This is a genomic window from Streptomyces phaeoluteigriseus, from assembly GCF_001896135.2.
In the GTDB taxonomy this organism is placed as follows: domain Bacteria; phylum Actinomycetota; class Actinomycetes; order Streptomycetales; family Streptomycetaceae; genus Streptomyces; species Streptomyces phaeoluteigriseus.
Map to the genome: position 1 here is coordinate 1 of NZ_MPOH02000008.1, position 114,058 is coordinate 114,058.

A 114,058-nucleotide genomic window follows, 5' to 3' on the forward strand; every position below is an offset into this window, starting at 1 on the left:
ACCCCTGACGACGGCCCGCCCCACCGCTGGTTCGAACAGCGCGCCGCCGCCCACCCCGACCGCACCGCCCTCGTCTGCGAGGACCGTGCCCTCACCTACCGAGAGCTGGACGAACAGGCCGAACGCCTCGCCCGCGCCCTGCGCGCCCGGGGCGCCGGACCCGGCAGCCTGGTCGCCGTCGCCCTGCGCCGCTCGGCCGAACTCGCCGTGGCCGTCCTGGCCGTCCACAAGGCCGGCGCCGCCTACCTGCCGATCGACCCGGCCTACCCTGCCGAACGCATCGGGTACGTCGTCGAGGACGCCGGACCGGTCCTCGCCCTCACCACCACCGACGTGGCCGACGGGCTGCCCGCCCTGCACGCCGTACCGCGACTCCTCCTGGACGAACCCGTCCCGGACGCACCCGGCCTCACCGGCGACCCGGCGCCCGCCGACGCCGCCTACACCATCTACACCTCCGGCTCCACCGGCCGCCCCAAGGGCGTGGTGATCTCCTTCGCCGCCTTCGCCAACTTCCTCGCCGACCTGCGCGAACGCCTGGAACTGGGCGAGGAGGACCGGTTCGTCGCCGTCACCACCTTCGGCTTCGACATCGCCAACCTGGAACTGTTCGCACCGCTGATCTCCGGCGCCCGCCTGGTCCTCGCCGGACACGACACCGTCCGCGACCCCGACGCCCTCGCCGCCCTGCTGACCGACTCCGGCGCCACCGTCATGCAGGCCACCCCCACCCTCTGGCACGCCCTGGTCACCGAGCACCCGCAGGCCCTCGCGGGCCTGCACGCACTGACCGGCGGCGAGGCCATCAGCCCCGCCCTCGCCGCCCGACTCGCGGCCGCCACACGGAAGCTGACCAACCTGTACGGCCCGACGGAGACCACCATCTGGTCCACCGCCACCGAACTCGACGGCACCGGCACCCCGCCCATCGGCCGCCCCCTCGGCGCAACCGCACCTACGTCCTCGGCCCCGACCTGCACCCCGTACCGACCGGCGCCACCGGCGAGCTGTACATCGGCGGCGTCGGCCTGGCCCGCGGCTACCACGGCCGCCCCGGCCTCACCGCCGAACGCTTCGTCGCCGACCCCTTCGCCTCTCGGTCCGGCGCCCGCATGTACCGCACCGGCGACCTGGTGCGGCAGGGGCCCGACGGCACGATCGACTACCTCGGCCGGATCGACCACCAGGTCAAGGTGCGCGGCTTCCGCATCGAACTCGGTGAGATCGAGGCCGTGCTGACGGACCACCCCGATGTCGAACAGTCGGCGGTGGTGGTCCGCGAGGACCGGCTCACCGGGTACGTCGTCACGGTGAGCGGCACCGAACCGGCCGACCTGCGCTCCCGTGCCGCCCGCCGGCTGCCCGACTACATGGTCCCGGCCGGCCTGGTCGTCCTGGACGCCCTCCCGCTCACCCCCAACGGCAAGGTGGACCGCGATCGGCTGCCCGCGCCCGCCGCACCGGCCCCGACGGGCGGCCGCCCCCCGGCCGGCCCGCGCGAGGAACTGCTGTGCCGCCTGTTCGCCGAGACCCTCGGGACCGGCGCCGGACCGGTCGGCGCCGACGACGACTTCTTCGCCCTCGGCGGCGACTCCATCCGCTCCATCCGGCTGGTGGGCCGGGCGAAGGCGGCCGGAGTCCGGTTCACACCGGCGGACGTGTTCGTGCACCGGACGGCCGCGGCGCTGGCCGCGCTGGACGAGCCGGACGTGCCGGCCTCCGTGGCGTCCGGCGCCGGTGTGGGCGGTGCGGACACCTCGGGTGACGCCGCGTTCGCGCCCGTGCTGCCGATCCGCCCGCACGGCAGCCGTCCACCCCTGTTCTGCGTGCACGGCGGGGTCGGCCTCGGCTGGCCCTTCCTGTCCCTGGCCGCCCACCTCCCGGACACGCCCGTCCACGCCTTCCAGGCCGGCGGAATCCAGGACGACGCCCCGCAGCCGGAATCCGTTTCGGAAATGGCCGCGCAATACGTCGAAAGAATGGTGGAAATTCAGCCGGACGGCCCGTATCATATTCTCGGCTGGTCGTTCGGCGGACTGGTCGCCCACGAAATGGCCTGCCAGCTCGTGGAGTCCGGGAAAAAGGTCGCCCTGCTGGCGAACCTCGACGGATTCCCCGCCGACCCGGCGGAACCGGCGGAAGGCGTTCTCGACGACGCCCTCCTGAGCGGCGAACTGCGCGCCAGGCTCGGCGCCGCCGGCGAGGCGCTGGCGGAGCTGACCGACGACCAGTACGGCCGCCTGCTGCGGGTCATCCGGGCGCTCGACACGCTCGCCGTCACCCACCGTCCCCGCCTCCACCAGGGCGACCTGCACTTCTTCGCGGCGACGCGAGGAGACACGCACGCCACCGGCGCATCCGTCTGGGCCCCCCACACCGCCGGCCGGATCGTCCGCCACGAGGTGGACGCCGACCACGACGGAATGCTGGACGCCGCTCCCGCGGCGGCCGTGGCCCGCGTGCTGACCGACCTCATGGAATGACATCCGAAGACATCGGATGTGAATTCTGAGGGGTTTCATGAAATGCCCGCGCGGGGTGAGTGCGCCCGCGTCCGTGGAAAGAGAAGGGACACGTCACGGTAATGGTAAATCCGTTTGACGACGAGACCGGGACATTCCATGTGCTGGTCAACGAGGAAGGCCAGCACTGCCTGTGGCCGGCGTTCGCACAGATACCCGACGGCTGGCAGGCCGTCCTGTCCGACACCGGCCGGGCCGAGGCCCTCGACCACATCGAGCGGAACTGGACCGACCTGCGGCCGAGGAGCCTCGCCGAGGCGAGCTGACCCGACGGCAACGCTCCACCGCACGCCACGCACCACCTCACCACCCAGGAAAGGAACCGACACCATGAGTGCCATCACCATCGACGAGGCCGTCGAGACCCAGGTGAGAGCGATCGTCGCCGACGCCCTCGAACTGGAGGAGGAGCTGACCCCGACCGGCCTGTTCGTCGACGAGTACGGCGCCGACTCCCTCGCCGCGATCGAACTGTTGTCCACGCTGGAGAAGACCTTCGGTGTGACGATCGAGCAGGACGAACTGCCCAAGATGGTCAACCTCGAGGCCGTCCTCGAGGTGCTGTCCCGGGCCGCGGCGCGATGACCGCCCGGCGTGTGGTGCTGACCGGGATCGGGGTCCTGTCCAGCATCGGCAACGGCGTCACCGAGTTCACCCGGGGCCTGCGCGAGGGCCGGTGCGGGGCGGGTCCCATCACCCGCTTCGACAGCACCGGATTCCGCAGGCAACTCGCCCACGAGGTGCACGACTTCACCCCGTCCGCATGGGTCCGCCACACGCCGGCCGAACAGCTCGGCCGCGCCACGCAGTTCTCCGTCGCCGCCGCCCGGATGGCGGTGAGCGACGCCGGGCTCGACCCGGCGGACCTGCGGGGCGGGCCGGGCCTGGTCACCGTCGGCACCACCGACGGCGAGGCCGACGCCCTCGACCGGCTCGTCGAGGCCCAGGCGAACGGCACCGAGCCCGCCGGGCTGACCCGGTCGGCGTCGGGCGGCTCGCCGCCCACCGGCTGGCCCTCGCCGTCGTCAGGGAACTGCGGCTGCCGCGCGCGGTGCCCTCCGTGCTCGGCACCGCCTGCGCGGCCGGCAACTACGCCGTCGGCGACGGCTACGACGCCGTGCGCTCCGGCGAGGCCGAGTGGGCGCTCGTCGGCGGGGCGGACGCCCTGACCAGGCGGACCTTCGCCGGATTCCACCGGCTCGGCCTGGTCGCCTCCGACCGCTGCCGGCCCTTCGACGCCGACCGGGAGGGACTGCTCACCGCCGAGGGCGCGGGCATCCTCCTCCTGGAGAGCCTCGACTCGGCCCGCGCCCGCGGCGCCCGCGTCTACGCCGAACTCCTCGGCTACGGCCTCAACTGCGACGCCCACCACCCCACCGCGCCCAACATGGACAGCGTCGCCCAGGTCATGCGGCTCGCGCTGGCGACGCGGGCGTCAAGCCCGAGGAGGTCGACCTCGTCTCGGCGCACGGCACCGGCACCCCCACCAACGACGTCACCGAGATCCGGGCCGTCCGCAAGGTGTTCGGGGACCGCCCGCCCCGCACCGTCGCCCTGAAGTCGATGCTCGGCCACTCCATGGGCGCCGCCAGCGCCCTCGGGGCGGCCGCCTCGGCGCTCGCGCTGCACCAGGGCTTCATCCCGCCGACCGTCAACCACCGCTCCACCGACCCCGAATGCGCCGTCGACTGCGTGCCCAACCACGCCGTCGACGCCGACCTCAGGGTCGTCGTCAACAACGGCCTGGCCTTCGGTGGCAACAACGCCGCCGTCGTCCTCGGCAGACACGAGGAGACCTGATCATGACGACCGTCGCGGTCCCCACGGACCGCCACTTCATCACCGCCTGGTCGGCCGTCTCGCCCTACGGCGTGGCCAGCGCCGACTACGCACGGGGCATCGTGACGCAGGACGCCGGCGGCAGCCGGGCCGTCCCCGTCCCCGACGGCCACGCCGCCCAGGAAGCCTGCCTGGTACCCGGGTTCGAGGTGCGCGAGGTACTCGGCCGGGCCGGCACCCGCACCATGGACCGGGCCACCGGCCTCGCCGTCACCGCCGTACGGGAACTCTTCGACGAGGCCTCCCGCGAACAGCGGCCGGTCCCGGTCGGCACCGGCACCGCACTGGTCCTCGGCACCACCCTCGGCAGCGCGCAGAGCCAGCACGACTTCGCCATGGCCTCCTTCACCGGCCAGAAGCCGTACGACGTGCCGGCCCAGTTCATGCCGAACGTGCTGATGAACTGTCCCGCCGCCGCCAGCGCCATCCGGTTCGGCCTCAAGGGGCCCAACACCACCCTCGCCGGCGGCCGGCCCACCGGGCTCATCGCGCTCGGCTACGCCCGTCGCCTCTCGCGGCCGGCCGCGCCGAGCGGGTCCTCGTCGGCGCCGTCGAGGAGTACTCGCCGTCCCGCTCCTGGATCGAGCACCACACCCGGGGCGCCGACGAGAGCGCCGGACCGCTCGGGGAGGGCTGCGCGCTCCTCCTGGTCGAGCCGGGCAACGGCATACCGGCCGGTCGTACCGCTCTGGCCGAACTCCTCGCCGTGGACGTCCGCGTGGACGTCGACGACGAACTCGCCACCACGGCCGAGTCGTCCGTCCGGGACGCCCTCGCCGCCGCCGGCGTCGAGCCGTCCGAGGTGTGGGCGGCCGTCGGCGGCGGACTCACCGGACGGGTCGGGCACGTCGAAACCGCCCTGCTGCGGAGGCTGTTCGGCGCCGACGCCGTCACCCGCGTCGACGTCCACGACCGCATCGGCGACACCGCGGGCGCCTCCACCGCCTTCCAGCTCGCCGCGCTCCTCGCCACCGCCCGGCGGACGCCGGAGGCCCACGGCAGACCGGCCGTGATCACCTCCGTCGACCGTGACGGCTCGGTCGCCTGCGCGGTCGTACGGCTCCTCGGGGAGGCGCGTGAGCGCGGAGAACACGCCCACGGGGAGCCGTGAGGAGAACCGTGGGGGAAGCCGAGGGGAGGGCCGTGCAGGGGCGGACGCCCGCAGCGCTGCCGGGACCGCCGCGGGGAGTGGCGCCGGGAACGCCGTCGGGACCGCACTGATCAGCGGAGGGTCGCGCGGCATCGGGCGGGCCACCGCCCTGCGGCTCGCCCAGGACGGGTACGACATCAGCTTCGCCTACCGCTCCGACGAGGAGGCGGCGAGCCGCCTCGGCAAGGAGCTGGACGAACTCGGTGTGCGCTGGCTCGCCCAGCAGCTCGACGTCGTCGACGCGCGGGCCGTACGGGACTGGGTCGCCCGCACCGAGAACGACCTCGGGCCCGTCGCCGTCGCCGTCGCCTCCGCCGGCATCACCCGCGACCGCCCCCTGCTGCTGATGTCCGACCAGGACTGGCAGGACGTCATCGACACCAACCTCGACGGCACCGCCCACCTCTGCCGGGCCGCCCTCTTCCCCATGGTCAAACGGAAGTCCGGCGTCATCATCACCCTGTCCAGCGTCTCCGGCGCCGGCAACCCCGGACAGGGCAACTACTCGGCGTCCAAGGCCGGAATCATCGGCCTGACCTGCGCCCTCGCCAAGGAAGCAGCCCGCTTCGGCATCCGCGTCAACGCCGTCGCCCCCGGCATGATCGAAACCGACATGACCGCCGGGGCATTCACCGAGGAACAGCGCGCCCGCACCCTCGCCGCCGTACCGCTCGGCCGCTTCGGCAGCGCCGAGGAAGTCGCCGAATCCATCGCCTTCCTCGCTTCCGACAAGGCCTCGTACATCACCGGCGCCGTGCTCCGGATCGACGGCGGGATCGTCGTGTGACCGGCCGCTCCACCGACCTCACCCAACCACCCCAGACCGGGAGTAGACCTGCCATGACCGCGCCCGTCGATCTCACGCCCAAGGCCACCGCCAACCACACCCCGCTCGTCGACACCCGCCTGCTGACCGCCGACGACGACGCGCCCGCGCCACCCACCGCGTCTACGAGCACCTCATCGGCATGTGGGCGCCCGGAGTCATCGAAGCCGCCCAGGACCTCGGCGTCTTCGCCACCCTCACCGACGGCCCCGCCACCGCGGCCGGCCTCGCCGAGACCCTCGGCACCGACCTGCGCGCCACCCGCGTCCTGCTGGACGGACTGCACGCCTACGACATCGTCCGGCGCGAGCGCGGCGGCGACGGCCAGGCCGTCTACACCCTGCCGGCCTCCCTGCACGGCGTGTTCGCGCCCGACGGGCTCTACAGTCTCGCCGGCAAGATCACCCACGACCGCAACGTCGCCTGGCAGGCCTGGCGGCACCTCGCCGACAACGTCCGCAACGGGGCGCGCGGCGAGCACGGCGGGCAGCAGGTCAACCAGATATCCGAGGAGGACTACACCTCCCTCGCCCGCGGCATCAACTTCTGGGCCCCGCCCGTCGTCTCCGTCCTCGCCGACGCGCTGCGCGAGCGGGGCTGGGGGGACGACACCGAGGCCGTCCTCCTCGACGTCGGCTGCGGCACCGGCATCTACAGCCACCTGCTGCTCCAGGCGTTCCCGCAGCTCACCGCGCGTGGGCTGGACGCTCCGCGGATCACCGCGATCGCCGCCGAGCAGGCGGGGCGGATGGGGGTCAGCGAGCGGTTCTCGCCGCTCACGGCGGACTTCTGGGACGACGACTGGGGCAACGGGACGGACCTCGCGCTGTTCGTCAACATCTTCCACCTCCAGACGCCGGAGTCGGCGCACGAGCTGCTGCTGAAGACGGCGAAGGGGCTCGGCGAGGGTGGGGTCATCGCGATCGTCGACCACATCGTCGATGAGGAGGCCGGCTCCGGGAACGTGCAGAACCGGTTCTTCCGGTTGTTCGCGGCGTCGATGTTGGCGACGGGGGGTGGGGACGCGTACACCGTCCAGGACTATGACCAGTGGTTGGCCGACGCGGGGTTGCGGCGGGTCGCTCTGCTGGACACGCCTATGCATCGGGTGTTGCTGGCGGGGCGGTAGTCCGACGGGGTGGGTGGACCCGCCCGCCCGAGCGTGCGCCCGTGCGTCCGCCCGTCCGCCCGTCCGTCTGTCCGCCCATCCGTCCGTCCGTCCGAAAGGCAGTCATGTCCGACACCACCGCCCCGCCGCGTCCCGCGCTCGACTCCCTCGTCGGCTCCTCGGCCACCCGCCACCACGTGGTCGGGCCCCGCGACTCCGCGACCGCCTGGGACAACGACGTCGACGTCCTCGCCACTCCCGTCCTGCTGTGGCTCGGCGAGGTCACCGCCATGGACGTCCTGCGCGACGAGGTCACCGCGCCCTGGATGACGGTGGGCCTCAACCACGACTCCGCGCACGTGGCCCCGACGCCGGTCGGCGAGGAGATCACCGTCACCGCCACGCTGACCGGCGTGGACGGCAAGGTCCTGACCTTCGAGGTGGAGGCACACGACAGCCGTGCCGTCATCCTGCGCGGTGTCCACGGCCGTGCCGTCGTCCACCGCGGGGCGTTCGAGAGGAAGCTCGCCGAACGCGCCTGACCCCCCGGCCGTGGGGACCGCCTCGGGGCGGTCCCCACGCCTCCCCGACAGCACCCGTACGAGCCCGCAGCAGCACTAGCACGAAAGGAACTCCCGTGCCCCAACTCGTCCTCGGCAACGTGACGAGCGAGTACATGTTCGCCAGTCCGCTCACCGGGTTCAGTCGCAAGGAAGCCCACAAGCAGCACGCCATCTCCACCCGGACGGCCTGGCTGCTGGAGGACGGTGACGCGATGCTCGCCCACCGGCGGCTCACGCCCGACTTCCGGGACTACCTCGTCTCGTTGCTCGGCCTCGACCGCGAGGCCCTGACGTTCCTCACCCCCGACGGACCGGACGAGGGCACGTTCCTCGACGCCCGCACCGCGCTGGCCGAACCGCTCCTGGAACGGCTCCGGGGGACCGTGGGGCCGGACTGGACGCTCACGCCGTACCTGTACGACCGGACCGTCGCCGTACTCGCCGACCGGCTCGGCCTGACCCCGGCCGCCGCCGCGTTCTTCGCCCAGGGCGGCAGCGACTTCTTCAACAGCAAGTCCTTCTTCCGGGCGTGGGCCACCGGCACCGGCGTCCCGGTGGCACGGGGCGAGGTCTGCCGCAGCCGGGGTGCCACCGCGCGTGCCGTGCGGGAGCTGCTGCCCCACACCGGCAGCGTCATCGTCAAGCAGGACTTCAGCGCGAGCGGATACGGCAACGTCCTGTTCACCACCGACGCCGACGTACCCTCCATCGGGGCGTCCGCCCGGCACGTCATGGATTCGGACCCTTCCCTCGGGGACATCGAGGCGCGGCTCGCCGCCTCCTTCCCCGTCGTCGAGGAGGTCCGCGACTTCCCCGCCGGCCTGCGTCCGAGCGAGGCCGTCGTCGAGGTCTACCACCCCCACAGCCGCACCCTCTACAGCGAGCTGTTCCTTCCCGACCCGCCCGGCGAGCCGCTCCTCCTCGACCACGGCGACATGCGGATGGAGCCGGTCTGGAACGGCTTCGCCATCCCGCCGGTGTCCCTGCCCGCCGCCGCGGAGCAGCGGATGCTGGACGTGTCGCTGGCCATGGCCCGCACGATCCGTCAGCTCGGTTACCGGGGCCACCTGAACTGCGACTCCATCGTCACGCCGACGGGCGAGGTGCTCTTCAGCGAGGTGAACGCCCGGGTGGGCGGCTGCACCCACGTGCACGCCGCGGCCCGGCGGCTGCTGGGCGACGACTATCAGCGCAGTCACACGGTCCTCACGCGCAACGATCTGCCGGTGCAGGACTTCGCCAAGCTGGCCTGGGCCATCGACCACGACCCCCGGCTCAGCCCCGACGGGGACAGCGGTGCCGTGATCCTCGTCGACGACAGCCCCTACAACAACACCGCGGAGTACCTCGTCTACGACCGCGGCCCGGAGGCGGCCGAGGAGACGGAACACCTGCTGCGGCAGACCGCCACCGCCCTCTGACCACCTGTCCGAACCGCACTGCCACGGGGTGGGGACACCGGCTCGGCCGGGGTCCTCACCCCGCCTCCGTGACCGCCGCCCGCTGCTTCTGCGCCGCGCGCATCCGCCGGACCTTGGCGATGCTGCCGCAGGCCCGGCCGCTCTCCCCCGGCGTACATGCTGCACCAGGTGCGCGTGTTGTTGCGCGACTGGTCGTAGAAGACCCAGCGGCAGTCCGGGCACGCCCGAAGCCGGCGCCAGCGTTCGGCGAGCACGAGATGGGCCGCCTGGCGCAGGACGACATCGACCGGGGCCGCCGGGCCCTCCAGGCGCAGTTCGCCCTCGCCGATGCGTACGGTCTGCGGCCTGCGGGCGAGCCAGTCGTCCAGCCGGCGGGTGCCGCGCTCGGTCACGTCCGCGCGCAGGTCGTCGCGGAGCTCGAGCAGTTCCGTCAGCTCGTCGGTGCGCGGGCGGGGGAGGTGCGGCAGCACGCGCGCCCACTCCTGCGCGGACGCGGCGAGACCGGGGAGGGTTTCCGTCTCCTCCCGCGTGTCGTTGGGGACCACCCAGGTGTTGAGGAAGGACCTCATCTCCTCCACCCGTGGCCCGGCCACAGTCGTTCCCGTTTGATTGCCCATGCGTAGAGCTTAGTCGGTAAACAGGGTTTGCGACCGTCATGGCCGGTTACCAGTTATCACTATGAGTGGTAACACGCAGTCGGCCGCGCCGCCCGCCCCGACCTACCGTGACGTCCTGCGCCGCGAAGGCGGCACCGTTTGGTACGCCGCCATGGGGCTGATCCGCACCCCCGTCGCCATGGCCCCCCTGGCACTGGTCTTCCTGGGCCACAGCACGGGGTCGTTCTCCGCGGGAGGCGTCATGGCCGCCGCGCACGCACTCGGGGAGGCCGTCGGAGCGCCCTTCATGGGACGCGGCTTCGACCGGAAGCCCTTCCTGGGTCAGCTGCGCTTCGCCCTGCTTGCCGAGGCGCTCGCCTTCGCGGCCCTCGCCGTCCTCGCGGGTCACAGCCCGATGCCACTCCTGGTGGCCTTGGCCTTCGCCGCCGGAGCGGTCGCCGCCGGCGTGCCCGGCGGCATGCGCGCACAGTTGTCCAGCACCACCCCGGAGCACCTGCGGCCCACCGCGCTCGGACTGGAGAGCGCGCTGAACCAGGCAGTCTGGGCCTGCGGCCCGGTGCTCGCCTCGCTGGTGTCCACCCAGGTGTCGCCGCGTGTCGCGCTCGTCCTCATGGCCGTCGCTTCGGCCGCCCCGCTGCTCATGGCCGGCCGCATCCGGCACCGCAGCCCGGTCGCGGGGGAGCGGGACCGAGCTCCCGCCGGGACCCTGAGCGTCATCCGGATGGCCTGGCCCACCGTGTTGCTGGCCGCGGCCATCATGTTCCTGGTAGGCGCGATGGACGTGGCCTGCCGGCCCGCCTGGAGACGACCGGGCAGCAGCTCGCGCTGACCGGTGTCATCACGGGGGTGTTCGCCGTGGCCAGCATCGCGGCCGGCCTCGTCTACGGCCGCCGCGTCTGGCCCGGCACCCCCGGCTCGCAGACACTCGTCCTGCTGCCGGCGATGACCGTGGCGCTGACGCTGTGCGCCGTCACCGGCCGGCTCTGGGGCTTCTTCGCCGCGTTCCTGCTCGGTGGCCTCTTCTACAGCCCACTCATGATCATCAGGAACCTGGCGCTCCAGCACCGCCTCCCGGAGAACGTGTGGGCCACGGGCTTCTCCCTCCTGTACGCGGCGGGCGGCCTCGGCTATGGCGCCGCCGCGCTCCTGACGGCCGGCCTCATCGAGGCCACCACCCCGGCCGTCGCCATCGTCGTCTGTACGGCGGTGACCACGCTGATCGGCCTGATCGCGGGCCTGGGCGAACGCGCAACCGTCTCGCGTGTGCGGTTGGGACGGGAATGATGTCGTCGAGGTGTTCCTGGTGGAGGCGGACGGGTCGGGGAGGCTGGTAGTTCCTGGCTCAGTGGCCGGTGGATTGGGGGTTTTTCCGGTCCAGTACAGGGCGGTGTCGATGTCGTGTGCGGTCCAGCCGTCGGCGGGTGCTCGGCTGTGTTGGAGGAGGTCGTTCCCCTTCGGCGCCCTGGCGGCCCCGGACCTTGCCTGCAGCACCGCCACCGTCCTTACCCAGAGCCGGCGCTCCCGGGATGCAGCGCAGAGGCGCGGGAGATGTCAGTGTCTGCTTCTAGGATCCAGGGAACACGCACCGGTTCCGGAGGTCCTCGCATGCCCATCACCGCCCCCGACTACTCCCGGTACTTCACCGACGGGACCTCCTTCGCTTGCGGACGCGACCTGACCGGGACGCTGTCCGTCGTGCGTGTGGGCGAACTCACCCTGCAGTCGGGCCAGGTGGTGGCGTGCGACCCGTTCGTCTACCTGGGCAGTGGGGACGTTCCACCATTCACGGTCGCGGTGGAGCCCGGCCGTTACGCCGTGGACGCTGCCGTCGCCACGCTCGTTCGTCCAGGCGCGGAATCGGGGCCCCACCCGCACACACGCGTCGCGGCCGTCCGGCTGGTGATACGTGACGTGGAGGTGGCCGGGTGGGAGCTTGCGCTGCTGCCCGGGCAGGATCCGGCGGAACTGGGTGACGAGCAGTACTTCGGCTACGGCGTGGACGCGGGTACCGGTTGTTTCTACGACGCCTCGGCCGAGAACGCTTTTCCGGGGACGGAGGACGAGGAAGGGGCGGTGTGGGCGGCCATGGAGTCTGTCGGGCACGGACCCGACGTCTTCATCGCCCAGGGCGAGGGCGGCCACAACCTCGCCGGGTTCACGTCGGGGTGGGGCGACGGCGCATATCCGACCTGGATCGGCCGCGCGGCGGACGGCAGCGTCGCCTGCTTCCTCACCGACTTCTTCGTAATACCCCACTCGGCCGAGGCCCACGTGCAGGCTCCGTAGTCCGCGAGGTCGGCGAAGGCTTGCGCTGCCGCGGCGGGTGACGCAGGCCTCCTCCACCTGGCAGGCCAGGGCGGGAGACGCCGGCGACCGTCACGTCGCTGCAGGAGTGGCTCGCACACCTCCCGCCGGACACCCGCAGTGATGGAGCAAGGTCACAACCGGCCCGCCACATCAAGGGTGACGCCGTCGTGGACGGCGGGGGAGTAGAGCGGTGGGGGAGATCGAGGACGCCGTCGACCGTGCCGACCGTGAAGCTTTCACACAGAAGCCGCCCAAGACGATGAAGGGCCGGATCGGCTACCTGATCCGACAGTTGGGCAGCTTCAAGGCCGTCGCACGCGAGATCGGTGTCACCGCCGACTCCGTCAACCGCTACCCGCCCGGACGTCGCCGCCAGGATCGAATCCGCGATGCGGGCCCGCTGGCAGCCCCAGGTGCGCAAGCGTCGCCGCCTGCAGGCCGCCACCGCCACAGGCATCACGGTGGAGACGCGGGCCCGCTTCAGCTACACGGCACCTGATGAGCCAAAGCATGGAAAGGTGTGATCGTTTTATCACCCAGCAGGTCTTTGTTCGTTCGTGTTGTGAAACTTCGCTTTTCGTGACCGTACACCCCCGTTGACGCGTCCGTGACAGGAGCCTAGTTTTCAGGGGGAAAGCGCTTGCTCGATAGCTGGGTCACCTTCTAGCAGCTCAGCCGACCAAAAAGGCGCGTTCAAGTCGTGATCAGCAATTTCTTTAGAAAGTGCTATCTCATGCGATTATCCAGAAGCTCAGCGTGGCGACGCGAGCTGGTCGCCGCTGTGCAGATCGGCTTCTCCCGGACCCCGGCCTCTTCTGGCTCTGCCTCCGCGCGCGGTCCGTCTCTTCCATCGCCCACGCCTCCGCCGCGTCGGACGACGGCTTCGCCCCTCTCCCGTGTGCCCTCCGGCATCGACGCCGGAGGCGTTTCCTCCCGCAGCGTCAACACCCCTGCCCCCGTGGGGTCCAGCGGTGGCCTGTGGCACCTGCGCGCGCACGACGACATTCCCGTCGAAGGCAGCCGTCCCAGCGAGGCCGGGGTCTGGTCGGCGAGCCGCACACGTACTGCCTCCGTACCACGCACCGGACGGCCGAGTCCCCGGCCGCCGACGCGGCCGCGCCGGCCCTGGGCAGATCTGAGGAGCAGAAACGATGACGACAGAACGCCCCTCCCTCACCCGTCGCGGCCTGCTCGCGGGCACTATCGCCGCCGTGGCCGTCGCCGCCCTGCCGGCCACTGGAACGGCGAGCCACGCGCAGGCGGCCGCGCCCGCCGCAGCGAGGCGGACACGAGCAGCCGCGGCCGCGTCGAGTGCCGACGGTTTCGCGGGCGTCCCCGCGCTGGGCCTGTCCGGCACCACCGGCGGAGCCGGCGGCCCGGTGGTCACCGTCACCGACGCCGACACGTTCCTGGACTACTGCGACCGCAACGAGCCCTACGTCATTCAAGTCTCGGGAACCCTGCGCATCAGCAGCAAGCAGGGCGTGCGGTCGAACAAGACCATCGTCGGGCTGGGCACCGACGCGGAGATCACCGGCGGTGGCCTGGACATGTACCGCAGACAGAACGTGATCATCAAGAACCTGCGGTTCACCGGCGCCGACGACGACTCCCTCAGCATCCAGCAGTCCTCGCACCACATCTGGATCGACCACTGCACCTTCAGCACAGGCGCGGACGGTCTGATCGACATCGTGCGCGGCGCCGACTACATCACCGTGTCCTGGAACCACTTCCGCGACCACAGCAAGACCATGCTGATCGGCCACTCGGACGCCAACGGGAGCCAGGACCGGGGCAAGCTGCGGGTCAGTTTCCACCACAACTTCTTCGACGGCACGGCCCAGCGCCATCCGCGCGTCCGCTTCGGCGAACCCGTGCATGTCTACAACAACTACTACCGGAACAACACCCTTTACGGCGTGGCGTCGACCGAGGACGCGGGGGTGCTGGTGGAGGGCAACTACTTCGAGAACGTCGCCCACCCGATCTACTCGGGCTACGACGAGAGCGGACCCGGCCGGTGGTGGAACGGAACAACGTCTACGTGAACTGCGGAGAGCCCGAGACGCTCGGCACGGTCGTTGAGCCACGCACCTTCTACCCCTACACCCTCGACGCCCCTGCGAACCTCCCCACGATCGTTCCGGCCGCGCCGCGCGGCCGGAACTGAAGGAGACCTCCGTGTCAGAAGTCCGTCCCATCACACGCCGCGGCCTGCTCATGGGGACTGCCGCCACCACGGCTTCCGCCGCTCTGCTGACTGTGGGAGTGGCCCCCGGAGCAGGGGCCTCGATCGCCTCACCACCCGCCGCGGACACCATTGCGGACCGGCTCGTCGCTCTGACGGCACCGCGCGCCGACGGCTTCGCGGGTGTCGCCGCGCTCGGCCTGACCGGTACCACGGGCGGTGCCGCCGGGCCCACCGTGACTGTGACCAACGGCGCCCAGCTCGCCGACTACGTGGGCCGCAACTCCCCGTACACCGTCCTGGTCTCCGGCCGCATCCACATCGACGGCATGATCACGGTGGTGGCCGACAAGTCGGTCCTCGGCGTCGGCTCCACCGCCGAGATCACCGGCGGAGGTCTCCAACTCGGTTCCACGACCCGGCCCGGCAACAACGTCATCATCCGCAACATCCGCTTCACCCACGCCTCCGACGACTCCGTGAGCGTCACCAACCGCGCCCACCATGTGTGGATCGACCACTGCGACTTCTCCCACGGGTACGACGGACTGCTCGACATCAAGCGGGAGTCGGACTACGTCACCGTGTCCTGGAACCACTTCCACGACCACAGCAAGACGTGCCTGCTCGGTCACAACGACAACAACACCGCCGACCGGGGCAAACTGCGCGTGACGTACCACCACAACTTCTTCGACGGCACCGACCAGCGCCACCCGCGCGTCCGGTTCGCCGAGCCGGTTCACGTCTACAACAACTACTACCGCGACAACCGGCTCTACGGTGTGGCCTCGACCGAGGACGCGGGCGTGCTGGTGGAGGGCAACTACTTCGAGAACGTGGGCCACCCGATCTACTCCGGCTACGACAACAGCGGTCCGGGCCGGGTGGTCGAGCGGAACAACCTGTACGTCAACTCCGGGGCGCCGCAGACGCTGGGCACGGTGATCGAGCCACGCACCTTCTACGCGTACACCCTCGACGCCCCCGCGACCGTCCCCACCACCGTCCCGGCCGGCGTGGGTGTCGGCAGGATCGCCTGAACCCAGGAGGCTCACGATGCACCGCAAAGGCACGCTCCTCCTCACGGCCCTGGTCGCGCTGACCGCCACGGCCGCCGCTCCTTCACCTGCACCCGCCGCACCGGCCGTACTGGCGGAGCCGGCACCGACCGGGTTCGCGAGTGTCACCGCGTGGGGCCAGAACGGCACGACCGGCGGCGCGGGCGGTCCGACCGTGACCGTCTCCAGCGCCGCCGACCTCATCGCCGCCGTCAAAGCCGAGGGGCCGAGAGTCGTCCGCGTCAACGGCATGATCACGCTGCCCTCCGGCATGTACGACGTCAGCTCCGACAAGACGATCGTCGGTGTCGGCGCGGGTTCCGGTATCTCTGGCGGCGGCCTGAACATCGGCCTCCCCGCGAGCGACAGTGTCACGTCCCCACCCGTGAACGCCGTGCACAACGTCATCGTCCGGAACCTGACGTTCAAGAACGCCAGTGACGACTCCATCAACATCCAGATGTTCTCGCACCACGTCTGGATCGACCACAACGACCTGTCCGCAGGCTACGACGGGCTGCTCGACATCAAGCGGGGCTCCAGCTACATCACCGTCTCCTGGAACCACACCCATCACCACGCCAAGAACATGCTCCTGGGCCACTCCGACAAGAACGGCGCCCAGGACATCGGCCGACTGAAGGTGACCTACCACCACAACTGGTACGACCGCACCCCACAGCGCAATCCGCGCACCCGCTTCGGAGATCCGGTGCACATCTACAACAACTACTTCCTCGACAACAGCGACACCGGCCCGGCCTGCAACGCCGACTCCGGCTGCTTCGTCGAGGGCAACTACTTCGACGACGTCGAAGAGCCCATGACCAACAGCTATTCGGGGCCGGAGGGCAATATCGTCGAACGGAACAACGTGTTCGTCGGTGACACCGGAGAACCGGTCACGGGCGGCAGCGTCGAGGACCCGGCGGACTACTACGACTACACAGTCGACGACCCGCAGACCGTCAAGGACGTCGTGATGCGGGGCGCGGGCCCGGGCACCGTCGCCCTCTAGCACTGCAACGGTGTCTGTTCTGAGTGCCGGGCAGTTTTCAGGGATTGTGTCCGCGTCGTTCGTTGTGACTGAGGAGGGCTTGGTGTTGGCGTCGGCGGCGCCAGGCCGCCACCACCGGTGGGATCACGGTGAAGACCCGGGCCCGGTTCGGCTACACCGTGCCCCGACGACGGACGGCTCCGGCGACTCACCGTGCACCTTCCCCCGGAGTACGCGCAGGGCTTCTTCGACGCCCGCGACGCCAATTCACGCTTGAGCCGAAGCACGGTAGTTGTCACATGGCCAGGCGTGTTGTCACCGATGTGAGGACGCCGCGCAGGACGGCGAGGATCGGGTAGCTGGCCAACGCACGCGACGACGATGCCGGAGGCCAGGTCGCCTGCGGCGCCCGTGATGGCGACGTCGAACCGTCCTCGGAGCTAGGCGCGGGTGGCCAGCGGCGTAGTGTTGGTGACGATCGCGGTGCCGGTGACCAAGCCGAAGCTCCAGCCGACGCCGAGCAGGAACGGCCTGGAGAAGAACCTGGCCTTCCACCTGTCCGGGCACATCCTGCACTCGATCTCTTCTCACCCTTCACGTAGCAGGCGGTACAACGGACGGCTCCCGCAGGCCCGATGCCCGCGGGAGCTTTCCCATGCCCGCAGCAGCGACCTCGTCCCAGTGCAGGAGGCGGTCGCACCAACGGCGCAGGAGTGTCTGGTCGTGGCCGACTGCGAGGAGTCCGGCGCCGGTGGCTGCGCGGTAGTTCTCGACGGCCGCCACGAGAGCCGCGGTGGTGGAGGCGTCCAGCATCGCGGTCATCTCGTCACAGATCAGCCAGCGCGGACGCAGGACCAGGGCGCGGGCCAGGCAGGCGCGTTGCAGCTGGCCGTCGCTGACCTCGTGGGGGCGGCGGTCCAGGAGGTCGGGGGTGAGGCCGACGGCCGGGGTGAGTTCGGTAATGCGGTCCGGTACCTCGTCGCGGCGGCCGGTTGCGCGCAGGGGCTCGGCGATCAGGTCGATGAGACGCAGCCTGGGGTCGGCGGAGAGCCGGGGCTGCTGGAAGACGACGCCGATGGCGGTGCGCAGGTCGCGCGGGGCGCGGTGCCGCCAGTGCCGTACGGGCTCGCCGTCCAGGAGAAGGGTGCCCGACTCGGGGCGGTGCAGCAGGGCCGCGACTCGGGCGAGGGTGGACTTGCCGCAACCGCTGGGGCCGAGTAGGCCGACGGCCTCACCGGGCGCGACGGTCAGGGAGGCGTTTCGGACGACGGGGGCTTTCCGGTCGTATCCGGCGGTGATGTCGTGCAGTTCAAGCACGGAGGTCCTCCGGTACGTGCGGGTGATGGCAGGCGATGTGGCTGGTCGTCGGTGGGAGTGCGGCGCAGGCGTCGGTGACCTGCTCGCAGCGGGGGGCGAAGGCGCAGCCGTCGGGAAGGTCGCCGAGTTCGGGTGGCATACCGGGGATCGGAAGGAAGGCACGCTCGGGCAGGGCATCAAGAAGGCCCCGGCTGTAGGGGTGGCGAGGGCCTGGCGTGCCGAAGAAGGCTTCCGTGTTGGCGAGTTCGACGATCCGGCCCGCGTACATCACGGCCACACGGTCGGCGATGCGTTCGGCGGCGGCCAGGTCATGGGTGATCATCAGCAGTGCCCGGTCGCCGTCATCGACGTGGCGTCGTAGTTCGTCGACGGTGTGGTCCACCAGATCGCGGTCGAGTCCGGTCGTCGGTTCGTCGGCGAGCAGCAGGGGCGCGTCGCCGACGAGGGCCAGGGCGGTGGCGGCTCGCTGGGCCAGCCCGCCGGAGAGCTGGTGCGGGTGGCGGTCGAGATGGTCGGCGGGGAAGGCGGCGCGTTCGGCAGCGCTCTCGGCCGCCGAACGCACGGCGGTACGCCCTCGTGCGTCGGTCAGCGCGCCGACCGTCTCCTCCAGCTGGGAGCGCACCGTGCGCACCGGCGTCAGGTGCGCGGCGGGGCTCTGCGGGATGAGCCCGATCAGGCGGCCCCGCACCGTCCGCGTGAGAGTCCGTTCGTCAGCCGCGAGCAGGTCCAGCTCGCCCAGGCGCGCCTGGCCCGCACTCTGGGCGTTGGAGGGGAGCAGTCCGAGCAGGGCGGAGGCGAGGACCGACTTGCCGCAGCCGCTCTCGCCGATCAGGGCGAGACACTCGCCGGCCGCCACCTCGAAGTGGGCGTCGGTGACGGCGGCGATCCGGCGGCCACCGGGCATGAGGAAGCGCACGGACAGCCCGCGCACCGAGAGAACGGGAGGTCGGTCAGTGACCGTCACAGCATCAGCTCCGATCGACGGCGCGGGTTGATCCGCTCCCGCCAGGCTCCGGCGAGACCGGCGATGGCGAGTGTGGGGACGATGATGAACAGCCCCGGGAAGAGGGTGGGCCACCACTGCCCCGCGAGCAGCGACCCCCTGGCGTCCTGGATGAGGTTGCCGAGGCTGGCCATGTGGGTGGGCAGGCCGAGGCCGAGGAAGGACAGGGCGGACTCGTGCCACATGGCGTGCGGCACCATCAGCGCGGCGGCCAGCGCCGCCTGCGGCAGCACAGCGGGCAGCAGATGCCGTACCGCCACCCGCCACCGGGACGCGCCCCCGGAAACGGCGGCGTCGATGTACGGGTGCGAGCGCAGGGACAGCACCTCGGCGCGCACGATCCGGGCGGTGGACAGCCAGTGGGTGAGCGCGACCGACACCACCACCGGCCAGAGCCCGGGCCGGAACATGGCCACGATGAAGATGCCCAGCAGCAGGTGTGGCACGGAGGCGACCGTGTCGACGACCCGCATGACGCCCCGGTCGACCCAGCCGCCCAGTGCTCCGGCGGTCGCCCCGACGGCCGTGCCGATCACGGTGGCCGTCAGGGCGGCTGCGACGCCCACCAGCAGGGAGACCCTCAGTCCGTAGATACAGCGCAGCAGCAGGTCCCGGCCGAGGTCGTCGGTGCCGAAGGGGTGCGACCAGCTGGGGGGCAGCAACTTCGCGCCCAGGTCGACGGCCTGTTGGTCGAGTTGCACCAGCGGCGGCACGAGGAGGACGGCGAGGACGATTCCGCCGACCAGGGCCACCGAGACGCGCACCCGCACGGTCCTGGTCGAGCGACGGCTCGTGCCGTACGACCGCCAGGCGGGCCCGGCCGCAGGTTCACATGTCACTGAACTTCACCCTCGGGTCGAAGAGGCCGTAGAGCAGGTCGGCAAAAAGATTGCCGACGAGCACCGCGGCGGTGGCCAGGGTCGTCAGGGCGGCGAGCAGCGGGAAATCGACGGCGGTGGCCGCCTCCACGGTGGCCGCAGCGATGCCGGGCCAGCTGAAGACGCTCTCCACCAGCAGGGCGCCGGTGATGAGTTCGGGCACCCGGGAGCCGACCAGCGTGAGAACCGGCAGCAGCCCGGAGCGCAGGGCGTGGCCGAGCAGGACGGTGCGCTCGCTCAACCCCCTGGCCCGCGCGCCGCGTACGGGATCCTCGGCGAGCGCGTCACCGACGCCCTGACGGACGTACAAGGTGAACCAGGGGAGCTGGGAGACGGCGAGCACCCCGGCCGGCAGCACGAGGTGACTCGCCACCTGGGAGGGCGTGACCCGCTCACTCGCCGTGTCGGTGAGACCGCCGGCCGGGAGCACGCCCAGCTGGAGGGCGAACAGCCAGACGGCCAGCAGGGCGAGCCAGAAGACGGGCGCCGCCTCCAGGGAGTACGCGAGGGAGGTGACGACCCGGTCGACTACGGAACCTGGGCGGCGGGCCGCCAGCACTCCGAGCACCGTGCCCGTCAGCACCGCCACCACGAACGCGACCGCGCACAACAGGCTCGACCAGACCAGGCGTTCGCCGATGACCTGGGAGACCGGCTGCCGCATCACACTGGACTGCCCGAGGTCACCGCCGAGGGCGGAGGTCAGCCAGTGCCACCAGCGAGAGGTGAACGGCTGGTCCACGCCCAGGTTCTCCCGCAGTCGCTCGAGAGTTTCAGTGTCGGCGCCGAGGGCGGCTGTGCCGGCGTACGCCTTGACCGGGTCGAAGGGGGAGGCCGCGGCGATCGCGAAGACGCCGAAGGTCACGACGAGGAGGACGGGGGCGGCGAACAGCAGCCGCCGCCCCGCCAGCCGTGCCATCGCTCCCCAAGGGAGTCCGTTCACTTCTTCGGCTGCCAGGCTTCGAGGTCCCACCACGGACCGGAGGCGAAGCCGTGCTCATGCGGCTCGACCTGCGTGGTCAAACCATCCCACCGGTCGGCCAGGACGTAGACGTGGTCGATGTGGGTGAGGAACGTGTAACCGGGGTTCTTCACCAGCTCCTGCTGGAGAGTGTCGTAGGCAGCCTTGCGGGTTGCCTGGTCCGAGCTGCGCCGGCCGGTGTCGAGTGCCTTGTCCACGACCTGATCGTCATAGCGGCCCATGTTGTTGAAGCCGTCGCCGGCGAGGGAGGAGTGCAGCAGGGTATACAGGCCGTAGTCGGGGTCACCGTTGCTGCCGAAACCGGCCAGGACCGCGTCGTTCTTCATCCGCGGCTCGATGACCTCCCAGGTGCCCGTCTCCACCTTCACCTCGATGCCGGCCTTCTTGGCGTCGGAGGCGTAGGCGAGGGCGTGGTCCTGGCGGACCTTGTCACCGGAGGGGTAGAGGAGGGCGAAGGAAGCTTGCTGTCCGTCCTTGACGCGGATACCGCCCTCGCCGGTCTTCCAACCCGCCTGGTCAAGGATCTGCCGGGCCTTGACGAGGTCCTGCCCGCGCTCGATGCCCTTGGCGAACCAGGGGTCGTCGACCGGCAGCGGCCCGTAGGCCGGACGCCCGGCCCCGTCGAGGATCTTGTCGACCATGGCCTGGCGGTCCACGGCGGCATCGAGAGCCCGGCGGATGGCGCGGTCGCCGGTGACCTTGTTCTCCTGAGGGAGGGCGACCGTGCGGAAGTCGTACGTCTTCGCCTCGTACGTCTTCTTCGTCCTGTCGTTCCTGAAGGTGGCGGCTAGGTTGGGCGGCAGGATCGCGCCGTCGAGGTCGCCGGAACGCAACCGGGTGGCGCGCGCGTTGTCGTCCTGGATGATCGCCATGGTCACCTTCTTGACCTTCGGCGCGCCGCCCCAGTAGTCAGGGTTGACCTTGAAGGTGAGCTTTTCCCCCTTGCTCCAGGCGGCGAGGACGTACGGGCCGGTGCCGACCGGCTTGTGGTTGAAGGAGCCGGTGTTGGGGTCCTGCCCCTTGGCTACGTGCTCGGGGACGATGGGCAGCACCGTGCGCCCCGCGAAGGGCGCGTACGGGTACTTGAGGGTGAAGACCACCTTGTTGTTGCCGTCCGCCCGCACGTTCTTGATGGCGTCCAACTCGCTGCGAGAGGCGTTGTTGGTCTTCGCGTCGAGGACTGTGTCGTACGTGAAGACGACATCGGCCGGGGACAGCGGCTCGCCGTCGCTGAACTTCACACCGTCGCGCAGGGTGTAGGTGTAGGTCAGGCCGTCGGCGGCGACGTCGGGCAGCGCCTTCGCCAGCGCGGGTCTGAGATTCAGACCCGCGTCCCTGGCCAGCAGGCCGTCGAAGATCTTCGAGTTGCCGTCCTTGCCGTAACCGAGGAGCGGACTGAGCGTGTCCGGCTCGGAGGCCACCCCGATCACCACGGAGTCCGCCGCGTCACCGCTGCCCGTGCTGCTGCCCGGAGCCGAGCAGGCGGCGACACCAGTGAGTATCGCCGCCGTCGCAGCGGCTGTCCGTCTACGTCGGACCGTCATGCACCCCACACCCTTATTGATGACCGAAAGCTGTTGCATATTAATCGCAACTAGGGCTACCCAGGTTGGTCGGGGGGCAGTCGGCCGCTCGTATCGACCACGTCATGGGGCCATGCCTTCCACTGACGCACCAACTGACGGCGGGCGCGGCGCGAACGCAACCGGGACCGGCCGTCAATGCGGCGGCACCGTCATGCGGGGGACATTGGCGGGGGAGAGGTCGGCACGGGCACGGTGGATGCGAACGGGGTGGCGCCACCGTCCGGAGGCGTCCCGGGCCACGTCGACGCGGACTTCCACCGCCAGCCCGGGTTCCACCAGCTTGACGTGTCGGGCGGCGAGTTCGCTGAGTGAGGCGCAACTGCAACCGAGGTTCGGCAGCAGCGGCGGTCACCAGGCCAACTGGCTGGACACCGGCAGCAGGAGGCGGGTCACCTCGTCGCAGGCCGCGGGCAGATCGGGATTTCTGGACTTGTCGAGGCCCACATTGTCGCGAGGTGCCGGTGCTCCTTACATCCGTCGCGGGGACGATCATCTTCACAGCGGGGCATGACATCTGTCATGGCCCCGCGAAGGTCGGTGGAGGGAGGTGTCAGAGACCGTACCGGTACTTCATGTGGCGCCAGAAGTCCCGGAACATCCACTTGTCGAACTCGGTGATCTGGGTGGCGCTGCCGGCCTTCATCAGGAAGCAGCACTGGCCGGTCGGGGACCAGTCGTAGAAGTCGTCGAGGCCGAAGGTGTGGCCGACCTCGTGCAGGTAGATGTGGATGTTCTCCTGGTTGAGCGCGCCGGTGAAGTAGGAGCTGCCCATGCGCTGCCCCCAGTCGCCGCCGGCGCCGCCGCCGAAGCCCTCGGTGAGCCAGAGGGACTGGTCGTAGTGGCGGGCGGCGCCGCCGGGACAGCGGGAGTAGTTGCCGTCCTGGTGGAAGAAGCGGCCGCAGTCAGGGGCGCACTGCGGGGCTCCGCCGCCGTCCAGCATGTTGGTGTAGATGTCGACGGAGTTGTCGCTCCACTGGAGGGTGGAGCGGTTCTTCACCGCCCAGCCGACGATGTTGACGGGGACGTTGGTGTACGGCCAGGCGTTGTGGCCGACGCCGTTGTCGACCACCGCCGCCATCCACTTGCCGAACTGCTTCTTCAGCGCGGCGTGGATCTGGTCGCGCAGGGCGGCGCTGACCGGCTGGTTGGACTCCCAGCGGACGCAGTAGTTGACGCTGCCGCGGTTGGCCATGATCTGGTCCCAGCCGTAGTTGCGGAAGCCGTACAGGTTGCCGTAGGTGGACTCGACGTGGTTCCAGACCTCGTTGAGGGGCTGGACCAGGTTCGCGGGTGGGTTCCAGACGTCCGCCGAGGCGACCGCCGCCTCGGCTTGGCCCTCAGCCTTCGCCAAGACCTGGGCCACAACCTGGTCCTGGGTCCGTTCCCGGGCCGATCGGTCGTTCGCCGCCTGTGCCACGGACGGGGTCGTCAGGCCGGGCGCGAGCAGCACGGCCAGGACGGCGGCGAACACGGTGAGCATTCTTGCGATGCGGGTGCGCATGGTGATCTCCCTTTTGGGGGGCGGGATTTCACGTGCCTTCACTTCCCCCTGGTTGCCGCCGACTGTTCGGAGGTTGCCGCGCGCCGGGACGCCTCCCTACGAACGCCGGAGCGCCACGATCCGCATGTCGCCCGGCCCGGACCCTTTCCGTGTGGGACGCAGCCCGGCGACCCGGAACTGTTCCAGGACCCGCGCGTGGGAGAGCCGCGGTTTCCGGTAACTGTGGGCGTTCATGGCCCAGTCGCCGCCCGCGGCGAGCTGGTCGGGCCGACCTGGGTGCTCCCGCTCAAGGCAGGCCAGGACGCGCTCGCCGGGATCGTGGAGCTCGCGAACATCGCCGCGGCGGCGGGCGCGGACGAGGTCGTCCTCACCGTTGTTCCGGGCCGCATCGCGCGGCGGACCATCCGGGTGGCCAGTAGCTTGCCCGCTCCGGGCTGCCCCATGACGTAGACGGCGCGTCGATCGTCCCGGGGGACGATGGCGCTCAGCTAGGTCGGGACGATCAGCTCGTCGAAGACCCACCGGTGCTCGGAGGCAGAGAGCCGGTGGAGGTCGACGCCCCGTGCGCGCCTTCGCGGCTGGGCGATGCGGCGGACCGGCTCGGCGAGCGCGGCAGCCCGCCTCGTGTCCCGTACGACGGCCAGGCGCACGTCCTCACCCGGCACATCGCGGTGCACGCGCACCTCTGCGCGCGCGATGTCGTGGTTGAAGGCGGCCGTCTCCCGGGCCGTCCACGCGCGGGAGTGCCGGCGGGTGACAGCCTTGTCGGCCTTGTCGGCGGCGGGGCTCCCGGCCGGCGGCGCCCTGCGCCATCGACGAACTTGTTGTCGTACAGAGCCGTTCCATCGCGGGTCACCACGGTGATCGGTCGGCGAGCTGCTCGGCTTCGATGACCGCGAGAGTCGTGAGCATGTTCTTCGTGCAGGTGTCGTGGTTCTCTCAGGACAGGACACGAACCGGCCGCCCGCTCCATCGACGGCCTCTGCGAGGAAGCGGTCGAGTATCCCGAGCTGGCTCCATGCCTCCGGCGTCGCGAGCACGACCACTTCGATGTTGTGCTGGGAACTGCGGTACGCCGCCGACGACGTGCGGAAGTCGTCGGGGTCGGCGAGGGCGGACTCGACGACCGCATCCAGACTGTGGTCGCGGACGTATCCCTCGATGGCGGTCTGCCAGTAGCTGGTGTCCGACCGGACCTTCGCGCCAACGGTACGGACGTCGGCGGCTAACGCCGCGGCGTAGTGGCGGTGGGCGCGCTTGTACAGGTCGCGCCCGATTCGTACGGCCCCGCCGCGCTGGTCGAGCGCCACTCGGACCGCCTACAGCGATCACGATCTGGTGGTGTTCCTCGAGGGCGGGCATCCACTATCGCGATTCCGCGCAGCCGTCGGCACCCCAGCGTTCAGTGCTCACAGGATGAAGACGCTCCGCGCGGTCTCCGTGTAGTACGTCTCACCCGGATACACGAGCCATTCGACCGGACCGGTGCAGCCTGGGCCGGAGTGGACTTCGGCGATGGCGTCCGTGTGGTTGGTCACCGAGCTCGGGAACAGGTCGACGGCGAAGCAGCCGCTCGGGTCCTCGTACTCCCGGCCGTTGACGATGAGGACCCCCTCCGCCGCGTACGCGGAGCCCGGTGTGGTGAGCGTCAGTGCGGTGGCCGCCGCGAGGGCCCCCACGACCTTGGCGAGCTGTCGTTGCTTCATGTACGTGCCCTTTCGAGACGCGGGCCGTCGCACAGCCCGCTGTAGTCACCCAATGTAGTTGGTCAGGTGTTTAGAGTAATGAGCGTGCGGAGGTGAACCGCCGGTTGCGCACGCCGCCCGCACTCCCTCCACTGCGATACGGGGCGGGACTCGCCCCCCGGCCAGCCCCTCATCTCACGGCGGGGGGGAGTGACACAGCTTCTGAAGGCTCGTGCTGCGGGGCTGCCCGTAGCGGCTGGTGCGCTCTTTCACGGTCTGTGCCAGTAGGGACACTTTCCGAGGTCTCGGCTCACCTCGGCTCGGACACCTGGGAGCGGTGTGGATGTTGACGCTCTTTCCGTACATGACCCGCGGTCAGATCTTCTGAAGGCTGTCGGCGACACGGTGCCGGACCTGAGAGGGCTGCTGGACGCCTGGCCGGCGCCGGTCTCCTCTCTTCTCGATCCGGTGGTGGAGCGATTACGGGCGACCGGGCTGTTCCGCATGGCTCTGCCCACGGACCTGGGGGCATGGAGGCCGACCCCCTCGTGCAGCTACGGGCCGTTGAGCGGCTCGCCGAAGCGGACGCATCACTCGGCTGGTATGCCAGCATCGGATCGGACGGCGGCTACTACGCCTCCGTCCTCACCCCGGACACCGCGGCGGGGATGTTCGCGGCCGATCCCGACGCGATCATCGCCGGCTTCGTCGAACCGGCCGGCACGGCGTGCCGGCCGCGAGGGCGGCTACGCGGTCTGCGGCCGCTGGCCGTTCGGGAGTGCCAGCAAGCACGCCCGCTGGCTGGCCAGCGGCTGCCGCGTACGCGGTGGGGACGGAGACGGCCGCTGGATCGTCGCACTGCTGCCATGCACCGCCTGCACCATCGAAGAAGACAGCTGGCAGGTCCTCGACCTGCAGGGCAGCGGCAGCTTCCCCTACTGAGCCCAGGAGATGCGCGTGCCCCGAGAGCACACCCTCACCTTCGGCAGCCCGCAGCGGACCACCCCGCTCTACCGCTGCCCGGTGATGTACCGCTGCGACACACCAGGCGTGGCCCTGGGATGCGCACGCGGAGCCCTGAGCGAATTCACCGCCCGTCCCCATCCGCCGCCGGGGCTGTCCTTGGCCGCGGTGGCCGCACGCTGACACACGGTTCTCCTACGACACCTGCCTCACCGGCCCTGACACCGAGATATACCGGCGAACCCGGGTTTGTGCGGAGCATGGGCCGATGCTCGTGTCGATACCCCGTGGGTGGGACAGTACTTCCGGCCGAAGTGCTCCCGGTCGAGCCGGTTCCGCCGCGCTCTGCATGGCGACTGAAACCGAAACCATTATTTACTGGCTCGTTTGACATTTAAGACAAATGTTCACCCCTTTTGTGGAGGTCTTCTCGGCGCCCAGGCTGGCAGCCAACACCGGTTCGACGGAGGGAATCCGGCATGGCGGATTGGGTGAACATCGGGGGCAGTCACGCGGCCATCTCGGCGGGGTCCAGGACGACTGTATGGGGTGTGAAATCGGGGAACGGCATCTACCGGTACACCAACCACGACACCAACCCGTGGATCAAGATCCCCGGAGGGCTGAGCGACAACATCCCCGGAGGGCTGAGCGACATCGGTGCCGCGGCGGACGGCGCCGTGTGGGGCGTCGACCCGGCCGGCAAGATCTACAAGTACACCGTCTGCCATCGCGAGGAAGCCCTGGCGGACGGCCGCGTCGGCGAGTGGACGCCGGGAAACAAACCGACTTCCGTGAACACATAACGCCATGATCTGCACTTGTTGTTACTTTTCACTGGTTGACGCTCGCTGTGGTGGTTCTCTTGCTGGTAGGCGGGGCGGGTGGAAGGAACTGCGGTCGTGAGTGGTGGGCAGAGTGGACTTCCCCGGTTGCTGACGGCAGCGGAGACGGCCGCGCCGGTGGATGCGGTGGACGTGATCGCGGAGGACCTGCGGCGGCGTTTCGAGGCTACGAAGGTCTCTTTCCTCATCGTGGACCTGACGGGGAAGGCGGTGGCGCGGCTGTCGACCGCCCCAGCGGAGGACGGGCGGGAGGTGGAGCGGATCCCCTTGTTCGGCAGCGCCTACGAGGAGGTGATCCGTACACAGCGGCTGTATCAGGAGGCGACCGGTCAGGGGCAGCGGCTGATCGTGCCGGTCACCAACCGGGGGGACGCGATCGGGCTGCTGGAGCTGCTCCTGCCTGCCGCACCTGACGAGGACGTCCTGGATGAAGTCGGGGAAGCCGCCCATGTCCTGGCCTACATCGTGATCGCCAACGGGCGTTTCACCGACTTCTACACCTGGGGGAAACGCTCCAGGCCGCCCACCCTGGCGGCAGAGATCCAGTACCAGCTGCTCCCCCTGTCATTGTCGTGCGAGGCCGCGCAGTTCACCCTGTGCGGGAGCCTGGAGCCGTCCGAAGAGCTCAGCGGCGACACCTTCGACTACACCCTGGACCGGGACGCGCTGCACGTGTCGGTGACCGATCCCATGGGCCACGACATCGACGCCGCCCTGGCCGCCACAGTATTGGTGAGTGCCCTGCGCGGCGCCCGCCGAGCCGGAGCCGGCCTGGCCGAACAGGCCCACCGCGCCGACCAGGCACTGGTCGAGCACGGCCAAGGGCACGCCACGGGGCAACTGCTGCGCATCAATCTCCACACCGGCCGGGCCCAGTTCGTCAACGCGGGACACCCCTGGCCGCTGCGGATGCGTGAGGGCGTTGTGGAGGTGATTACCTGCGAGGTGGACCATCCCTTCGGGCTGTCCGAGTTCGCGACCCTCCCCTACCGCGTTCAGGACCTCGATCTGCGCCATGGTGACCGTCTGCTCATGTTCACCGACGGCATGGTCGAACGGCACGGGGAGCAGGTCGATCTGTCTGCCCTGCTGGAGCGCACCCGGGGCCTGCACCCGCGGGAGACCGCGTTGATGCTGACGTCCGCAGTCCGTGACGCTGCCGGCGGCCGGCTCGAGGACGACGCCACCGTGATGTGCCTGGACTGGCACGGTCCCCAGGAGACCCAACGACACGTCAGCTCCGGCGCGGACGCCCAACAAGCCTCAGCCGGCCGCACAAAGCAGCAGCGGTGACCACACTGCTCTCTGGACAGTGCCGGGCTGCCGCTGAGTGGCACGCGTCGCGCCTCCTCCTGGAAACCCGACCTGCCGCCCTTCCCCGGCCGCTGCGGGCGGACCTCAATGAGACATCACGAGGCGTCTGGAGAACCGTCCCACTTCAGCTCCGCGGCCCAGCCCGGTCGCACATCGGACCCGGGCACGAGAGCGCTCGGCATCGGCTCCGGCAGCGCCCACGTCACAGTGCATGCCTTCCACCCCGGACCATCGGCCAGCCGAGCGACTCTGAGTCGAGCCTGGTGCATACGTGGTCGACTTCGGGACTTGGGCTGAGTGGGGGGAAGCGGCGGTCGGCCGTTGTTGCCGCCCGGCGGTGAGGTTTCAGCGCAGCTTCCTCGCGTTCATTCGGAGACGTGCTGGCATACCGCCCCTGGGGTCAGGGGCCGCCACCGGGCCAAATCCTGGTCACTCTTGCTGTGACTGGAGCGGGTGGTGACGGCGAAGAGGCCGGCCTCGTGGCCGCAAGGTCGTTGGCGTAGGCCACGCTTCGGGCGGAGCTCCAGGTGGAGGCGCCGGAGTCCCGGCTGAAGTCGTCGCGCGCACTGCCCGCCCGTAGTGGGCCCCTGCTTCCGGGCGTGTCGGGTCGGCGGGTTATCGTCCGGCTGATTGTTCCATTTTTCTCACAGGAGCCTCATGCGCCTCCAACAGGCCTCCCTGGTCGTGACCTTCTCCCTCGTCGCCGGTCTGACCACCGCTACCGTCGGACTGGCCGGCTCCGCGGCGTACGCCGACGACGTGACCGCGCTGCCGCTGTCCGGTTACGCGCACCTGGTGGTCGACCCCGCCCACCAGCACGTCTTCGTCAGCCAGGGCGCCGGCTCGACCGGCATCGTGGTGACCGATCTGTCCGGCACCCCGGTCACCACCATCGCCGGGGAGCAGGGCGCCACCGGTCTGGCACTGTCGCCCGACGGCGGCACGCTGTACGCGGCGCTGGCGGACGGCGGCGCGATCGCCGCGATCGACACCGCGACGCTCACCGAGACCGTCCGCTGGTCCACCGGCGCGGACAGCTCCCCGGTCTCTGTCGCGGTGGCGGGCGGCCGCGTCTGGTACGGCTACACGGCCGACGGCAAGGGCGGCATCGGCTCGGTCGACCCGTCAGCGCCCGCGCCGGCAGCGATCCCGCAGCCGGCCCTGTCGCAGTGGACGACCGCACCGCTGCTCGCCACGGGCGGCGACGTGCTCGCGGCCGAGGAACCGCAGGGCAGCCTCAGTCACGTGGCGACCTTCGGCGTCGCTTCGGGCACGGCGTCGGTCAAGGCGGACACCCTGGTCTACGGCGGCACGGCGACCGGGCTCGCCGTCACCGGCGACGGCACGCGGGTGCTGCTGGCCGCACCGCAGCAGCTCGCCCTGCGGGCGTACCGCAGCACGGACCTCGCGGCCGCGGACCCCGCCGCGTACTTCACCGGCGGCTCCGGTTCCGCGCCCGGTTCGGTGGCCGTCGACACCGACGGCACGGTCGCCGTCGCCGGCATCTCCGGTGTCTACCTGTACGCCGGCACGAACACCCTCGCCGAGAACCACCTCACCTTGCCGTCCGGCACACTCGCCCCTGACGGCCTGAGGTGGGGCGCCGACGGCACGACTCTCTACGCCGTCACCAAGGACTCCTCGGGTGCCTACAGCCTGAACGTGTTGGACGCCCCGAAGCTGACGGACACCGAACTCGCCCTGCGGCACCCGCAGTACGCGGTGCCGACCGAGCGGTACACGGTCAGTGGCTCGCTGGGCACCCGCGGCTTCCTGCCGGCCGGTGCCGCGCTGAAGGTCACCCGTGACGGCACCGCCCTGCCCGACACCACACTCGGCGCGGACGGCACGTTCACGTTCCCCGACCTCCGCCAGGACGAGGGCACCTACACCTACCGGGTGGCGTACGCCGGTGACGCCACCCACCGCCCCGCGACGGCCTCGCTGACCGTGAACGTGGCGAAGCTGCGACCGATGTCGTGGGCACCGACATCACCTCGGCGAACCCCGGCTCGGTCGTCCTCACCGGCCGCCTCATGGCCCAGCTGGGCCTGGGCGCCTTCCCGCAGGGCACCACCGTCCAGGTGGCCCGGGTCGACGAGGCCACCCAGCAGACCGTGCCCCTGGGATCCGTCCCCGTGGACCCGGCCACCCTCCAGTTCACCGTCACCGACGCCCCGGGCGTCGGCGGCTCGTTCATGTACGTCTTCACCTACGCCGGTGACGCCACCCACCAGCCGTCCGAGAGCGCCATGAGCATCATGGTCGCCCCGTACGCCCCGACGCTGTCGCTGAACGCCCCGGCGACCGCCGTCCGAGGGGCGGCCCTGTCCTTCGGCGGAAAGCTCGGTGATGGCCCCTACGCCGCCGGCCGGACGGTCACCGTCTCCCGCAAGGACGCCGCCCACAGCACCCCGGTCACATGGACCACGCCGGTGGCCGCCGACGGCACCATCACGGTGAAGGACACCCCCGACATCGGCGGCGCCAACACCTACACGGTCACCTACCCCGGCGATGCCTCCCACAAGGCGGCCACCGCGCTCGCCACCGTCCAGGTCTCCCGTGCGGCGACCACCCTGACCGTCGCCAGCAGCGCGTCCTCGTACGCATACGGCGCGACGGCCACCGTCACGGCGCACCTGGGCACCACGTACAACGGCCGCACGCTGTCGATCTACGCCACGCCCCACGGCGGGGCGAAGACCCTGGTCACCACGGGCACCGTGGACACCTACGGCAACCTGAGGACCACCTACAAGATCACCCGCAACACCACCTTCACCGCATCCTTCGTGGGCGACTACCGCTACGCCCCCGCGACGGCCACCCGCGCCGTCAACGGCTACGTGAAGATCGCGACGGCGCTCGGCGGCTACTACACGAGCACCACGTACAGCGGGATCAGCTACCGCGTCTTCCACAAGACGGTGAAGCCCACGGTGGCCGCGACCGTCACGCCCAACAAGGCCGGCCAGTGCGAGCGCTTCCAGGTCCAGCAGTACTACAGCGGCGCCTGGCGCACGCTCACCACGTCGGGCTGTTACGCCCTGTCGTCGACGAGCAGCGCGAAGGCGCAGCTGAGCCTCACCAACGCGCTCAACCAGAAGTTCCGCGTCCGCCCCAAGTACGAGCGCTCCACGAAGGACCTCAGCAACGTGAGCACGTGGGGCGGCTGGCTCTACTTCGTGGTGCGCACCTGAAACCCGTGACCTGACCGGAGGCCGCCCGGACGACGCTGGACTGTGCCGTGCGGCCTGGCGTACGCCGCTCTGGCCCTGCTGGACCAGGACACGGGCCCGGTCCAGGCGCCGGTGGTGATGGTGCCGGCCCGCCGGTGGTGGCAGCGGCACCGCGACTGGGCCGCCGGTGCGGCGGCCGGCCTGGTCGGGTCGCTGGTGGTGTTCGCGCTGCTCGGCCCGCTGCGCGCACACCTGGACCGGCTAGCTCGCCGTCCAGCGCGGTCGCCTCCGGCAGATAGCGTCGGGCTTGCGGGCGGTCACGGGCGCACCAGCACCTTCAGGCGGCTGCGCTCGTCCATGGCCTTGTAGGCGTCGGCGACCTGGTCCAGCGCGACCTCGGCGTCGAACACCTTGCCCGGGTCGATCAGGCCGGCCGGCACATCGGCGATGGCAGGCTCCAGGTAGGCGCGCACCGGGGCCGGGCCGCCCGCCAGCTGGGCGTTCTTCCCGAACAGCGACCCGAACCCGACCGGCGCCTCTTCGTACTGCGGGACGCCGACGCGGGAGATGATCCCGCCGGGCCGGACGATGCGGTACGCCTGCTCGTAGGCGGGCATCAGGCCGACGGCCTCCAGCACGACGTGAGAGCCCTCGCCGCCGGTCAGCTCCATCACCGTGGCGATGCCCTCCTCGCCGCGCTCGGCCACGACGTCGGTGGCGCCCCACTCCTTGCCGAGGTCGGTGCGGGAGGTGTGCCGTCCCATGAGGATGATCTTCTCCGCGCCCATGCGGCGGGAGGCGAGCACCGCGGACAGGCCTACGGCGCCGTCGCCGATCACGGTGACGGTCTTGCCCGGCTCGACGCGGCCCATGTGGGCGGCGTGGTGGCCGGTGAGGTAGACGTCGCTCAGGGCGAGCAGCGAGGGCAGCAGCGCCGTGCCGACGTCGGTGGGGATCTTCACCAGCGTGCCGTCGGCCTGCGGCACCCGGACGGCCTCGGCCTGCGCGCCCCCGACGCCGCCTGCGCCGTACCAGCCGCCGTGCGGGCAGGCGGTGTGGAAGCCGTCCCGGCAGATCGCGCAGGTGTTGTCGGCGAAGGCGAACGGGGAGACGACGAAGTCACCGCGCTGGAGGCCGCGGACCTCGGAACCGGTCTCCTCGACGACGCCGAGGAACTCGTGCCCCATCGGCACGCCCTCGTCGGTCCTCTCCATCGAGTGGTACGGGTGCAGGTCGGAGCCGCACACGCAGGCGAGGGTGATGCGGACGATCGCGTCCGTGGAATCGACGATGTGCGGGTCGGGCACGTTCTCGACCCGCACATCTCCGGGCCCGTACATGAAGGTGGCACGCATGGAAAATCTTGCCTTTCGTGGCTTTCAGTAACTCTGTGAGCCGGAGTGACGGCCGGCTGCCTGCACGCGCGGGCTGACGGCGTGGTCAGCACGGTTCAGGCTTCGGGGATGGCGCGGCCGTAGTCGGCGAGGGTGACGTTCTCGGGCTCAGGCCCGCCGCGCCGGCCGGTCTCCAGCGCGTCCAGTGCGGACAGCTCGGCGGCGGTGAGGTCGAAGTCGAAGACGTCGATGTTCTCGGCGATGCGGTGGCACTTGGTGGACTTGGGGATGACGGAGCGGCCCTGCTGGATGCCCCAGCGCAGCAGCACCTGGGCGGGGCTCTTGCCGTGGGCCTCGGCGATCTGGGTGACGGCCGGGTCTTCGAGGACGCTTGTGCGGTGGTCGCCGTAGCCGGGGTAGAAGGTGATGCCCCCGATGGGGGACCATGCCTGGTTGAGGATGTGGTGGGCGTCGTCGAAGTCGAGGACGGCGCGCTGCTGGAAGTAGGGGTGGATCTCCAGCTGGTTGACGGCCGGGATGACATCGGTGGCGTCGAGCAGGGCGCTTAGGTGGTCGGTCATGAAGTTGCTGACGCCGATCGCGCGTACCTTGCCGTCGGCCAAAAGCTTCTCCAGCGCCCGGTAGGCCGCCAGGGTCTTGTCGAAGTCTGACGGCAGGGCCTGGTGCAGGATGAGCAGGTCGATCTGGTCGACGCCGAGCTTGGCAGCACTCTTGACGAAGCCGTGCAGGGTCTCGTCGTAGCCGTAGTCACTGATCCAGATCTTGGTCTCGACGAAGATCTCCTCGCGCGGGACGCCGGAGTTCTGCAGGGCCTGGCCGGCTTCCCGCTCGTTGCCGTAGGCGGCGGCGGTGTCGATGTGCCGGTAGCCGAGCTCCAGCGCGGCCGTGACCGCGGCGATCGTCTCCTCGGGCGGGGTCTGGAAGACGCCGAGGCCGAGAGCGGGCATCTGGACGCCGTTGTTGAGGGTGAGGGTCTGCATCACGTAGTCCTTTACTTGCGGGATGCCCGTGTGGGCACGATCAGGGTGAGGACGACGGCGACGGCCAGCGCGAGCAGGACGGCGGAGCCCGTCAGCGCGGTGCTGGGGCGAGCCGCGATGTCGGCGGCCGCGTGACCGGTGGAGACGGTGGCGGCCACGGCCGTCAGGATGCTCAGGGCCAGTGCGCTGCCGATCTGGTGCACGGTGTTGACCAGGCCCGAGCCGGCCCCCGCGTCCTCGGGTGCGACGCCGTCGACGCCGCTCGAGGTCATCGGGGCCAGTGCCAGGCCCTGTCCGGCGCCGATGATCACCATCGGCCTTTCCGACGGTCGGGGGGGGGGGCAGATCCTTTGACGTGGAGAGCAGGTAGGCGGCGAGTCCCGCCAGGTGTGCCGCGGCCTGCGAGGTGCCGACGACCGTTGTGTTCGCCCTATGGTCCCTCGGCTCCGGGAGCGTGAGCTTGATCCGACGTCTCGACCGCCCCCGGGATACCTCCAGGACTCGGGTCGACGCCGGCTACCGTCAGCGCCTCGTCGAGCACGCCGCCACCGCCGCATCGGCGTGGAGATCGTCCAACGCACACTGTCGCGACAGGCCGGGGCAGGCCGCACTGCTGCATGCCCCGGCCGCCTTTCGGGAGGGCTTCGGCGCACTGGGACAGTCAACGCCGGCCAGTCATGCGCCGCTGCGAGCCCTGGCGATCGCGATGAGTGTGCCGCGCTGACGGTGGCGTCTTTCATAGTCCAGCACCTGCCGAGCTTCGGCGGGGGCGGCAGCCTGCAGCCGGGCGGTTATCTGGTCGGGGATCATGGCGTCGTACCCGGGCCACGGTTCGCTGCCGCGTAGCCGCTCGACGGCGTTCAGGATTTCCGGCGGCCGGCGTGGGCCCGCTCGTAGCCGTCGAGCGCGGACAGCTGCGCCTGGGAGAGCGTGGGCAGGCGCTTGACTATGTCGGCGATGCGGAAGTGCTCGTATCCGAAGATCGGCGGCTCCTCTTCCCTGGTGACCGCGTCGTCGTCCTCCTCGGGCAATGGGCGCAGCGCGCCCGTGGCTGTGCGCGTAGCCTGCCGGGCACCGCCCCCGGCCGCTTTTCGAACCCGTTTGACGGCAGAGCGCACGGTGCTTGTGGCGGCATCCGGCGGGCCGCCGTCACCGGATCGCGTGCGGGGGCCGCTGCCGGCGACCGCCGTAGCCCGGGCCTGCTGAGCGAGGCGGTCCTCGAGCATCGCGAGCAGCTCCTCGTCCTGGCGGCGCAGCGTGGCGAGCAGGTCGGCGGCGACCTGGTCGTGCGCCTGCTCGGCAATGCTCTGCCCGGCCCGGCAGGCCGCCAGCGCCCGGGCAGTGATCGAGTATTCGTTCTCGGTGTGTCTCACCAACTGGCGCGGGCTCGGCCCATTGCGACGATGCAGTATGGCGGTTGTGATGGCGGCACCGATCTCGAGCAACAGCCCGGCCATCCGGACGGTTGCCCGGGCGGTGACGCGTACCCGGTCGGCGGTGTCCCGCAGCGGGCGGCCGGGGCGAAGTTCACGCATGTGTCCGTCGATGCGGGCGACACAGTCGTACGTGCCGTCTATATGGCGCTCCAAAACTTCCCGTCGAGGGCCCGCGGCGTGGACGGCGATATCGGCCCGGAAGCGGTCGATGATCGCAGTGTGAGCATCACGAGCATCCTCAAGCGCCGGGACAAGCGCATCTGTCGTCACCGCTGTCATGGCGTGCCCTACCTTCTGGCATGGGTTTCGAACCGGGCAGATCAGTGGATCCAGCAGGGTCCGGGTATGGGTGTGGCGGAGACCGTTTCAGGGCCCGACGAAGGTTCGCCGCTCAACAGCCGGTACCCACCAGCGGCCTGCTGCCTGGGGCGGAACCGCAAGTGATTCGAGTACCCCCGCACCCCCGGCTGATTGCCCAAAGCCGCTGCCTGTCGTGCAGGTGCGTGAGCACAGCGCCGGAAGGCCGTGCGTAGGGACGCCCCTCCAGGTCGAGGGCCGCCGTGGCGGAATGATCGGGCACCGGCTGCCGCTGATCTGCGGCACCAGCCGGGGACGGCGGGCCTGTAGTCAGTCGCGAGTACTGGCCCGGGCCTGCGCGGTCATTCGCCTGTCGGACGGCGGGGTGGACATGCGGACGGCGGGGTGGACGTGCTTTCACGGGAACCCCGGAGCCTTCGAACGTGGCACCGCCGGAAGGTCCGGAAAGGGCGTTGTGGGCCCCGCTCGTCGCGTCGGACACTGCCGTGGTCGCTACGGAGACGGGGGCCGGGACTGCCACCGCGGCGGAGGGTGTCTCTGTTCCGGAACAGGGGGGCTGTAGTGCTGCGCATTCATTTCACCGCGGAGGATCTCGCCCGCACCCGGGTGGCCGCTACCCTCGGGGCCGCCGCGGAGACGTATTACAGCCTGGAGATGCTGTGCCGGCGTTCCCTCCCGCTGCCCTTTCAGCGGTGGCGCTCCAGCGTGGCTGGCCGGCTGAGCAAGGACGCCGGGCCCCTCACAGCACTGCTGCCAATCCGGGGCCCGGGCCTCGACCTGCTGGCGCTGGCCGGCGACTCGCCCGACATCGACCACGCCGTGGAGGCTCTGCTGCGGGCACCTCGCGACCTTGTGCGCCGCGAGCTGGAATCCGTCACTGTCGATCCCGCCCACATGCCATGGGCGCGGGCCGTCGCCGACGGGGACACCGACGCCCGGCGGTTGCTGGCGGCCGGTCTCGTAGCCTGCCACCGGGCGACGGTCGCACCGTACTGGGCGGCCTCCCGGGCGCGGCTGGACGCCGTACGCGCGCAGTACGCCCGCACGTTCCTGGAGGGGGGAGTCGACGCTCTGCTGGCCTCCCTGAGTCCTCAGCTGGTGCGCTGGCGCCCGCCCGTGCTGGAAGTGCGCTACCCCCGCCCGGTCGAGGTCCACCTGGGCGGCAGAGGACTGATCCTGGTGCCGACCCTCTTCTTCTGGCGCCAATCCAGCCTGCTGCACGACCCGTACGACGACGCAGCGGTGCCGCGGCTGACCGTCCCCGCGGTGACCGACCCGGCCAGCGGCGCCGCGCTGTGGCACCCCCGGGGCATGGGGGCCGACGAAGCCCTGGGGGCCCTGCTCGGACATACCAGGGCCGCCGCGCTGCGCGCGGCCGCTGACGGCTGCAGCACCACCGAACTGGCCGCGCGACTCGGCGTCTCCCCGCCCGCCGCCAGCCAGCACACCAAGGCGCTGCGCGACGCGCGCCTGATCACCACCAGCCGGCGCGGTAGTTCCGTACTGCACACGGCCACCACCCTGGGCCGGGAACTGCTGGACGGAACCGGCAGCGTGGCGTGACCGCAGCCCCTTAAGCCCTGGCTTAAGGGGATGGCCGCCCGTGCCGGCAGCGCGGAGTATTCACAGCGTTCGACATGTCCGGGGATGCCTGGTGCCGGACTCCTGGAGGCACGCCACCTGCGACACGAGGGACGCGTATGACCGCTTCACCCAGGTCGACGGGATCACCAGGTCCAGTTCTTGCCATGACTCGGTGCTTCTCCGCGGCGGACGCCAGCGATGTCGGGCTCCGCGGGGGGGGCAAGCCAGTACAGCAGGGCCGGCTTCCACCTTCCGCCAACAGCGGCGGATGCTGCCGGGCAACCGGGCAGCGGGTCGCCGCGCGAGCGGCTACCTGCAGGTGCCTTCTTGCTCATGGCACCGCTCCTGTCGGCAGCCGAACCATGACCGTGCCATCCAGACCAACAAGCGCTTCTCGCCGACGTGGCGAAGGCTCACCCCATCGAAAGGCAGCCCTCACTATGAGGTCCAACTTCGTCCGTACTGTTGCCATCACCGGCCTGGCCGCAGCCGGTCTCTTCGCCAGCGCGGCCACGGCCACCGCTGCTCCTGTTTCCGCTGTCGCCGCGCCCAGTGCGTCGCCGGCCGGCATCAGCGCCGCACCGAGTTGCGTCTACCTGTACCAGACCGACTACATCCGTGACGGCCAGTACCGTTCGCTGGCGAACGCCAGGAACGACTGCGGCTACACCATCCGGACCCGCATGATCTGGGTGGGCACCACCGACGGGGCCTGCTTCAGCCTCGCCCCGGGACAGAGTCACGGCGAATCCAAGCCCGGCACCCGGCCGTACGTCTCCGAACTGCGCGACTGCTGAGCATCAGCCAACACGGGAGAACGTACACCGCGGCCCCAACAAGGCCGCCGCGACCGCTACCCCGTCGGCGCACGCAAGGTGCCCGCAACCGTTGGAGGTGGTTGCGGGCACTTCTCGTGCGAGGGTGCGGCCCAGTCGGTCGACTTCCCGGACGGTGAGCCTGTCGCCGTCGCGCAGATAGTCGAGGGCGGCGGTCAGGCCCGGGGCCGACCGTCCACGGCCACGGCCACGGCGGGGTTCCCCGGGGAGCCGCCGGGTGTTCGGCGGTGAGCACCGGAGCCTGTGACGTGGCGGAAGTCGGCTGCACAGATGCATACACGTCTGTGAACGCAGTCGCGCGAGGGTCAGCTCTCCTTCACCTCCTGCAGCTTCGTCAGGCGGCACCGGGTGAAGGTCCACGCGTCCAGGTCCTGGATGCCGCACGCCTCGAGGAAGGCGCGGTAGCGGATAGGGCGGAATCGGCACCCGTCCGTTGAGCATCTCGCTCAGGGAACTGCGCGTGAGCACACCCCGACCACGGGCCCCCTGCTCCCGCAGGGTGGGCTTGAGGGCCCAGACGCGCACGTCACGCAGCGCGGGCACGAGCTCCTCGACCCCTTCTATGAGCATCGGGTCGGGCGCCCCGGCATCGGCGTGTCGCCCACGAGCGGCCCGTTGCGGTAGTTCCAGCGCTTCCGCCAGCGCGGCAGGGCCTGGTAACCCTCCAGCCACACGGGGGACTCAGGCCGGTAGACCCGCGTGCGCAGGAAGGCCGCGATGGTCACCGCGTCCCCGGGGGAGGAGAAGTGCAGCAGCGCAGACTCGACCGCACCGCCCGTGTCGTCTGTTCCTCGTCCTCGCTCACCTCGCCGCCGGCCCCGATGATCCGCCCGTCTTCATCTCGCCGGACATGCACCTTGCGTTTCCCGCTGGTGAGGGCGCGGGAGGCGAGCCGCTCGACGAGTAGTTCATCGTGCGAGCGCAGGCTTTTCATCAAGGGGTGGTGGCGGTGCGGTGGGGTGTGCGTGGCGGACGGGCTGGGTCATGATCCCCACGTTCATCAAGTACCTGTACGATCAGCCCACTTCTGAGGCGGAGGCGTTGGGGTAGGGGCACCGGAGAGCGGTGCGCGCCCCGTCTTGGATCCCCTGGGGAGGGTCCACATGGCTCGTCATGCCCGTGCACGTCTGAGTGTCGTCACCGCCACCGCGGTCGTATCCGTGTCGCTTGCCGTCGGTCCGGCCGCGCTACCGGCCTCCGCCGATGCCGGGACGTTCGGCGACACCACGATCGCCGCGACCATGCGCGTCACACCCGGCTCCGGCGCGGTGGTGAGTGTCGGTCCCTCCGGGTTCCTGCACTCCGCCACCACCGCGAACGGCCCCTCCGGACTGGAGTGGACGGGCGTGGACGGCTCGACCCGCAAGCTCGAGGGCACAGAGCCGCACGACCCTGTGGAGTACTACGGCACGGCATCGGACGTCGTGGCGCTGCCGCCCAGCGGGCGGACGGGCGACGTACGGCTGCGCAACATGGTCACTGACGAGACCACAACCGTCACCGTTCCCGCGGGACAGAAGTACAGCAGAACCATCGGGACCACCGTGGTCACCCAGGGCGGAGCCGGTGCCGACGGGAGTTGGACCGAGTTCCATCTGCTGAGCGCGGAGCACGGGTCCACGGCGGACCGCCTCGTGACAGGCCTTCCGCAGGGTGCCTACGTCCTCAGTGTCGAGCGGGCCGGCGTCCGCGGGTTCCTCACACTCCTGAAGGTGCCCGGGCAAGACGTCGGACAGTACGCGTGGATCGATCTGAGCACCGCACAGGCCACGCTCCTGCCGTACGGCACGGTGTACAGCAATTCCGAGGTGACCGCTCTTCACCTGGTCACCCCCCAGGCCGGCGGCGTCCGGATCTACGAGCAGGGCCGGTTCGACACCCCGGTGCGCGAGGTGCAGGTCAGCCTGAAGAACGCCAAGGTCCTCGGCGTCGTCGGCGACTCGCTGATCGTGGGCCGCTACGACTCCTCGCTCGGCAGCAGGCAAGACCGGGCGTCCGTCTGGAAGGTCGTGGCCGTCCCCTTCGACGGCTCCGGCGAACGGACGCTCCTCGCCCGTGCGGTGGCCGACCGCGTTGCCGTCCGGCCGGACGGCGGCCTTCAGATCGTCGGCGGCCAGTCCGCACAGGACTACGGCTACCAGGACATCACCGCCGCCGGAGCGGACGCCGCACCCCGTGTGACACGCGTGCTGCGCATCCTGCCTGTCCCGATGCAGCTCCAGCGCCTGACACTGGATCACGGGACTCTCACGACACTGGAGTACGGCGATCAGGCCACCTCGCACTACGAGCGCCTGCTCACCGAAGCCACACCCGGATACGGCGAGCGTGTACGGGGCGGCGGGCTGCCGACCCCGTACGGCAAGTGCAGTGTCGCCTACGGGCCCTGCCCCGAGCTGTATCCCACCGGGGACGGCCGGACCGTGTACCGCGGGGCAGTCGGCACGGAGGTCGGCTGGCAGCCCAAGCTGCTCGTCGTGGGCAAGGGCGGGACCTTCCCCGGCACACCCGTTGAGACGGGCCTCCAGGACTCCTTCAACGCGTCCGAGGCGCAGATGAGGATCGTGGGCGCATCCGAGAATCTGGTGCTGGTCGACGGAACCCCCGCGGGCGGCGGCCGGGAACTGCGGGTCGTCGACATCGACTCCGGCAAGACCCTGCACAAGGAGCCGTACCGGCCCGGTGCGATCTGGGGAACCACGGTGTGGTCCGCGGGCGCGGGCGGCGCGGTGACCGCCAAGGACGCGCGCACCGGGACCTCGCTGACATCCTTCACGGTGAGCACCGCGTGTTCCTCCATGGTCGACCTGCAGGCCGTCGGGCGGTGGCTGTACTGGAAGTGCAACACCGGCACCGCTCCGTACGCCGCGGGTGTCTACGACCTCCTCGCCCGCAAGAGCATCCCGCTGCCCACCGGACAGGCCCGCCTCGGCGACGGTGTCGTCGCCCTCAGCGTCGACCGAGGGCTGAGTGTCTACGGCCTGCAGACCGGGACGGCCGTCCAGCGGTGGACGACCGCCGCCTCGGGACTCGTGGCGCTCGACCCGCGCACCGGTGATCTTGCGTACTCCACGCCGGACCAGGCTGTCCACGTCCTGAACACCGGGCGGCCCGAGGCGGCGCTGCTTTCTCCTTACCGGAGTGTCACCGCGCGAGTGGAGACGGACTCCACCCCGCTCGCCTGGCGCGGCGAATGGTGGCTGTCCGAACCGGCGGCCTCCTGGAAGGCGGAGATACGCCACAGGGCCACCGGCCGCGTGGTGGCTACGCGCAGCGGCGGACCGGCCGCGTACTCGATCGCGACGACGTGGAACGGCCGGGACACGACGGGCAGACTGCTTCCCAACGGCGCGTACACCTGGACACTGACGGCTGCGTCGGCCGACGGGCAGGGCGCGGCGTTGGTCCAGTCCGGCACGGTCCGGCTGACGGGTGGCGCGGCGGTGTGGCGGGACCATGTCGGCGGCTCGTCGCTGCCGGACGGCGTCGGCGACCTCCTGACGCTGAACTCCTCCGGGTCGCTCACCTTCCACCAGGGCGACGGCGCCGGGACGCTCCCCGGGAAGGTGTCGGCGAGCGGCTGGCCGACCTCGATCCGAGCGGTGCCGTTCGGCGACCTCAACGCAGACCGCTGCAACGACGTCCTGGTCCGGCTGGGCAGCGGCGCCCTGCGCCTGTACAAGCCGGCCTGCGGGGCGGCGCTCAAGCCGTCGACGCCGTACGCCACCCTCGCCACCAGCGGCTGGAACCAGTACGACGTCCTGACCGCACCGGGTGACGTGACCAAGGACGGTCTCCCCGACCTGATCGCACGCAACGCCTCCACGGGTGCCGTCTACCTTCACAAGGGCACCAGCACGGGCAAGCTCTCCTCCCGCGTCAAGCTGGCCGACAACTGGAAGAGCTACAAGAAGATCATCGGGGCCGGGGACCTCAACGGCGACGGCACAGGCGACCTCCTGGTGCAGGACAAAGCCAACAACCTGTACCGCCTGAACGGCACCGGCAAGGGAACCTTCACCGCCCGAGTGAAGATCGCTGCCAACTGGGGTGGCTCGTACAACGCGGTCGTCGGCGTCGGGGACATCAACGGCGACGGCAAGTCCGACATCGTCGCCCGCGACACCGCGGGCAACCTCTACCGGCAGAACGGCACCGGCAAGGGCACGTTCGGCTCCCGTACGAAGATCGCAAGCGGCTGGGCCGGCTACAAGGGACTCTTCTGACCCTGCCCTGGCGCACCATGTCGTGCCTGCGGCGAGGGAGTCGCCGGGGGCACGACAGCACCCCGTCGGAGCGCTTCGCCGAGCGGGCGTCTCCGCGTACATCACCGGGCAGTCGCTGTTCATGGACGGGCTGTCCGTCCACTGATCGGTCCGGCCCCCGCACCCCCGCCGCTACGATCGTGGTGACAACGCAGGCCACACAGGTCCCTACGACTGATTGAGGGTCTGTCAGGTCGCTGGGGGAGCTGGTACGGGTAGCGGTGGTGCGCTCGCGCGCTTACCGGGAGCGGCGCGCTTTGCCTGACGCTCTGCGCGGCCCGGTCGCCCCGTGGATGGTCGCGCTGGTCGCGGGCTGGCTCGTCTGTCTGCCGCTGCTCGGGCCCTACGGGGCGCTGCTTGGCCTGCTGCCCGGGCTGGCCCTCTTCCACGGCCCTCTTCCACCCGGCCTGGGAGGCCCTGAGATGTCGATGCGCGGCCACCCGTCCACGTGGCCCGGCCGCTCGGGCGCACACGAGATACAGCCTGCACCCCTGGCCTATCAGGCACATAGACAAAGATCACCCAGACGAGCCGAAGTCAGCGACTAGCCGGCCTGGGGTCAGGACCTCTCCGTCAGCCTCCTCCCATCAGCCTGCGATCGCCCGCAAGATCGGCTGGCCGAGTGCGCCGAGCCAGCCCGCGAGCGCTCCGAGCGGCCCGATCAGCCCGGTGCTGGCCGTGGCCAGCGCACCCGCCGAGGACAGCAGCCGGGTGATCCGGCCGAGCCGGCCCGCCACCGCCTCCCGGTCCGGCTCCGGCCGGGCGACCTCCTCGTCCAACGAGTCCAGCTCGGCGCGAACCTCGGGCTCGATTGCTGGCGGCAGCGCCGTCCGCTCGATCGATGCCCTCAGTTCCCGGACCAGGCCGCGCACCTCCTGCCCGCCCGCCGTGAAGACGGCCGACTGGTCACCATGAACGGCCTGGTTCCCGGCGACGTTGTTGACCACGCCGCCCTGCTGGTTGCCGATGTTGAAGGCCATGGCTCCCCATCTCCTCACCGCTGCCGCCAGGACGCCTGCCGCTCGGCATCCTCGAAGCGGCGGCGCCGGGACGTTGTCACGATGTGCAGAACGATCCCGATGACCGTCAGAACCGTCCCGATAGTCGCCATCGCGAACCCGACCGCCCCTAGCGGCACCCCGGCCACTTTCGGTCCGAGCAGCTCCGGGGAGGAGCCGAAGTTCGAACTCCCCGACGAAATATCGTCGTTGGTCCTGGTAATGAATCGAATGATCACCCAGCCGTAGATCCCGCCCCCGACCAGAAAGAGCAGGAAGCCGAGCGTGATCAGGTGTCGCGCCCTGGTACGGGTCGCGGCGATCTCCTTGAAGAAGCTCTCGCGCTGCGCCTGCTGAACGTAGTTGTACTGGTTCCCCGCGACGTTGCTCAGCCGGTCGGCCTGCTGCGCCCCGATGTCGAACCGCCGCTCGCCGCCGGGCGGCGTACGGCCGGCCTCGCGCGGTGCCGGGCTGCCCGGCGGGCCGGAGGGCGGCGGCCCTGCGGCGGGAGCGCCGTGAGGCATGGGCCCGGGCTCGGAGGCGGGGCCCCAGCCCGGCATGGTGTCCGAGGTACCACCCGGGGTGCCGCCGGCTCCAGGCTTCGGGGCCTGAACGGTCCGGTCGGCGGGGCGCAGCTCTTCGTAATGCACCTCCAAGGGCCCAAAATCCAGCACGTCGCCCGAGTGCAGAACCTGCTGCCCGAGCACCGGGTGACCGTTCAGCATGGTGCCGTTGGTGGAGGCTAGATCCTCGACGGTGGTCCGGCCCGAGGCCCGCCACACCACCGCGTGCCGTCGACTGACGCCCGGATCGCCCACCTGGATCTGGCAGTCGGAGTCCCGCCCGACCAGCATCGGCTGGTCGTCGAGCACGAAGACCCGGCCACGCAGCCGGTCCGGGCGGTCGACCACGAGTTGCGGTAGGTCGCGCTCTCGCAGAGGCGGGTCCATGGCACGACCTCCTGCCTTGGCGAAGCATCCGGCGTCGGGCGAAACGATTCGGTCGCCTATTGAGGTGATCCTCACCTTCCAGTAAAGGCCGATCGGCCCCGTCCTGCCACAGCATCCCGGACGGCCGGAACTCGGCAGTGCGTTCGGCCGCCCGTCCCCTCGGTCCGCAGCCCTCCGATCCCGACGGGCTGATCCCCGCGACTCCACCGAACTCCTCCCGGAGCCCGCCGACGTGTCCGAGAAGGAGATCAAGGGCGCGCTCGCGTTGATGGAGTCGATGTCCCGTGACGACCTCGAAGGCCACGACTTCAAGGCACCTACACCGAAGCCATGGAACAGATCATCGAAGCCAAGCGGGAAGAGAAGCCGGGGCCCGATGCGCCCGAGCCGGAGAAGCCGGGCCGGGTCCTCGACCTGATGGCCGCGCTTGAGGAATCCGTGTCCGCGGCGAAGGCGCCCCGCGGCGAGGACTCCGACGTACATGATTCCCGATGGAGGAAGGCCCCTCGCACCGGGCCGGCCAGATCAGCGGTGCTGTGAGGGAAGCGGGCGCACAGGCGAGAGGCGGCGAGGTCCCCGGCCGACCGCGGTGCGGGCCCGCCTCTGAGAACCGTATTTGAACCCCTCTCACGGGCTGCTGAAGCTGGATGAGGCTGGTGCCCCGTGGACGACGGTTCATGTGCCACGTGTGGTGCCCGAGTGGGGGCGGCCTGCTTGACGAGCCGCCATGGAGATCGGCCCGCTTCGGACCGCCCGCTCGCCGGTACCGATCGAGGCCACGCAGGCCCGCACGTTGCGAGTTACCTACCTCGTGGGCCTGTTCGGATACAGATCAGCCTGCTCAGATGCAGATCACGATCTTTCCTCGGGTGCGCCCACGCTCGGCGTGCGCGTGGGCGTCGGCGATCCGCTCCAGGGGGTAGGACTGTTCGATACGGGGTGTGTAGCGGCCTTGCCCGCCCAGTTCCGCCGCCGCGGACAGGAGAGTGGAATCGTTCGCCGCGTTGACCACATGCGTGCCCAGGCGCTGCCCGCCCGCGTGGTCGGCGACCGTCGCGACGCGCTTCGGGTCGCCCGTGATCGCGACGAGGTCGTCCAGGGAGCCGGAGGCCGCGGTGTCGAGCGCGATGTCGACGCCGTGCGGAGCGAGGGTGACGAGGCGCTGTGCGAGGCCGGGGCCGTAGGTGGTGGGAACGGCGCCGAGAGAGGTGAGGAACTCGTGGTTGCGTTCGCTGGCTGTCCCGATCACAGTGGCACCTTGCGCTACGGCGATCTCGACCGCCGCGCTGCCCACGCCTCCGGCGGCGCCCTCGACGAGAAGGGTGCGCCCCGCGAGGGAGCCGAGCGCGTTCAGTCCACCCATCGCGGTCACGGACGCGAGACCGGCACCAGCGGCCTGCTCGTCGTTCCACGTGGCGGGGGTGTGCGCCCAGGCCGAGAGGATGAGCAGCTCCGCGGTCGCCCCGGTGACACCGCCCAGCCCGAAGACCCGGTCGCCGATGCTCACCCCCTGCACCCCGTCGCCGATCTCGTCGACCACACCGGCGCCGTCGCGCCCGGGAATGTCGGGCAGATCCAGAGGGAAGATCTGGTGCAGGGCGCCGGAGCGCAGCTTCCAGTCGATGGGATTGACGCTGGCCGCCGCGACGCGGACACGGATCTCACCGGGTCCGGGGTGGGGGTCTGGGGCCTGCTCGATCACCAGGCGCTCCGCTCCGCCGTATTCGTGGAACCGGGCTGCACGCATAGTGGTCTGCCTTACTTTGACGGGCCGGAATGACGTGTTCATCCGACGCCCGTCACTCTAAAACCTGACGTTGACGTGAGGTGCAAGTCGCAACTGCCGCCCGGCCGGAGGAGGGCAGGCGCGGATGGGTGAGGTTGCCGAGCGGGCGGGGGTGAGCGTGGGGGCCTGCGCCACTACGAGGGGTCACGCCGCCCGTCACGGTCGGCACCCATGTGCCCTCTGGCAGGCTCAGCGATCCCGGCACGACGCGAGGACTGACGTGCGTACGTGAACCGCGTGAACGCCCTCGGTCCGCCACCAGGACATGATCGATCTCGGCGCCGGCAACGGTTGCGATCGGCCACCAGGGCTGCCCCCGGAGCCGGTATTGCTAGCCTGAACCTGACGTCAACGTGAGGTACGAGCGGGAAGGGAGTGGCCTGCGTCATGCGCATCGGACAGCTCGCCAGGCGGTCAGGGGTCAGCGTGCGGGCCCTGCGCTACTACGAGGAACAGCGGCTCCTGGAATCGACGCGGACGCCCGGTGGGCAGCGTGACTATCCCGACGAAGCCCTGGAGCGGGTCCAGCTCATCCAGGACCTCTTCGCGGCCGGCCTTTCCAGCCGTACCGTCGTCGAACTCCTGCCGTGCGTGAGCACCGGCGTCGCGACACTCGCCATGCTCGACCAGCTCATCATCGAACGCGACCGCATCGCCGCACGCATCCAGGACCTGACCCGGGCCAAGACCAAACTCGGCCGCGTGATCGAGAATGTGACCGCGGCGAACGTTGCGCAGGACTGATCAACCCGTCGCGAGGGGTGGGGCCCGACCTGTCCGGCAACTACCGGGCGCCATCACGCGTGAACAGGCCCGGTCCTCGGCGAACGGTCTGCGTTGCTGAACGGCGCGCTGCAGGCCGCCTATTTCATCATCGGGATACGGGATACGGGATACGGGCTGCGGGCTTGGCGGCCGGACCCATGAGCGGCTTCGACGAGGACGGCGTCAACCGGGAGTTCTTCCCGTCCGGCGACCTCTCGGCACTGCTCGTGGTGAACATCGGCCGACCTGAGCGGCGGTCCGGGGAGCGGCCACGCGGGCCTCGCCTGGCGCACGGCGAGGTGTGTACGACACCGTGACGCTGCACCGTCCGGCCTTCGCCCTGGTCACGCGGGTGGGCGAGGGCCAGACGGGCCCTCGGGGCGCACTGTCTCGCGGTACCAGCGGCCCCACTTGTCCAACTCCTCCGTGATGGAGTCCAGGCTGTGCCCGACATCAGTGAGCGCGTACTCAACCCGCGGCGGCACCTCGCGGTACACGGTTCGCGTCACCAGGCCGTCGGCTTCCAGCTCCCGTAACTGGCGGGTCAGCATGCGCTGGGTGATGCCCGGCAGCGCGCGCCTGAGTTCACCGAATCGATGGGTTCCCACGACCAGCTGCTTGAGAATGGCCAGCTTTCGACATCGACGGCGCAACTGATCGCCGCGCGCGCCGCGCTCGGGGGTCGGCGCGGCGATGATCATGGCGTCCACGGTGGCGATCATCAGGGTCGTCTTCACCGACGACCGCGAACGGGCCGTCGCCATCGGCATCTGGACAGCCGCCCACAGCGTCGGCGCCACGATCGGTCCGCTGGTCGGCGGTCTGGTCACCGCGGAGTGGGGCTGGGGCGCGGTCTTCCTGATCAACGTCCCCGTCATCGTCGTCATCCTGGCTGTCGGCACCCGGGTCATCCCAGAGTCCCGAAACCCCGTTTCCCGCCGCTGGGACCTGGCCAGTGTGGCGCTGTCAGTCACCGGCCTGGCTGGGGTGGTCTACGCGCTCAAGCAGGCCGGGGAGCACTCCGGGGTGAACGGCGTCATCGTCACCACGGCCGTCGTCGGAAGCGTCCTGCTCCACCTCTTCGTGCGCCGTCAGCGGCGTATCGCCGAGCCGCTGCTGGACTTCTCCCTCTTCCATGAACGCCGCTTCACCACCGCCACCTTGTGCGTCATCGGCTGCTTCGGCTCTTACGTCGCCCTGCTGTTCTTCCTCACCCAGTGGCTCCAGCAGGTGGGCGAGTACTCGCCGCTGCGCGCCGGACTCGCACTGATGCCACTGGCCGGCGCCAACGCCATCGGCGCTGTCACAGCGCCCTGGGCCGCGAACCGGTGGGGCAACCGGTGGGCGCTCACCGGGACGCTCGCCCTCTTCGCCACCGCCCTCACCGTCATGGCCGTTGTCGGCGACACCGCCCACTATGGGGTGCTGCTCGTGCCGTTGCTGGGCGCGGGATACGGCGCCGGCATCGTGATGACCCTGGGCGCCGATTCCATCATGAGCGCCGCGCAGCCGGACCGCTCCGGGGAAGCGGCCGCTATCCAGGAGACGTCCTTCGAACTGGGCGCGGGCCTTGGCGTCGCCGTCCTCGGCACCGTCCTGACGGCTGTGTACCGAACCGGCCTGCCCCAGGTACCGGGGCTCGGCCCGGACGGGCGGGCGATGGCCGAGGAATCGTTCGCGCACGCCGAGGGCCTCACGGCCAACCTTCCCTCCGAAACCGCCCAGACACTGCAGCGCGCGGCACAACAGGCCTACGACCACGGCTTCACCACCGTGCTGACACTCGCCGCCATCGGCCTGGTCGTCACCGCCGCCATGGCGGCCGTCCTGCTGCGCCCGCCGAAGACGAGGTGACGGGGCCGCATCAGGACTGCAGTGCCCGCGTGTGCCGCTGCAGGGCACGACCACCGCAGCCGGTTGCTTCAGCCGACTACTTCACCGGCAGGAGCGGCGGAGTGGTGAGCCGGCCGGGCGGCGGGAGGGTGAACGTCGGAAGGATCAGCGGCGGGAGCGACGCCTCGGGCCAGACGTTCTGCGCGCTGGGCGGCGGGGAGAACGGTGGTGGATCGGTGCGGGGCGGGGAGATGACGGTGTGGACGAAGAGGCTCGCTGCCAGGACCAGGAACATTCCGATCAGCGTTGTCTTGACTTTGAACCGCAGGAACGCCCCGCTGAGCCGAGGCGGTTTCATCGACACTGTGGCACCGGCCTGTGCGGGGGTCGCGCACCGACCGGGCGCATGGCGTCCTGTAAGGCCTCGACCAGCTCGGGGAGGTCCCGCAGAAGACCCGCGGCGGGAGGGCCTGCGCTCACGGCCGGTCGGTGGGTGCTGTCCGGGTCGCCGTCGGGGCACAGGGCTGCCAGCCGGACCGCAAGCGGCGGGTGACTGCCGAGCCCGTCCTTGGAGACGATGTCCAGTGCCGAGGTTCCCCTGCCGTCCGCGAAGGGCCGGCCCACCAGATCGGCGAGCCGGTCCGCGAAGTCCCGGAACACGCCGTCGGGAAGCATCAGTCGGGGCAGTGACCCGACGCCGCCCTTCCCGGCCGCCGGTGCCGGTGGTCCCTCCGGCCGGGCCCGGTTCTCGGTGAACTCGTCCCAGAGCGGTGTCAGGGCGTGCACGGTCCGCAGGGCCTGCGCGAACGTGTGCGCCCCGGCGATCCGGGCCGCCGCGGCGTCCGCTTCTAGCTCCTGACTGCGCCGTACGGCCAAGGTCTGGCGCAGGTACACACCGTTGTACGCCTTGGTGAGTTTCAGGAGCAGTCGCACCGGCGGTTTGACGCTGGTCTGGTCGGTCTCCAGGACCTCCAGGTAGCGGACCGTGCGTTCCAGGGCGACGCTGCCGCGGCGGCTGACGGCAGCCAGTCGGGTGTGACGGCCCGCGTAGTGCCCCAGTTCATGGCACAGGACGGCGCGCAGCTCGTCCCTGGTGAGCCCGAGGAGCAGGGGCAGGCCCAGGTCCAGGGTGCGGGGGCCTCCGATCAGGCCCAGAAGCTTGCCGCGTTCGCCGGCGTAGGCGTTGACGGTGTCGGCCAGGCGCATCGTCGCGGGTGCGGCGGTGCCCAGCTCGTCGGCGAGTTGCAGGGTCAGAGCCCACAGTTCGGGCTGCTGTTGCGGGGTCAGCACGATCCGGGGGCCTTCGGCCACGTCGGCGGACGCCCTGGCGAGCAGCCCGTAGGCCAGGGCGGAGGTGGGGACCACGGTGAGGGAGCCCAGCACGGCGAACTGCCAGGCATTCGTGGTCAGGATGGCGATGACCAGCAGGAGTTGGGTGGCCAGGACGGCGACGGCGAGGAGGTGGACTCCGGCCAGGAGGGCGCAGCCGAGCAGGGCGCGCGACGTGGTCGCCGCCGGCTTCGTCCCTGTCATTTGCGCCCCGTGCCTTCGCGTTGTCGGCCGGCAAGGTCTGCTCGGGCCTGCCGCGGTGCCTGTTCGTCCTCCTCGAAGGCCGAGCAGAGCCAGAACTCGGTGGCGCTCAGGGCCGCGGCGAGCCGGTCTCCGGGCGCGGGGCCGCCGGTGCCCACCAGCGACACCTCGCCCAGGGGATCGGTGCCCGGGGCGAGGCCGAGCATGCGCCGGAGGTTGTCGCGCCCCTTGCGGAGGTTCCCCCGTGCCGTGGAGACCGCGATGTTCAGGTCATCGGCGATCTCCTGGTGGGTCATGGCGTAGAGGCTGTACATGACCAGCACCATCCGCTGGCGCGGCGGCAGGGCGGCCATCGCGGTCAGCACCCGCCGGGCCTGCGCCGTCTCGTCCGGCAGTGCCTGGCGGGGCAGGGCCACGTCCAGCGCCGCGCGCTTAACCTTGAGGCGCAGACGCAGCGCGCGCCACAGTTTTCTCCGCATCACCAGACTCACCCACGCGTTCGGCTGCTCGTAGCCGCTGATCCGGTCCCAGTTCTCCAGCGCCGCGAGGAAGGCGTCCTGGACGGCGTCCTCCGCGTCCTGACGGTTGCCGCACAGCATCACCGCCCGGGCCAGCAGGGCCGGACGATGAGCCGTGAAGAACACGTCGAAGTCGACCGGAGCGCGTCCGTCCTCCGCTGCCTCGTCGCCACCTACCGGTGCGGGCTCCTGCGCACCGGCCCGGACACTGCCCGTCCCACCGCTCATCGTGCTTCCCCTTCCTGGCCGCTCGACGCGGCCAGGCCATCGCCCCGCACGGTCAGGACGCCCCCGTCCGGGCGGCGGTCCTCCACCTGGACACCGTGACCCGCCTGGCGCAGCGCGGCGAGCACCAACCGGCCCCGTTCACGTTCACGGGCCAACTCTCGCTGCCAGGCCACCACCTCGAGGGCGATTCTGACCGTAGCGGCCAGTACCGCGATCACCACCGATTCCCACATACCCGACCACGTCCCCTGCCGACCACGTAACGTCAGCAGATGCCCTGCCGACTGCAACACCGCTGAACACCCGTAGCGGGGCACCGCGTTTACCCGTCGACCGGAATCTCCTTCAGGCAGTCGGGTACGGGCGTACGGCAACCCCGCGCCGGGCGGCCGAGGGCGGTGGTCACGCGCCGGCGATCGGGATGCCGTCGGCCGGCGACGGCCCCGCCGTCAGCGTGCGCCGGCTGCACGCCCCTTGTTCCGCGAGATCTCACGGCTTACCGTCGATGCCGAACCCGGCACACCCGCGCGAGCGCATTCCGACCTCGACGGCGGCAGCGGCGGATTCGGCTGGCACATGATCCGCCGCTGGCCTGATTCCGTGCCGAGCCTGTCTCCGGCTACCTGGGCGGATCGGTGGTCTCGGTGTGGGAGCACATGGCGCCGCTGGTTGCAGTGGAACGGGCCCGGCGGGCACACAGTGCGCTGCCGGATTCCAGCAGGTGGCAGCTGTACTTCGAGAATCTCTACCACCTGGTTCGGGAGACGCCTGCCGAGCAGGCTCGGGCGGGGACGCCGCTGTGGCGGCTGTCCAGCCGGTGACGGACCGTCCGTGCAAGGGTTCGTGCACGCAACTCTCTGAGCGGTGGTGAATCCGACAATTCTGTGACAGACGTGGGTGGTTCGGGCAGGGTCAGGTCATGGTCGCTCTTCGTTCCCGCCGTCCGGAAGGGCTCTTCGGGGCCCGGCTGGACGCGCTCTCGTCGTCGGCACGGCGCTCGCGTCGCACCTCCCAGCCCCGCCGTCGGTCCGGGCAGGCACGCTGAAGAGCGGTCCGGGATCGCACCGCTGCAGCCCTCTACGGCCGTATCGAACATCTCGCTCGTTAAATCCGCCGGCGGCGCGTTCGGGCGGCCAAGCAGCGGCACGATCCGTCGAAGGCCCTCTCCGGCTTCGGCCCACAGGGCCATCGGCCGCTCCGAGGATCCTTCGAGGACGACGTCGCCCTCCGGACCTTCTTCGGTGCGGACCCTCGACAGAGTGCCGACGCCTTCCTCGGGGTGGTCGGGCATGAACGCATGGACGGTCTTGCACCCAGGCACGTCTTCCACGCCGAAGATGTGCCCGGTGCCCGGCGGCAAGCGCCGCACTCAGATCGTGCAACTCCTGGCCGCCGCCGTCGTTGCGCAGTCGGAACGTCCACGCAGCGGGCGCACCATCGACCTCGGCAGGTGAGCAAGTGAACACGCGCGGGTTCGCAGAATCTTGGCGAGCACAGGTGAGTAACCCGCGCGCCGGTCGCCGGTTGGGCAAGCGGCGTGGACGGGTTCGCCCACAAGCGAGCCGTGGGCTTGGCTGTCCGAAGTGCTTTGTGTGCCTCTGGCGCCGACGGCCGTCGGCATGGGCGGCGTGTCTGTGACGCGTCGCAAGCGTTAGGCCATCCGGTCACGGTCGGTCCGGATGACGAGGGGGGGAGGAGACGGGCGTGGAGATCAGGGATGTGCATCATGCCTACCGCCAGCGTGTGGTCTTGCGGGGCGTTGACCTGCGGCTTCGGGCCGGAACTCTGTGCGGGATCGTCGGGGAGAACGGCGCCGGCAAGTCCACGCTGCTGAAAATTCTGTCCGGGGAGCTACGGCCCACGCATGGATCGGTCCGTCATAGCGGCCGCTTCGGCTACTGCCCACAGCACGTGGTCCTCAATGACGCGCTGACCGTCCGGCAGCACCTGACGTTCTTTCAGACGGCCTACCGCCTCACCGATGTGCGCTACGCCGAAGAGATCATGGACGTGCTGGGCTTCACTGGATACGCCGATGAGCGGGCCGGGGTTCTCAGCGGCGGTACGCGGCAGAAGTTGAACGTGACGCTGGCGCTCATGCACGATCCGCAGGTTCTGTTGCTGGACGAGCCGTATCAGGGTTTCGACTGGGACACCTACCAGCGGTTCTGGGATCTGGCCGCGCGGCTGCGGGATGCGGGACGCTCGGTCCTGGTCGTCTCCCACCTCGCATACGACACCGAGCGCCTGGACGAGCTGTGGCGCCTGGACAGCGGAATGCTGCGCGCGGAAAAGGCGGGGGCCGCCGCGTGAGGTTTCACCTGACCCGCTTTGCTGTCGCCACCCGGTTCACGCTCATCGAACACGGCCGCAACCGGTTCGCCATGGTTCTGGTGATCCTGTTCGTCCCGGTGTGGGCCTCCCTGGCGTACCTGGCGATGCCCGACACCCCGACCCGGATGCGGCTTCGCGCCACCGGGGAAGCATTGGCCCCGCACGGCAATGAACTGACCGCGATCAGCGGAGCGCTCAACGCCGTCACCCTGATCACCGGTTTCATGATGTTCGCCGCCACCTTCTCCGGCAGCGGCTTCGACCGCCGCCTGGCGATGGCCGGCTACCCCCGCGCCCACCTCGTCCTGGCGAAAGTCACCGCTCTGGCTCTGGTCTCGGCGGCGGTGGCCGCTTATGCCACCGCGGTCATCTGCTTGGCCTGGACCCCCGCCAGCCTCTGCTGCTCGCCGCCTCCCTGTTCTGCGCCGGACTCACTTACGGCGCTCTGGGAGTCGTCTTCGGGTCCCTGCTGCGCCGGGAAGTCGAGGGGATGTTCGCCATCGTGATGACCAGCATCATCGATCTCGCGCTGCAGAATCCCATCACCAGTTCCGGGGCCGGCAACCCACTCATGCGCTACCTGCCCTCGTACGGGGCCATGCAGGCCAGTACAGCGGCCGGATTCTCCACCAGCCCGGTCCCCGGACATCTGGCCCTCCAGCTGACCTGGTTCGGGCTGGCCGCCCTTGTCGCCCTGCTGGGCTTCCGCCACAGCACCCGCAACTGCCTGCCGACCGCCTCCACTGCGCCGTCCGGGCCGGGAAGCAGCAAGACCGATACTCCCGCACCGCGCCAAACGGCCAGCCCATTGGCCACGACGCCCGACACGGAAGCACACTGAGGTCCCAGCTCCCGACATGCACACCACCACGTATTCCACGACGGCAGACCTCGACGCCGCTCTGCCGGCACAACGAGGCCGACCCACCCACCACCCGCCCATCGGCGAAGCCCCGTCCCTGCGAGCGGCGTACCGGCTGTGCCGGCGCACCACACGAGTGCATGATCCCGGGATCTACGCCCTCATCCAGCTGATGCCGACCGTGCTGCGCCCGCCCTGCTGGGCCTTGTGGGCGGCAGCGAGCGTCCTGGACGACCTCGCCGACCAGCAAGACGCTCAACAGGCCGACCGGGAAACCCGCGTCCAAGCGTGGTCCCAAGCCCTGCAGTGCGACCTGGCGGCCGGCACCAGCGCGGATCCGGTCCGCCATGCCCTGGTGGACACCGCCCTGCGATGGCGTCTGGATCTGTCCAGCCTCCAAAGCGCCATGACAAGCACACGCGACGACGTCCGAGGCCAGCATTTCGCCGACTGGGCCGCGTGGCGGGCCTGGTGCAACGGGGCAATCACAGCCTGGGTCGACCAGGTACGGCACCTGTTCGAACGGGCCGGAGCGCCGATGACGTTCCGGTTGGACCGGCAGCAGGACTACAAGCGGTTCATCGACGGCGCCCAGCTCACCGACACACTCACCGACCTCAGCGCCGACCTCGCCCAGGGCGACCTGCTCCTGCCGCAGGAGGCCCTGGACGCCTTTCCCGGCGCCGAGGACGACCTGCGGCAAGGGAACCCGTTCGAAGGCGTGCTGCGGCTCGCGTTCCCGCGTCCAGGCTTCACCCCTTGCACGTGGCTGACCACTGTGTCTCGGGACGACCTGATAGAGCGGGCGGCCGTCCTGTCCTCGGCGAAGCTCAGCGAGATTGACGATGCCCTCCGACTCGCTGAACAAGCGCAGGAGCAGACCCCGGCGACGACCGCGAAGCTCAGCGAGATGAGGGACGCCCTCCGTCTCGGTGAACTCGGGTGGAGGGAGAAGAAGCCGACGGCGTGGGCGGTTTCGGCCAGATGGTCGCCGCTGTCCGACTGTCGCCTCGGCGCCCCTCAGCATCGAGATCACGATCTACGGCTGGAGTGCTGACCTGCTCAGTTCAGCTCATGATCCGCCAACTGAGATTCTCGGTCACACCAGGGCCATGAGATGCCCCCAGGGCGGTGGTGGCACGCCGCAGGGCCAAGCCGCGCGGGAGCGGGTGCGCATGCTGGCCGTCGATGGGTTTGCGCGGGGTGAGAAGAACACGGTGATCGCGAGAGAACTGCGGGTCAGCGTCCGGTCGGTGCAACATTGGCGCCGGTCCTGGCGCGAGGGAGGGCGACAGGCCCTGCGCCCGTCGGGGCCGGCCAAGCGGCCGAAGGTCGGCGACAGTGACTTCGCCGTGCTCGAGGCACTGTTTCTGGATGGCGCGATGGCGCGATGGCGCGATGGCGCGGGGCTGGGCGGATGAGCGGTGGACGCTCTCGCGGGTGCGGGTGTTGCTCGGGGACCAGTTGGGGATGTCGTTGTCGATCCGCGGAGTGTGGGAGTTGCTGCGGCGGCAGGGCTGGTCGTGTCAGCAGCCTGCCCGGCGGGCGGTCGAGCGGGACGATGCGGCGGTGGTCGGCTGGGTGAAGGAGTCCTGGCCCTGGGCAAAGCCACCGCGGCGGCGCTCGGGGCATGTTTGGTCTTCGAGGACGAGGCCGCTGTCTCGATGACGTCGCACCGCGCACGCACCTGGGCACCCAGAGGGAGCACGTCCGCGGTTCGGTTCAATGGCGCTTCCCGTGGCCGCATCCCGATGGCCACACTGGTGTGCTTCAAGGCCGGCGAACGCAGCCGGCTGATCTACCGTCCTCGCATCCAGGGCCATCACCGAGGTGCCCACCATTGCTTCACCTGGCAGGACTACCGAGATCTTCTCGTGCGGGCTGGCCTTCAGCTCGGCGGTCCCGTCGTGGTGATCTGGGACAACCTGAATGTGCACCGCTCCAGTCGATTCCGTGAGTACGCGGCAGAGCACGACTGGCTCACCATCGTCCAGCTGCCCAGCTATGCGCCCGACCTCGATCCGGTCGAGGGCATCTGGTCCTTGCTCCGGCGCGGCACTACCGCAACGTCGTCTTCACCGACCGCGACCACCTCGTCGCATCGATCCGCAGCGGCCTGCGCCAGATCCAGCGGAAACCCCACCTCGTCGACGGTTGCCTCGCCGAAACCGGCCTCTCACTCAATACGACAACTCCACGGAAAGCTGAGTAACACCCAAGTCGCCGTCGGAGGACCGCAGTCCGACCGGGGCTTACTCGGCGTCGGTGGGTAAGCCGTCGGCAATCCGGTTGCCACCCGGCAAAACGCGGGTGGGGAGACACAGGTCGTGCGCACGGACCACAGTCCTATGCGCAGGCGTCGGGCCGCTGCATCAACGGCGTCAACGAACCAGGGCAGTACTCCCTGCACCCGTAGTGGAAATGATTTCAAGACACCCTGAGGGGCGGCCTGATGGACAGCGGCCGGGGCGCGCGGGACCGCGCGGTCCTGACCACGACGTCCTGTGCCGGGACCGGCCGACCAGGGGGCGGTTTCGGCCATCGTTTGGCATGTTCCTTTCACAATCATGCTCGGTCGGGCACGCTGCTCCACTGTTCGCTCCACTCCGACTCGCACCGTCTGTTGTCCCGGGAAGCCGACCTCGGCGCCCGGTCCCCACCGCAGAAGGAGTACGTGTGAGAGGCATACCTCGCGTCACCGGAACTCGTGGATCCCTCCCCGGCGCCCTGGTCGGCGTTACCGCGCTGTTGACGACCGGCCTCCTGGCCGCACCGGCCGGCGCCGCCCCGTCGAGGCCCGACGCCGCTGTGCGCTCGGTCTCCGTCGACGCACAGCGGCACGCCCAGCAGTTCTGGACGCCCGAACGGATGAAGGCGGCGACGCCGCTCGACCTGGTGACCGTCGCCGACCGCGTCGACCGCGGCTCGGCTCCCGCCCAAGGCCGGAAGATCACCGTCGACCCCACCACGCCAAAAGCAGCACCCGTCGACGCGGGGGTCATGGCCTTCCCCAGCGGCGGCGGGCAGTGGACCGGCGGGGGTGCGGTCCTCTCCACGGCGGGGCGGGTGTTCTTCACCTACCAGGGCCGTACGGCGTCCTGCTCCGGTAACGCCGTCACCAGCTCCAACAAGAGCACGGTGATCACGGCGGGCCACTGCGTGAAGCTGGAAGGGGCCTGGCACACCAACTGGGTCTTCGTCCCCGGCTACCACGACGGCCAGGCGCCCTACGGCAGGTGGACCGCGTCGAAGACCCTGTCCACGCCGCAGTGGACGGCGAGCGAGGACATCAACTACGACATCGGCGCCGCCGTCGTCGCCCCGCTGGACGGAAAGCGGTTGACGGACGCCGTCGGCGGACAAGGGCTGGCCTTCAACACCGGCTACAACCTCGCCATGTACTCTTTCGGCTTCCCCGCGGCGTCGCCGTACAACGGGGAGAAGTTCATCTACTGCAGCGGCACCACCAACCGGGACTTCCTCCTGTCCAACGACCACGGCATGACCTGCAACATGACCGGCGGTTCGAGCGGCGGGCCGTGGTTCACGCAGTTCAACGAGTCCACCGGCGCGGGTCTGCTGTCCTCGGTGAACAGCTTCAAGTACAACTTCCTACCGAACCGGATGTACGGCCCGTACTTCGGTGCCGACGCCCAGAACCTCTACCAGACAGCTCAGTCGTCCTGACGACAGGCCCGGCCGAGACCCGCGACCACGGGCACCCACCCCGATCGTGGCTCTCGGCCGGGCTGCGGATGGTGTTCCCGGTGACGGCCTCCACAGTGCGTCCCTCCCGCGCTGTCGCTGACTGCGGCTGGGTCGGAAGATCACCACGGGCGGGGAAGCCCTCGGGGGCGATGAAGTACGTGTTGAGGCCGGGTATGTGTCGAGGAGCTGTGCACCGACACCGGCACCGTCGCGCAGACGCGCTGGGCGGGAATAGGCGGCGGAGAACATGTAGGCGGCACGACCCCGAGGAGGAACAGCCGCTGGGCCAAGCCGATGGTAGACGTCTGGCTGGAGTTGAGGATGAGGGAGGGCAGGATGGGCGGCGCGGCGCAGCCGGGGATCGGGCGCGCTCACCGGTCTTGCGCGTCGGCGGGCCGCCGCGCCCGGCCGCCGTCAGCGCGGCGGCGACGTCCAGCAGGGGACGTCGGCGTTGGAGAGGTCGGGGCGGGCACGGTGCAGGCGTGCGGGGTGGAGCCACAGGCCGGAGGCGTCACGCGCGACATCGACACCGACTTCCGCCACCAGCTCGGGCTCCACCAGCATGACCTTCAGCGTCTCCCGGCTGCCCCATCCGGCACTGAACGACCAGCCCCTCCATGGATGACCGCGCCGGGCCGGGGCGAGCAGTCTGGCAACCGTGCTGCGGCGTCCCATACGAGCAGCTCGCCGTTTATGTGAGCTACCACATCTGTCTCATCAACAGCCCTTTATCTGAGGGCCGGAGTTCGTGGAGAGTGCGGAGCAGCACCCGACCCGGTTCAGCCTCCGAGGCGGTGTGCAAGGTGGAGCAGATCTGCCAGGTGCAGCACCCGTCCGTCGAAGCCTGGGAGGGGGACATGGAGCGGCTGGGTCCAGCGCGCGGGGATTGCATCCAGCCCGTAGTACGCCCCCGCGAGGCCTCCGGTCACCGCGGCGACGGTGTCCGTGTCACCGCCGAGGTCGATCGCCGCGCGTATCGCGTCTTCGAAGCTGGTTGTGGTGCGCAGGGCCCAGACGGCGGAGCCCAGGCAGGGCCAGACGGCACCGTTGAACTCGGTCGCCTGATCGGGGTGCCAGTCGGGCGCGAGGACGGTGGCGTAGCGGCCGCGGTGGTCGGGGTGGACAAGGGCCAGGATGTCCGGGAGCGCGGCGAGGGGGTCGGTGTCCTCGAACGTGAGGCGGATGAGTTCGTGGAAGATCGCGGTGCCCTCCCAGGCCGCGCGGTCGCCGTGGGTGAGGGCGGCGATGCGGTGGGCCGCATCCATGGTGGCCCTCTGGCCGGCGGGTGCGAAGTGAACCGCGGAGGTGGATGCCCGCATCAAGGAGCCGTTTCCTGCGGCTCGTTGGTTGACTTGGAAATGAATCGCGGCGGCGAGGTCCCAGGGCATGCCGTTGGTCAGGACGTCGTCGGTCTGCAAGCCGATGCCCTTCGGTTCCGATGCCGCCCACCGCTGGAAGCGGACGAAGATGTCCGGCAGATCCAGTCCGCCCCGCTCCAGCAGCGACTCCGCGACCAGGACGGCCATCTGCGTGTCGTCAGTGGCCTCGCCGGGGTCCCAGCCACCGCCTCCGCACATCTCGCCACCGGCACCTGGCGCGGGAAACCGCGCGGAGAACGCTCCCGGGGGGCCAAACTCGAAGGGGGCGCCCAGGGCGTCGCCCACCGCTGAGCCGACGACCGCGCCGGCCGCTCGCTGAATCCGCTTCATTCGCGCAGGTTATCCGCGCCGTGTCGACGGCCGCACGGCCCTATTTCCTTCCTCGGCTCCCCGAAGTATCGGCGGCGAACGCGTCTCGTCTACGGAGGTGCACCCGCCTGAGACACCTTGGGTCTGAGACACCCGTACAGGTCACATAATCCCGTCCAGAGCGGTTGCGTCCGGCAGCTGCGCGGCACCGGCCCCAATCTCCGGAAACGCCGGAAGCATCTGAGTGCCACGCCTGGAGCGCAGCACCACCCGGCCCACGCCTGGAGCGCAGCACCACCCGGCCCGCGCCTGGAGCGCAGCACCACCCGGCCCGCGTCCCCGGAGAGCAGGGCCCTGAACCCGTCCCCCTTCGGCTCGCCTGCTCAGCCCGGCTTCAGAGCCGGATCAGGCACGGGGGTGGCCAGCATCGGCTCCGGCCCTGGCAGCGTCCACGTCGCGCACCATGCCTTCCACCTAGCCCATCGGCCGCCCGGGTGACCGCCATGACCGGTCTTGGTCGGGGCCGTGGTGGGGCGTGAGCGGAACCCTCGACCATGCCGTCCCCGGCGGCGTCCACAGCTGGTCAGCCGGTCACCGGGTCAAGCCTCGCCCTCGGCCTCGTGCCCGGAGTCGGGGCGGCCGGGACGATCCGAACGACAGGGCCAGGGCAGTCGTGATCCCGTGGACGGGGGCGGGTCGCCGTGGGCGGGTCGCCCCGCCGCGGTTACGCGCACGGGCGTCAGCGCGACCGTCCGGGCACCCGGGCCAGCAGCGCCGCGGTCGCGGCCGGATGCGTGTACGGAAAGGCGTGCGCCCCCGGCATGCGCACCGCCCGGCCCTCTTCTGCCCGGCGGGCCAGCTCGCGGGTCCAGTCGGGCGGGCAGAGGGCGTCGTTCTCTCCCGTCACCACGGTGACCGGGCAGGAGACCGAGGCGATCACATCCTCGGGCGCGTCCGTCTGCGCCGAGCGCACGCAGATCGCCAGGCGCCGGGGACCGGCGGCCAGGTAGGAGGGCAGCAGGGTCGGGACGACGCCGGGGGACTCGTGGACGGCCGTGCGGGCGAACGCGGCGAGCAGCGGCCGCACGCGGCGCAGCCGGGGCGGGAACGTGGGAGCCAACAGCACCAGGGCCCGTACCCGTTCGGGCCGGCGCAGGGCCGCGTGCAACGCCACCTGGGCTCCCGTCGAGTGCCCGGCCAGCACCACCGGCCCGTCCGGAACGACGGCCAGCCACCGGGCCACCAGGTCCGCGAGCCCTTCCAGCGTCTCCGGGCAGGCCGGTCCCGAAGGGTCGCCGAAACCCGGGACGTCCAGCACGCGTACCGCTCCGGAACGGGCGCAGCGGGCCCCCGTCCGCAGCAGGTAGCCCGGCGCTCCCAGGCCCGGCACCAGGACCAGCGGGCCGCCGTCGCCTTCGCCCTCGTCGAGGCGGGCCGAGCCCACGCTCCTCACGCTTGCTGACCCGACGCGGTCATGGCGGACGTACGGCGGGGACCCGGCTCGGTGCGACATGACGGGCGGGTTCCCGCTCCGCGCCGGTCCATGGATCACGAGCCTGTTCCTCGCGCTGACAGTGCGTGGTCCGGGAAGGTGAGTCGCGCGGAGTCTGGGTACTCGCGGCGCACAGGCGCTCACGACGATGCGCCCCCGGCAAGAAGGCCACGACCATGAACACACGTACACCCATGACGAGTGCCCGTACTCCTGTCCAGCAGGCGGCGCTGCTGGTGGGAGCGGTGTTCTTGCTGGTGGGAGTCCTGGGGTTCATCCCCGGGATCACCACGGACTACGACACGATGAAGTTCGCCTCGCACGATTCCGGAGCCGAACTCTTCGGGATCTTCCAGATCTCCGTCCTGCACAACATCGTCCATCTCCTGTTCGGCGTCGCGGGCCTCGTCATGGCCCGTACCGCCTCCGGCGCCCGCACCTACCTGCTGGCAGGCGGCGCCATCTATCTGGTGCTGTGGCTGTACGGCCTGTTCGTCGGCCACACCAGCGACGCCAACTTCATACCGCTGAACAATGCCGACGACTGGCTGCACTTCGTCCTCGGCATCGGCATGATCGCGCTCGGCGCGCTGCTCACACGGCGCACCGCCCGGCGGATCTGACCGCCAAAGAGGTCGAGGGCATCGCAGCGGACGGCCGCGGCGGGTACTGCCCGCCGCGGCCGCCCGGCTGTCCGGGCGCGGGGTTCCGGCAGGTCGGCCCCCCCGCTGCTGTTGCCGTTCGGGCGGACGGGGACCTGGACGCGCATGACCGACCTCCCTCGTCGCCGCCGACTGCGGCAGAACCGGGCCCTGTGGCTGCTGGACCGGCTGGAACGGTACCGAGGGCCGATTCGTTGATCGACACGTCGCGGGCAGGGATCACCTGTCCGCGACGGAGGCAGCCGGACCGCCGCCGGCCTGCCTGGTCATGCTGGCGGGCTCGTCGGTCGGGTGGTCGCCGGCTCCTAGGGTGCGGCGCTGGCTGGGGGCGTCCACGGTCCCGTAGCTGGTCCAGGTCGGGGAGGTGGCTGCCGGGCAGTGTGACGAGCAGGTGGGCCTGGGCGGTGCGGATGCCGGGGGCTGACGTCTGGGGGCCTGTGCCCAGTGTGCGACGCACCTGATCATCGTAGGGGCGCCCCTGCCGTGTGCGGGGTGTGCGGGCCGCTCATAGTCTGGGGGTGGCTCGGGGCTACTGCGGAGGTTTGCCATGCCCCGAACGATCTGGTCCGGTGCCATCAGTTTTGGCCTGGTCACGGTGCCGATCAATGTGGTCAGTGCGACGGAGGACCACAGCATCCGTTTCCACCAGTACCACCTCGAGGACGGCGGCCGGATCCGTACGCGGAAGGTGTGCGAGCTGGAGGACCGTGAGGTGGGCCAGGGGGAGATCGGCAAGGGCTACGAGGTGACCAAGACGCAGGTCATCCCGATCAGTGACGAGGAGCTGCGGGATCTGCCGCTGCCGACGGCGAAGTCGATCGAGATCGAGGCGTTCGTACCGCTGGAGTCGGTGGACCCGATCCGGATCGGCGAGGGCTACTACCTCCAGCCCGCGGGTCAGGTGGCAGCCAAGCCCTACAAGCTGCTGCGGCAGGCGCTGGCGAGGTCGGCGAAGGTCGCGGTCGCCAAATACGCCTGGTCGGGGCGTGAGCGGCTGGGGCTGCTGCGGGTGCGCGACGACGTGATCGTCCTGCACGCGATGCGCTGGCCCGACGAGATCCGCGACCCTGCCGAACTGCTCCCGCCGCCGGTGGAAATCTCCCAGGATGAGATCGACGGCGCGCTGGCACTGATGGACACCATGACCCGCGACGACCTGGAGGGCGAGGAGTTCCGCGACACCTACACCGATGCCCTGGCGCAGGTGATCGAGGCCAAGCAGGGCGACAAGCCGCTTCCGGAGGTTCCGCAGGCGGAGGAGCCGGGCAAGGTGCTGGATCTGATGGCGGCGTTGACGGAGTCGGTGAGCCGGGCGAAGGCCGCCCGCGGCGAGACGGGCGACGCCGACGTCCACGACCTACCGAAGAAGCAGACGGCCGTCAAGAAGACGGCGAAGAAGACCCCGGCCGGCAAGACCACGCAGAAGACGACCGCGTCGAAGAAGACGGCGGCGAAGAAGACCGCGGGCCGCAGACCACGCAGCGCCTGATGCATCGGACCCGGCCTCGAGAGAAGAATGTGAAGTGGGCTCCGTCCTGTGTCCCCCGAGCCGGTGCGGGAACCCGCGGCCTGCCCCGGCTCGGGGGTGGGAATGTCTGCCGGCGTGGGTGCGTTGTAGGCGGCGTGGTGGTGAAGGGGACGGTGTCCCCGGGCCTCACCTATTGCCTGCAGGGAAGATCGTTCGGCTGAAGCCCTGCAGAGCGTTCCGCCGCGTAGGCGACCCCCTTCACGACCACACTTTCGTCGCAGCCCCTGCCCCGGTGCCCCACCACGGCAGGGGCTGCACATGTGTCCGGAAGGTGCGTGACCGCGCTGCGGCTGGGGGCGCCGTGCCGGTCATGGACGACTGCGCGCACCTTGACCTTGACGAAATCGTTTTCGCGCCCGTGCAGTACGACTAGGAGCGGATCCTCTGCTGACGCTGGGGGAGGCCCCCGCGCCGCTCAGAGTCCTGCGGACGGCCGTCGCGCAGGGCCTCGAGGTCCAGCGGGAACCGGTCGGCAAACGCGTCACCGCCCGCCTCGCCCTGCCCGACGACCCCGGCGGATACGTCACCGGACGCCGCCCCCATTAACAGCCGGCGCTCCCGTCGGCCTCACCACCCTTTCCTGGCGGCCTGCCTGCAGCGGCGCGCTGCCGGCAGGCGAGGGCGGCGGAGGGAAAGGGTCGGGGCGGGGCCTGCCGCACTTTACGATCGGCGCCCCAGCCGAGGTGGCGTTCGGTTTCGTGCACGACGGTGCGCCAAAGCGGGAGGAGGCAGAGGCAGCGCACAAGACCAGCGACCGGCGCCCCTTCCTCCGTACGTGAAGCACCTGTGCCCGAAACCGTCAGGATGTGTGTGGATAGGCTTCGGCGGTGACCGCTGATGCCGTGGAGAAGCTGCTCGCTGATGTGTGCGGGACGTTGGCCCGTGCCGGCTTTGACGTGGCGTCGGCCGGTGATGAGGGCAGCCCCGGCCTGCGGGTGCGGAGGGATACGGACTCGGTGCTGGTGGGATGGGTGCCCGGCAGCGAGTTAGATCCTGCGGGCCGGGAGGATACCGAGTTCGAGGGCATTCGTGCAGCTCTGCGGTCGGCGCTGCTGGCGATCCTCACGCAAGCCGGTCATCCCGTGCAGGTGGACCACGCGAGCGGTGAGGTGCGGGTCAGGCTGCTTGCATGACCCTGGGCCGCGGGATCGACCCGCGTTGCCCTCAGAGCGTGGGGCAGTTCGAACGCCGGCGGGCGGGGCGATGTAGGACCCGAGTCCCGGAGCCCCGCGCCGCTTCGACGGGTCCGGCACCCTCCTGAGCGGGCAGCCGACTCGCCGCACGGCCCTGCCGGGAGCACGCTGGGAGGCGTGACCAGCGCGCCGATCGTCGTACACCAACCCTCCCGAACCGGTGGCCGGGGTGTCACCGTGCACTCGCACGGCCGGGACGAGATCCTCGGCACCGCTTACAGCGACCACGACTTGGTGGTGTCCTTTCAAGCGGCGGGCGTCGACGAACCCGAGGCAGTGTTGGACGATCCGCGGTGGATGGAATGGCGCGGAGGCCGCCCACACGAGTGGAGAACGGCCTGAGCGGGGCCGCTCCAAACCGACCGCGCACAGTGTGGTGGCATGGTGTACGGGTTCACCGCGGCCGCGAGGTGCCGTTGCGAGGTTGCGGTGTCAGTGGGTGGTGAGCATGCCCTCGCGCAGTTGGGCCAGCGTGCGGGAGAGCAGTCGGGAGACGTGCATCTGGGAGACGCCGAGCCGTTCGCCGATCTGGGCCTGGGTCAGTTCTTCCACGAACCGCCAGTGCAGGATCTTGCGCGAGCGCTCGTCGAGGTCGGCGATCATGGGGGCGAGGGCGTGGAAGTCCTCGACCAGTTCCAGCGCGCTGTCGTCGTTGCCGATGAAGTCGGCCAGGGCGCTCTCGCCGTCCTCGCTGTTGCCGATGGCGGCGTCGAGGGAGGAGGAGCGGTAGCCGTTGGAGGCCAGACGCGCCTCGATGACCTCCTTCTCCTCGAGGTTCATCAGCTGGGCCAGCTCCGCGACGGTCGGTGTGCGTCCCAGGCGGCTGCTCAGTTCCTCGGTGGCGCGGGCCAGCTGGACGCGGGCCTCCTGCAGACGGCGCGGAACGTGCACGGCCCAGGTGGTGTCACGGAAGAACCGCTTGATCTCTCCCACGATGTAGGGGATGGAGAACGAGGTGAACTCCACCTCGCGGGAGAGCTCGAACCGGTCGATGGCCTTGATCAGGCCGATCACGCCGACCTGGACGATGTCCTCCATCTCCTCCTGGTCGCGGCTGCGGAAACGGGAGGCGGCGTAGCGGACCAGGGAGATGTTCATCTCGATCAGCGTGTTGCGGGCGTACTGGTACTCCGGCGTGCCCTCTTCCAGCCGGTCCAGCTGCTGGAAGAACAGGCGGGTGAGCTCACGGGCGTCCTTCGGAGCGACCCTCGAGGGGTCGGCCACCTCCGGCAGCTCAGCACACTTCGCATCCGCCGTCGTGACTGCCGTATCCGTAACCATGTGTCCCTCCCCTTGTCGGCCATGCCGACACCGGCCCACCTCGGCTTGCCCTGCCGCGTCTACCCCTTCCCCCCACCTTCATGCCTACCTTTCCCGCGACATCGTTCAACCCCGCGCCGCGAGGTGCCGAAGCGGACCTCGACCGACTGCGGAGCGGGATCCCACCGAGCCGCGCCATCCAATCGAACTCAACCCTGCGCACACAGAGTCGCCCGGAGTCCTGCTCCGGTCCGAGAGGGGTGCCGCCCCGCGACCAGGTCCGCCAGGTCCTCGCGACGGCAGACATGGTCGACTGGTCGGCGGCGACGTCCCGTCGGAGTTCGTGCTCAGGCCGGTGAGCAGCTTGTGTACCGGCCACGAAGGCCGTCACGTTCGCCTTTTCGCCGATCACTGCGCCCGGTTGCGGTCGGTGCCTGGGCGGCCGTTCCACATGCCGGTGCGCACTACGAAGCTCGCCGTCGGACCGGGTGCCCCGGCCGCGTTCGGTAGGGTTCGGCGTGCTGGCTGTCTGGTCGGTGCCTTCCTGGGGGATGAGCGAGACGAGGAACATGCCGGAACAAGCGATCCTGCCTGCGATAGCACCGAGCGAGCCTTCGGCCGTGTCGGTCGAGGCGGCGCGGATGGCGGCGGTACGCCGTTACGACATTCTCGATACCCCTCCGGACGGGGCCTACGACCGAGTCGCGGCGCTGGCGGCGCGTCTCTTCGAGGTGCCGGTGGCGACGGTGACGATCGTGGATGAGGACCGGATCTGGTTCAAGGCCGCGCACGGGCTGGAGGGTGTCAGCGAGATCGGCCGGGATCCGGGGCTGTGCGCCTCGGCGGTCCTAACGGATGACACCACTGTCATCCCCGACACCCTGCTGGACCCGGTCGCCTGTTCCAACCCGCTGGTCGCCGGCCCGATGGGGGTGCGGTTCTACGCCGCCGCTCCGATCATCACCGCCGACGGGTACCGGCTGGGCACGGTCAACGTCCTCGACACCCGCCCCCGCGAGATCAGCGAGGCGGATTCGGCCACGCTCGCGGACCTGGCGGCGGTGGTGCGTGACCAGATGGAGCTGCGGCTGTCGGCGTTGCGCGTGGTGCGCGCCGAGCAGGAGCGCCGCAAGGTCGAGCAGGAGAGGCGCCAGGCGGAGGAAGAGGCCCGGCAGCGCGCGGAGCGGGACAAGGCGGCCATCGCCGCGTTCGCCTCGACCCTGCAGCGCACCCTGGTGCCTCCCGTCCTGCCCGCGGTACCGGGCCTGGAGCTGGCCTGCCACTACAAGACCGCCTCTCCGCAGGAAGTGGGCGGCGACTTCTACGACGTCTTCCCCGTCGGCGGGGACCGGTGGGCGTTCTTCCTGGGCGATGTGTGCGGCAAGGGCGCCGAAGCCGCCTCGGTCACCTCACTGACCCGCTACACGCTGCGGGCCGCAGCCCTCGTCGACGCGGACCCGACGGCCGCGCTGAATGCCCTGAACACGGCGCTGCTGCTGGACGCGGCGGTGGGCACGCGCTTCTGCACCGCCATCTTCGGCGTGCTCGATCCCGTCCGGGACGGCGGTTTCACGGTCACGCTGGCCACCGGCGGCCATCCGCCCGCCTACCACCTGTGCCCCACCGAGGAAGGCGGTGTACGGGTGGAGGCGGCCCGCGCCAAGGGCGGCATGCTGGTCGGCGCGTTCGCAGAGGCCGCCTTCGCCTCACGCACCCTGCACCTGGCACCCGGCCAGGGCCTGCTGCTGTACACCGACGGGCTGACCGAGGCCCGCACCGCCGATGGCCACATGCTCGACGACACGGGCCTGATGGATTTCCTGGCCCACCGGCCGGCGCCGGTCAGTGCCGGCTCCCTGATCGACGGCACCGTCGCGCTCCTGGACACTCTCCCCGACACCGAACGCGACGACGTGGCGCTGCTGGCCCTGTCTGTCCCCACCGCGGATGCCGCTCCGGCCGGCATCACCACCACCGTCCACAGCGCCGCCGCCCCGACCGCCGACGTCTCCGTCGCGCAGGAGAACCGACGCCCATGACCGACGCATTCCACATCGATGTCCCGCACACCGACGGAACCCTGGCCGTGATCGCACTGTCCGGCGATTTCGACATCGCCGCCGCACCCGCCGTGCGGGGCCGCGCCCTGGAACTCATCTCCGGCGGACACCCCGACCTGGTCGCCGACCTGGCAGGCGTCACCTTCTGCGACTCCTCAGGGCTGGGCGCCCTCGTCGGCATCTGGCGCTGCGCCAAGGACGCCGACGGCTCGCTGACCCTGGCGGCCATCCCCGACCGGCTGGGCCGCCTGCTCAGCGTCACCGGGATGGACACCCTCCTGCCCGCCTACCCCAGCGCCCAGGCCGCGCTCGCCGCACGCCCAAGCAACCGCACCACCGCCTGAAACCCCTCGCTCGCCAGGGCGGCGCCAACAGCTGGCTAGCACTGCACATGCCCGGCCTTTCCTCCCGCAGGGCACGGGGGGCTCTACTCACGAGAATGGGTTCTGGCTCACTTTCCGTGGAGCATGCACGCTGAGTGACGGTTGTCGAGCGAGCGAGCCCTGGGGAAGTTGCCCGGAATTGAGCCGGCAAAGAGGCCAGGGATCGAGGTGGTCTGCCGAGATCGCGCACCGTTCTTTCCCGAAGGCGCCACCGTCGGGGCACCCCAGGCGGTGCAGGTGGCGGACAGGTGGCATCTCTGGCACAACCCCACACAGCCGCCCGACGACGAACACCGCTGGAACACCGCACGCCGGCTCCTGCACGACGACACCCTCAAGCCCGAAGACCGCCTCGCCGGACTGCCTCTCCTCCTTTACGCCCAAGGGCCGTCAGCGATCGACCGGTTGACCACCGAAGACGTCGAGGCCGGCGCCCAGGAAGTACGTCTCCACCTCGGCGACGCCCCCGTCCAGTTGCCTGAGCCCGTCGCCCACCTCGCCCGCACCGTCGTGGCGAACCGCAAGGGCCACGCGATCATCGGCGCCTTGACACCGTCTCGATGGCTCTTCCCCGGCGGACAGCCTGGACGGCCGATCACCACACAACTGACGCAGCGGCTGAACCAGCTCGGGATCCGACCCAACCAGGCCCGCAGCACCGCATTCTTCCAGCTCGCCACCGAGATCCCCGCCGCGATCCTCGCCCGCACCCTGGGCATCCACACCGATGTCGCTGTCGCCTGGCAGCGACTCTCCGCCGGTGACTGGGCCGACTACGCCGCCGAGATCGGCCGGCGAGCCACCCGATCGCTCCAGCAAGGAAAAGACGTACGTGAGCTCCGGTGATCAGTGCGGCGCGACCGGCGGACTGCCCAGTTCGTTGATGAGGCGCCGGTATGTTTCGAAGGCCGACTTGGGGGTGTAGTCGTCGCGCAGCAGGCCGAAGCGGTGGAAGAGCCCCTCGGCGGTGCTGTCGGCGTCTCGCAGGGCAAAGAACGAGTATCCGTCGATGTTCAAGTCGGCGGCGAGGGCGGCCACGGTCCGCACCACGGTTTCGAGGACCGCGGCCTGCTGCTGCTCGCTGCGGCCCGGGCCGGTGGGCCAGCCGTTCTCGCAGATGCGGATCGCGACGCTGCCGGGGATGCCGGCCCTCTGCAGGTCGGTGCGCCGGAACGCGGTGAGGACTGCAGTGACCGCTTCCGCCAACTGCTCAGCGGCGATGGGACGGAACACGTCCGGGAAGAAGTCCAGGCCGACGTAGTCCAGGCTCTGCCGGAAGCGGTCGTCGGCCAGGGCGCGAGCTCGGACCAGAAGGTGTCGGCCGGGTTGAAGGTCGGCACGGCGTTGAAACCGACCGCCACACTGCGGCCCAGGGCCCGCGCCTCCTGCTTGGCCGCGACAACCCCCTCAACGAGCGCATTCAGAACGTTGGGAATGCTGCCGTCGACCACGGGCAGGTCGGCGTTGGGCTCTTCGCAGATCTGGACGGATGCCAGGTTCGGCCCACCAGTGCGGATGGCCTCGCGGACGAACTCCCGCCACCCGTCCAACTCGCCGGACGGCTCACGGAACTGCAGCACGAGGTCCAGCTTGCGGCCTCGTTGGAGATACGTCGCGGGATCGGCGGGCGTGGGCGGTTCCAGTGGCGTCACGGTCGTGGCGAACGAGTGGTAGGCGCGCACCGACAGGCTGGCCGTGTCGCCTTGGAGCGTGTCAAGCGCCTCGGTGATGCGGTCCGGCACATCCGGGCGGACCGGGTGGAGGATGCCCTGGTCGTCGCCAAGGATCCCGCCGGGATAGATACCGAAGTGCAAAGTCATGCTTACCCCGCCCAGCAATCTTGGTGTGACTGCAAATTTGTAGTGACACTATCATCTGGGCATGGGCCTTCGAGAGACCAAGAAGCAGCAGACCCGCACGGCGATCGCCGACGCCGCCCTGCCCCTCTTCCTGGAGCACGGCTTCGACCAGGTCACGGTCGCTGAGGTGGCTCGACACGCAGGTGTCTCCACCAACACCGTGTTCAACTACTTCCCCACCAAAGAAGACCTCTTCTTCGATCGCCACGCAGAAGTAGAGGGCCATCTCGCCACACTGGTACGCGACCGTGCACCCAGCGCCTGCCCAGTGGTGACCATCCGCGACGACCTGCTGACCGCTCTGCGGCACGAAGACCCCGCACTCGGTCTCCATGCCGACACACCCCGGTTCTGGCAGGTCATCCACGACAGCGCCGCACTGCGCGCACGCGAACGGGAGATCAGCGAACGCGCCGAGGCCGCGCTGGCGACCGCCCTGGCCGAACACCCGCCGAACATCTCCACCGGATGGAACCAGAACAACCACTCGATGTTCAGGCTCCTCGCAGGGGCCATCGCCGGCACCCACCGGGCCGCCTTGCGCGAACTGCAGCAATGCATCTTGTCCGGCGAGCAACCCACCAACGCCCGCGACAGCGTCGCCACAGCGGCAGTCCAGGCACTCAACCTGCTCTGCTCCGGACTCCACCCCGACGCCGACCAGGCATCGCAGGAGCTACGGCTCCCTCAGTAACCCCGCAGCAGCCGAGGCATTCGGGCAGTTCCAATATCCGACGTCACCATAAAGGTCCTGACAAAGGCGTTGAACGTGGCGGTAGGTGATCATGCAGACGGCGAGTCCGAGGAAGGCTTCGTGGATGTCGTCGCGGCGTTCCCAACGGATGCGCAGGCGGCGGAAGCCATGCGGCCAGGAGAACCGGCGAGTGCCGACCGCCGCGGGTCGCGGCGGTCGGCCAGGTTTTCGGCCGCATTTTCGTGCAGATGCCGTGGCTCTGGCGTCGGGTTCGGCCTGCTGGTCAGCGGTCGAGGAGGGCGATTCGGATGGCTCGTTCGACGTGGGTGGCGGTGTTGGCGTGGCCCTCGGCGTTGGGGTGGACCAGGGTGACGCGCTTGTTGATGGGAGCGCAGTTCAGCAGGGTGCCGGGGAGCTTGGCAGGCCAGTAGTCCGCGGCGTCGCCGCAGATTCCCTCGACCCATTTGGTGTCCGCGGGCTGGCAGGCGTCGTGGCCCGCGCTGGAGGAGTAGACGTCGACGTAGCGGTCGCCGAAGAACGACGTAACCTGCTGGATCGTGCTGTTCAGCGGCTTGAGGACGTCATCACGGAGCCAGTTGATGTCGGCGTGCTTGATCGGGCCCAGCTCGGTGAGCGACGCGCGGTTGCAGTCGCTGCCCTCCTCCGGCAGGACGGCCGGATAGCCGACGGTGATCACCTTGGCGTTGGGTGCGGCCTGGTGCACCTTGGCCAGCATTTCGATGTACTCGCTCTGGACCCTGGCGAGCTTGTCCTGGATGTTCTCCTCCCTCTCGGGAGGGTTGGTGTAGTACTCGCGGCAGGACTTGCCTGGCGTCGCGCCCAGTTCGAGGCACTTGAGGAGCATGCCGCCGAAGGGCAGGCTGTTGCCGCCGACGCCGATGGTGAGGACGTCGGTCTTCTCGTTGAGCTTCGCTCGCTGGATCTGCTGGTCGACTGCGGGCCAGCCTCCTGCGGGGGGCTGGACAGGGCTGATCGGCGTCTGCTTGGTGTCGGCGATGTCGGTGATGGTGGCGTTGCCGCAGCTGACGTTGCTCAGGTGGACGTACTTGCCCGGTGGGAACTCGTCGAGCTCCCGCTCGACAACGCTGGGGTAGGCGTTGGAGGTGCGGTCGCAGCCGTCCCGCGACGTATTGCCGAGCGGGGGCTGCGGGGCTCCGACGAATCCGCCGGCGGTGTACGAATCACCCAGAGCGGCCCACTCGTACTGATCAGCCGCACCAGCGGGGCCCGAGGGCAACAGTGCGGACACCGCCAGCGTGAGCCCCACGGCCAGTGCTCTCGTTCGCGGACGGGAGACGGGGTGCCGCATGGCATCCCCAGGACAGGCCGACAGGACCGCCGAGGTGAGGGCTGCCAGTCGGCCCATAGACGTCGAACGCATCCACTGTCTCCATTCACTTCTCGTAGTCGCATGACTACGGAGTGAACGTAGACGGGGGCATGTGATCCCCGGACGGGTGCGCCGGGTAAACCACCCGAGCGTATTGTGCCGATGCTCTGGGCTACGGTGAGTGCGCCGGGTGGCCGCCCTGGCCGTCGGTGGAGATCAAGTCGATGAAGCTGGGAAGGCTTTGGCTGAGCTCCGCCACGAAGGTGTCCTTGGCCTGGCCGAGCGTGTCGGCCAGGCCCATGCAGTTGCTTCATGGGCCCCGGCGGCGAAACCGCCGGGGCCCCACTGCTGTGATCTGTCGCCCGGCCCTCGAGCTGGGCTACTCGTCTCTGGTCTGTGCCTGGGGGGTGGGAGGAGCCCGGCATCGAACGCATTGAATTGGCTAAAACGCACCCACTCCGGAACGCGGCGGACTACCGGACACCCGGGCAACCGCGCCCTCGCGCCGGAACACCCGAGGAGGGCCACTACCGACGTAAGCGCACTGCATGCGCGGGACGGCCAGTTCGCGGACCCCGACGGGGACTGGCCAACACCATGGCCTCTACCCCCGATGACGTGGCCGCCGCGGGCGGCGTGAGAGGCGCAGTTGTCCCCGGCCCCGCGGGCCATGCAGAGATGTCCGGCCGGGGGTGTGTTCGCCTCTCGCGGTTGCTGTGAGTTCGGTGGCCGTGCCCGGGCTGGCGGTGGCTAGCCCGGGCACGGGGGGTGTCGCCAGGTGCTGACGACTGCCCCGTCACCGCCATGGGCGCCTGCAGTCCCCTTGTGGCTGGAGAGTCCGGCCCTGCCGTCCAGGCCTATCCACTTCTCGCCCTTGGCGTTGCCGACGTTGAGTTCCCACTCGCCTCCCTGGCCGCCGTCGCCGCCGCCGGTGCCGTGCGCTCCTCGGCCACCGTTTCCGCCGGCACCGTAGGACATGCGTCCGCTACGGCGAGCTGGTGGACAACACGGGCGGCACGATCTCCCTGTTCATCACACTGATCGAGTCTGCGGCGCCTCACCGCACGGATTTCACCCACCTCGCTCAGACGGGGCCTGGCGGCGCTCGGCGCCCAAAGGCTGTGTTCCGCGCCCGCACTCTTCCCCCCCCCCGCACTCTTCCCCGCGCCTACTGGTGCACGAGGGCGGTGAACGAGGGGCGCTGCAGGGCCTCGGCGAGTGATGTGCGCCAGTCCGGTAGTACGGGTAGGCCCGCCGCGGCCCAGCGGGCGTGACCGAGGACGCTGAAGGCGGGCCGGGAGGCAGCGCGTGGGACCGCCGCCGATGTGGTCGGGCGGACACGGTCCGGATCGAGTCCGCTGAGTTCGTATGCCGCGCGGGCCAGGCCGTACCAGGTGGTGTGGCCGGTCGCGGTGGCATGGTGGACACCGGGCGGGGCCTTGTCCGCGCGGCCGAGCATCACCAGGAGGCGAGCCAGATCGTGCGTCCAAGTTGGCTGCCCATACTGATCGTTAACGACCTCGACGGTGCTCCTGCGGGCGGCCAGGCCGAGCATGGTGGCGACGAAGTTTTGGCCGTGCTCGCCGTAGAGCCAGGCGGTGCGCGACGTCGGCTGCGGCGATGCCGGCGGCTCTCGGGCCCTCATCCACAAGTACTGGCTCCGCACCATGCAGAGTTGCCGAATTGGGCAATGGCGCCGGGGGAGAGCCGGGCCCGGACGGTACCAGCGGACGGGATGGCGTCAGCGTCCGGCGCTGTCCCGGCGGCGTCGACGCCGACCTGCACCACCAGCTCGGGACACCCGAGGGTGACCGTCAAGGCGCGACAGCGCCGTCGGGAGCCTCGACGCGAGCAGCCTCTCCATGCGCACCGCTCTCGGGCCCGCAGTGGTCGCGCGACGCCCTACCAGTCGCGGACGGATTCGCAGCCCTCGGTCAAGCCCTTGCCGGCCCAGGCCAGGTCGGCTCCCGACGCGGCTTCAGCCTCGGTGATGATGGCGTCGAGCGCGTCGTAGAGGTCTTCGCGCTCAACGGTCTCGATGAATCCGGCGCGTTCGTCGAGTTCGTTGAAGGCTTCGCCGAACTGTTCCCCGAGCTCGACAAGCCTGGGTGTCAGGACGTCCGCCGAATGCCCCGACGCCAGCACAGCCAGCACCGCGCGCCGCGTCGCTTTGTACTGCGCCAACGCCTTCTTGTAGATCGCGGCACTGATCTGCTCGCGGCCGTCCCAGTCCCGGAGCGGATTGTTCAGGTTCTCGGCGAGCCACTCGGGCTTCCGAGGCTTGGCGATCCTGAGGTAGACGCCCTGGGGCTCCTCGGGACGCCAGGCTCTCTTCATCGCCGTCGCATACTCCGCGGGGACACTGACCAGTTCCAACGACTCCAGCGCCGGTACACGCCGCGGCAGGAGGCAGTCCGCCTCGGTCATCCCGAAGACGTCGGAGAGCATGAGGTGCTTCAGCGAAGTCAACTCATTGAGGCTCGATGCCGTCGACAAGGTCACCGGCCCGACGAGCGTCAGGCCGGTCAGCGCCGGATACCGCTCGACGAGCCGGGCACAGTCCAGTGACTGCACAGCCCGAACCGTCAGCCGACGCGTCTCCTCGTCAGGATCTGCGGGCCCGGCGAGAGGGTCGTTCAATTCGGTGTCGGTGATGGTCTTCGCCCACGGGTCAGACCACTTGGACTCGTCGCCCTGCTGTCGGCGACGCTCCAGGGTTAGATCGAGCCCCATGCCCCATCCGAACGCGTAGCTGTTCGGCGGCTGTTCGTGCAGCAGCGGCAGTGTCCCGATGACCTTGTAGCTCCGACGGAGCACCCACTCGTAGTGGCAATGTGCCGGCTGCCCCGTGAAAGAACCCCGCGTGCGCGAAAGCGGCGCGACTTCGCCGAGGTCAGCGACCGACATCGGCTCTGGGCCGGACCAGTCGAGGTGCAGGACTCCCGCGAGCTGGTGGTCCGGGTCGAGATGGGTGATCTGTGCCGCTGTCCACTCGCCGAGATACTCGGAGAACGCCGCGACGACATCGCCCGGGACGATGTGTCTGGGAGGTGTTGGTGCCTGGAGGGTAGCCATGCCCCGCAGACTATTCGGCACCACCGACAGCTCCCGGTCCCCGGTGGGGCGACGCGACGCACCCCCGGTTCTGCCCCCGGCCACCGGCCCGGCCACCCATGGCAGGTCAGAGCAGGACGACAGTACGCCGGGGGCTGTGTGCCGGGGCACTTGCGTGCGTCCGGGCAGCGCAGCCGGACACCGGGCTGCCGGGATCGCGTGTCGTGCGGTTGGATGTCGCGGCGGTCGCCCACCGTCCGCAACGGATCTCACCGAACCCGGCGGTGCCGCCGGTACGGCCGCAAGATGTGTACCAGAACCGTAAATCAGGCGGCGACGGGTTCCCGCTCGCGGTCCGGGGTTGTGACCTTGGGCTTCTTGTTGGGCAGTGAGAGCCGGACGACCTTGTGCCAGGCGGAGAACACCTGCTTGGGCAGCGGGCCGGTGACGTACTCCAGCTCGTACTTCTCGAACAGCGCGCGCACCTTCACCGCGACCTCGGCGTAGCGGTTGCTCGGCAGGTCCGGGAAGAGGTGGTGCTCGATCTGGTGTGACAGGTTGCCGGTCATGAAGTGCATGGCCTTGCTGCCGCTGATGTTCGCCGAGCCCATCATCTGGCGCAGGTACCACTGGCCGCGCGTCTCGCCCTTGATCGACCGGCGCTCGAAGACCTGTACGCCCTCGGGGAAGTGCCCGCACATGATCACCGAGTGGGACCAGAGGTTGCGGACCAGGTTCGCGGTGAACGTGGCGGCGAGCGTGGTGAGGAACGAGGGGCCCGACAGCAGCGGGTGGACCACGTAGTCCTTGAGCACCTGCTTGCGGATCTTGCGGCCCACGGCCTTGGCCCGCGCGCGGAACTCCGGGTTGTTGCGGCGGCGCTTGTGCAGGTTCTTGCCCAGCTCCAGGTCGTACGCCGCGATGCCGTACTCGAAGAAGCAGGCGTTGAGGAAGTTCCACAACGGCTGGCCGAGGTGGAAGGGGTGCCACTTCTGGTCCTCGTCGACGCGCATGATGCCGTAGCCGAGATCGTTGTCCTTGCCGATCACGTTGGTGTACGTGTGGTGCAGCTCGTTGTGCGAGTGCTTCCACTGCTCGGACGGCGAGACGTGGTCCCACTCCCAGGTGGTGGAGTGGATCTTCGGGTCCCGCATCCAGTCCCACTGGCCGTGCAGGATGTTGTGGCCGATCTCCATGTTGTCCATGATCTTCGCCACGGACAGCCCGGCGGTGCCGAGCAGCCACGCGGGCGGGAAGAACGAGAACAGCAGCACGCCCCTGCTGACCAGCTCGAGCTTGCGCTGCGCCGAGATGACCTTGCGGATGTAGGCGGCGTCCTTCTCGCCGCGGCTGGCGATCACCTCGTCGCGGATCGCGTCCAGTTCGCGGCCCAGCTCCTCGATCTGCTCCGCGGTCAGGTGGGCGGTGGGGTCGATGGCGGTCAAGGTGCTCCTACCGTTCGATGTCGCAGGGGCCCGCCGCGGCGGACACGCAGGTCTGGATGAGGACGCCCGGCTCGGCCTCGGTGATCTCGCCGGTGCGCAGGTCGCGGACGGCGCCCGCCTTGAGCGGCGTGACGCAGCCGAAGCAGATGCCCATGCGGCACCCGGAGGGCATGAGCACCCCGGCCTCCTCGCCGATGTCCAGCAACGGCGTGGCGCCGTCCGCGTCGACGGTCTTGCCGGTGGCGCTGAACGTGACCTCGCCGCCGTCGCCGGCGACGACGATGCTGGGGCGGAAGCGTTCGGTGTGCAGGCGCTCTTGGACGCCGTGCTGGATCCAGTGCTCCTCGGCGGCGTCGAGCAGGCCCGCGGGCCCGCAAGCCCAGGTCTCGCGCTCGGCCCAGTCGGGCACGAGTTCGTCGAGACGGGCGATGTCGAGCATGCCGTCCGTGTCGGTGTGCACCTCGGTGAGCCGCAGCTTCTTGTCCGCGACGAGGTCGTGCAGTTCGTTGCGGAAGATCACGTCTTGCGGCTGTGGCGCGCAGTGGACCATGACGGCGTCGTCGAACTCGGTGTCGCGCAGCATGCCCATCACGGGCGTGATGCCGCTGCCGGCCGTCAGGTAGAGCACCTTGGCGGGCTTGGCCTGCGGCAGCACGAAGTCACCGGTCGCCTGGTCGAGCTGGATCAGCGTGCCCGGTTTCGCCCTGCGGACCAGGTGGTTGCTGACCTTGCCGTCCGGGATCGCCTTCACGGTGATCGTGACGCGGCCGTCCTGGCGGTTCGTCGGCGAGGTGATGGAGTAGGCACGCCACAGGCGCACCCCCTCGACGTCGACCCCGATCCGCACGTACTGACCGGCTGTGTGGCCACGCCAGCCCCGTCCCGGCCTGATCACGATGGTCGCGGCGTCCCCCGTCTCGGGGTGCACGGCCTCGATGCGCCCACGCAGGTCAGCGCCCGCGCGCAGCGGGCTGACCAGGTCGAGGTAGTCCGACGGCAGCAGTGGCGTCGTGACCATCTCCAGCATTTTCCACGCCCTGCTGCGGAGGGCTGTACTCGTCATGGCTCCAGCTTGCTGCGCCTCAAGGCGTAAAGTCCTGACCGCAGGACGTAAATCTGGCTGGCTGAATTGTTCGCAGGGAATAGAAACGTGAGCCATGCAATCCGGAGGGCCAGCGAACTGGCCCTGGATGAGACGACGGTCACCGCACTTCGGGCCGCGCTGAAGACCACCGCCGACGAGGTCGTCCAGGCGATCATCGACGAGGTCCCTCCCTACGCCAACGCCCTTTCGGGCAGCATGGGCGGCACCATCCGCCGAGCCGTACGCACCGCCCTGGGGCACTACCTGGACCTCGCGAGCGGGAACGCCACAGGCGGCGACGCCGGTGACGCGGCCTACGAGCTGGGCCGCGGCGAGGTGCGCGACGGCCGTTCGATGGACGCCCTGCTCAGCGCCTACCGCGTCGGCGCCCGCGTGGCCTGGCGATGCCTGGCAGCGGGTGCCGTACCCGCGGGTCTGCCCGCCGCCGAGGTCGCCAAGTTCGCCGAGCTGACCTTCGCCTACATCGACGAGCTGTCCGCCGCGAGCGCCGCGGGCCACGCCGACGAACTGGCCGCCCAGGGCAGGGCCCACGAGCGCCACCTGGAACACCTGGCCCGCGACCTCCTCGCCGGCGCGAGCCCGGACGTGCTGCTGGTCTCTGTTCAACGGGCCGGGTGGCAGCCCCCGGTTTCGCTGACCGCGGTCCTGCTGCCCGCCGCCCAGGCCCGGCCTGCCTACCGCGCGCTCGACCCGGGCACCCTCGTCCTCGACGATCTGCCGGACGCCACCGGTGTACTGCTCGTCCCCGATGCCGACCGATCACACCTCTTGCGGCAGCTGACCGACCGCACCGCCGTGGTCGGCCCGGCCCGGCCATGGACTCGTGCGTCCGCCTCGTACGCACGAGCCGTACGCGCGCGCTCCCTCTCCTCCGATATCCGCGACACCGAGGACCACCTGCCCGAGCTGGTGCTGAGCGCCGACGCGGACGCGTTCGCGGACCTGCGTGCCCGAGCCCTCGCACCGTTGCGGACCGTGCCTGTAGCGACCGCGCGGCGGCTGGAGGAGACGTTGCGGGCGTGGTTGCTGCACCAGGGCAGGCGGGACGAGACGGCGGCGGCGTTGTTCGTCCATCCCCAGACAGTCCGGTACCGGATGTCGCAGCTGCGGGAGCTGTTTCCGGATCTCGCCTCGCCACACCGGGTCCTTGAACTGACGATGGCGGTCGGTCTTCGGGTCAGCTGAGAACTGACGCTGGCGGTCGGTCTTCGGGTCAGGTGATGCGTACGTCGGCCGTCCACGACCGCGTCGTCCGGGAGCGGGTCCAGGAATCGTGCTTCGTTCTCGGTCATCAGCTGGCTCATGCGGCCCGGGGAAGCGGGTATGAGCCAGCGCCGATTCGGGGGTTGATGTGCAGGCCAAACAAGGCCTCCGGAAGCCCGTCGGGGGCGCTGCCTCCGAGAAGCGCGGTGGCGGATACGGCTCGACCGGATCCGGTGGTCGATGCGCACCGGCCTGCTCGTCGACGCGCTCATCGAGCATCTGGTCGGTGGCCTGTGCGGCTATGCCCTCGAGACAGCTTTCATGTCGTCGTGGGGGGGGCGCTGCCCTGGCACGAGCTGACCCAGCTCCACGGGCGCGCGCCGGGCGGCAGCTGGGTGACCGGCGGGGCGACCAGGTCGGGTCACCAGGGACGGGGACTGGGCCGCTCACGCCGGGGACCACAGTGGTTCTGCGACGACCCCGTGCCTCCCCTCCGACAGGTCAGCCGGACGACCGACCGGGCCGGCCTGGCACTCCGCGCGAGGGATGATGGGGATGCAACGACGGAACGTGAGGTCAGGAGCTTGCATGGCGAATCGGGTTCACCGGCCCCGTGAGGACGCGGAGTTCGATTTCATCCTCGGGATGAGCGCAGTTCCGGTCCTCGCATACTTCATCGGGACGTGGCCCAAGGCGATCGAGCCCTGCCGGGTGATGGACCTCGTCGTGGGTGGCATCGCCGACGACTACACGGGCCGCCTGACCGCCGTCCGCACCGACATCACGCGTTGTCCGGCCGCAACCGAGCGATACGGGATCACCGCAGCCCCGTCCTACGTCCTGCTGAAGGAGGGGGAGGTGGTGGCGCACGGCACGGGGCCTATGACCATCGCCGAGGTACGGAACTTCCTGGAGGGCCACCTCTGAGCGGCCGCTGCGGCACGTGGCCGCGCCGCCCGTCACGTCGCGTCCATGGAAGCTGCGCCGCCTGAGACACCCTGGGGCTTCAGACACCCCCACAGGTCACATGACACCGTCCAGGCCGGTCTCGCCGGGCAACCGCGCGGCCACCGCCCCGATCTCGGGGAGTGACGGGGTCCTGTCGGTGTCGCGGCGGGAGCGCAGCAGGACACGGCCGTCGGCGTAGCGGGCGGGCTGGGCGCGGTAGCCGTCCCACTTGGGTTCTGCGGCCCAGCCCGTCCCCTGCTCCCCCGGGGCCGCACCCACGGGCGTTCGCACGCCCCAACCCAGCCTCGACGACGGGACGTTCCGTGACTTCCGCTGCCCTGCGACCGCACGCCCTGCCCCCACGCACCCTGACCAGCCTGACACCAGCCGACTGCACGGCACACTCAGTCGGCAACAGCCCAAGTGAAGGCGACCCTCGCGAACGTGCCAACGACCGGGCCCGCGCAATCGGCTGCGCTCTGCATACCCTCGACCCTGACGCGTCGTCCTCGTCGTCCTCGTCGAACTTCGCATCGCTGAGGTGGGCCGCGCCATCGGCCTGGCACTGCGCCACAAGACCCTCGTGCTCGACAAGAGCGCACCACACGCATTTCTGGACGATTCCACGACCACCGACCTGAGTAACGTCGACCTGACCGGCATCGGCCTCCAAGGGCCTGTCGTATCGCTGGCCGGTTCCCATGCCTACCCGGCGGGCGCAGCCGCTGCGTCGGGAGTGTGGACGTGCTGCGAGAGGAACAGCGCTGCGCGGTCCAGCGCCCGGTCGGCCTCGTCGAGAACGCCGACGAACGACTGGAATACATGGAGTACGTCGGCAGTGATGTCCAGGATCACGTCCACTCCGACCTCGCGGGCGCGGGCGGCCAGGCGTGTGGAGTCGTCCAGCAAGATGTCGTTGGTGCCCGGGGGAGGCGTGCCCATCGAGACGCTCTACCGTCATGTCGAGAGCAGGGACGACCTCTTCGTCGCCGTGATCCAGGCGGCATGCACGGCGACCCCCCGCGTCCCCGGCCCCACAGTGGTTCGCCCTGCCGACCCTCGAAGGGCTGACTGTCTGGCTGGCAGGACGGTCCGGGGCCCGCCGCCGTGCAACACGAGTGCCGTGCGTGACTTGGGGGCGCCGGCCTGAACGACAGGAAGCGTGTTGTCCGCCGCGCCGGGTTCACTCGCGGCGCGCGGTGACGTCCCCGTTGACCGTGCTCAGCGTCATGGCCTGGCCCTGGCCGTCGTCCGATCCCCCGAGGGCCGGCCGGGACGTGCCGTTGTCGGTGGTCGCGGTGACCCGGTAGGCGGGGCTGTCGTGCGGCACGGTGACGCCCACCGAGCCGTTCGTGGTCGCCGCGGTGACACCCGCGGGTGCCTCAGCACATCCCAGAACGATGTCCCCGTTGACGGTCGCGGCGTACAGCCGGCTCCCCTCGACGGCCGTCGCGCGCACGGATCCGTTGCGGGTGGAGAGACGGACCGCGCCATCGTCCGGTCCGGAATCGGCCACCGTCACGTCACCGTTGACGGTGGTCAGGTCCAACGCGGCCGCGACGCCCGCCACGTCGATGCCGGCGTTTCGCGCGCGGACCGTCACACGTACCGCGTCGGGGACACTCACCCGGGGCATCCGAGGGCAGACACCGTCGCTGTCGGCGTCTGGCACCGCGCCCGCGTACTCAGCCCGGTCGGGGCACGACAGGTCCAGCGTCCAGGTGTCGTCGTGACGGGACCAGCGCCGGTCCACGTGATCGTCGACGGCGACCCGGCCGGCGTCGGCGGGTCGCAGCCGCAGGCCGTTGTCCGTCACGATCATCAGGTGGCTCCCGGCCGCCAGGAGAGGCGGTGCTCCACCGGTCGCCTCGTTGTCGGACCGGTCGCCCCGACCCGCGCACGCCACGGTCAGGCCCAGCACCGCAAGCGCGACGTTCAGACGCCACAGGCGCCTTCTCAGCATCACCTTCATGCTCCGTCGGATGCCCCCGTCCGACGGCACCATGGCTATGGGCCTGGCCCGGCCGTCCGACTCCCTCCCCTCCCACCCCCTCGCCACCCCACCACCGCGCGATCGTGTGACGCGATTCGGTCTGACCGACCCGTCACTCGCCGGCGTGTCCGGTAGGGGCGCGACTTGTCAGGGCCGTCCCAGGGTCGTCCGCGAGGGCCGGCGCACGCCGCCGGTCGATGCAGGCCGTCGGGGTGTGCGCCGGAGCCACCGCCTGCGGACGGTCAGGCCGAGGACCCGCTGTCGATGACCAGGTCGGTGCCGACCACCGCGCCGGCGGCGGGCGAGGCGAGGTAGAGCACCGCGGCCGCCACTTCCCCGGCCTCCGCGACCCGGCCGAGCGGGTTCTCCGTCTTCACCCGCTCGGCACGGTCGGCGTCGGTCTCGCCCGGCCGTAGCGACATGGGACCGTCGGCGGCTCCGGGACTGACCGCGTTGATTCGGATGCCCTGGTGGATGTGGTCGAGAGCGGCGGCGCGGGTCAGCGCCGAGACCGCCGCCTTCGAGGTGATGTACGCGGCGAGGTTCGGGATTCGCAGGTGGGCGCCCAGGTTGGAGGAGATGTTGACGATGGCGCCGCCGCCGTTCTCCCTCATGTGCGCGATCTCGTGCTTCATGGCCAGCCAGACGCCGGTGACATTGGTCCGCAGCACCGCGTCCCAGTCCTCCTCGCTCACCTCGCCGACGGGTCCGGTGCCACGGAGTATCCCGGCGTTGTTGACCGCGATGTCCAGCCCGCCGAAGCGGTCGACGCTCCCGCGTACGAGGCTCTGCAGCCGGCTGGAGTCGGTGACGTCGGCGGTGACGGCGGCGGCGGTGCCGTCGGCTGCCTCGATGAGGCCGACCGTCTCGTTCAGTGAGGCCGCGGTGCGCCCCGCCGCGACCACGGACGCGCCCTCGGCGGCGAAGGCGAGCGCGATCGCGCGGCCGAGGCCGGAGCCCGCGCCGGTGACGAGGACGGTCCTGCCGGTGAAGCGGTTCATTCAGGTGGCTCCTTCGGATGATGGCTACTTGTGGGTGATGGGCCATTTGGCGCGGTGGTGCAGGAGGGCGGCGACGGCGAGGGCGGCCCCGGTCGCGGCCAGGGACCAACTGTCGCTGCCGAGCGAGAGGAGGAGGGCGAACAGGACGGTCGGGCCGACCTCCATCGCGGTGTTCAGCACGCCCGCCGCAAGTCCGGTCTGCTGCTGCGGTACACCTTCGGCGGCGAGTACGGCGGCACCGGCGAAGGAGGCGGCCGCGCCGGCCGGCAGCACCACAAGGCCCGGCAGCAGCCCGTAGGCGTACGAGGTGTGCGCATCGAGGCCGGTGACCGCGAGGAGGGCGAGCCCGGCCGCGCCCGTGCCGAGCCCGGCTGCCGTGACGGCCGCGGCACCGTACCGGCCGATGAGCGGTCCTGCCGCCCGGCCCGAGACGATCAGCGCGACGGCGAACGGCACGAAGGCGGCCGAGGTCTCCATCTGGGACCAGTCGCGCGCCTGCTGGAGGTGGAGCGAGAGGACGACGAAGGTCATGGCGGTCGCGCAGGCGCTCAGTGCGATGGCCGTGAGGGCGAGGGCTCGTCGCCGGTCGAGCAGGAAGCTCGGAGGCAGCAGCGGGTCGCGGGCGCGGCGCTCGGCGTACCGGAACCAGGCCAGCAGCGCGGCCCCGCCGAGCAGTGGCACGAGCACACCGGCTGACGACCAGGGCTGGGCGTCGGTGACGACGAGTCCGTAGCTGACGAGGGTGATGCCGGCGGTGGCGAGCAGAGCACCCGGCAGGTCGAGCGTGCGGCCCCGATCCGGTGCGGTTTCGGGCAGCAGCCGGGGCGCGAGGACGAGGGCCGCGATGGCCACCACGAGGGGTACCGAGAAGGTCCAGCGCCAGGAGAGCAGTGCCGCGATGACGCCGGAGAGGACATTGCCCGCGGTCGCGCCGAGTACCGAGAGTCCGCCCCAGGTGGCCATCGCCCTGCCGTACGCGGCCGGGGAGGGGAAGACGGCCCGAAGTACGGCCATGGCGGCGGGCGCGACGAGTGCCGCGCCGGCGCCCTGTGCGGAGCGTGCCGCGAGCAGGGTTCCGATATCGGAGGCGAGCGGGGCGGCGGCCGAGGCGGCGGCGAAGAGGACGAGGCCGGCGGTGAGGGCGCGCCGCCCGCCGTAGCGGTCGGCGAGGCGTCCGCCGAACAGCAGCAGCCCCGCGAAGGTCAGGCCGTAGGCGGCGCTGAGCAGGATCAGGTCGGCCCGCCGCAGGTCTAACGCGCGTCCGATGAGGGGCAACGGTACGGCGAGCGCCGCGAGCGTGAAGATCAGCGTGGTCTGGACGCTGCCGAGCAGAACGAGGACGCGTCGCTGCTGTGTGGTGGCGACGCGGATGGCGTCCATGGCCGTCAGACCTCCCGATTTTTGACCGATCGGTTCATTATTCGGGCATGTCGAGAGGAGCCCGGTGGGTGGAGCGCGTGTACATCAGTCCAGCAGCGTCAGTGCCTGTTCGGCTGCGTCCCGCACCCGGGCGGGATCGTTCGACGCCTTACCGACGACCCGTACGCCCTGCATCAGGACCAGGAGCATGCGGGCCAGCGCGCGTGGATCGCGGTCCTCGGAAAGCTCGCCCTGGGCCTGGGCCCGAACGAGCGCGGAGTACAGCGGGGTTTCGAGGTGCTCCCAGCTGATCTCGACCCGGCGGGCCGCCTCGGGGTCATGTGGGGCCAGTTCGGCCGCTGTGTTGGTGACGAAGCAGCCGTCCAGTCGCCGTTCCGGGGAGGCGGCTTCCGTGGCGAAGCGGCGTACCACCGCCCGCACCGCCGGCAGGGCGGGGCCCGGCTGGGACAGCTCCACCAAGAGAACCGGATCACGCATCTCGGCGTACCGGTCCAGCGCCTTCAGATACAGCTCGTGCTTGCTGCCGAAGGTCGCGTAGATGCTGGCGCGGCCGATGCCGAGGTGCTCGACGAGGTCCGCCATCGACGTCGCCTCGTAGCCGCGCCGCCAGAACAGCTCAAGGGCCGACTGCAGCGCGGCGTCCGGATCGAATTCCTTGGTCCTGGCCACACCGAAGACGATAGGCACGTCTGGAACGATCGGTCAAGATGATGCGCCGGTCGGGCCGGGAGCCCCGGTCCGGTGATGAAAGGCGGATGCGGACGCTGCAGGGCGCAGGCAGGAGCGCGGGATGTCGACCGATGTGACTGGGAAGGTCGAGATCCGATCAATGGGGCGGTGTGCCGAAAAGGTTTGTCCCGAGGACGTACGCCGACGATGATCACCTCATGACGACCAGAAAGGGCCATGCCGTCTAGGCGCCCCGCTCCGCTCTGCACGGTTCGCGCACCGCCGACCGCCGCTCACCGCAGCGCCCCATAGCCGTGACCGACCACCCAGGAGCCCACCCTTGCAGAAGACTGCCCTCATTCCCTACGCCCACCTCCCGCGAGCGCACCACGACCGCCACGTCCTGACCAGTACCGTCGACGTCTTTGGTACCGCCCACTGGCTGCTTGGCGAATGCGCTCCGCAGCCCCGCGGCGATGTCCTGCCCTTCGACGCGCTGGTCGTCTCCGTCCATCCGAGCGGCAGCGTCGAACTCACCGAGCTGAGCGCCGTGCGGGCCCGCTGGCCGCACCTGGACCGCCTGCCCGACGGCGGGTTCGTCGTCGCCGCGTCTCGCACCCGCCGGCACGAGGACGCGAACCAAGTCCAGGTCTTCGACGCGCTCGGCCGCGAGACCTCGTCCTTCTCCGTCGGGGACGCCATCGAGCACCTGCTCGTGGACGAGTCCGGCCATGTCTGGGTCGGGCACTTCGACGAGAACCCGGCCGGAATCCGCCGCTGGAGCGCCACAGGTCGGCTCGCCTGGACTTCGGACGGCGCCCGCATTCCCGGTCTCTTCGACTGCTACGCCTTGAATGTGTCGGGCACCGCTGCCTGGGCGTGCCCGTATACGGACTTCCCGCTCGTCGAGATACGGCCCAACCGGCCCAACCGGCCCGAGCGGTCCGTGAAGGTGTGGGCGAACCGGATACGGGGCGCCAAAGCGGTGGCCGTCCACGGCGATCAGGTGGCCTTCTACGGCGGCTACGGAGAGGAGCGGGACAGGCTCGCCCACGGACAGCTCACCGAAACATCCGTCGAGCCAGTCGACGTCGGCCTGCTCACCCTGCCCGATGGCTCTGTCCCCGGCCGCCGACGGGTCGTCGGCCGAGGAAGCAGGATCTACGTCCAGGCCGAACCGTTCACCGCGTGGGGCGTGTTGGACGTCAACAGCTGACACCAGGTGCGGGAAAGCACGAGCGGGCGGCCTGATACCCAGCACGGGAAAGCACGAGCGGGCGGACCGGCTTGCACTCGGCGTCAGCGTCGGGCCGAGTCCGAGCGTCCGAAATGTCCATCCGGGGCCAGGTACCGCGCTCACTCACGGGAGCCGCTTGACGCATGTGCACGACGACGGCGTCCCACTTCTGCAGGAGCGAGGGCCGACAGAATCCAAGTACCGACTCAGCGGCCACCGGGCGCCTCTGCCTCGCCAGGATCGTGAGGACGCCCGGTGGCCGGGACTGCCGCTTTCGCGGCAGACAGGACGACAACAGTGCTGACGCAGGCTGGTTCGGAACCGTGCCCGACTGTTGCCGAACCGCGTATGGTCTGCGCCTTGTCCCCGGGCCGCCCGCCGTGCGGCATCTGGGCTTCGCGGGAGGATCGCAAGGCGGTGCATGCGCCTGGAACGAGCGTGGCGCGACCACGACCAGGTCGGCCGAGTAGCCGGTGGTGATGCGGGTCCTGGATCTGTTGAGCCACGGGGAACACCGTCTGGCGCCGTCGTGGTGTGAGGGCTTACGGGATCGGGGTCGCTGCCGCGCTGGGTCGTCCGAGCGTCCAGCACGATTGTCACGGAGCAGAACCCGGCCAACCGGCGGCGCTGCCTTCGACGAGCAGTCCAACGTCGCCCAGAAGCATCACACGTGGCCGGCCTATCGCTGACCATCGAGGAGAGGGATCGCGACGTGTGGCGCACATCACTGCCGACGACATACCTACCAGTCGGTATTCTCCTCGGAGTGCGAACGACAGGAGACGTGATGTCTGCGACCAACCGCCAGATCCGCCTGGCAGCCCGCCCCGTCGGCGAAGTGAAGGCCGACGACTGGGAGCATCGCTCGGAGCCCGTGGAGGAGCCGGGGCTGGGCTGCTTCGTGGGCCGTACGCGCATGATCTCCTTGGACCCGGCCATGCGCGGCTGGCTGGACGACCGCCCCTCCTATCTGCCCCCGGTCGGGATCGGTGAGGTGATGCGCGCCGGATCGGTCATCGAGGTCACCGCCTCGCAGCACCCCGAATTCCGGCCGGGTGACCAGGTGGTCGGCACCTTCGGCGTCCAGGAGTACGTGGTCTCCGACGGCAAGGGCGCCGTCAAGATCGACACTTCTCTCGCCCCACCCTCCACGTATCTCGGCGCGCTGGGCATGCCCGGCATGACCGCGTACTTCGGTCTCCTTGACGTCGGCGCGCTGAAGGAGGGCGAGACCGTCGTGGTGTCCGGAGCGGCCGGCGCGGTGGGCACCATGGTCGGGCAGATCGCAAAGGCCAAGGGCTGCCGGGTCGTTGGCATCGCCGGCGGACCGGACAAGTGCGCACTGCTCACCGACGAACTCGGCTTCGACGCGGCGATCGACTACCGCGCCGAGGATGTCAGGAAGGCGCTGCGCCGAGAAGCCCCCGACGGCATCGACGTGTACTTCGACAACGTCGGAGGGGACATCCTCGACGCCGCGCTGACCAGGCTGGCGATGCACGCGCGCGTCGTGGTCTGCGGGGCGATCAGCCAGTACAACAACGAGACCCCGGTCAAGGGCCCGTCCAACTACCTGACACTGCTGGTGCGCCGCGCCCGCATGGAGGGCTTCGTTGTCTTCGACTACGCCAAGCAGTACGCCAGGGCCGCCCAGGAGATCTCCGCCTGGATCGAAGACGGCCGCATCAAGGTCAAGGAACATGTGGTGCGAGGCACTGTCGACGACTTCCCCGAGACGCTGCAGATGCTCTTCCGCGGCGAGAACGTCGGCAAGCTCGTGCTGGAGCTGGCGTGACAGCCGCCGACGTCCTTCGGGAAGCGCAGACGGACGGCAACGCCCTCGCGGGGAAGGTGGCGCTCGTCACCGGAGGTGCCAGCGGACTCGGCCGTGCCATGGCACTCGCCCTGGCGCACGCCGGGGCACGAGTGGTGGTCGCGGACCTCGACGCACGGGCCGGCCGCGAGGTGGCCGACCTGGCCGGCGGCACCTTCCGCGCCTGTGACGTCTCCGACCTCGACGCCAACCGGGCGCTGGTGGGCTTCGCCCAGGAGGTGTACGGCGGTGTCGACATCGCGCTGCTCAACGCGGGCGTGGCGACCGGATGCGGCGTCGGGGACGACTTCGACCCGGCGCGCTACCGCAGGGCGATGGGCGCGAACCTCGACGGCGTGGTCTACGGCACCCACGCGGTGCTACCGGCCCTGCGAGCCCGTGGCGGAGGAGCGATTGTGGCGACCTCCTCCCTCGCGGGTCTGGCGGCAGTGCCACTCGACCCGTTGTACGCCGCCAACAAGCACGCGGTTGTCGGGCTCGCACGCTCGCTGGGGCCGGCTCTCGCGCCGGACAACGTGCGTTTCAACGCGGTCTGCCCGGGCTTCGCCGAATCGCGGATCATCGACCCGCTGCGCGACATGCTGTCCGAGCAGGGCATGCCCGTCATACCGGCCGAGTTGGTGGCGGACACGGTGCTGCGGATCATCACCGGCGACGGTACAGGGGAGTGCTGGTTCGTCCAGGCGGGCCGCGAACCTGAACCGTTCCGCTTCCGCACCGTCCCCGGGCCGGCCAGGCCGGCCGCCGCCTGACGCGGACGAGACCGGCCGTCCACCCCGCAGCCGGCGCGGGATCCCTGTCCACGTCGGCATGCGCGGTGTCGGCGAACGGGGCCGGGCCGAGCCGATCCTGTCCGACCCGGGCCGCCAACACCCTCAGGTTCTCGGTCGGGGTCGAGGTTCCGATGCTGTCGTCGGACCCTGATTCCCAGGTCGGCCCTTCCGGGGAGATCGTGACGCCGCCGCACCGAACCCGGGACCGCCCGCAGTGCGGCTCGAAGACCTCACCGCACGACGGGCCGCCACGGCCGTCCGCCACGCCATGGCGACCACGGGAGCCGGCCGGCTGCGGGCCGCGGACGGCGTCGGCCATGCCTGCGACCTCACCGAGCAGGGCGCGAACCGGCTCGCCATGACGCCGCGGTGAACTGACGGGCCCGGGTCAGGGACTGCTCATCTTCCTCGACGTCGACGGCGATCACCACGGGACCGGTGATCTTCTCGGTTTCCTCCATTGGGGCGGAGGCAGCGGCGAACCGGACTTGGGCTCGCCTTCTCCTTCGTTGCGTGTGGTTTGCGGACCGTGCGAGCGGCTGCCCATGCCGGGGCGGGAAGCCCAAAGGGGGCAGCCCTGGTGTGACAGCCCCGGCATCTGGGCTACCGGCCGTGCGGGCGGGATGGTGGTGCGGCCCACGCTGGAGGCGCGGTTCTGAAGCTGGTTGTGATCTTGTCGGGGTTCATGTCGTAGCCGGGCTACGTTTGCCGCGCAGTTGCTCGATGGTGTCCAGGACCGAGGGCCGGTTGGAGTGGGTGCGTTCGTATTCAGCGATCACCGTCAGGTCCGACTGGGGCAGTGTGCGCAGTTGCTGCGTGATGTGGTCGACGCTGAGCTGGCTGAAGCGGGGGATCGGCAACTCCTCCTCCCGGGCCACCGCACCCCGGACTCCTTCGGCCATGTGGGTCGGCTCGGGCGTCTCGCGCAGCATGTCCTCAGCCGCACCTCTGGCCTGGCGGATGCCGGTCTGGGCGGCGTCCTGCACCCGGTTGGCAGCCGTCCGCAGTGTGTGGGCGGCTCCTGCGGCCAGGCCGCCGCCGTTCTCCTGGATGAAACCGTCGGCCGCGGCGGCCACGACCCGCGCGCGATCGGCGATGCTGTCTTCCAGCTTGTCGAGGAGTTCCTCGTCCTGGCGGCGCAGGTCGGCGAGCAGGTCGGCGATGTCCTGCTCATGGGCCTCTTCGGCGATGCTCTGACCGGCCCGGCAGGTCGCCAGCGCCCGGGCGGTGACGACGTACTCGTCTTCGGCGTTCCTCAGCAGCCGCCGTTCGTCGTTCGGCTGCCCGCGCAGCACGTCCTTCAGAAGCGTGGATCCGACAGCCAGCGGCAGCATCACCGTGCGCACGGCGCTGCGCGAGATGAACCGCGCCATATCCACGGTGCCCTCGACAAGCCCGCCGCGGGGCTGTAGCGCACGCACCTGATGATCGATGCGCTCAAGGCTGTCCTGGACGTCGTCCATGTGGCGCTCGAGCATCTGCCGGGACGGGCCGGGCGGCGTGATCGCCGCATCGGCCCTGAACCGGTCGAGGACCGCCGCATGCGCCTCGCGGGCATCCTCCAGCGCCGGTACGAGCGCGTCCGTCAGCACTGCCATGGCTGCTCCCTGGGGGTGTGGGGGTCAGGCGGCCGGCCAGAGGGCCGCTCATCGGGAACGGCTGCCCGACGGGCCGTTCCCCGCGGCCAGGCAACCGGAGACCATCCTTCAGGATTCCGGGCAAGATCGCCGGGAGGCTGGGCCCGTTCTCGTCCGTACGGCTGTAACCGGCTGGGCTCCGTCGTTCCCGCTCGCCTGCTGTCCTGCTGTCCTGCTGTCCTGCTGGGCTCATGGCGACAGGCGGGGAAACAGGATGTGGACCGGGTTCTGACCCTGCGGCCCCCAAGGGCAGGTGCCGTCGTGTGGGGAGTGGGCTGAAAGGGTGGTGACGGCGGTTGCGCTGTGCCGAACGTCTTGATCACGCGTTGGTCCGGGAGTGAATCCTCGCGTGGACGGCACGGTGCCGTACGCGGCACCGCTCCCAAAGACTGGCTCCTGGCCCGAGCGAGATGGTCTGATCATCGGCGTCGGGCGTGACGGCGAGTGGAGGCGGACCGTGATGGTCATCTGCTCAGCGGTGCTGGTGGCGGCTGCTGCGGTGTTTGCCGTTGCGGACCGGCTCGCTTGAGAGGCGCACAGACGTGTGGCCTGGGCGGGACGGGCGGCCTGGGCTCGACTGCGGCGGCAGCCAGGTTCGATGAGGGTGTGGGCCTGCGTGAGCAGCTGGTCGAGGCGATCGCCGCGCTGCGCTGGCAGACAGCGGTGATGCTGTCGCACGCCCCCGGCCGTGAGAGGGGAGCCGGTCTCACCAGGCCGGAGGGCGAGTCATCGCCTGGCTCGCAGCCCCGGGGATCAAAGCCTGGGGACTGATCACTCACGGGGCTGGAACGGGTGGTTCGCGGTCCTCGGTTCGTGCCGCGCACGGCCGGCCCCAGATCCACCTCGTGTGGGTCTGGACCCGTGCCGTGCATGCTCAGGCCGCGGCCAGGGCGGCATTTTCAGTGGCGGAGGGGCGGTTCCCGTCTCGTGGCCTCGGCCAGCTGCCGGCGGGCGACCAACAGTGCCGTGTCCAGCCGGCGGGTGCCGGTGGCCACACACAGTGTGTACGTGGCGTCCTCGAGCTGGCGGGCGGTCTGGGCGCTGTTGTCGGCGGCCAGGCGACGCCTGAGCGTCTCGCATCGTTCGACCAGCTCCCGCAGGAGCGAAGGGTGCGCGGTGATCATGGCTGGCTCCCTTCCGGCGTAGCTCGAGTGGACCAGCCCTTTCACCCATACGGTCCCAGCCGTCGTCGCCTGCCGCACCTGGAGGCCAAGCCGGTCCGCCGACACTGTGCCGGCCCGGGGTCCAGGAATCGCCCGGGAGCGGGCCCGGCGGGCGGTCAGAGGTTGCGCGTGGAGAGCTGGTCCCACTTGTGTAGTCAGTCCCCGGGCAGCCCAAACGTCACCGCGCCGCTGAGGATTCTCGACCGGGAGGGCGGGGGGGGGGCGCTCCGGAGGGATTCGACGCGGGGGCGGTCCACCACAGTGGGGTGCAACGCCGGTTGCAACGAAGGCGCCGACCTTCTCCCCATGCCCCGTCGGGTTGCTTCGGCATCCGGCAGGGACACCCCACTGAGGCTGGCCGAGCATGACAGTGAGACGAAGCTGTCGCCAAGCGCGTCTGCGACGGTCCGCTTGCTGGGCGCCCTTGTCACGCGGTGTTTCGAGGGCCGCACTGGGCGCGGGGAGACGGATCCGTCATGTCGGCGTTCACCGCTCAATCCTCGTTACGACGAACCCCGGGAGCGTTGGCCCTGGCTACGGGCCTGCTGGAAGGCCTCGGCGACCGTCTCCGCGGCACCGGACAGAGCCCCCTTGGTCTTGCCCCGGGCGCCGGACTCCATGATCTTCCCGGACAGCTCCGTGAGACCCGCCGGCTTGCGCGGCCCGGCCTCGAGATCGAGACGGTTGCACGCTTCGGCGAATCGCAGGTAGGTGTCGACGCTGGCGACCACGATGCGAATATCGATCTTCAGTATCTCGATGCCCACGAGGGAGACCCGCACGAACGCATCGATCACCAACCCGCGGTCGAGGATGAGCTCCAGGACGTCATAGAGTCCGCTGGACCCGCCGCCGCCACCCTGCTGCGTCGCTACCGTCATCACCCATCCCCTTGCCGGACACGCGTGGGCCGCCCCAGCTCTCCCGCTGGCTGCCGGAAGGGTGCATGTGCAGACGGCAGTGCGACGCAACCTCGTGTGTTTTTCCTCGGGTTGCCCCACCGAAGGAGACCAAACACGTGTACGGAGTATCGCTCTCTCGGCGTCACCGGCTGATATGAAAACCAGCCTCCTGAGTTTCCTCGGAACGCGGCGGCGCGAAGATCACGGTCGGGATCGCCGAATCCGCCTCGTTCGCGAGGGGAGGAAGCCAAGATCAGTGACCGAATCGAGAGGTCGCGTCCTGCCGGTCCGCGGCGGTGGAGACCGGATCGATGCGCAGTACGAAGTCCGAGTGGCGGCTCGCGTCCGCCAGGCCCGCCGTACGGTGGAAGGTCGTGTCCGCCGCGAACGTGGAGGTGCCGTCGTTGCGTGACCGCCCCCTGCCCGGCTGGGGGGCCACCCGCCACCCCGCAGCTGGCGGCCGGCGTTCCCGCCTCAATCTGGAACTGACGGTCTCAGCTGCCCCCAACCGGAACGCCTGCAAATGGCCTCACCTTGACGGCGACCTTCCCGCCCTTGATAACTGTAGGTAACGGCGAAGGAGGTCCTGCACCTCGCTGTCGTCATCCCAGCCAGGTGCCAAGTCATCCTCAACTGCCGACTACAGTGCGCTGGGGTGGTGGTCAGCTCAGCGCACGGCGAGTGCCTCGGTGAACATTGCAAGATAGCTGTCGTGAGCGAGGCGCAGTTCCCCGAGTTCGTTCTCCTGGAACCACGCGATGGCATCGTGTTCGTCCAACGCGACATTGACCGGGGCTCCCGTCCAACTTTCGATCAGCCAGATCTGCATGTCGAAAGTGTCGGCGTGGATCTGCTGCATGGGCGGGCCTGCAGGCGCCACGACCTTGATCCCGAGCTCCTCGTGCAGTTCCCTAGCAAGCGCCGCGCCTGGACACTCTCCAGGTTCCACATGCCCACCGGGCAGGTCCCACACGTCGGGGTACCAGCGGCGCTGGGGAGATCGGTGACACAGCAACACCCTGTTGCCGTCGCGCAGGAACGCCGCGACGATCTGAGCCCGAGCAGCGCCTTGCGTAGAAGTCGACACATGAGCATTCTGCCAGCGCTGTGACACTGCACAGCGTCGGCCACGAGTGGTGCATGATTCTGCCGCATTCCGTGCGAGACTCGCAGACCATCCGGGCCTACCACGGACCGAGTCGAAGTTGCTCAGCGTTGTCCGATGCGTAGGCGGCCGTATCACCGGGTGGGGCCGCTTCAAGCCGTCCGCATGGGGCCAGCTGAGACTTCATAGTCACTCGAAATCCTTGCCGCTCTCACCGGGACCAGCATCGACGACGCAACGGACTGGCCGAACTTCGTCAAGCGCGACTGGACCGGCTACATCAGCAGCCGGCGAAACGACAGCCAAGAAGGCGGTGTCTCTCGTTCGCGAGCACTGGAATGCCATGACGGCACTCCAGCCGACCCCAGCAGCTACACCACTCTCCTGGCCAGGCACCTGCCGGCTGCGTGACCACCGCACCCCCACAAACGGTCGCCCCGGCCGAACCGGCCGGGGCGACCGCACTTCTGCAGGGTGACGGCGCATCGGCCAAGAGCCGGCCGCCCCGCCCTCCATCACCCTTTCGAGATCCGGAGAACTCCAGCATGCAGCACCGCAGGCCGGCCCGTTACTCGTACCGGTACTTCAGCGAATCCGCCTCCGCCTGCTCGATGTCACCGATCGTCAGCTCCGGTATCCGCAGCTGGGCCAGTGTCACCTCGGCCGAGGTCGGCTGGGCATCCGCCGACAGCCACTGCTCCGGCTTCCAGGCCCCGCTGCGCAGGAGCGACTTGGGGCAGTGCGGGTAGACCTCCTCGATCCCCAGCACCAGCGCACTGGCCGGAGGTTTGCCCACGGCGGTCAGCTGCGACAGCAGCTCCGGGCGAGTGGAGACGCAGGCGCGGCCGTTCACCCTGAGCGTCGTGGTGCGCCCCGGGATGACGAACAGCAGCCCGGCCCGTCCGGTGGCGATGACGTTCTGCAGGGTGTCCAGACGCTTGTTGCCGGTCGCGTCCGGTATCGCGACCGTCCGTGCGTCCAGGACGGCGACGAACCCGGCGGGGCCGCCGCGCGGGGACACGTCACAGTTGCCCTCGGCGTCCGCGCTGGCGATCAGGACCAGCGATGAGCAGCCGATCAACCGCCGGGTCTGCTCGGTGAGTTCGGTCATCTGCTTGCGTATGGCCGCGTCCTTGGGCAGTTCGTAGACCTGGCGCAACGTGTCCTGATCGGGCACGGCGTCGAGGCGGAGCGAGTCGAAGGCACTGCTGGCGAGGGATGTCGTCATGCCACCGACCCTAAAGGGCCGACCTGCGACTGATCTTGGTCGGTGGAGTGCGGGGCCGTAGAGACGGTCGCGCCCAGCCGAACCCGCGGGCCAACACGCCTCGAGATCAATCGCGGGTCAGCCCGTCAGGGGCCTGGGGCGCTCATAGGCTGTCCCGCGGATCTTGACTGCCTGACGGTCACACTCCGATGAAGCTCACTGTTTCCGTCATATCCGCTCGCCCGGTACGCAGCCGGGGCACCCCTTCCTTCTCGAATCCCACCGAGACACCGCAGAACAGTACGAGCCCGTCATCGGCTCCGACTATCTGGCTGACGGTCTTGCGATACATCGTCCACATCACCTGGGGACAGCTGTGCACCCCTTCCGCCCTCAGCAACAGCACGACCGTCTGCAAGTACATCCCCGCATCCCCCCACTGCCCGGGACCCATCGTCCGGTCGAGGTAGCAGAACAGCACGACCGGCGCTCCGAACGCCCCCGAGTTCAAGGCGGCGATCTTCATGGGCCTGTCGGGGGCGTCGCGCTCGATTCCCAGCGCTTCGTACCGCTGGGCGGCCGCAGCGGTGAAGCGGTCCAGATACGGCGAAGGCAGCTCGGCCGGATACATCGGATACTCCCGCTCATCACCGGTGTCTCCCGCAAGCGCCCTGGCCGTCGCACGCCTTTTCAGGTCGGCCAAGGGATCGCCGGCCACGACATAGATACGCCACGGCTGGAGATTTCCACTCGACGGAGCCCGCGTGGCAGCGGTCAGCACTCGTTCGAGAACCTCTTTGGGTACCGGCGCATCGCTGAACGCCCGCACGGCCCGCCGACTGTCCACAGCCTCATACACGTCCACGTGGTTCCCGTCCTCTCACTCAACGACAACCACCTCTCTACCCCCTGAGTAGGCGCCGGAGGAGTTCATCGGCGGCACAGGGACGACGCCCGCAGGGGCGGTGGGGCTGATTGTGTTCAGCTGGCGGCGGAGCCGCTGGAGTTCGTCGTCCTGGGCGGCCAGGGCCGACACGGCCGACGGGGTCGGTTGATGGCGTTCCTTGAGCTGGGCGCGTTCGGTGTGAGTGCCGGCGAGTTTGCTGGTGAGTCGCTGGTTGTCTGCTCGCAGGTGGAGGATGTGAGCCTCGCGCGGGTCGGGCTGCCGGCCGGCAGCCCCGGCGGTGGAACGTCAACCGCATGATCGGACAGCTTTACCACTGCCTGCGGCACAACCGGCCCTGTGCCGAGGCCGCAGCCTTCTCCGAAGGGGAACGCACCCCGCAGGCAGCGGCAGCCTGAGCCGCCAGGATCGGCTACCGCACCACACAGATGTCCGGCAGCCGCGAGGCGTCCGTGCCCTCCCGCGCGAGAACCTTCTGAGCCAGCGCGCGGGCCTGATTCCACCCCGCGTCACTGGTCAGAGCTGCTGACGTCCACCGACCCGGCGACCCATCGCAGGTCATCTCATCGAAGATCGAATCGATCACCTGCAAGTCGGTCAGCGCATCGGCGCTCAGGAGCCCCTCCTCCACCAGGCGCCCAGCCATGCGGAATCCGTGGTCGAAGTCGAGGGCGATCTCATCCGTCACGACGCCGTGTTCCTCCAGCCATGCCGTCTGGGCTGACGCAGGTGCCGCGAGCACGGTCAGTGCCTCCATCAGGAGGCGACGGCGCAACGCTGGATCAGGAGTCTCCACGCTCCGATCGTCCCACGCCTACATGGACCAGGAACTCACCTGTTCGACCAACTCCGGTACCCGACGGCGCTGGACGACATGCTCGGCGACCGACCCCTCCCCGGCACCGAGGACGACCAGACTGGCTGATGGGTTCACCCAGACCACGAGCCCTGCGCCCGGCCGAACGAGTATCCTTGCTGCAGCACTGGACGGAGACCCCGTGAACCACCCCGCCCCCAGGCCATCACCCCCGGCACCGCCGTCGATGCCCGTACTCGCCTACGACGGGGACTGCGGCTTCTGCCAGACCTCCGTCGACCGCATCCGGGCCATCGCCGCACCGACCCTGGAAGCGGTGCCATGGCAGTTCCTGCCCGCCGAGTCCACGGCGCCGCACCTCGAACGTCTGGACCGTGAGGTTCTGCTGCTGCGCGGCGGTATGGTCCTCGCCGGCGGAGCGGACGCCGTGGCCCGTTATGTGGGTGCTTCGCCCTCGCGTACCTACCGCGTCCTTGCAGCCGTGGTCCGTCTTCCCGGCATTCGCGCCTGCGCCCGCGTGGTCTACCGCTGGGTGTCCCGCAACCGCCATCGCCTTCCCGGCGGCACCTCCGCGTGCGCGGTGCCGCCGCGTGGTGAGTGAGGCCCGCCATGCGCATCCCGACTTGCGTGTTCAGCAGTGCGGCCCCGCCGGCCGTCCGCGACGGTCACGCCGTCGATCGCTTCGTGCAGATCGCCTCGCTCACCAAGGTCGTCACCGGGACGGCGCTGGTCCGGATGGCCGCGACCGGGGTACTGGCGCTCGACGACCCCGTCGAACGGTGGCTCCCCGCGGCCCCCAGGACGGGAATCACGCTCCGGCATCTGGTCCGGCACACTTCCGGCCTTCCCCGCCTGCCCCCCGGCCGTCTCTCCCGCCGGGACCCCTACGCGGCGTTCGACCGGCCCGCGCTGGAGGGGCTGTTGCCCCGCCTCGACACGCTCGCCAAACGCCCTCCGGGACAGGAGGAGGAGTACTCCAACCTCGGCTACGCCGTACTGGGGGCAGCCCTGACCGCGGCCTCCGGGACGACGTACGAGGAACTGGTGACCGAGTATGTCCTGCGGCCGCTGGATCTCACGGCGATCACCGCAAACCCCGATCCTGACCGGTGCCTGCTGCCCCCGGGACTCCTGGGACGACCCCGCAGGCCGTGGACGATGACCGGCGCGATCCTGCCGGCGGGAGGGCTGTGGGCCACTCCCCGCGCGGCGGCCGACCTGGTGGTACGCCTCCTGGTGGAACGCCGGCTGGGGGACCCCGCCCCGAGCTGGCAGACGGCGGGCCCTCTGCGCTGGCACAACGGGGCCACACGCCACGCCTCCGTCTTCACCGGAGCGATGGACGACGGCCGCTGGGTGATGATCCACCGACTCAACGCCCCACCGGAAGACACCGACCGGGCGGGTATGGAGATCCTTGAAGGAGCTGAGACGGTTCCCTGATGAGGGGAAACCGCTCCCGTTGTGCGCCGGAGCGCAGAAAATGGCGGGCGAAGCTGGCGGAGAATGCCGCGGTCCTTGGCCCGGGCCCCCCGCGCCCACAGACGCGGCGTCTCCAGCTCCTCCTCCCGGGTGGCTCCGCAACCGCGCGCGTAGGCCATGAGGGGGGTCTTCTTCGGCAAGGGGCAGCATCCAGCCGCGCGCTTGAACGTCGCGGCCGACACCGGGTCGCCGAGCGCCGCGGTGCGCTCGGCGAAGGTGAGGGCTGGCCCGCTGCCGGAGCTCCTGCAGGTGGCGCGCCAGCATGGCGTGGTGCGGGTCAGCCGGAACGGTCTTCACCGCACGCATGTCACCAGGCCCCTTCAACTGCGGGCGGCGGCGGCCTCGAAGGCCTCCAGCAGGCGGCGACCGCCCCCGCCGACTGCGTACACGGCGGCGCCGATCATCCCGCACCCGGCGAGGAGGACAAGCACCTGGCGCACGGGCATGCCGACGACGGCGAGCCCTGCGTCGAGCAGGGGGAAGACACTGACGCCGAAAGCCTGCGCGGCGCTCCCGGCACGGCACCCAGCGGTCCCGGCCCCGGCGTTCCGGGCAGGGACGCAGAGGGACGAGGACCTCGCTCAGCCGCCCGTGAAGTACGAGGGCGGGCGGACTCGCATGGTGCTGGCGAGCTTTCGCAGAACAGCGCTGCTCACCGGGGGCGTGCGGGCTTGGAGGACGGCGACAGTGTCACCGACCCGCGTGAAGTACTGGACGTAGTCGTAGTTCGACCACCGCCACACCCCGGGGGCCACCGGACTGCAGGCGGGTGACGGCACAGGGTAGACGTTGGTGAGTGCGGCGCAGTGGGAGGGAGGGGTGAAACCCGGCTGTATGGGGCCGACGGTCACCTGGATCTCCTGACGGAGTTCGTCCGTGGTGTTCGCGCCCTTGCCCAGGCTGTCGGGTGAGATCCGGTAGTAGAAGGTCACCTCGTGTGTGGCTGTCGATCCGGTGGTGCCGGCGCCGTTCAGGTGGTAGCCCGCGGGTAGTTGCGGCCCGAGCAGGGGGACGCCCGCGTCGGCCAGTTCGTTGTTCTGCTTGCTCCGGGCGAGTTGGTTGGTGGCCAGCGAGTCGAGTGGCGCCAACAGGACCAAGGCCAGGGCCACGGCCGCTCGCGGCCACAGCGGCCTGCGTGACTGGGTTAACCAAGCCGCCACAGCGAACGAGACCGTGCACAAAGCGGCTTGGACGTATGGCGTGCCATCGGGCAGCCACCGGGCCGTGTCGATGCCGCGGACCAGGTACCAGCCGATGCCGGTGCCGAATAGAGCGGTGAGCCAGGCCGGCCGGACCGCAAGGACGCGCAGGGCGGGCCAGGTAAGCAGGAAGTTGAGGACAGGCAGGAGGTAGGACCACAGGAGGGCGTGGCCGAGGCAGCCATAGCCGGGCGCGTCCTGGCAGGCGCTGGAGTCCAGCAACAGCCGCGCCAAGAGCGCGAAACTGGCCACCGCGACAAGCCCGACCCCGGCCGCCTGTGCCGCACGCTTCACATACCGCGACCGCTTTGCGACCGCCGGTTCGACCACCGCAGTGCCCATCCTCTTCCCCTCCCCGACCGGCACCAGAGCGTAGTGGAGCGCCTGGGCGGCCAGCCTTCCCCCGAGCCTTCTCCCGCCGAGACGCGTGCGCCCGCGTTGTCCACGGACGCCGAACTCTCCGAACTTCCTCCCGTCGAGACGCCCCGCCGTCCGTCCCCACCCGGTGCCTGTCCCAGACCGTCGTCATCCCCTGGCGTGCCCGCTACATGAACCAGCTGCTGCGCCGTCAGCTCGAAGTCCGGCTCGCTTTCCTGCACTGCCTCGAGGACCGCAGCCGCAGCGACGAACTCGTCTACGCCATGACCACCAGGCCTCCCTTCGAGCGCGTCAGCCGGCTCTTCACCCACCTCGCCCACCTCGCCGACATCGTCGGCGTCTCCGCCCCGAGGACCTCCCGGCACACCGTCATCACCGGCCCGAGGCAGAAGGACATGGCTGCCGCGCTCCAGCTCAGCACCTCCACTGTGGAGAACGCGATCCGCACCCTGCGCTACCACGGCGTCGTCGAGGCCCGGTACCGCAAGTTCCTCGTCCACGACATCGAGGCCCTCCGCCAGTTCGCCGCCGGGGCGTAGAAACCCCACGCCCACTGGACCCCCCCCACCTGTACTCCCGCCCTGGTGCCGGCGTACCTGCGAACGGACAGCAGCATGATGACCAGCACCACCACGCTGGCGCTCGCCACAAGCGCCGGAACCCTCGTGGCGACAATCCTCTCGCCAGCCTCGACGACGTCCGTGACTCGCTGCGGCCGGACACGATGGTGCTGAACACCAGCACCATCGCCCCTGCCGAAGCCTCGAATCTGGCCCGGCAGCTCGGCGCCGGGCGCCGTTCTCGAACCGCTCCGCGCCTACGTTCGTGGACATGCCACCGGCGATCCCACCCACTTCCGCGACGCGTTCCTGCCCACCGCCCACATCGAGGGAATCCGGGGTGGCGCTTTCGTCTCGTGGTCTCTGGATGAATACTGCGCTCTCTTCCACGGCCACTCGGCCCCCGATGAACCGACCCGGTCTCGCCGGATCGCCACCGTCGATGTCCACGGCACCATCGCGACCGCGACCATGGCGCTCCAGCACGGCGCGGACACCTTCACCGACCTCTTCCTGCTGGTTCGCGTCGACGACAGTTGGCGCATCGCCAACAAGGCTTACCACCAGCACTCATGAGGGAGCGAGAAGCGATCCCTCGCCCGGTCTGCGCCGCGGTAGAAGGCTCTGAGGCGGCCGTAGCGACGGCAGGGACCGTCAGCGAACTGACGGGTCGCCCTCATACAGTCGGCTACTGGCGATGGCCCTCTACGGCTGGCCGGGCGGCCTGCCGCAACAGGCGACGGTCTGGGTCTGGTCGGCGCTGGCGAGCGGCACTGCCGCAAGCACAGCCGCCATTGCCACGAACAGTCCGAGTACAGCTTTACGCACTGTTTCTCCTGGACGAAGGGGACGACGGAACGGCGCTGAGGACTCCGGCCGTTGCTGGAGCCCTCAGCGCCGTACACACGGGCCGCGCCCGCAATCGCCGTCAGCAGTTCCTGATGCTCCAGACGGGCGTCCAGTAGTAGCGGGAGTTGGAGCTGTACGGTGCCGGGGTGGCGTCGTAGGCGGATCCGTCCGCACCGTAGAAGATCGCCCTCGTACCGGGGGTCTGATCGTTGATCCACGACCCCCAGTCTCCCCACGGCATGCCACGCCTGCCGCATTCGTACCAGCGCAGGGCGTCGCCGTTGAATCCCTCCCGGCTGTAGGCGCAGAACCAGCCACTGTGGACCTGTCCTTGCAGGCAGGGGTCGAACGCGGCCCGGGAGCTGTCGCCGGACGCGAAGTCCCTCGGGTGCTTCTCTCCGGGCAGGGCGACCAGCAGTGTGGCATCGCCGCCGAGGTCGATCTCGTTGAGTGCGACCTGGTTCCCGCCGGTCCGCTTCACATATCGGTCGACCTTCGCCTGGAGCGATGTGGTCTGGGCCTTCGTCAAGTGCGCCTTCGCGGCCTGGTCCGCGAAGGGCTGTCCGGCGCTTGGGGCCGAGACGCTCGTGGTGTCGGATCCCGGCGTGGCGGCGGCAGCGGTCGCCCCGGTTCCGAACAGGAGGGCGGCGGTCGCAGTCACGACCGCGAGCATGGGTATGCGCATGGTGCGTTCCCCCGTTTCTGATGACCCCTCGGATGCCTGGGGGTCAATCTGACTTCAGGGTTGTTCGGGACGCATGAGCCGAACAAGTCTGAAATCGGCCACTCCGGTTGAAAGTTGAAACCTGAGTGATGTCGTGTCATGCGATGATCGCCAATCGACCGGCCCCATCCCGGAGGTATGCGCAGCTCGCGCTGCCGGACGTCATCCCGCCCGCCGCGCCCCCGGCCGACTGGCGCACCCCGCCCTCCTTCGTCACCCGGACCATGCCCGGCCGGCCTGCTCCCGTCCTGTCCGAGCCTGCCTCCGACGGCCTACCCGAACCCACTGCACAGACCGCTGAAGACGGCCCTGGCTGAACGTCCCCGCACCTTCCTCGTGGACGAGGCCGGCCGCTGAAGCGGATCTGATCGGTCGGCCAGTCACCCGCAAGCCGCTACGGGCCCAGCCGGCCGAGCAGATAGCCCCGCCGCGAGCGCGACGACTTAGGCGACGACGCTTATCACGTCCAGCGCATGCCGATGGCAGACAGCTTCTCCATCCGTTCCGGGGTGAGTGTCGCGGCTCTGCATGGTGTGGTCGGTTCCCGGGACTCTCGCCCTGTTCACGGGTGAGTGTCGGAACGGTAGATCGTCCGTCGGTGCGATCGACGCCTGGGCTCCTGGCCGTGACTCGGTCTCTGGGCGCGGCTCGTTCAATCGCGGCTTGTGGTCCGTTTCCTGGACCAGGCGGTGGCGTCGGCTCCGTATCGCGTCAGGAGTCGTGCGAACTGGGTGCGTTCCTCCGGTGACCAGGCGATGGTGATCTCCAGGAACGCTTCTCGCTGTTCGGCGGCGAAGCGGTTGCGTTCGGCCTCGCCGTGCTCGGTGAGTTCGAGAACGGTGCGGCGTCCGTCGGACTGGGATGCCGCCCGCCGCAGCAGCCCGTCCGCTATGCAGGCGGCGACGGTCCGGCTGGCCACCGGCTGCGCGACGCCCATCTCGGCGGCAAGCGCGCCGACGGTCATCTCGCCCGGCGAGTCGGCGATGACGTTGAGCACGAGGTTGCGAGTGAGGTCCTTGCCCGATGCAGGTGCGCGTCGCCGCAGACGTGACAGCGCCGGGCCGATCTGATCCAGCGCCGGGTCGTCGGAGGGCTGCTCGGAGGAGGACATGTTGCTCATGTGCCGAGTCTAGGCCCGGCCAGCACATTTGCATACCATTTGATAAGTGCATAGCATCAGGTATGTAAATGCTGAACAAGCTAGGAAATGAGGCGGACGCCATGGCGCTCACCGCGATCACCAACGCGCAGATCTTCGACGGGGAAAAGGCGGTCGGCGTGCGGACCGTGGTCATCGACGGCGGGAGGATCGCCCAGGTCGGGGGCGACGCTCCCGAGGGCAGCGAGATCGTCGACGGCAGCGGCGCCACACTGCTGCCGGGACTCATCGACGCCCACGTCCACTCCGCCCCGGGCTCTCTGACGCTCGCCCTGAGGTTCGGGGTGACGACCGAACTGGAGATGCAGGGGATGAACACCCGGGAGAACCGGGGGGCCATCACCGACGACGACACACAGGCCGACGTGCGCTCCTCCGGCTTCGCCATCACACCGCCCGGTGGTCACCCGAGCGAGCTGATGCCCGAAGGGTTCCGGCCCAAGTGGGACCTTCCCCCGGTGATGCCCCTGATGCCTTTCTCCACCACCCCCGAGGAGGCCGCCGCCTTCGTGCCGCAGCTCCTCGCCCGGGGATCCGACTTCATCAAGTTCATGATCGACGACGGCAGCGTGGAGGGACACCCCGGGCTGCCCGTACTCGACAAGGCGACCGTGCGCGCCGGTGTCGCCGAAGCCAAGAAGTACGGTGCACTGACCGTGGCCCACGCGCTGACCCTGGAGGCCACCAGGACAGCCGCCGAAGCCGGCATCGACGGCGTCACCCACGTGTTCATGGACCAGCCGCACACCGCCGAGATCATCAACCTGATCAAGGACGCGGGCATGTTCGTCATCCCCTGCGTCACTCTCAACGCCTCGATGATGGGGATCACCGGCAGCGAACTCGCCGACGACCCCCGGGTCGCCGCTCGCCTCGACGCCGACTGGGACCGGACCCTGCGCTCCAGCTTCAACCGCTACCCGCAGGGCAAGCTCCACGACGTGTACGACACCGTGCGCGCGCTGGACGCCGCCGGTGTCGACGTGCTGGCCGGCACCGACGTCTCCATACCCGAGACGTTCTTCGGAGGCCTGGCACACGGAGCGAGCCTGCACCACGAACTGCAATACCTGGTGGCGGCCGGCCTCACACCCGCACGGGCCCTGCGTGCGGCCACGGCGACCACGGCCCGCCGCTTCCGCCTCAGCGACCGGGGCCGCATCGCCGAGGGCCTCCGCGCCGACCTCTTGCTGGTCGACGGCGACCCGACCAGCAACATCAGCGACACCCTCAACACCCGTGCTGTCTGGCGCCGCGGCACCCGCCTGGCGGCATGACCGCGGTCGTGGGTCGGCTTCCTTCACCCTTAGGTTGGTCGGGTGAGGTGTCCCATAGGGTGGTCAGTGTGCTGCGCTGACCGGTGCGCTGACACCGGTGAGCGCTGCACTGGCTGTGCAGGGGCCCGCGTCTGGTAGCGGTGGGGCGACCAGTCGCTGTCCGAAGCCGACGCACGTCCTCTTGATCCTCGGGGCGCAATGGGAGCACAGTGCGGTCCCATCCTCCCGGCGATATCCCGGAGGCCGCATCCGGTGGCACCTGCTTGGTGACATAGACCCTCAAGCCAGTCCGTGCCGTGCCGGGCCTCGCCGTAGAGGTCGACGGTGAAGTTGGAGGAGGCGGTCAGTCCTCGCCGAACAGGACGATCAGCACGACCAGTCCCGCCACGCCCATCGCAACGAACAGGATCCACTGCCAGAGGGCCAGGGATCCGACCAGCAGGCCGTTGGTGATCCCGACGACCGGCACAGCCAGCAGCGGCGCGGCTCCCATGAGGAACGGCGGCAGGAGCCGGGGTACCAGCACGACCATCGCCACCCCTAGGGCGATGCAGGCCAGGCACAATTCGCGGAGCAACGACAGCTCCGCCGGGCTGTCGTACGTCTCAGTGCGGCCGTGGGCCTCCATGCGCACCACGGCGTCGCCCCAGAGGCGCACGGTGACCGCGTCCCCCTCGTGCACGGCCTGGTACATGGGGGACTTCGCCGGCACCGCACCCGTGCCGCGTGCGTGGCGGACCGTCACGACGTACTGGTTCACGCACGAGACCCCGTTGTTCCCGTCCCCGTTGCAGGTCTGGTAGGAGGACTTGTCGACGATCCGTGCCGCGCTCTGCTCGACGCAGGGGTGAGACGGGTCGCCCGACGCCTGCCCGGCCGCGCACACGGGAGCGTTGCGGTACGCCACAGTGGTCCGGTGCTGCTCCTCCACCGAGGACCAGCAGCGCACCACAACCCAGACCGCGGCCGCGAGAACCAGCGCGCGCAGACCGAGCGATACCACCGAAGCCCCCCCAAGACGCAAGACGCAAGACGCGGAACGCGGGAACGCACCGGGTGACTACCCATTCGCAGACAGAGTCATATCCCCAACGAACTCGTGCACAGTAGGCGGTGAGACGTGGCGGACTTCGGTGTGGCCCGGCTCCACGTCTGCCGGGTCGGGTTCAGGTCCGCGGTGTGTTGGTGGGACAGCAGGCGGGTCTGTCCAAGGAACGGCTCTGTCGACATTCGGCGGTGACGGTGAGTCATGGCGGCGACGGACAGATCATCGGACACGAAACCGCAGGCCTACGCCTCGCAGGGGAAGTGGCCACCGCCCTGAAGGTGCGCCGGGCCACGGTGTCCGGCTGGGAGGCGGGTACGACCGAGCCGCGGCCGCCAGACTCGTCCAGCTCCGGCGCGTGCGGGTCGCGCGACGGACGCAGGGACCCGGCGGCCGGGGTGAAGGCGGTGAAGCTGTAGCGGCCAACAGGTTCAGCTTCCGGTGGCTGAGCGGGGAAAGCCGGGCGAGGTTGAGGATCGCCGAGGCCGGGTCGGCCAATCCGGTGCGCGGTCTGCGGCAGGCGCCACGTGGCCGTGCACCCCCAGTCGCCCTCCGGCACCGTGATCGACGAACTCATGGCCCAGGCAAGGGCAGCCGGGCGGTGGAACCTCTTCCTCCCCGACCCCACCTACGGAGCAGGCCTTACCAACCCCGAATACGTGCCCCTGGCCGAACTCATGGGCCGCTCACTCACCGCGCCCGAGATCCTCACCTGCAACGCACCCGACACCGGTAACGCCGAACTCCTGCTCCACTACGGCAGAGACATCCAGCGCCGGCGCTGGATGGAACCGCTGCTGCGCGGCGAGATCCGCTCGGCCTTCTGCATGACCGAGCCGGACGCGGCCGGCTCCGACGCGGCCGACATGGCCGCCACCGCCGTCGTGGACCGCGACACCATCGTCCTGAACGGCCACAAGTGGTGGAGCACGGGGATCGGACACCCCGACTGCCGATTCGTCATCTCATGGAACTGACCGATCCCGACGCCCCACGCCGCGCCCGGCACTCCAGGGGGAGGCGGGATGAACCCTGCCCAGGGCGGTGCGGAGGGCCACGGCCACCACCCCGGTGCCGACGGAAGTGATCATGCCTCGCGCGGCGCCTCCGTCGCTCCGCCTCGCCGTCGTCCGACGCGTCGTCGGCGTGGGGGGCACGCAACGGGCGCGGGCCGGGCACCGCGGGCCGGGTGAAGGCCGGCGGCCGGGGAAGTCCGTCGCTCGGTACCGGCGCCCGTGCGGGCCGGACGGCTCAGGGGCGTTCCTCCGCCGGTTCCAGGTGCGGTTCCAGGGCGTCGGCGACCTTGTTGCACAGTTCGACGAACATCGCCCGCTCGCCGGGGCTCAAGGTGGATCCGACGATGCGGGCGTTCTCGCGTCGCTGCTCGGCGACCCGGGTCAGGAAGGACTCGCCGGTCGGCGTGAGCGAGGTGGTCAGTTCGCGCCGGTCCTCGCCGATCGTCTGCTGTCCGACGAGCCCCAGGTCCTTGAGCACCCGCAGCGCCTTGGAGGTCGTCGCCCGGGACACCCCGAGCGAGGCGCTGAGCACCGAGGGCGTCATGGGGCCGCGGATGCGCAGCAGTTCCAGGACGTCGTACTGCTGCCAGGTGACGCCCTCCGGGTTCGAGCGGGTGCGACGGGCGACCAGGATGCACTGCAGGTGGGACAGTGCGTCCTCGAGTTCGCCGGGCACGGCCGGGGCCTCGCTCGCGCGTCGTGGACTGTCGGTTCGGGTCATCAGCGCCCCTCCGATTGGTTGCCCATCATCAACGACCAGGATGCTCCGGGGTGCATCAGCTGTGTCAATGTGGACTTCACTAAATGGAATGATTTCTTCAGGGAAATTATATACCAGTGATCCCCGTCTGGGAACCCGTCCGTCCGGAGAGGTGCCGTACATCGCGGCCTGCCTCTCCGGCGATAGGGGAAGCATTTCCTCCAGATTCGCCGCCGAGAGTGCCGGCCCGTCGTCGCCCGAGCAGAGTGATTTCCCTTCGGAAACCGGTTCGCGAGACAAGCGATCGGCGTCCAGTTGCTTTCCCGGCGGAAAACAAGTGGCCGAAAGAGTTTGTTCCGCGGGTGAGGGCCGGGTCGGCCGGCGAGGCCCTCCTGCTGCGCCGAGCCGACGGAACTTGGGTCCGCCGCCCTAGGCGTGCCCGGCAAGAGGCGGGGCAGAAGCAGGTGCAGCGGGGGTGGAGCGCCAGTTCGGACCCCTCAAGATCGGGGTTGACACGTCGAGGAATGTCGACCTAACGTGATTTCCAGACAGAAACCATTTCCTTTCAAGCGATTTGTGCTTATCTCTCGACAAGCCGGTCACTGGACGTCAGGTGTGTTCGTCTCCACGGACGCCCGGTGGCCATCCGCCAGCGAGACAAGGAGCACCTGTGCTCACGGAGAACGCATTAGGCGAGGCACGTAGCGCTGTTTCTCTGACCCTCACGGACGGCTTCGACCGGGTCGTGCGGACCGCCGGAGACGAGGTCGCCCTCGTCTCCGGCACGCGGACCCTGACGTACCGCGAACTGAACGAGCGGGCCGAGCGCGTGGCCCGCTCACTGATCGCCCGGAAGGTGGCGCCCGGTGACCGGGTCGGCGTGTACCTGCGCCGGTCACCCGACCTGTACGCGGTCATGCTCGGCATCCTCAAGGCGGGCGCCTGCGTGGTGCCGGTCAACCCGGACCACCCCGCGCCGTTCGTCGACCGGGTGCTGGCCGAATCCGCGCCCACCGCCGTCGTGCACGACACGGAAGCGCCCGGAGGGGCGGCCCGCATCGCCGGGGCACCGCTGTGGGTGCGGGCCGACGAGCTGACCGCGACCGCGGAGCCGCAGGACGACATCCCGCTGCCGCCCGTGTCCGATCCGGAGGGCGCCGCCTTCCTGATGTTCACCTCCGGGTCCACCGGCAGGCCCAAGGGCGTGTGCATCGCCCACCGCGGGCTGGCACGGCTCGGCCCGTACAGCGGTGACCTGCGGATGGGACCGGGGGACTGCCTGGTCCAGTCCGCGGCGTTCTCCTTCGCCGCGTCCACCATCGAGATCTGGCTCGCTTTCCTGCACGGCGCACGCCTCGTCGTGATGCCGCACGGGCTGCCCAGCCTGCCCGCCCTCAAGGACGCGATCGTCCGGCACGGCGTCACCGCCCTCTCGCTGCCCTGCGGTCTGTTCAACCTGCTGGTGGACGAGGAGCCGGAGTGCCTGGGCGGCGTGCGGCTGATCTTGCTCAGCGGTGACTTCCCGTCGCCGCAGCACCTCGCCCGCGCGGCACGCGCGACCGGCGCCGTCATCTACAACGGCTACGGCTGCACCGAGAACTCCTCCATCACCGCCCTCTACCCCGTCCGCAGCGCCGACGACGTCACCCGCGAGGAACGCGTACCGGTGGGGCGCCCGCTGCCCGGGGTCACCCTGGAGGTCCTGGACGACGCACTGCGACCCTGCCCGCCCGGCGCTCCCGGCCAGTTGGCCGTCGGCGGCCTCGGCCTCGCCCAGGGTTACCTGGACGAGCCCGGACTCACCGCCCGCAAGTTCGTGACCGGGCCGGACGGACGGCCCCGCTACCTGACCGGCGACCTGGCCCGCACCACCGGGGACGGGGACGTCGTCCTCATCGGCCGCGCCGACAGCATGGTGAAGATCCGCGGCTACCGCGTCGAACTCACCGCGGTCACCCTCGCTCTGCGCGCGCTGGACGGGGTCCACGACGCCGTGGTCAAGGCGTTCCCCGAGGACGCCGGCGACAAGTCCCTGACCGCCTTCTACACCACCTCCGACGGACGGCCGCTCGACGGCGCCGACCTGGCACGCCGACTGGGCGACCAACTGCCGTCCTACATGGTCCCCTCCTCTTTCCACCACCTCGGCGACCTGCCGAGGAACGCCAACGGAAAAGTCGACCGGTCCGCCCTCAAGGACCCCTCGGCGACTCCGGACAAGCCGAAGAAAGGTGACACAGCCATGCAGAACCCGCTCGAGACCGTCGTGCTCCAGGCATGGAAGGACATCTCCGGCGCCGAGGACTTCACCACCACCGACTCCTTCCTCGGCCACGGCGGGAACTCGCTGCACTTCGTCCAGCTCGCCTCCCGGCTGCAGAAGATATTCGGCGTCGAGGTCAGCACCGAGGACGTCTTCCGGCACGGCACCGTGGAGCAGTTGGCACGCTTCGTGGAGCAGGCGCGGGACACCGGAGGCAAGCCCGCCCGGATCCAGTAGGCATCGTCCGGCTGCGGCCGTACGGCGCCCCGCCGCTGACGGCCGGTGGATCTCTGCAGAGGACAACGACCGGTGAACTCCCCCCTCGAAACCGCTGTACTCGACCTTGCCCGGACCGCTCTCGGCAGCGCCGACCTCACCGCGCAGGAACCACTCGCCGACCCGTGCGACCGCCCGGAGGTGCTCGACGGCCTCGCCGCCACGCTGACGGCGGTGTTCGCCGTCGAGGTGACCGGTGCCGACCTGGCGGCCGGCGCCACCGTCGCCGACGTGGCCGGACGCCTGGCCGACCGGCGCGGAGCGCCCCGGGAACCGGAACTGCGCGCCGGTCTCGCCCCACGCGACGGGCGGGCCGTGGAGGCGTCGTACGGCCAGAGCGGCATCTGGCTGATCGACCAGTACCTGCCCAACCCGGCCGCCTACAACGGCCCGTTCTTCGTCCGGCTGCCGTTCCCGGCCGACCCCGAACGCCTGCACGCGGCGGTGCGCGGGGTACTGCGCCGCCAGGACGTCCTGCGCACCACCTACACCCTGGACGGCGGCACGCTCCGGCAGAACGTCTCGCAGGACGACGACGCGGTCCTCTTCGACGTCGCCCGGTACGGCGACGACAAGGAACTCGACGCCCTGGTGCACCGCGTGGCCAACCTCCGCCTCGACCTGGCATGCGGACCTGTCGTCGCCGTGACGTGCGCCCTGGGGCCCGCGGAGCAGTCGGCCGTGATCTGCAACATCCACCACATCGCCTCCGACGCGGCCTCCGCCGGCATCTTCGTGCGGGAACTCCTCGACGCCTACGACCGCATCGGCCGCGGCCTGCCGGTCGAGGCCGACTCGCTGCGGCCCACCTACGCGGACTTCAGCCAGTGGTACCGCGACCGGCTCACCGACGAGGTCCTGACCCGCTCCCTCGACCACTTCGCCGACCGGCTCGCCGGGGAGCTCCCGGTGCTCGACCTGCCTACCGACCGGCCCCGCCCCCCGGTGCAGCGGCACCGCGGCGGCACCCTCGCACTGCACCTGCCGGCCTCCCTGGCGGACGACTTCGAGGCGCTCGCCCGGGACGAGGGCGTCACCCTGTTCATGGCCCTCGTCGCCGCCTACGCGGTGTTCCTCTCCCGGCACACGCGCCAGCGGCGTGTACTGATCGGCAGCCCTGTCTCGCTCCGCGACGACCCGGCCACCGACGACCTGATCGGCTACTTCGTCAACCTGGTCGTACTGGCGCAGGAGATCGACGACCGGATGACCGTCCGGGACGTGCTCAGCCAGGCACGCCAGGAGGTCGGCGACGCGCTGCGGCACAAGTGGGCCCCCTTCGAGAAGGTGGTCGAGCGCCTCCAGCCGCCGCGCAGCAACGGCTACACGCCACTCGTGCAGACCATGCTCGTGCTCACCCAGAACGGCTCCGGGATCCACCACGGCGGCACCGAACTGCGCGTCGAGCGCGGCGCCGCGCACGGCTCCAAGTACGACCTGTCCCTGGTCTTCGAGCGTGCACCCGACGGCCTGCACTGCCTGATCGAGTACGACGCGGACCTCTTCGACGAAGCGACCGTACGGGCCATGGGCGGCCGACTGCGGCACATGATGGAGCAGTTCGTCCGGCACCCCGACGCGGCGCTGCACGAACTGGAGGCGCTCGGCGCCGAAGAGCGCAGTGCCGTGCTCGCCCGCGGGGACCTGACCGCGCACGCCGCGCACGACGCCCCCGTCATGGAGCTCTTCGAGGCCCAGGTCCGGGCGACCCCCGACGCCGTGGCGCTGGAGGACGACGACACCGCCGTGACCTACCGGGAACTCGACGAGCGCGCCAACCGGCTCGCCCACGTCCTGCGCGCCTGTGGCGCGGCGCCCGGCACCCGGCTCGGCATCTGCCTGCCGCGCTCCCGCGACATGGTCGTCGCCCTGTTGGCCGTCCTGAAGACCGGAGCGGCGTACGTCCCGCTCGACCCGTCCTACCCCCGCTCGCGGCTCAGCCACACCCTGCGTGACGCCGATGTCCTGGTGACCGTCACGGACAGCACGCTGGCCGGTGAACTCCCGCCCGGTGAGGAGCTTTTCCTCCTCGACCGCAACACCGAGCGGATCGCCGCGGCACCCGCCATCGGACTCGGCCGCACCAAGACACCCGACGACGAGATCTACGTCGTGCACACCTCGGGCTCCACCGGCCTGCCCAAGGGTGTCGTCATCGCCGACCGGACCGTGGCCAACCTCGTGCGCGCCCAGCACCGCTGCTCCCCGTGCGGGGCGACCGGGCGGACGCTGCAGTACATGTCGCTGTCGTTCGACGTCTCCGTCATGGAGATCCTCGGCACCCTGTGCGTCGGCGGCACCCTCGTGCTCGTCCCCGAGGAGCTGCGCAAGGACCTGCACGCCCTGGCCGGCTTCCTCGCGCGGCACCGCGTCAACCGCGTCTACCTGCCCTACATCGCGCTCCAGCAGCTGGCCTCGCTGATCACCGACGCCGGTCTGCGCCTGGACGACCTGCGCGAGGTCACCTCCGTGGGCGAGGCCCTCGTCGTCTCCCCGCAGATCAGGCAGTTCGCCGCCCGCCACCCGGCGCTCCGGCTGGTGAACATGTACGGCCCCTCGGAAACCCACCTGGCCAGCTGGCACCCCCTCACCGGCGCGCCCGCCACCTGGCCCGACACCCCGCCGATCGGCCGCCCGGTGGACGGTGTACGGCTGCTGGTCCTCGACGCCCACCTGTGTCTCGTACCCCCCGGCGTCCCGGGCGAGCTGTACATCGGCGGGCCCGTGCTGTCCCCCGGGTACCGCAACCGGCCCGAGGAGACGGCCCGCCGCTTCCTGCCGGACCCCTTCGGCGGTCCCGGCGAACGGCTGTACCGCACCGGGGACCTGGTGCGCTGGAACGGCGACGGGGATCTTGAGTACCTCGGCCGGACCGATGACCAGATCAAGATCCGCGGCTACCGGATCGAGCCTGCCGAGATCGAGGCCGCGCTCGACGACCTGGACGGTGTCGCCTCCGCCGCGGTCACCGCCGTGGACCTCGCTCCCGGCGACCGCCGCCTCGTCGCGGTCCTGGAGTCCGCGCGGACCTGGCAGACCGCCGAGTTGCGCCGCGCGGTGTCCGGCACGCTGCCCGACTACATGGTGCCCGCACTGGTCGTCCCGGTGGAGCGCATGCCGACCACCCCGAGCGGGAAGATCGACCGCCGGGCCGTCGCCGGCCTGGCCGCGGCACGGGCGACCGAGGCGCGCACCGCACCCCCCGAACCCGCACAACCGCCCCGGCCCGGGCTCGAACAACGGATCGCCACCGAGTGGGGGGATGTGCTGAAGGTGTCCGCGGTGGGCCGGGACGAGGACTTCTTCGCCATCGGCGGCAACTCCATCATCGCCACCGAACTGGTCTACCGGCTGCGCCGGGCGTTCGACCAGGACCTCTCGCTGCGCGCCCTGTTCGAGAACCCCACGGTCGCGGGCATGGCCACCCGGCTCGGCACCGGCACGGCGCCGCCCACCACCGCCCCCGCCACGCTGCGGGCGGACGCGGAACTCACCGACGACCTGCCCGCCGTCACCGGCACCCCAGTGCCCGTCGCCCAGGCTGGCGACGTGCTGCTCACCGGTGCGACCGGCTTCCTCGGCGCCTACCTGCTGCGGGAACTGACCGCACGGCCCGGCGGCCGGGTGCACTGCCTGGTGCGGGCGGCCGACGCACGGGCCGGCACGGCCCGGCTGCGGGCCACCGCCGACCGCTACCTGCTGGACGGGCAGATCGACTGGGACCGGGTGCGCGCCGTGCCCGGAGACCTCGGCCGGCCCGGTTTCGCCCTGCCCGCCGAGGAGTACGACGCACTGGCCGGCACCGTCGACGTCGTCTACCACGCGGCCGCGCACATCAACTTCGTGCTGCCGTACGCCTCGGTGAAGCCGACGAACGTGGACGGCTTCCGCCACGTCCTGCGCTTCGCCGCCACCGACCGGCCCAAGCACCTGCAGTACATGTCCACCATCGCCGTGTTCGCACCGGGCGAGTCGCCCGGCGGCGCGGTCCTCACCGAGGACGACGTGCCCGACGCGTGCGAGAGGCTGGGCATCGGCTATACCCAGAGCAAGTGGGTCGCCGAACGCATGGCGCTCGCCGCCCGTGCCCACGGCGTCCCCGTCACCATCCACCGCATCGGGCGGATCTCGGGCGACAGCGTCACCGGCGCCTGCCAGAGCGACGACTTCCTGTGGCGGCAGATCAAGAGCTTCATCGAACTCGGCTCGGCACCGCCGGCCGAGGACCTGACCACCGATCTGCTGCCCGTCGACTTCGTCGCCCGCGCCGTGGTCGCCCTCGCCCGCCACCCCGCCACCCACAACCGCACTCTGCACGTGTTCCACCCGAGCGGATCGGACTTCACCCCGGTCCACGCGGCCCTCCGCGCCGACGGCCACGACCTCGAGATCGTCCCGGCCGACACCTGGCTGGCCCGGCTGGAGGAGTCCGCCCGACG

The 114,058-nt window shown here is 70.1% G+C and carries 106 protein-coding genes and 12 pseudogenes (1 of these 118 cut by a window edge); 62 read left to right on the forward strand and 56 right to left on the reverse strand.

Annotation, left to right across the window (positions count from 1 at the left end; all coding sequences use genetic code 11):
• The 11 genes and pseudogenes from BM536_RS42470 to BM536_RS07075 all read left to right on the forward strand — a co-directional run.
• On the forward strand, positions 1-1,239 hold a 1,239-nt coding region (locus BM536_RS42470), incomplete at its 5' end, for an AMP-binding protein (RefSeq protein WP_143650828.1).
• A gap of 32 nt (positions 1,240-1,271) precedes the next feature.
• Positions 1,272-2,483, forward strand: a complete 1,212-nt coding sequence (locus tag BM536_RS07035) for an alpha/beta fold hydrolase (RefSeq protein WP_342748789.1) — start codon at positions 1,272-1,274, stop codon at positions 2,481-2,483.
• A 101-nt stretch (positions 2,484-2,584) separates the two neighbouring features.
• On the forward strand, positions 2,585-2,788 hold the full coding sequence (locus BM536_RS07040) for an MbtH family protein (protein ID WP_073499427.1): 204 nt from the start codon (positions 2,585-2,587) through the stop codon (positions 2,786-2,788).
• Between the two features lie 64 nt (positions 2,789-2,852).
• On the forward strand, positions 2,853-3,107 hold the full coding sequence (locus BM536_RS07045; protein WP_073499425.1) for an acyl carrier protein: 255 nt from the start codon (positions 2,853-2,855) through the stop codon (positions 3,105-3,107).
• Positions 3,104-4,322, forward strand: a pseudogene (locus BM536_RS07050) (beta-ketoacyl-[acyl-carrier-protein] synthase family protein). Before BM536_RS07045 ends, BM536_RS07050 begins: the two are co-directional and overlap by 4 nt.
• 224 nt (positions 4,323-4,546) lie before the next feature.
• Positions 4,547-4,807, forward strand: a pseudogene (locus tag BM536_RS42475) (beta-ketoacyl synthase N-terminal-like domain-containing protein); the annotation flags it as partial.
• Positions 4,808-5,067: 260 nt separating this feature from the next.
• Positions 5,068-5,472 (forward strand): hypothetical protein, encoded by a 405-nt coding sequence (locus BM536_RS42480; protein WP_245873318.1) that lies wholly within the window; start codon positions 5,068-5,070, stop codon positions 5,470-5,472.
• Between the two features lie 106 nt (positions 5,473-5,578).
• Complete coding sequence (gene fabG, locus BM536_RS07060; protein WP_073499431.1) at positions 5,579-6,298, forward strand: 3-oxoacyl-ACP reductase FabG; 720 nt, start codon at positions 5,579-5,581, stop codon at positions 6,296-6,298.
• A gap of 181 nt (positions 6,299-6,479) precedes the next feature.
• Complete coding sequence (locus BM536_RS07065; RefSeq protein WP_079275264.1) at positions 6,480-7,466, forward strand: methyltransferase; 987 nt, start codon at positions 6,480-6,482, stop codon at positions 7,464-7,466.
• A 104-nt stretch (positions 7,467-7,570) separates the two neighbouring features.
• Entirely contained in the window at positions 7,571-7,987 is a 417-nt protein-coding gene (locus BM536_RS07070) for a thioesterase family protein (RefSeq protein WP_094102697.1), read from the forward strand.
• Between the two features lie 95 nt (positions 7,988-8,082).
• Positions 8,083-9,429, forward strand: a complete 1,347-nt coding sequence (locus BM536_RS07075; RefSeq protein ID WP_073496727.1) for a preATP grasp domain-containing protein — start codon at positions 8,083-8,085, stop codon at positions 9,427-9,429.
• On the opposite strand, the gene BM536_RS07080 is transcribed toward BM536_RS07075, so the two are convergent.
• The gene (locus BM536_RS07080) at positions 9,360-10,046 is read right to left on the reverse strand and encodes a CGNR zinc finger domain-containing protein (protein WP_094102698.1); all 687 of its coding nucleotides are present in this window, start codon (positions 10,044-10,046) and stop codon (positions 9,360-9,362) included. The genes BM536_RS07075 and BM536_RS07080 overlap by 70 nt on opposite strands.
• A gap of 61 nt (positions 10,047-10,107) precedes the next feature.
• Here BM536_RS07080 and BM536_RS07085 point away from each other — a divergent pair, with 61 nt between their 5' ends.
• The 9 genes and pseudogenes from BM536_RS07085 to BM536_RS42485 form a co-directional block, all read left to right on the forward strand.
• A complete protein-coding gene (locus tag BM536_RS07085; RefSeq protein WP_073496729.1) occupies positions 10,108-10,875 on the forward strand; it encodes an MFS transporter in 768 nt (255 codons plus the stop codon).
• A 26-nt stretch (positions 10,876-10,901) separates the two neighbouring features.
• Complete coding sequence (locus BM536_RS07090; protein WP_143650830.1) at positions 10,902-11,330, forward strand: hypothetical protein; 429 nt, start codon at positions 10,902-10,904, stop codon at positions 11,328-11,330.
• A gap of 321 nt (positions 11,331-11,651) precedes the next feature.
• Positions 11,652-12,332: a DUF4241 domain-containing protein gene (locus BM536_RS07095; protein ID WP_073496733.1), complete on the forward strand. Its 681-nt coding sequence runs from the start codon at positions 11,652-11,654 to the stop codon at positions 12,330-12,332.
• A 211-nt stretch (positions 12,333-12,543) separates the two neighbouring features.
• Positions 12,544-12,850: pseudogene (gene tpg / locus BM536_RS07100) on the forward strand (telomere-protecting terminal protein Tpg); the annotation flags it as partial.
• A 654-nt stretch (positions 12,851-13,504) separates the two neighbouring features.
• Positions 13,505-14,404 (forward strand): pectate lyase family protein, encoded by a 900-nt coding sequence (locus BM536_RS07105; RefSeq protein ID WP_245873301.1) that lies wholly within the window; start codon positions 13,505-13,507, stop codon positions 14,402-14,404.
• Positions 14,401-14,526: a hypothetical protein gene (locus tag BM536_RS43890; protein WP_281258547.1), complete on the forward strand. Its 126-nt coding sequence runs from the start codon at positions 14,401-14,403 to the stop codon at positions 14,524-14,526. Before BM536_RS07105 ends, BM536_RS43890 begins: the two co-directional genes overlap by 4 nt.
• 11 nt (positions 14,527-14,537) lie before the next feature.
• Positions 14,538-15,587 (forward strand): pectate lyase family protein, encoded by a 1,050-nt coding sequence (locus tag BM536_RS07110; RefSeq protein ID WP_245873302.1) that lies wholly within the window; start codon positions 14,538-14,540, stop codon positions 15,585-15,587.
• A gap of 16 nt (positions 15,588-15,603) precedes the next feature.
• The gene (locus BM536_RS07115) at positions 15,604-16,623 is read left to right on the forward strand and encodes a pectate lyase family protein (RefSeq protein ID WP_073496736.1); all 1,020 of its coding nucleotides are present in this window, start codon (positions 15,604-15,606) and stop codon (positions 16,621-16,623) included.
• A gap of 89 nt (positions 16,624-16,712) precedes the next feature.
• Positions 16,713-16,872 (forward strand): annotated as a pseudogene (locus BM536_RS42485) (telomere-protecting terminal protein Tpg); the annotation flags it as partial.
• A 170-nt stretch (positions 16,873-17,042) separates the two neighbouring features.
• On the opposite strand, the gene BM536_RS44760 reads toward BM536_RS42485, so the two are convergent.
• The 7 genes from BM536_RS44760 to BM536_RS07155 form a co-directional block, all read right to left on the reverse strand.
• The gene (locus BM536_RS44760; protein WP_425444612.1) at positions 17,043-17,171 is read right to left on the reverse strand and encodes a hypothetical protein; all 129 of its coding nucleotides are present in this window, start codon (positions 17,169-17,171) and stop codon (positions 17,043-17,045) included.
• A 25-nt stretch (positions 17,172-17,196) separates the two neighbouring features.
• The gene (locus BM536_RS07125; protein WP_094102699.1) at positions 17,197-17,919 is read right to left on the reverse strand and encodes an ABC transporter ATP-binding protein; all 723 of its coding nucleotides are present in this window, start codon (positions 17,917-17,919) and stop codon (positions 17,197-17,199) included.
• Positions 17,912-18,823: an ABC transporter ATP-binding protein gene (locus BM536_RS07130; protein ID WP_094102734.1), complete on the reverse strand. Its 912-nt coding sequence runs from the start codon at positions 18,821-18,823 to the stop codon at positions 17,912-17,914. Before BM536_RS07130 ends, BM536_RS07125 begins: the two co-directional genes overlap by 8 nt.
• A gap of 56 nt (positions 18,824-18,879) precedes the next feature.
• Positions 18,880-19,761 (reverse strand): ABC transporter permease, encoded by an 882-nt coding sequence (locus BM536_RS07135; protein ID WP_073496738.1) that lies wholly within the window; start codon positions 19,759-19,761, stop codon positions 18,880-18,882.
• Positions 19,751-20,719, reverse strand: coding sequence for an ABC transporter permease (locus BM536_RS07140; RefSeq protein WP_073496740.1), 969 nt, complete (start codon positions 20,717-20,719; stop codon positions 19,751-19,753). The genes BM536_RS07135 and BM536_RS07140 overlap by 11 nt, the downstream gene beginning before the upstream one ends.
• Positions 20,720-20,739: 20 nt before the next feature.
• Positions 20,740-22,326, reverse strand: a complete 1,587-nt coding sequence (locus BM536_RS07145) for an ABC transporter substrate-binding protein (protein ID WP_073496742.1) — start codon at positions 22,324-22,326, stop codon at positions 20,740-20,742.
• A gap of 592 nt (positions 22,327-22,918) precedes the next feature.
• A complete protein-coding gene (locus BM536_RS07155; protein ID WP_073496744.1) occupies positions 22,919-23,869 on the reverse strand; it encodes an anti-sigma factor in 951 nt (316 codons plus the stop codon).
• A gap of 222 nt (positions 23,870-24,091) precedes the next feature.
• On the opposite strand from BM536_RS07155, the gene BM536_RS07160 reads away from it, so the two are divergent.
• Positions 24,092-24,319, forward strand: coding sequence for a hypothetical protein (locus BM536_RS07160; protein WP_107439562.1), 228 nt, complete (start codon positions 24,092-24,094; stop codon positions 24,317-24,319).
• A 38-nt stretch (positions 24,320-24,357) separates the two neighbouring features.
• Here the strand turns inward: BM536_RS07160 and BM536_RS07165 are convergent, their stop codons facing one another.
• Positions 24,358-25,179, reverse strand: a complete 822-nt coding sequence (locus tag BM536_RS07165) for a zeta toxin family protein (protein WP_073496747.1) — start codon at positions 25,177-25,179, stop codon at positions 24,358-24,360.
• 99 nt (positions 25,180-25,278) lie between these two features.
• Positions 25,279-25,575, reverse strand: coding sequence for a hypothetical protein (locus BM536_RS07170; protein WP_073496749.1), 297 nt, complete (start codon positions 25,573-25,575; stop codon positions 25,279-25,281).
• Between the two features lie 936 nt (positions 25,576-26,511).
• On the opposite strand from BM536_RS07170, the gene BM536_RS40230 reads away from it, so the two are divergent.
• From BM536_RS40230 to BM536_RS42500, 5 genes are all read left to right on the forward strand, one after another.
• A complete protein-coding gene (locus tag BM536_RS40230; protein ID WP_143650832.1) occupies positions 26,512-26,700 on the forward strand; it encodes a hypothetical protein in 189 nt (62 codons plus the stop codon).
• Between the two features lie 296 nt (positions 26,701-26,996).
• Positions 26,997-27,323, forward strand: a complete 327-nt coding sequence (locus BM536_RS07175) for a tectonin domain-containing protein (RefSeq protein WP_245873303.1) — start codon at positions 26,997-26,999, stop codon at positions 27,321-27,323.
• 96 nt (positions 27,324-27,419) lie between these two features.
• Positions 27,420-28,655: a PP2C family protein-serine/threonine phosphatase gene (locus BM536_RS07180; protein WP_245873304.1), complete on the forward strand. Its 1,236-nt coding sequence runs from the start codon at positions 27,420-27,422 to the stop codon at positions 28,653-28,655.
• A gap of 678 nt (positions 28,656-29,333) precedes the next feature.
• Positions 29,334-30,932 (forward strand): hypothetical protein, encoded by a 1,599-nt coding sequence (locus BM536_RS42495; RefSeq protein ID WP_107439563.1) that lies wholly within the window; start codon positions 29,334-29,336, stop codon positions 30,930-30,932.
• Positions 30,815-31,879 carry a hypothetical protein gene (locus BM536_RS42500; protein WP_143650834.1) on the forward strand — a complete coding sequence of 355 codons (1,065 nt, stop codon included), beginning with the start codon at positions 30,815-30,817 and terminating at the stop codon, positions 31,877-31,879. The genes BM536_RS42495 and BM536_RS42500 overlap by 118 nt, the downstream gene beginning before the upstream one ends.
• A 296-nt stretch (positions 31,880-32,175) precedes the next feature.
• Here the strand turns inward: BM536_RS42500 and BM536_RS07195 are convergent, their stop codons facing one another.
• From BM536_RS07195 to BM536_RS07210, 4 genes are all read right to left on the reverse strand, one after another.
• On the reverse strand, positions 32,176-33,213 hold the full coding sequence (locus tag BM536_RS07195) for an alcohol dehydrogenase catalytic domain-containing protein (protein WP_211362840.1): 1,038 nt from the start codon (positions 33,211-33,213) through the stop codon (positions 32,176-32,178).
• A 95-nt stretch (positions 33,214-33,308) separates the two neighbouring features.
• On the reverse strand, positions 33,309-34,193 hold the full coding sequence (locus tag BM536_RS07200) for an aldo/keto reductase (protein WP_094102703.1): 885 nt from the start codon (positions 34,191-34,193) through the stop codon (positions 33,309-33,311).
• Between the two features lie 11 nt (positions 34,194-34,204).
• Entirely contained in the window at positions 34,205-34,507 is a 303-nt protein-coding gene (locus BM536_RS07205) for an MFS transporter (RefSeq protein WP_245873305.1), read from the reverse strand.
• Between the two features lie 546 nt (positions 34,508-35,053).
• Positions 35,054-35,908, reverse strand: a complete 855-nt coding sequence (locus tag BM536_RS07210; protein WP_073494212.1) for a hypothetical protein — start codon at positions 35,906-35,908, stop codon at positions 35,054-35,056.
• A gap of 600 nt (positions 35,909-36,508) precedes the next feature.
• Between BM536_RS07210 and BM536_RS07215 the strand changes: the two genes are divergently transcribed.
• A complete protein-coding gene (locus BM536_RS07215) occupies positions 36,509-37,510 on the forward strand; it encodes an ArsR/SmtB family transcription factor (RefSeq protein WP_094102704.1) in 1,002 nt (333 codons plus the stop codon).
• Positions 37,511-37,971: 461 nt separating this feature from the next.
• Positions 37,972-38,328, forward strand: coding sequence for a hypothetical protein (locus tag BM536_RS07220; protein ID WP_073494216.1), 357 nt, complete (start codon positions 37,972-37,974; stop codon positions 38,326-38,328).
• 671 nt (positions 38,329-38,999) lie between these two features.
• Here the strand turns inward: BM536_RS07220 and BM536_RS07225 are convergent.
• Positions 39,000-39,304 (reverse strand): annotated as a pseudogene (locus BM536_RS07225) (DEAD/DEAH box helicase); the annotation flags it as partial.
• 166 nt (positions 39,305-39,470) lie between these two features.
• On the opposite strand from BM536_RS07225, the gene BM536_RS07230 reads away from it, so the two are divergent.
• Positions 39,471-42,593 carry an FG-GAP-like repeat-containing protein gene (locus BM536_RS07230; RefSeq protein ID WP_073494218.1) on the forward strand — a complete coding sequence of 1,041 codons (3,123 nt, stop codon included), beginning with the start codon at positions 39,471-39,473 and terminating at the stop codon, positions 42,591-42,593.
• Positions 42,594-43,219: 626 nt separating this feature from the next.
• Here BM536_RS07230 and BM536_RS07235 read toward each other — a convergent pair.
• Positions 43,220-43,612, reverse strand: coding sequence for a hypothetical protein (locus tag BM536_RS07235; protein ID WP_073494220.1), 393 nt, complete (start codon positions 43,610-43,612; stop codon positions 43,220-43,222).
• Between the two features lie 14 nt (positions 43,613-43,626).
• Positions 43,627-44,655 carry an FHA domain-containing protein gene (locus BM536_RS07240; protein WP_143650836.1) on the reverse strand — a complete coding sequence of 343 codons (1,029 nt, stop codon included), beginning with the start codon at positions 44,653-44,655 and terminating at the stop codon, positions 43,627-43,629.
• A 255-nt stretch (positions 44,656-44,910) separates the two neighbouring features.
• Here BM536_RS07240 and BM536_RS07245 point away from each other — a divergent pair, with 255 nt between their 5' ends.
• Entirely contained in the window at positions 44,911-45,120 is a 210-nt protein-coding gene (locus BM536_RS07245) for a hypothetical protein (RefSeq protein ID WP_073494224.1), read from the forward strand.
• 301 nt (positions 45,121-45,421) lie between these two features.
• Here BM536_RS07245 and BM536_RS07250 read toward each other — a convergent pair whose 3' ends face one another.
• On the reverse strand, positions 45,422-46,327 hold the full coding sequence (locus BM536_RS07250; RefSeq protein WP_073494226.1) for an NADP-dependent oxidoreductase: 906 nt from the start codon (positions 46,325-46,327) through the stop codon (positions 45,422-45,424).
• A gap of 426 nt (positions 46,328-46,753) precedes the next feature.
• Between BM536_RS07250 and BM536_RS07255 the strand changes: the two genes are divergently transcribed.
• Positions 46,754-47,110, forward strand: coding sequence for a MerR family transcriptional regulator (locus tag BM536_RS07255; protein ID WP_073494249.1), 357 nt, complete (start codon positions 46,754-46,756; stop codon positions 47,108-47,110).
• A gap of 81 nt (positions 47,111-47,191) precedes the next feature.
• A pseudogene (locus BM536_RS07260) lies at positions 47,192-47,448 on the forward strand (nitroreductase family protein); the annotation flags it as partial.
• A gap of 27 nt (positions 47,449-47,475) precedes the next feature.
• Here BM536_RS07260 and BM536_RS07265 read toward each other — a convergent pair.
• A complete protein-coding gene (locus tag BM536_RS07265; RefSeq protein WP_211362845.1) occupies positions 47,476-47,832 on the reverse strand; it encodes a winged helix-turn-helix transcriptional regulator in 357 nt (118 codons plus the stop codon).
• On the opposite strand from BM536_RS07265, the gene BM536_RS07270 reads away from it, so the two are divergent.
• Positions 47,831-48,985: an MFS transporter gene (locus tag BM536_RS07270; protein ID WP_158086506.1), complete on the forward strand. Its 1,155-nt coding sequence runs from the start codon at positions 47,831-47,833 to the stop codon at positions 48,983-48,985. The genes BM536_RS07265 and BM536_RS07270 overlap by 2 nt on opposite strands.
• A gap of 76 nt (positions 48,986-49,061) precedes the next feature.
• Here the strand turns inward: BM536_RS07270 and BM536_RS07275 are convergent, their stop codons facing one another.
• Genes BM536_RS07275 through BM536_RS07290 form a run of 4 tightly spaced genes read right to left on the reverse strand, consistent with a single transcriptional unit; the run spans position 49,062 to position 51,458 of the window.
• Complete coding sequence (locus BM536_RS07275) at positions 49,062-49,322, reverse strand: hypothetical protein (RefSeq protein ID WP_073494230.1); 261 nt, start codon at positions 49,320-49,322, stop codon at positions 49,062-49,064.
• A complete protein-coding gene (locus BM536_RS07280; protein WP_073494232.1) occupies positions 49,319-50,497 on the reverse strand; it encodes a M48 family metallopeptidase in 1,179 nt (392 codons plus the stop codon). The genes BM536_RS07275 and BM536_RS07280 overlap by 4 nt, the downstream gene beginning before the upstream one ends.
• A complete protein-coding gene (locus tag BM536_RS07285) occupies positions 50,494-51,240 on the reverse strand; it encodes an RNA polymerase sigma factor (RefSeq protein WP_073494234.1) in 747 nt (248 codons plus the stop codon). The genes BM536_RS07280 and BM536_RS07285 overlap by 4 nt, the downstream gene beginning before the upstream one ends.
• Positions 51,237-51,458, reverse strand: a complete 222-nt coding sequence (locus BM536_RS07290) for a hypothetical protein (RefSeq protein WP_143650838.1) — start codon at positions 51,456-51,458, stop codon at positions 51,237-51,239. Before BM536_RS07290 ends, BM536_RS07285 begins: the two co-directional genes overlap by 4 nt.
• A 1,486-nt stretch (positions 51,459-52,944) precedes the next feature.
• Here BM536_RS07290 and BM536_RS07300 point away from each other — a divergent pair.
• The 8 genes and pseudogenes from BM536_RS07300 to BM536_RS07325 all read left to right on the forward strand — a co-directional run bounded on the left by BM536_RS07300 (position 52,945) and on the right by BM536_RS07325 (position 58,123).
• Positions 52,945-53,553: an ABC transporter ATP-binding protein gene (locus tag BM536_RS07300; protein ID WP_073494240.1), complete on the forward strand. Its 609-nt coding sequence runs from the start codon at positions 52,945-52,947 to the stop codon at positions 53,551-53,553.
• Positions 53,550-54,415 (forward strand): annotated as a pseudogene (locus BM536_RS07305) (ABC transporter permease). The gene BM536_RS07300 and the pseudogene BM536_RS07305 overlap by 4 nt, the downstream one beginning before the upstream one ends.
• Before the next feature lie 16 nt (positions 54,416-54,431).
• A pseudogene (locus tag BM536_RS07310) lies at positions 54,432-55,133 on the forward strand (squalene/phytoene synthase family protein); the annotation flags it as partial.
• A gap of 3 nt (positions 55,134-55,136) precedes the next feature.
• Positions 55,137-55,379 (forward strand): annotated as a pseudogene (locus BM536_RS44280) (type II toxin-antitoxin system PemK/MazF family toxin); the annotation flags it as partial.
• Between the two features lie 232 nt (positions 55,380-55,611).
• Complete coding sequence (locus tag BM536_RS42505; RefSeq protein ID WP_245873307.1) at positions 55,612-55,857, forward strand: helix-turn-helix domain-containing protein; 246 nt, start codon at positions 55,612-55,614, stop codon at positions 55,855-55,857.
• A gap of 49 nt (positions 55,858-55,906) precedes the next feature.
• Entirely contained in the window at positions 55,907-56,104 is a 198-nt protein-coding gene (locus BM536_RS42510; RefSeq protein WP_245873316.1) for a helix-turn-helix domain-containing protein, read from the forward strand.
• On the forward strand, positions 56,101-56,709 hold the full coding sequence (locus tag BM536_RS07320) for a transposase (protein ID WP_425444613.1): 609 nt from the start codon (positions 56,101-56,103) through the stop codon (positions 56,707-56,709). The genes BM536_RS42510 and BM536_RS07320 overlap by 4 nt, the downstream gene beginning before the upstream one ends.
• Positions 56,710-57,112: 403 nt before the next feature.
• Positions 57,113-58,123: a trypsin-like serine peptidase gene (locus BM536_RS07325; RefSeq protein ID WP_094102707.1), complete on the forward strand. Its 1,011-nt coding sequence runs from the start codon at positions 57,113-57,115 to the stop codon at positions 58,121-58,123.
• 435 nt (positions 58,124-58,558) lie between these two features.
• Here the strand turns inward: BM536_RS07325 and BM536_RS42515 are convergent, their stop codons facing one another.
• The 3 genes from BM536_RS42515 to BM536_RS07340 all read right to left on the reverse strand — a co-directional run bounded on the left by BM536_RS42515 (position 58,559) and on the right by BM536_RS07340 (position 61,276).
• Positions 58,559-58,708: an ATP-dependent DNA ligase gene (locus BM536_RS42515; protein ID WP_245873308.1), complete on the reverse strand. Its 150-nt coding sequence runs from the start codon at positions 58,706-58,708 to the stop codon at positions 58,559-58,561.
• A 215-nt stretch (positions 58,709-58,923) separates the two neighbouring features.
• Positions 58,924-59,853 (reverse strand): ADP-ribosylglycohydrolase family protein, encoded by a 930-nt coding sequence (locus BM536_RS07335; RefSeq protein ID WP_094102708.1) that lies wholly within the window; start codon positions 59,851-59,853, stop codon positions 58,924-58,926.
• A 718-nt stretch (positions 59,854-60,571) separates the two neighbouring features.
• Positions 60,572-61,276: an alpha/beta fold hydrolase gene (locus BM536_RS07340; protein WP_073494243.1), complete on the reverse strand. Its 705-nt coding sequence runs from the start codon at positions 61,274-61,276 to the stop codon at positions 60,572-60,574.
• Between the two features lie 224 nt (positions 61,277-61,500).
• Here BM536_RS07340 and BM536_RS07345 point away from each other — a divergent pair, with 224 nt between their 5' ends.
• The 3 genes from BM536_RS07345 (at position 61,501) to BM536_RS07360 (ending at position 64,647) form a co-directional block, all read left to right on the forward strand.
• Positions 61,501-61,947 carry a DUF4383 domain-containing protein gene (locus BM536_RS07345; protein WP_073494245.1) on the forward strand — a complete coding sequence of 149 codons (447 nt, stop codon included), beginning with the start codon at positions 61,501-61,503 and terminating at the stop codon, positions 61,945-61,947.
• Positions 61,948-62,533: 586 nt separating this feature from the next.
• On the forward strand, positions 62,534-63,475 hold the full coding sequence (gene ku, locus BM536_RS07350; RefSeq protein WP_094102710.1) for a non-homologous end joining protein Ku: 942 nt from the start codon (positions 62,534-62,536) through the stop codon (positions 63,473-63,475).
• An 866-nt stretch (positions 63,476-64,341) separates the two neighbouring features.
• The gene (locus BM536_RS07360; protein WP_073494921.1) at positions 64,342-64,647 is read left to right on the forward strand and encodes a hypothetical protein; all 306 of its coding nucleotides are present in this window, start codon (positions 64,342-64,344) and stop codon (positions 64,645-64,647) included.
• A 492-nt stretch (positions 64,648-65,139) separates the two neighbouring features.
• Here the strand turns inward: BM536_RS07360 and BM536_RS07370 are convergent, their stop codons facing one another.
• Positions 65,140-65,988, reverse strand: a complete 849-nt coding sequence (locus BM536_RS07370) for an RNA polymerase sigma factor SigF (protein WP_073494925.1) — start codon at positions 65,986-65,988, stop codon at positions 65,140-65,142.
• 599 nt (positions 65,989-66,587) lie between these two features.
• On the opposite strand from BM536_RS07370, the gene BM536_RS07375 reads away from it, so the two are divergent.
• From BM536_RS07375 to BM536_RS42525, 3 genes are all read left to right on the forward strand, one after another.
• Positions 66,588-68,006, forward strand: a complete 1,419-nt coding sequence (locus tag BM536_RS07375; protein ID WP_245873309.1) for a PP2C family protein-serine/threonine phosphatase — start codon at positions 66,588-66,590, stop codon at positions 68,004-68,006.
• Complete coding sequence (locus BM536_RS07380) at positions 68,003-68,371, forward strand: STAS domain-containing protein (protein ID WP_073494927.1); 369 nt, start codon at positions 68,003-68,005, stop codon at positions 68,369-68,371. Before BM536_RS07375 ends, BM536_RS07380 begins: the two co-directional genes overlap by 4 nt.
• Before the next feature lie 276 nt (positions 68,372-68,647).
• A complete protein-coding gene (locus BM536_RS42525; protein ID WP_245873319.1) occupies positions 68,648-69,256 on the forward strand; it encodes a hypothetical protein in 609 nt (202 codons plus the stop codon).
• On the opposite strand, the gene BM536_RS42530 is transcribed toward BM536_RS42525, so the two are convergent.
• Positions 69,257-69,643, reverse strand: coding sequence for a hypothetical protein (locus tag BM536_RS42530; RefSeq protein WP_245873310.1), 387 nt, complete (start codon positions 69,641-69,643; stop codon positions 69,257-69,259).
• A 648-nt stretch (positions 69,644-70,291) separates the two neighbouring features.
• Between BM536_RS42530 and BM536_RS07395 the strand changes: the two genes are divergently transcribed.
• Positions 70,292-70,963, forward strand: a complete 672-nt coding sequence (locus BM536_RS07395) for a TetR/AcrR family transcriptional regulator (RefSeq protein ID WP_073494931.1) — start codon at positions 70,292-70,294, stop codon at positions 70,961-70,963.
• 63 nt (positions 70,964-71,026) lie between these two features.
• Here BM536_RS07395 and BM536_RS44765 read toward each other — a convergent pair.
• The 8 genes and pseudogenes from BM536_RS44765 to BM536_RS07430 form a co-directional block, all read right to left on the reverse strand.
• Positions 71,027-71,167, reverse strand: a pseudogene (locus BM536_RS44765) (IS5/IS1182 family transposase); the annotation flags it as partial.
• 79 nt (positions 71,168-71,246) lie between these two features.
• Positions 71,247-72,365 carry an SGNH/GDSL hydrolase family protein gene (locus BM536_RS07405; RefSeq protein ID WP_245873311.1) on the reverse strand — a complete coding sequence of 373 codons (1,119 nt, stop codon included), beginning with the start codon at positions 72,363-72,365 and terminating at the stop codon, positions 71,247-71,249.
• A 121-nt stretch (positions 72,366-72,486) separates the two neighbouring features.
• Positions 72,487-72,615: a hypothetical protein gene (locus BM536_RS43895; RefSeq protein ID WP_281258548.1), complete on the reverse strand. Its 129-nt coding sequence runs from the start codon at positions 72,613-72,615 to the stop codon at positions 72,487-72,489.
• Between the two features lie 449 nt (positions 72,616-73,064).
• On the reverse strand, positions 73,065-73,292 hold the full coding sequence (locus tag BM536_RS40240) for a hypothetical protein (RefSeq protein WP_143650840.1): 228 nt from the start codon (positions 73,290-73,292) through the stop codon (positions 73,065-73,067).
• A 190-nt stretch (positions 73,293-73,482) separates the two neighbouring features.
• A complete protein-coding gene (locus BM536_RS07415; protein ID WP_073494935.1) occupies positions 73,483-73,959 on the reverse strand; it encodes an SDR family oxidoreductase in 477 nt (158 codons plus the stop codon).
• 257 nt (positions 73,960-74,216) lie between these two features.
• Positions 74,217-75,389 carry a hypothetical protein gene (locus tag BM536_RS07420; RefSeq protein WP_073494936.1) on the reverse strand — a complete coding sequence of 391 codons (1,173 nt, stop codon included), beginning with the start codon at positions 75,387-75,389 and terminating at the stop codon, positions 74,217-74,219.
• A gap of 305 nt (positions 75,390-75,694) precedes the next feature.
• Complete coding sequence (locus tag BM536_RS07425) at positions 75,695-76,813, reverse strand: fatty acid desaturase family protein (RefSeq protein WP_073494938.1); 1,119 nt, start codon at positions 76,811-76,813, stop codon at positions 75,695-75,697.
• A 7-nt stretch (positions 76,814-76,820) separates the two neighbouring features.
• Positions 76,821-77,876 carry a ferredoxin reductase gene (locus BM536_RS07430; protein ID WP_073494940.1) on the reverse strand — a complete coding sequence of 352 codons (1,056 nt, stop codon included), beginning with the start codon at positions 77,874-77,876 and terminating at the stop codon, positions 76,821-76,823.
• Between the two features lie 87 nt (positions 77,877-77,963).
• Here BM536_RS07430 and BM536_RS07435 point away from each other — a divergent pair, with 87 nt between their 5' ends.
• Both BM536_RS07435 and BM536_RS07440 read left to right on the forward strand, forming a co-directional pair.
• Complete coding sequence (locus BM536_RS07435) at positions 77,964-79,103, forward strand: PucR family transcriptional regulator (RefSeq protein WP_094102712.1); 1,140 nt, start codon at positions 77,964-77,966, stop codon at positions 79,101-79,103.
• Positions 79,104-79,709: 606 nt separating this feature from the next.
• Entirely contained in the window at positions 79,710-80,048 is a 339-nt protein-coding gene (locus BM536_RS07440) for a thioredoxin family protein (RefSeq protein ID WP_073494942.1), read from the forward strand.
• A gap of 96 nt (positions 80,049-80,144) precedes the next feature.
• On the opposite strand, the gene BM536_RS07445 is transcribed toward BM536_RS07440, so the two are convergent.
• The 6 genes from BM536_RS07445 to BM536_RS07470 form a co-directional block, all read right to left on the reverse strand.
• On the reverse strand, positions 80,145-80,360 hold the full coding sequence (locus BM536_RS07445) for a DNA ligase-like domain-containing protein (protein WP_211362841.1): 216 nt from the start codon (positions 80,358-80,360) through the stop codon (positions 80,145-80,147).
• 414 nt (positions 80,361-80,774) lie between these two features.
• The gene (locus BM536_RS07450) at positions 80,775-81,011 is read right to left on the reverse strand and encodes an alpha/beta hydrolase family protein (RefSeq protein ID WP_245873312.1); all 237 of its coding nucleotides are present in this window, start codon (positions 81,009-81,011) and stop codon (positions 80,775-80,777) included.
• Positions 81,012-81,252: 241 nt separating this feature from the next.
• A complete protein-coding gene (locus tag BM536_RS07455; RefSeq protein WP_094102735.1) occupies positions 81,253-82,032 on the reverse strand; it encodes a DUF4097 family beta strand repeat-containing protein in 780 nt (259 codons plus the stop codon).
• Between the two features lie 272 nt (positions 82,033-82,304).
• Positions 82,305-83,063 (reverse strand): SDR family NAD(P)-dependent oxidoreductase, encoded by a 759-nt coding sequence (locus BM536_RS07460; protein WP_073494944.1) that lies wholly within the window; start codon positions 83,061-83,063, stop codon positions 82,305-82,307.
• Positions 83,064-83,087: 24 nt separating this feature from the next.
• Positions 83,088-84,443: an MFS transporter gene (locus tag BM536_RS07465; RefSeq protein WP_094102713.1), complete on the reverse strand. Its 1,356-nt coding sequence runs from the start codon at positions 84,441-84,443 to the stop codon at positions 83,088-83,090.
• Positions 84,444-84,527: 84 nt separating this feature from the next.
• A complete protein-coding gene (locus tag BM536_RS07470) occupies positions 84,528-85,112 on the reverse strand; it encodes a TetR/AcrR family transcriptional regulator (RefSeq protein WP_073494961.1) in 585 nt (194 codons plus the stop codon).
• A 340-nt stretch (positions 85,113-85,452) separates the two neighbouring features.
• On the opposite strand from BM536_RS07470, the gene BM536_RS07475 reads away from it, so the two are divergent.
• From BM536_RS07475 to BM536_RS40740, 4 genes are all read left to right on the forward strand, one after another.
• On the forward strand, positions 85,453-86,328 hold the full coding sequence (locus BM536_RS07475) for a hypothetical protein (RefSeq protein WP_073494946.1): 876 nt from the start codon (positions 85,453-85,455) through the stop codon (positions 86,326-86,328).
• An 808-nt stretch (positions 86,329-87,136) separates the two neighbouring features.
• Entirely contained in the window at positions 87,137-88,144 is a 1,008-nt protein-coding gene (locus BM536_RS07480; protein ID WP_211362842.1) for an NADP-dependent oxidoreductase, read from the forward strand.
• Entirely contained in the window at positions 88,141-88,935 is a 795-nt protein-coding gene (locus BM536_RS07485) for an SDR family NAD(P)-dependent oxidoreductase (RefSeq protein WP_073494948.1), read from the forward strand. Before BM536_RS07480 ends, BM536_RS07485 begins: the two co-directional genes overlap by 4 nt.
• A gap of 235 nt (positions 88,936-89,170) precedes the next feature.
• Positions 89,171-89,329: a hypothetical protein gene (locus tag BM536_RS40740; RefSeq protein ID WP_158086507.1), complete on the forward strand. Its 159-nt coding sequence runs from the start codon at positions 89,171-89,173 to the stop codon at positions 89,327-89,329.
• A 310-nt stretch (positions 89,330-89,639) separates the two neighbouring features.
• On the opposite strand, the gene BM536_RS07490 is transcribed toward BM536_RS40740, so the two are convergent.
• The 8 genes and pseudogenes from BM536_RS07490 to BM536_RS07525 all read right to left on the reverse strand — a co-directional run bounded on the left by BM536_RS07490 (position 89,640) and on the right by BM536_RS07525 (position 96,670).
• Positions 89,640-90,554: a hypothetical protein gene (locus BM536_RS07490; protein ID WP_143650842.1), complete on the reverse strand. Its 915-nt coding sequence runs from the start codon at positions 90,552-90,554 to the stop codon at positions 89,640-89,642.
• Between the two features lie 938 nt (positions 90,555-91,492).
• Positions 91,493-91,717, reverse strand: a complete 225-nt coding sequence (locus BM536_RS07495; protein WP_073494952.1) for a DUF5133 domain-containing protein — start codon at positions 91,715-91,717, stop codon at positions 91,493-91,495.
• 542 nt (positions 91,718-92,259) lie between these two features.
• Positions 92,260-92,637, reverse strand: a complete 378-nt coding sequence (locus BM536_RS07500; protein WP_073500167.1) for a gas vesicle structural protein GvpA — start codon at positions 92,635-92,637, stop codon at positions 92,260-92,262.
• 274 nt (positions 92,638-92,911) lie between these two features.
• A pseudogene (locus tag BM536_RS07505) lies at positions 92,912-93,064 on the reverse strand (alpha-L-arabinofuranosidase); the annotation flags it as partial.
• A gap of 261 nt (positions 93,065-93,325) precedes the next feature.
• A complete protein-coding gene (locus BM536_RS07510; protein WP_073500171.1) occupies positions 93,326-93,745 on the reverse strand; it encodes an NUDIX domain-containing protein in 420 nt (139 codons plus the stop codon).
• Positions 93,746-94,331: 586 nt separating this feature from the next.
• On the reverse strand, positions 94,332-94,991 hold the full coding sequence (locus BM536_RS07515) for an MSMEG_1061 family FMN-dependent PPOX-type flavoprotein (RefSeq protein ID WP_073490913.1): 660 nt from the start codon (positions 94,989-94,991) through the stop codon (positions 94,332-94,334).
• A 178-nt stretch (positions 94,992-95,169) separates the two neighbouring features.
• On the reverse strand, positions 95,170-95,835 hold the full coding sequence (locus BM536_RS07520; RefSeq protein ID WP_073490915.1) for a nitroreductase: 666 nt from the start codon (positions 95,833-95,835) through the stop codon (positions 95,170-95,172).
• Positions 95,836-96,286: 451 nt separating this feature from the next.
• Positions 96,287-96,670, reverse strand: a complete 384-nt coding sequence (locus BM536_RS07525; protein WP_245873313.1) for a hypothetical protein — start codon at positions 96,668-96,670, stop codon at positions 96,287-96,289.
• A gap of 202 nt (positions 96,671-96,872) precedes the next feature.
• On the opposite strand from BM536_RS07525, the gene BM536_RS07530 reads away from it, so the two are divergent.
• Both BM536_RS07530 and BM536_RS07535 read left to right on the forward strand, forming a co-directional pair.
• Positions 96,873-97,292, forward strand: coding sequence for a thiol-disulfide oxidoreductase DCC family protein (locus BM536_RS07530; RefSeq protein WP_245873314.1), 420 nt, complete (start codon positions 96,873-96,875; stop codon positions 97,290-97,292).
• Between the two features lie 8 nt (positions 97,293-97,300).
• Entirely contained in the window at positions 97,301-98,134 is an 834-nt protein-coding gene (locus BM536_RS07535) for a serine hydrolase domain-containing protein (protein ID WP_073490922.1), read from the forward strand.
• A gap of 359 nt (positions 98,135-98,493) precedes the next feature.
• Here BM536_RS07535 and BM536_RS43900 read toward each other — a convergent pair whose 3' ends face one another.
• Both BM536_RS43900 and BM536_RS07540 read right to left on the reverse strand, forming a co-directional pair.
• Complete coding sequence (locus tag BM536_RS43900; protein ID WP_281258549.1) at positions 98,494-98,619, reverse strand: hypothetical protein; 126 nt, start codon at positions 98,617-98,619, stop codon at positions 98,494-98,496.
• Between the two features lie 135 nt (positions 98,620-98,754).
• A complete protein-coding gene (locus tag BM536_RS07540) occupies positions 98,755-99,714 on the reverse strand; it encodes a hypothetical protein (protein WP_143650844.1) in 960 nt (319 codons plus the stop codon).
• A gap of 206 nt (positions 99,715-99,920) precedes the next feature.
• On the opposite strand from BM536_RS07540, the gene BM536_RS07545 reads away from it, so the two are divergent.
• Positions 99,921-100,289, forward strand: coding sequence for a helix-turn-helix domain-containing protein (locus BM536_RS07545; protein WP_094102715.1), 369 nt, complete (start codon positions 99,921-99,923; stop codon positions 100,287-100,289).
• A gap of 252 nt (positions 100,290-100,541) precedes the next feature.
• Positions 100,542-100,886, forward strand: a pseudogene (locus BM536_RS07550) (nuclear transport factor 2 family protein); the annotation flags it as partial.
• Between the two features lie 352 nt (positions 100,887-101,238).
• Here the strand turns inward: BM536_RS07550 and BM536_RS07555 are convergent.
• The gene (locus tag BM536_RS07555; protein WP_094102716.1) at positions 101,239-101,844 is read right to left on the reverse strand and encodes a hypothetical protein; all 606 of its coding nucleotides are present in this window, start codon (positions 101,842-101,844) and stop codon (positions 101,239-101,241) included.
• Positions 101,845-102,535: 691 nt separating this feature from the next.
• Positions 102,536-103,003, reverse strand: coding sequence for a MarR family winged helix-turn-helix transcriptional regulator (locus BM536_RS07565; RefSeq protein WP_073490932.1), 468 nt, complete (start codon positions 103,001-103,003; stop codon positions 102,536-102,538).
• Positions 103,004-103,104: 101 nt separating this feature from the next.
• Between BM536_RS07565 and BM536_RS07570 the strand changes: the two genes are divergently transcribed.
• Positions 103,105-104,319, forward strand: coding sequence for an amidohydrolase family protein (locus BM536_RS07570; RefSeq protein WP_073490935.1), 1,215 nt, complete (start codon positions 103,105-103,107; stop codon positions 104,317-104,319).
• A gap of 343 nt (positions 104,320-104,662) precedes the next feature.
• Here the strand turns inward: BM536_RS07570 and BM536_RS07580 are convergent, their stop codons facing one another.
• The gene (locus tag BM536_RS07580) at positions 104,663-105,322 is read right to left on the reverse strand and encodes a hypothetical protein (protein WP_143650846.1); all 660 of its coding nucleotides are present in this window, start codon (positions 105,320-105,322) and stop codon (positions 104,663-104,665) included.
• 569 nt (positions 105,323-105,891) lie between these two features.
• On the opposite strand from BM536_RS07580, the gene BM536_RS07590 reads away from it, so the two are divergent.
• Complete coding sequence (locus tag BM536_RS07590; RefSeq protein ID WP_073490939.1) at positions 105,892-106,341, forward strand: acyl-CoA dehydrogenase family protein; 450 nt, start codon at positions 105,892-105,894, stop codon at positions 106,339-106,341.
• A gap of 274 nt (positions 106,342-106,615) precedes the next feature.
• Here the strand turns inward: BM536_RS07590 and BM536_RS07595 are convergent, their stop codons facing one another.
• Positions 106,616-107,101 carry a MarR family winged helix-turn-helix transcriptional regulator gene (locus tag BM536_RS07595; protein ID WP_073490941.1) on the reverse strand — a complete coding sequence of 162 codons (486 nt, stop codon included), beginning with the start codon at positions 107,099-107,101 and terminating at the stop codon, positions 106,616-106,618.
• 724 nt (positions 107,102-107,825) lie between these two features.
• Here BM536_RS07595 and BM536_RS07600 point away from each other — a divergent pair.
• Positions 107,826-109,580: a non-ribosomal peptide synthetase gene (locus tag BM536_RS07600; protein ID WP_158086508.1), complete on the forward strand. Its 1,755-nt coding sequence runs from the start codon at positions 107,826-107,828 to the stop codon at positions 109,578-109,580.
• A gap of 72 nt (positions 109,581-109,652) precedes the next feature.
• Positions 109,653-114,058, forward strand: the 5' portion of a protein-coding gene (locus tag BM536_RS07605) for a non-ribosomal peptide synthetase family protein (protein WP_158086509.1). 199 nt of this gene lie beyond the right edge of the window; 4,406 of the gene's 4,605 nt are visible here — the first part of the coding sequence; it begins with the start codon at positions 109,653-109,655; its stop codon lies off the right edge, out of view.

Bases quoted from the DNA above. Each gene is read 5' to 3' on its own strand.
- BM536_RS07230 (WP_073494218.1), top strand. From the start codon at position 39,471: ATGGCTCGTCATGCCCGTGCACGTCTGAGTGTCGTCACCGCCACCGCG.
- BM536_RS07085 (WP_073496729.1), top strand. From the start codon at position 10,108: ATGAGTGGTAACACGCAGTCGGCCGCGCCGCCCGCCCCGACCTACCGT.
- BM536_RS07420 (WP_073494936.1), bottom strand. From the start codon at position 75,389: ATGGCTACCCTCCAGGCACCAACACCTCCCAGACACATCGTCCCGGGC.
- BM536_RS07040 (WP_073499427.1), top strand. From the start codon at position 2,585: ATGGTAAATCCGTTTGACGACGAGACCGGGACATTCCATGTGCTGGTC.
- BM536_RS07175 (WP_245873303.1), top strand. From the start codon at position 26,997: ATGGCGGATTGGGTGAACATCGGGGGCAGTCACGCGGCCATCTCGGCG.
- BM536_RS07220 (WP_073494216.1), top strand. From the start codon at position 37,972: ATGAGGTCCAACTTCGTCCGTACTGTTGCCATCACCGGCCTGGCCGCA.
- BM536_RS07570 (WP_073490935.1), top strand. From the start codon at position 103,105: ATGGCGCTCACCGCGATCACCAACGCGCAGATCTTCGACGGGGAAAAG.
- BM536_RS07480 (WP_211362842.1), top strand. From the start codon at position 87,137: ATGTCTGCGACCAACCGCCAGATCCGCCTGGCAGCCCGCCCCGTCGGC.
- BM536_RS07540 (WP_143650844.1), bottom strand. From the start codon at position 99,714: ATGGGCACTGCGGTGGTCGAACCGGCGGTCGCAAAGCGGTCGCGGTAT.
- ku (WP_094102710.1), top strand. From the start codon at position 62,534: ATGCCCCGAACGATCTGGTCCGGTGCCATCAGTTTTGGCCTGGTCACG.
- BM536_RS07565 (WP_073490932.1), bottom strand. From the start codon at position 103,003: ATGAGCAACATGTCCTCCTCCGAGCAGCCCTCCGACGACCCGGCGCTG.
- BM536_RS43895 (WP_281258548.1), bottom strand. From the start codon at position 72,615: ATGGGCCTGGCCGACACGCTCGGCCAGGCCAAGGACACCTTCGTGGCG.
- BM536_RS07335 (WP_094102708.1), bottom strand. From the start codon at position 59,853: ATGAAGCGGATTCAGCGAGCGGCCGGCGCGGTCGTCGGCTCAGCGGTG.
- BM536_RS07515 (WP_073490913.1), bottom strand. From the start codon at position 94,991: ATGACGACATCCCTCGCCAGCAGTGCCTTCGACTCGCTCCGCCTCGAC.
- BM536_RS07380 (WP_073494927.1), top strand. From the start codon at position 68,003: ATGACCGACGCATTCCACATCGATGTCCCGCACACCGACGGAACCCTG.
- BM536_RS42510 (WP_245873316.1), top strand. From the start codon at position 55,907: ATGTCGTTGTCGATCCGCGGAGTGTGGGAGTTGCTGCGGCGGCAGGGC.
- BM536_RS07080 (WP_094102698.1), bottom strand. From the start codon at position 10,046: ATGGGCAATCAAACGGGAACGACTGTGGCCGGGCCACGGGTGGAGGAG.
- BM536_RS07265 (WP_211362845.1), bottom strand. From the start codon at position 47,832: ATGATCATCGCCGCGCCGACCCCCGAGCGCGGCGCGCGCGGCGATCAG.
- BM536_RS40240 (WP_143650840.1), bottom strand. From the start codon at position 73,292: ATGTCCTACGGTGCCGGCGGAAACGGTGGCCGAGGAGCGCACGGCACC.
- BM536_RS07460 (WP_073494944.1), bottom strand. From the start codon at position 83,063: ATGAACCGCTTCACCGGCAGGACCGTCCTCGTCACCGGCGCGGGCTCC.
- BM536_RS07345 (WP_073494245.1), top strand. From the start codon at position 61,501: ATGAACACACGTACACCCATGACGAGTGCCCGTACTCCTGTCCAGCAG.
- BM536_RS07070 (WP_094102697.1), top strand. From the start codon at position 7,571: ATGTCCGACACCACCGCCCCGCCGCGTCCCGCGCTCGACTCCCTCGTC.
- BM536_RS07065 (WP_079275264.1), top strand. From the start codon at position 6,480: ATGTGGGCGCCCGGAGTCATCGAAGCCGCCCAGGACCTCGGCGTCTTC.
- BM536_RS07105 (WP_245873301.1), top strand. From the start codon at position 13,505: ATGACGACAGAACGCCCCTCCCTCACCCGTCGCGGCCTGCTCGCGGGC.
- BM536_RS07170 (WP_073496749.1), bottom strand. From the start codon at position 25,575: ATGAAGCAACGACAGCTCGCCAAGGTCGTGGGGGCCCTCGCGGCGGCC.
- BM536_RS07595 (WP_073490941.1), bottom strand. From the start codon at position 107,101: ATGACCCGAACCGACAGTCCACGACGCGCGAGCGAGGCCCCGGCCGTG.
- BM536_RS42505 (WP_245873307.1), top strand. From the start codon at position 55,612: ATGCTGGCCGTCGATGGGTTTGCGCGGGGTGAGAAGAACACGGTGATC.
- BM536_RS07545 (WP_094102715.1), top strand. From the start codon at position 99,921: ATGAACCAGCTGCTGCGCCGTCAGCTCGAAGTCCGGCTCGCTTTCCTG.
- BM536_RS07115 (WP_073496736.1), top strand. From the start codon at position 15,604: ATGCACCGCAAAGGCACGCTCCTCCTCACGGCCCTGGTCGCGCTGACC.
- BM536_RS07275 (WP_073494230.1), bottom strand. From the start codon at position 49,322: ATGAAACCGCCTCGGCTCAGCGGGGCGTTCCTGCGGTTCAAAGTCAAG.
- BM536_RS07045 (WP_073499425.1), top strand. From the start codon at position 2,853: ATGAGTGCCATCACCATCGACGAGGCCGTCGAGACCCAGGTGAGAGCG.
- BM536_RS42495 (WP_107439563.1), top strand. From the start codon at position 29,334: ATGCGCCTCCAACAGGCCTCCCTGGTCGTGACCTTCTCCCTCGTCGCC.
- BM536_RS07245 (WP_073494224.1), top strand. From the start codon at position 44,911: ATGGAACAGATCATCGAAGCCAAGCGGGAAGAGAAGCCGGGGCCCGAT.
- BM536_RS07440 (WP_073494942.1), top strand. From the start codon at position 79,710: ATGGCGAATCGGGTTCACCGGCCCCGTGAGGACGCGGAGTTCGATTTC.
- BM536_RS07455 (WP_094102735.1), bottom strand. From the start codon at position 82,032: ATGCTGAGAAGGCGCCTGTGGCGTCTGAACGTCGCGCTTGCGGTGCTG.
- BM536_RS07195 (WP_211362840.1), bottom strand. From the start codon at position 33,213: ATGCGTGCCACCTTCATGTACGGGCCCGGAGATGTGCGGGTCGAGAAC.
- BM536_RS07205 (WP_245873305.1), bottom strand. From the start codon at position 34,507: ATGGTGATCATCGGCGCCGGACAGGGCCTGGCACTGGCCCCGATGACC.
- BM536_RS07405 (WP_245873311.1), bottom strand. From the start codon at position 72,365: ATGCGTTCGACGTCTATGGGCCGACTGGCAGCCCTCACCTCGGCGGTC.
- BM536_RS07255 (WP_073494249.1), top strand. From the start codon at position 46,754: ATGCGCATCGGACAGCTCGCCAGGCGGTCAGGGGTCAGCGTGCGGGCC.
- BM536_RS07145 (WP_073496742.1), bottom strand. From the start codon at position 22,326: ATGACGGTCCGACGTAGACGGACAGCCGCTGCGACGGCGGCGATACTC.
- BM536_RS07200 (WP_094102703.1), bottom strand. From the start codon at position 34,193: ATGCAGACCCTCACCCTCAACAACGGCGTCCAGATGCCCGCTCTCGGC.
- BM536_RS07320 (WP_425444613.1), top strand. From the start codon at position 56,101: ATGACGTCGCACCGCGCACGCACCTGGGCACCCAGAGGGAGCACGTCC.
- BM536_RS07430 (WP_073494940.1), bottom strand. From the start codon at position 77,876: ATGACGAGTACAGCCCTCCGCAGCAGGGCGTGGAAAATGCTGGAGATG.
- BM536_RS07235 (WP_073494220.1), bottom strand. From the start codon at position 43,612: ATGGCCTTCAACATCGGCAACCAGCAGGGCGGCGTGGTCAACAACGTC.
- BM536_RS07415 (WP_073494935.1), bottom strand. From the start codon at position 73,959: ATGAGGGCCCGAGAGCCGCCGGCATCGCCGCAGCCGACGTCGCGCACC.
- BM536_RS07280 (WP_073494232.1), bottom strand. From the start codon at position 50,497: ATGACAGGGACGAAGCCGGCGGCGACCACGTCGCGCGCCCTGCTCGGC.
- BM536_RS07450 (WP_245873312.1), bottom strand. From the start codon at position 81,011: ATGGGCACGCCTCCCCCGGGCACCAACGACATCTTGCTGGACGACTCC.
- BM536_RS07465 (WP_094102713.1), bottom strand. From the start codon at position 84,443: ATGGACGCCATCCGCGTCGCCACCACACAGCAGCGACGCGTCCTCGTT.
- BM536_RS07130 (WP_094102734.1), bottom strand. From the start codon at position 18,823: ATGCCCGGTGGCCGCCGGATCGCCGCCGTCACCGACGCCCACTTCGAG.
- BM536_RS07370 (WP_073494925.1), bottom strand. From the start codon at position 65,988: ATGGTTACGGATACGGCAGTCACGACGGCGGATGCGAAGTGTGCTGAG.
- BM536_RS07140 (WP_073496740.1), bottom strand. From the start codon at position 20,719: ATGGCACGGCTGGCGGGGCGGCGGCTGCTGTTCGCCGCCCCCGTCCTC.
- BM536_RS07535 (WP_073490922.1), top strand. From the start codon at position 97,301: ATGCGCATCCCGACTTGCGTGTTCAGCAGTGCGGCCCCGCCGGCCGTC.
- BM536_RS07270 (WP_158086506.1), top strand. From the start codon at position 47,831: ATGGCGTCCACGGTGGCGATCATCAGGGTCGTCTTCACCGACGACCGC.
- BM536_RS07555 (WP_094102716.1), bottom strand. From the start codon at position 101,844: ATGCGCATACCCATGCTCGCGGTCGTGACTGCGACCGCCGCCCTCCTG.
- BM536_RS07250 (WP_073494226.1), bottom strand. From the start codon at position 46,327: ATGCGTGCAGCCCGGTTCCACGAATACGGCGGAGCGGAGCGCCTGGTG.
- BM536_RS07395 (WP_073494931.1), top strand. From the start codon at position 70,292: ATGGGCCTTCGAGAGACCAAGAAGCAGCAGACCCGCACGGCGATCGCC.
- BM536_RS07095 (WP_073496733.1), top strand. From the start codon at position 11,652: ATGCCCATCACCGCCCCCGACTACTCCCGGTACTTCACCGACGGGACC.
- BM536_RS07285 (WP_073494234.1), bottom strand. From the start codon at position 51,240: ATGAGCGGTGGGACGGGCAGTGTCCGGGCCGGTGCGCAGGAGCCCGCA.
- BM536_RS07495 (WP_073494952.1), bottom strand. From the start codon at position 91,717: ATGATCACCGCGCACCCTTCGCTCCTGCGGGAGCTGGTCGAACGATGC.
- BM536_RS07500 (WP_073500167.1), bottom strand. From the start codon at position 92,637: ATGACGGTAGCGACGCAGCAGGGTGGCGGCGGCGGGTCCAGCGGACTC.
- BM536_RS42515 (WP_245873308.1), bottom strand. From the start codon at position 58,708: ATGCTGGTGGAGCCCGAGCTGGTGGCGGAAGTCGGTGTCGATGTCGCG.
- BM536_RS07490 (WP_143650842.1), bottom strand. From the start codon at position 90,554: ATGGCAGTGCTGACGGACGCGCTCGTACCGGCGCTGGAGGATGCCCGC.
- BM536_RS07155 (WP_073496744.1), bottom strand. From the start codon at position 23,869: ATGCGCACCCGCATCGCAAGAATGCTCACCGTGTTCGCCGCCGTCCTG.
- BM536_RS07210 (WP_073494212.1), bottom strand. From the start codon at position 35,908: ATGACAGCGGTGACGACAGATGCGCTTGTCCCGGCGCTTGAGGATGCT.
- BM536_RS44760 (WP_425444612.1), bottom strand. From the start codon at position 17,171: ATGTGCCCGGACAGGTGGAAGGCCAGGTTCTTCTCCAGGCCGTTCCTG.
- BM536_RS43900 (WP_281258549.1), bottom strand. From the start codon at position 98,619: ATGCCCGTGCGCCAGGTGCTTGTCCTCCTCGCCGGGTGCGGGATGATC.